This is a genomic window from Bradyrhizobium sp. 23AC (genome assembly GCF_054863025.1).
The window spans coordinates 618,566-729,653 of sequence record NZ_JAVAYN010000001.1 but is presented as its reverse complement, the minus strand read 5'-3'; the positions used below and the strand labels follow the sequence as shown (position 1 = coordinate 729,653).

The following is a 111,088-nucleotide window of genomic DNA, read 5'->3' as shown; positions in this document are numbered from 1 at the left end:
AGAAGGCGGCCGACGAGTCGAAGGCACTCTATCAGAAGGCGCTCGCCGCCAGGGGTCTCGGTGCCATCACCACCGAGATCGCGCCATCAGGCGAATTCTATTTCGCCGAGGACTACCATCAGCAATATCTGGCGAAGAATCCCGCCGGCTATTGCGGCTTAGGGGGCACCGGCGTGTTCTGCCCGATCGGCGTCGGCGTGAGCGCGTAAGCGAGACGACGCATCTTGCTTACCCTCCCCTGGAGGGGTCCGGGACGAGCGTAGCTCGCCCGTAGGTCGGCTCACATTGAGCGCAGCGAAATGTGAGCCGGGGTGGGGTGACGGTCTCTCCACATCCAACAGCGCCCGAGTGGAGAGATCACCCCACCCCGCTCGAGCTTCGCGCGATCGACCCTCCCCCTCCGGGGGAGGGTGCGACGGTCACAGCCGCCCCGCTCAACCCTTTATTAACCATAACCGGTGCATCACTTAAGCCGTCTCGTTTCGAGGGATTGGTCCGGTGCCGGTTGCACGCGCGTTTCGATGGTCGATCTTGGCAGCGTCCCTGGCAGCGTCCGCCGCGCTGACCCTTGGCGGCTGCATGCAGACCGCCGGCCCCGTCGCGGTGATGCAGCCGCGCGCCGATCTCGATTCCATGGCCTATGGCCAGCCCTACAGTGCGCCGCAACCGGTTGTCGTCGCTGACGGCGGCGGCGCCATCGGCGCGCTGCGTAATTCCTTTGCCTCTTCGCCCGCACCCATGCCGGTCGGCTACGCCGCGCCGATGGCGGCGCCGGTGCGCTATGACGCTTCCTACCATCTCGACGCCGGCGACAAGCTCCGCGTCGTGGTCTACGGCCAGGAAGGTCTCACCAACAGCTACGCCATCGACGCCGGCGGATCCATCACCATGCCGCTGATCGGTGCAGTGCCGGCCCGCGGCCGCACCACGGCGGGCCTTGCCGGCGAGATCGCCGCGCGCCTGCGCAACGGTTACATCCGCGAGCCCTCGGTCGCGGTCGAGATCGAGGCCTATCGCCCGTTCTTCATCCTCGGCGAAGTCACGGCGCCCGGCCAATATCCCTACGTGCCGAACATGACGGTCGAGAGTGCGGTCGCGATCGCCGGCGGCTTCTCGCCCCGCGCCAAACGCGACGTGGTCACCATCACGCACACCGAGAACGGCGGCTCCATGCGCGCCGTGGTGCCGCTCGGCACCCCCTTGAACCCCGGCGACACCGTGTTCGTCGGCGAGCGCTGGTTCTAGCTCACCGTCTGAAATCCAGCCGCCCGTCCGGAAAACATCCGTCGATCCTGTTAGCGTCGACCACGCGTCCGACCCATGGCCGTGTGATCGCCGGCGTGGTCAGGTTGACGTATTTTCCGACCAGCCGATCCGCGCCCTCGTGCGCGGCCTCGATCAGCCCGTGCCGGCGGCCATTGTCCCAGTCGAAGCGCAGATAGATCCGGCTGCCCGTGATGCGCACTTCCGCGCGCCCTTGTTTCCACGTCTCCGCCGTGTCGCCGGCGATGGTCGGATCGGCGCCGCCATTCCAGCGGCTCGCCCAGATGCCTTCGAGCGGATCGGATGGCGCCGCGATCGCTGCCCACGCCGGCGCATTGCCGTCCGCGGCATCACCAGGCAGCGTGGCCGTCGCGGCATAATCCATCACCTCGGAATCATCGGGTGAGGGGACATCCATGGTTCCGAACGGATTGCGGATGACGAGGTGCGTGATGGCTTGCGGCATGGCGATCTCCCGGCGTGAGTTGGCTCGATTGGCCAGCTCTATCGCCGGGCGGCAGGATGCAGCCACCCGATTCCTGCGAGGGGACGCAGCGTAGTTGTCTCTCCTTGTGGAGAGAGTTCATCCCTATTTCAAATGCTTCGCGAAAAAGTCCATGCTGCGCGGCCAGGCGATGTCGGCGCTGGCCTTGTCGTAGCTCGCGCGCTCGTCGCAATGGAAGCCGTGCTGCGCGGCCGGATAGACGAACACCTCCACGTCCGGCCGCTTCGACTTGATGGTCTCGACGTCGGTCAGCGGGATGCCTGCATCCTTCTCGCCGAAATGCAGTTGCGTCGGCACCTTCGGCGTCTCGTCGGCGAAGCGCACGACCGCGCCGCCGTAATAGCCGATCGCAGCCTTAAGTCCCGACAGCCGCGTCGCCGCGACAAAGGCGATGCTGCCGCCCAAGCAAAAGCCGATGATGCCCACCGGGCCCACGCTCTTCACCGCGTCGATCGCGGCCTGGGTGTCGCGCAGCATCGCGGCCCAATCGGGGTTGGCGACGAACTTGCGGGCTTCGGCGATCTCATCGGGCGAATAGCCCGACTGGAAGCCCGGCGCGGTGCGGTCGAAGATCGATGGTGCGATCGCTACATAGCCTTCCCCGGCGAGGCGGTCGCAGACCGAGCGGATGTGGTGATTGACGCCAAAGATCTCCTGGATCACCACGACCGCGCCCTTCGGCGTACCACCGGGATCGGCGCGATAGGCGCCAAACTGGAAATTGTCGGAGGCCGTCAGCTTGATGTCTTGTCCCACGCGGGTTGTCCTTCTTGGTTGTCACGGAATTCACTCTCTTCCCTCATCCTGAGGAGCGCGCTCTTCGCGCGCGTCTCGAAGGATGCAGGGCCGGGATGCAGCGGCAGGGGGCCTTTCATCCTTCGAGACGCTTGCTGCGCAAGCCCCTCAGGATGAGGGGCAGCACCTATTCCCACATCCAGTTCTCGCCGTAATCCTCCTTCCATCCTGCCAGCCGTCCATGACGGAATTGCAGGAACAGGCGGTGGCGATAGGGGATCAAGCCGCTGCCGCCGATGTTGCGAAGCGCGAGATAGATCTCGTTGCCGGGACGCCCGCGCACATATTGCAGCGGCTGCCCGAGAGCGCGGGCGGTCTGCTCGGCATCCATGCCGAAGGCGAGCGGCGTATTGTTCGACAAGGTCGTGACGAAGGGCTGGCGCGGCGGCACTGTGCCGAACGGGTCGGCCTGCGCTGCCGACAACAGCGCCGCCATTGCGCCCGCCGCGAAGATCGCTCGCATCATGGTCGACGTCCCCATTGTCCGGCCTATGCCGGCAAGTTCTTCAGGAAAGGCACGACCGCGTCAACAAAAGCCTTGGGCTGATCGATGTTGACGGCGTGGCCGGCCGCGGGGATCACGGCCTTTTGTGCGCCGGGGATTTTTGCCGCCATGTAATCGGACGCGGCCAGGAACGGCGTGTCGTCGGCGCCCACCACGATCAGCGAGGGCACCTTGATGTCGGGCAGCAGCTCGATCACGCGCGCATCCCGCTGGGTCAGCATGCCGCGCGCGGCGAGCGCCAATCCCCTGGCGTTGCGATGGCTCGCGCTGGCGCGCTCGCGCGTCGCCGACTTCAGCATGTCGAGACCTTCGCGATCGAGCTTGTCGGCGGTGCCGAGCGCCCGCGCATTCCAGGCCTCGCGCGCGTCGTCCTTCTTGAAGCCGGGCCCGGTGTCGATGATCAGCAGCGCACGGGCGGCTTCCGGATAGGTGCGATAGAACGCGAGCGACATGTAGCCGCCGAGCGAGAGACCACCGATGATCGCGCGCTCAGCGCCGACAGCGTTGAGGATCGCCGCCATGTCGCCGACCGTCAGTGCTTCGCTAGGCGCTGGGATCATCGGGATAATCGGACTGGCCGTGGCCGCGCATGTCCCACAGGATCAGCGTGTGATCCTTCGCGAGCGCATCGACCTGCCCTTGCCACATCGCCGACGTCGAGGAATAACCGTGGGTGAGCAGCAGCGGCGGACCGTTGCCATGGACCTCGTAGTAGATATTGACGCCGTCCCGATCGATCCTTGGCATTGCTTCCGCCCCTTTCTTTTTGTTCTAGCCGCAATCTCAGTGTTTCACCCTCCCCCTCCAGGGGAGGGTAAGGTTCGCGGTTGGCTGCATTCTACTTCGCCAAGTTACCTGGAAGAAACTGCCTGAACGCGATGGCACGCATGTCTGGCGCACGCGCTGTTGTGTCCAGTGGCTGCGTCGGCGCCGTTGGCGCGGCGCACAACGCGCAAGTGCGAGGGGTTTTTTCGACTCGTTCCAAATTGCATTTGCCACGGCACGCGAACCCGATCATTCTCGCCGCCAAGGCTGACGCCAGCCCGGTGGGCGTCCGCTATTCAAGTTGCCGCCGTAAGCGGCTTCATGCACCGGCAGGGGAAGACGCCTATGCCAACACTCACCATCAACGGGCGGAGTATGTCCGTGGATGCGGCGAACGACACGCCGCTCCTCTGGGCGATCCGCGAGCAATTGCAGATGACCGGCACCAAGTTCGGCTGCGGTGCCGGGCTGTGCGGGGCCTGCACCGTGCACGTCAACGGCGAAGCCGTGCGCTCGTGCCAGACGATGGTCGGCGATGTCGCCGGCAAGAAGATCACCACCATCGAAGGCCTCTCCGCCAAGGGCGATCATCCCCTGCAGAAGGCGTGGGTCGCCGAGCAGGTGCCGCAATGCGGCTACTGCCAGTCCGGGCAGATCATGCAGGCAGCCTCGCTGCTGTCGAAGAATCCCAATCCGACCAAGGAAGAGGTCGTGGCGCATATGGACGGAAACCTCTGCCGTTGCATGACCTATTCGCGGATCCAGAAGGCGATCATGCGCGCCGCATCCGAGATGCGCACCGCGTCCGCCTCCGGCAACGAACGGAGGCCCACATGAACGAGCACGTCAAGAACATCAGCCCCGCGACGACCGATCTCAGCCGCCGCTCCTTCCTCGTCGGCACCGCCGCAAGCGGCCTCGTGCTCGGCTATGCCGGCGTGCCCGGCATCGATTCCGCCTCGGCCGCGGCTCCCGCCAATTTCGAGCCGAGCGTCTGGTATGCGATCTCGCCGGATGGTCTCGTCACCGTGACCTGCGGCAAGGCCGACATGGGCCAGCACATTGCCTCCACCATGGCGCAGATCGTCTGCGAAGAATTGGGTGCGAAATGGAGCGACATGCGCGTCGCGCTCGCCTCCAACGATCCGAAGTTCAACGATCCCGTGCTAGGCGCACAGATCACCGGCGGCAGCTGGTCGACCATGATGAACTTCGAGGCGATGAGCCGGGCGGGCGCCGCGGGTCGCATTGCGTTGACGGAGGCCGCCGCCGCGGCCATGGGCCTGCCGCCCTACTTCAAGGACCAGCTCGTCGTGCGCGACTCCATCGTCTCGCATCCGAAGTCGAAGAAGCAGATGTCGTTTGCCGACATCGTCAAGAGCGGCAAGGCGACCAAGACCTTCACGCCGGACGAGCTGAAGGCGATCAAGCTGAAGACGCCGGACCAATACACCATGATCGGCGTGTCGGTGCCGCAGCTCGACATTCCCTCCAAGACCAATGGCACGGCGAAATACGGCATCGACGTGATGCTGCCGGGCATGGCCTATGGCGCGGTGGTTACCCCGCCGGTGCGGTTCGGGGCCACGGTGAAATCGGTCGACGACAGTGCGGCGAAGAAGGTGCCGGGCTTCATCAAGGCCGTCACCCTCGACGACAAGACCGGCACGACCTCCGGCTGGGTCGTTGCGGTTGCCAGCACCTATGCCAACGCCAAGAAGGCGGCGCAGGCGCTGAAGATCGCCTATGACGGCGGTCCGAACGCGAAACTGTCGAGCCAGTCGCTGCTGGATGAAGCCAAGCGGCTTCAGGGCCTGGAGGATTCCGGCCAGTTCTTCGTCAAGGACGGCGATCCCAACGCGGCCTTCGGCTCGGCGGCCAAGGTGGTGGAGGCCGAGTACACCACCAGCATCAACATCCACGCGCCGCTGGAGCCGATGAACGCCACTGCGGAGTTTAAGGGCGACATCCTGCACATCTATTCCGGCAACCAGTTCGCGACGCGCTCCGGCGCGATCGCTGCGGGTGCGGCCGGGATCGATCCGAAGTTCGTCGTCATGCATCAGCATTGGCTGGGCGGCGGCTTCGGCCGGCGTCTCGATGCCGACATGATGATTCCCGCCGTGCAGGCGGCGAAGGCGGTCGGCAAGCCGGTCAAGGTGATCTACTCGCGCGAGAACGACATGACGATGGATTTCTCGCGTCCGCTCACCTATCAAAAAGTCAAGGCCGGCGTGGACGGCGACGGCAAGCTCACAGCGCTCAGCCACGACGTGGTCTCGGCCTGGCCGACCGCGCGCTGGGGAATCCCCGATTTCCTGACGCCCTCGGTCGACAAGAAGGGTCCGCTCGACAGCTTCACGGTGAACGGGGCCGACTTCTTCTACACCGTGCCCAACCATTATGTGCGCGCGATCAAGAACGAGCTCGCGCACAACGCCACGCCGTCCGGCCAGCTCCGCTCGGTGGCACCGGGCTGGACCTTCTGGGCGGTCGAAAGCATGATCGACGAGATCGCGGCGGCCACGGGCAAGGATCCCGCGCAGTTCCGCATCTCGCTGCTCGACGGCGCCGGCAAGAACGACGGCGGCGCGCAGCGGCTGCGCAACACGCTGCTCGCCGCGATGGGACTGTCGGGCTACGGCACCAGGCCATTGCCGAAAGGCGAGGGCATGGGGGTCGCCTGCGTCTCGTCGCAGGAGCGCGCAACCGCGAGCTGGACGGCGTGCGTCGCCCATGTCGCGGTGGCGCCGTCGGGTGCGGTCACCGTGAAGAAGCTCACGGTCGCAACCGACGTCGGCACGCAGGTGCATCCCGACAACATCCGTGCCCAGGTCGAGGGCGCGGCGCTGTGGGGCCTGTCGCTGGCGATGTACGAGAAGGCGACGCTGAAGGACGGTGGCATCGAGCAGACCAATTTCGATAGCTACACGCCCTTGCGCATGAGCCAGGTGCCGGAGGTTGCCATCGCCGTGATCGCCAATGGCGAGAAGGCCACCGGCGTCGGCGAGCCCGCGGTGACTGTGGTCGCCCCTGCCATCGGCAACGCCATCTTCAACGCCTCAGGCGCCCGCGTGCGGGCACTGCCGATCACGGCGGAGGCCGTGAAGGCGAGCATGAAGGCGTAACGCCGGGCGTGATTGCTGAATGAGACGATCCGCCGGAGGCCAACCTCCGGCGGATTTGTTTTGGTGGTTGCCTCCACAATCTCGGTGTCATGCCCGCGAAGGCGGCATCCAGTACGCCGCGGCTTCTCGGTTCCGGCCGCACCGGCTCGGCGTACTGGGTCGCCCGGTCCCGGCTCCGCCAAGGCTACGCCGAGGCTCACACGAGTGCTCGGCGCGCCGAAGCTTCAGCGAAGGCGGCAAGCCGGGCGACGACAGCGGAGGGAGGGGCGAGAGCGTTCAAAATTCTCCTTATCCATCAATGGCCCGTCTACTGTGCATGGGGTTGTTTTCGCGGTTTTGAGGTTCCTCTCCTGGAACCCGAAATCCCTAAAATTGCACCCAATTCCAGAAGGTTCCATTGAGCACGCCTCTTAAGGGCCGGAGAACCTGATCCGGCTTAGGCTGACGCCAAATCCAATCCCGTGCTTTGGGGAAGTCATGAACGCCTCAGCCAAAACCGCCGCCAAACGCCGGCTTCTGCTCGCCTCCGACCGGAGCGACGAGAGCACCGAGCTCGCCAGCATCCTGAAGGCGGTCGGCGATGTCTCGACGGTGACGACGCAGGGGATTCCCGAGCAACCCTCGCGCGATCTCTCCGGCCTCGTGGTCGACATCAACCTGCGCTCGCCCGAAAGCGTGCAGCGGGTGCGCAACAAGCTGCGCGGCGATGCCTATCGTTCGATGCCGCGGCTGTTCGTGCTCGCCGATGCCCTGCATCACGGCACTATGCAGGCCTGGGCGCTGGGCGCCACCGACACCATCTCGCGGCCGCTCCAGGCGGATGCCATCCTTCAGCGCATCCGCGCTGCCTTCCCGGACACCGCCGCCTATGACGCGACCGACCGCGGCAAGACGCTCAACCGCGGCGTCGAGGCGGCGCACGCGGTGCTGGCGAAGATGTTCGAGAAGCTGCCGCTCGGCGTGCCCCTGACCTTCGACGACGTGATCGCTGCCGAGAGCAAGATCCTGAAGGCGATCAGGCACTCCTCGCTGCGCGAATGGCTCACCACGGTTGGCTGCCACCATGTCGGCAGCTACCGGCACTGCCTGTTCGTCACCGGCTTCGCCGTCTCCTTCGCGCAGCACCTCGGCATGCGCGAGGACGACCAGCGCCGCCTGACCCGCGCCGCGCTGCTGCACGATGTCGGCAAGGCCTTCGTTCCCTCTGCGCTGCTCGACAAGCCCGGCAAGCTCTCCGACGAGGAGATGGCCGAGGTCCGCCAGCATCCGCGCCGCGGCTATGACGCGCTCGCAGCGCAAGGCGGCTTCCCGCCGGAGATGCTCGACGTCGTGCTGCATCACCACGAATTCCTCGACGGCTCAGGCTATCCGAACGGCCTGTCGTCGAACCAGATCAGCGACATCGTGCGTCTCACGACGATCGTCGACATCTACGCCGCGCTGGTCGAGAAACGCGCCTACCGGATGCCCTTCACGCATTCCCGTGCGTTCGGGATGATGGAAGGTATGGGCGGCAAGCTCGATCAACAGCTGCTGCAGGCGTTCAGGCCTGTGGCGTTGGGGTCGTTCTGACGCGACGTTCTCCGCTGCCGTAGGGTGGGCAAAGCGAAGCATGCCCACCACTTCTGAGAACGTGGGCACGGCGCTGACGCGCCTTTGCCCACCCTACGGCAGTGTGCCGTTTGGCGGCATCTCACCCCACCATCTTCCTCAGCTCCGCCTTCGCCACCTTCTCCAGCGTCGAGCGCGGCATGTCGTCGACGAACCTGACCTCGCGCGGCACCTTGAAGTCGGCAAGGCCCTTGCGGCAGGCTTCCATCACGCGCTCGTGCAGATCAGGCGCAGCACCGGCGACGCCGCCTTGCGGGATGATGAAGACCACCGGCACTTCGTCCAGCATCGGATGCGACTTCGCCACCACGGCAGCCTCGCGCACGCCCGGTACCAGCGCGATCACCTGCTCGATCTCGGAGGCCGCGACGTTCTCGCCGCCGACCTTCAGCATATCCTTGGCCCGGTCGCCGAACTTGATGTAGCCGTTTTCCAAACGCTCTACGCGGTCGCCGGTGAGGAAGAAGCCGTGCGTATCAAAGCTCTCGCGCGTCGCTTTCTCGTTGTGCAGATATTCGGCGAACAGCGACAGGCCGGGGATGCCCTTGATCGCGAGATTGCCGGTGCCGCCGACCTCGGTCGGCCGTCCCTCGTCGTCGGTGATGCGGATTTCATATTCAGGCGCCGCGCGGCCGATCGACATCGGTATGTTGGGCTGGTCGACCTCGCCGACGATGCCGTGGGTGATGGTCTCGGTCATGCCCCACCAACCAATCATCTTGATCCCGAACGCAGCAAAGGCCGGCGGCTCGTTGATCGCAGTGCCCCACAGGCGGAATTTGTGCTCCCTCGGGATCTCCTGCTCGAGCAGCGCCTTTATGCAGAACGGAATCGTCGAGGTCCAGGTCGCGCCGTGCTCGCGCGCGATGCCCCAGAACCGGCTGGCCGAGAAGCGCGGCTGGATCACGCAGGTGGCGCCGACCCACAGCGTCGCCAGCATGGAGTAGGCGAGGGCATTGGTGTGAAACAGCGGCAGATAGGTCTGGTGCACGTCGCTGGCGTGCAGGTCCTCGTGCGCGGCGTTGATCTTGGCGCCCCACAGCGCGTTGGCGTGGGTCCACAGCACGGCCTTGGGGCGCGAGGTCGTGCCCGAAGTGTACTGCACGCTGCACGGCGCCAGCGGATCGGCCGGGCGCCTGGGGCGGTCGCCACTGTCGGCCAACAGGGATTCAAAACTGTCGCCGCGCGAGACGCCGTGCGGGGGCGCTGCGCCCGCATCATGCGAGGTCACCGCCATCCAGCTTATGTTGCGGCAGTTCTGCGCGACAATCTCCGCATAGGCCGGCTGTGTGATCGCGGCGACCGCGCCGCAATGATCGGCAAAATACGCGATCTCGACCGGCGCCGAGCGGGTGTTGGTGGTGACCGCGATGGCGCCTAGCTCGACACAGGCAAACCATGCCAGCAGCGCCTCGATGCAATTGTCGAGATGAATGAGTACATACTCGCCCGGCTTCACGCCGCGCCGTGCCAGCCCTGCCGCGAGCGCGCCGACCCGCTCGTGAAATTCGCCATAGGTCCAGCGCCGCGCCGGCGCATCGAACGGCGCCCAGATCAGGAACGGATGATCACGCCGCACCTCGGCGCGCATCCTCAAGAGCCAGGGTACGTCGAGCCCGTCGAATGGGCCGACGATCCCGGCTGCGGTGTGGTGAAGTGACATGGCTCCTCCCCGTGCAGCCTGCATCTTGATGGAGGCTGCCTTTTGTTTATTGCGTCTTCCTGCCATCGCACGGCGCGGCGAGCAAATCAGGGGAGGGGCATGAGTGCATCATGTCTTGTGAGGCGCGCGCACTCTCTCCTCCGTCATGGCCGGGCTTGACCCGGCCATCCACGTCTTGCCGCTCGAAGAACGTGGATGCCCGGGACAAGCCCGGGCATGACGATGGAGTGTGTAGCGCCCGCCTACCTCAATCCTCGTACGACGAAATCTCGATCAGGCTGCCGTCCGGATCCCGGCAATAGACAGAGCGCAGCGTGCCGCGCGCGCCCTGCTTGGGAACCGGACCTTCCTCGATCGCGACGCCGTGTGCCTGCAAATGCGCCACCACCTCATTGGGCGTGGCGGAGGTGAGGAAGCAGAGATCCTCGCTGCCGGCGGTCTGGTGGTCCGCGGTGAACCACTCCACCTTGTCGGCATCGCGCGGCCGGACGTTGATCTTGTGGTTACCAAAGTGAAGCGAAGTCCGCGGCGCTTTGCCGCCGCCTGGGTCGAACACCTTGACTTCCATGCCGAGAATCCTGCCGTACCACTCCGCGGTAGCCGCGACGTCGGCGCGTTGATGACGAGATGATCGAGGGCTTCGACCTTGACCGCCATGCCTTATCCTTTCGTCGCGATGCGCCCCGCGCACTTTGCGCCTGCGGCAAGCTTTGTTACAACCCCACCGACGCCGGCATCAAGCTATCTGGCTTCAAGAACAACACGTTGGGAGAACCCTTGAGATGATCACTCGCCGTACCGCGCTGGGCCTGCTCGCCGCCAGTCCGCTTGCAGCCACCCCGCTGTCGAAGGCCTTTGCCGCCGATTATCCGGCCCGCCCGGTGAAATGGGTGGTCGGCTATCCGCCGGGCGGGGCCACCGACATCCTGGCGCGGCTGATCGGCCAGCGCCTGTCGGAAAAGCTCGGCCAGCAATTCGTGATCGAGAACAAGCCGGGTGCCGGCAACAATATCGCCACCGAATCGGTCGTCAATGCCGAGCCCGACGGCTACACGCTGCAGCTGGTCAATCCGGCCAACTACATCAACGCCTCGCTCTACACCAATCTGAAGTTCAACTTCGTGCGCGACATCGCGCCGGTCGCCTCGTTCCAGCGCGTGCCGAACGTGATGACCGTCAACAAGGACGTGCCGGCCAAGAACGTCGCCGAGTTCATCGAATACGTGAAGGCCAATCCCGGCAAGGTCAACATGGCCTCGTCCGGCAACGGCACCTCGGTGCATCTGTCCGGCGAGATGTTCATGGCCATGACCGGCTGCAAGATGCAGCACGTGCCCTATCGCGGCGCTGCGCCCGCGATCACCGACATGCTCGCCGGCCAGGTGCAGGTGATCTTCGACAACATGCCTTCGATCATCCAGCACATCCGCTCCGGCTCGCTTCGCGCCATCGGCGTCACCACCACGGAACGCTCGGCGCAGCTACCTGACGTGCAGCCGATCGCCGACACCGTCAAGGGCTATGAGGCCAGCGCACTGTTCGGCATGGGCGCGCCGAAGAACACGCCGAAGGAAATCATCGCCAAGCTCAACGCCGAGGTCAACGCGGTGATCAAGGAGCCCGACATGGCCAAGCGTCTGGTCGAGCTCGGCGGCGAGCCGCGGGCGCAGACGCCCGAGGCGTTCGGCGAGGAGATCAAGGCCGAGACCGAGAAGTGGAAGAAGGTCGTCGAGTTCGCCGGCCTGAAGGTCGAGTAGCGGTCTTGTGATCGTGAGGATAGGAGCCCTGCCGTCTGGCAGGGCTTTTTTCTTGCGTGTCTTGTTTCGTTGATCTGGAATAAAATGGCGCTGCGAAACCTGATGATAGATGGCGCCGTATCTCGGGCCAGCTAGAGAGGAGTTGGATCATGCGCAAGATGCATTTGGTGCTGATGACGTTCAGTGCGGCGGTCCTGGCCGGCTTCGCCACCATCACGCCCGCGGCCGCGCGCGACTATCCATGGTGCGCCCAGGGCGGCGACTATGATTATCCCGGCGAATGCAGCTACAACACCTATGAACAATGCCAGGCCAGCGTGTCCGGCCGGCTACTGTACTGCGATCGCAATCCGCGCTTCGCCTACGGCCAGGGGCTGCCGGCGCAACCGCGGCCGCCGCGGCGTGTGCGGCCCGTCGCTCCATATTGAGAGCAGACCGGTTTACCGCTTCGCGTCCGCCTGTTCCGTGCCGGTACACGAGATCAGCATCGTGTAGGCGCGGGCGTTGGCGGCGATGTCGGCAGTCTTCAGTTCGCCCTTGGGCTCTGCGGTCTGGTATGGCACCACGGAGTTGTCGAGGAAGTCGCGCAGCGCGCCGGTCTTGATGGCGAAGTTGATATTCTCCGTCAGCTGCCCGGTCTCCTTGATCATCCTGAGCGCGTTGAGCTTGGCAACGACGATGCCTGCGACCTGGCCGGACAGGTCGAACAAGGGGCCCCCACTGTTGCCCGCTTGAACAGCCGCGCTGATCTGCAAACGTCCGGTGTGATTGCGGAAGCCGCTGAGGGAGCTGACGATTCCCGTCGTCACGGTCAGGTCGGAGGAGAGATAGCCGTGTAGCGGGAAGCCGATGGCCACCACTGAATCGCCGGAGTGCATCGAGCGGTCCCGAATCTTCGCAAAATCCTTGAACACTGCTGTCGCCGGCGCCTGCAGCAGCGCGAGATCGTTTGTCGCGTCGCTGGAGACAACGCGCAGAACCATCGCGGCCTCACCGGCGAGATTGCCCTTGATATCTCCGGTGCAGCTATCGATCACGTGGCTGTTGGTGACGACATGTCCGTTGGGACTGACCACAAAGCCGGTGCCGGTAAAGGTTCCGGTTCGTCCCGGCTTGGCGGGAGGCGCACCTTGCTTGTCGCCGGCCACTGCGGGCTTCGCCGCACCCTTGGTGAAGTCGCCGGCCTTGTCGAGCCCGTCGGCTTTCACCTTGCTCACGCAATTGGCCAATGCCGCGATCACCGGCCCGGTCGATGTCAGATCGAAATTCAGCACGGTGCGGCCGCTGGTTGCGACCATCAGGCTTGCCTTCTGAAACGTACGCACCACGTTGGCGGGCATGACCGCCGTGAGCATGTTCGGCTGATTGGCCGTGGCGAACAGCCTCGCCTGCTCCTGTCCGTCGAAGATGACGTCGATCGCGGCGTTCTCACCTTGCTTGAAGCGGTAGCTCGGACTCGCAAAGGCGAGCGACCAGGTGCCGACAGCGTTGTAGCCGACCACCAGGATAACGCCGTTGAGGTAAGGCGTCGTCGCGGCGCAATGGGAGAAGGCGCCGGTCTGGTCGTTGCTGAAGGCGCCGCCGATCCAGTTGCCGACATTGACGCTGCCGAACGGGCCCGCCGCATTCGCGGCTCCGGCGACACCTATTTGCAATAAAGATGCGAGAATTAATGACTTAAGCCACATACCAGCCCCCGGGACGCTTTTGGACCGCATCTTATCTACGGGAGTAGGGGGTCCGCAACCAGCAGTTGTCTGGGCCGGCGGTATCCTCTCGCGGCGACTTTCGGGCTTGCATTTGCTTTGCGATGCCATATACTTTGCATTACAAAGTAACGGGACGAGCAATCCCGGAAGCACGGGCGGAGCGAGGTTCTGGCGTTGCGCGATCTCGACAAGGCACTGGCCGACATCGTGGCGATTCGCAGCCAGATTGCGGCTGGTACGGCGTTCCGCGGCTATGGCCCCGCGACGATGGCCGCGACCGGCGCTGTCGCGCTGCTCACCGCGATCCTGCAATTCTGGCTGTTGGGCGATCCCACCGGCGAGCCGCTCGGCTTTTTCCTCGGCTGGTTCATGGCCGCCGCGCTGTCTGGCCTGATCATCGGGATCGAAATGCGTGCGCGTTCGCACCGCCATCATTCGGGTCTGGCCGACGCCATGATCCACCAGGCGGTCGCGCAGTTCCTGCCCGCAGGCGTTGCCGGAGTGCTGCTCGCGGTGGTGATGTGGAAGTTCGCGGGCGAGACGCTTTGGCTGCTCCCGGGCCTATGGCAGATCCTGGTGTCGCTCGGCATTTTCGCTTCCGTCCGCTCGCTGCCGCGCACCGTCGCGCTCGCCGGTGCCTGGTATTTCGTGTCCGGCTTCGCCGTGGTCGTGCTCGCGAGCCAGACGCACACGCTGTCGCCGTGGACCATGGGCCTGCCCTTCGTGATCGGGCAGTCGGTGATGGCGGGCATTCTCTATGTCGCATCCGGAGACCATGATGTCGAAGACTGACAGCGCGCCCTTCTCCTATGAAGGGCTCGACCGCGTGATCCACGAGAAGGCGAGGCTCGGGCTTCTGACCTCGTTGATGGCGCATCCCAAGGGGCTGGCATTCGCCGACCTCAAGCAGCTCTGCGGCCTCACCGACGGCAATCTCAGCCGGCACCTCGGCGTGCTGCAGGAAGCAGGCCTCGTCGAGGTGACCAAGGGCTACGAGGGCAACCGCCCGCACACCACCTGCCGCCTCACCAGGACCGGGCGCCGCCGTTTCCTCGACTATCTCGCCGTGCTCGAGCGCCTGGTGCGCGACGCTGCGAAAGCCGCCGGCCGCGAGGCACCGCCGCTCGGCCGCCTCGGTATCGTCTCGACCTGATCCTCCCCCCTTTTTGATCGGAGACTTTGCAATGCAAAGTGACCTTGCGTCCCGCAACGAGAAGCTTCATGTCGGCATCATCATGGACGGCAACGGACGATGGGCGACGCGGCGCGGCCTGTCGCGCGTCCGCGGCCACGAGGCCGGCGTCGAAACCATCCGCCGCATCGTCGAGGCCGCGCCAAAACAGGGCATCGGCACCCTGACGCTCTACGCATTCTCCACCGACAATTGGCGGAGGCCGAAGGCCGAGGTCGCGGCGCTGATGACCTTGCTGCGCTTCTATCTCGCCAACGAGGTGCAGAGCCTGGTCAAGAACGGCGCGCGCCTCACCGTGATCGGCCGCCGCGACCGGTTGCCTGACGGCATCGCCAACGCGATCACGCGCGCCGAAGAGACGACCGCTGAAGGCTCGACGCTGCACCTGCGTATCGCCGTCGACTATTCCGCGCGTGACGCCATCCTCAATGCCGCGGCGAAGGCGGCCGCGCTGACGAGCCTTACCCGCGAAGCCTTCTCGCAGCTCGTCACCGGCGAAGCCGGCCTGCGCGACGTCGATCTCATCATCCGCACCTCGGGCGAGAAACGGCTGTCGGACTTCCTGCTCTGGGAAGGCGCCTATGCCGAGCTGCACTTCACCGAGCGGATGTGGCCCGAATTCGACGCGAGCGATCTCGCCGCCGCCTTGGCCTCCTTCCACGGCCGCGAGCGCCGCTTCGGCGGCCTTCAGGCGATCGTGCCCGAGGAGGTGCCTTCGCTCTCCCGTGTGTGACGCGCGGCACATGAATACGAGCTGTTCGTTTTCATCCGCATGATTGGCAGCTCCGTCCAAGCGGACGATGCGCGGCCTCGGCTAGGTCTGCACGTCCCAGCAACCTGCCGAAAGCATCACGCATGTCACAGCTGTTTCCGGGAGCCGTCGTCGAGCCGGTCGAACTGGCCGAAACGAAGGGCATGGTCTGCATCAGGACCGCCAGCGAATCCGACGTCGAGAGCCTCTCGGTCTATTTCACCGGCCTTTCCACGACATCGCGTAGCAAGCGCTTCATGGGTGCGCGAACCGATCTCTCCGTGGTTGCGGCCGAGTGCGTCGCCAAGTCCGACCGCCTCGACCACTTCACCTTGCTCGCCGAACTCAGGCAGGAGGGCCACGGCCGGATCATCGGCGAAGCGCGATACGCCTATGACGCGGCCGTTCGGCACGGCGAATTTGCCATCTCGGTCGCCGATGCCTTCCAGCGCATGGGCCTTGGCCTTCAGATGATGACGGCGATGGAGACGCGCGCGGTCGATCTCGGCCACGAGATGATCGCCGCCGAGACGGCCCGGACGAATGCCGAGATGCGCGGCCTGGCGAAGAAAGCAGGTTTCAGGGATACCGGACTGGGAGATTGGCAGTCGGTCCACCTCGCGAAGCGCTTGTCGCGTTAGCGAGCGCGAAAATCCACCATCTCATGAGGACGCGCCGGCGCGCGTCAGCGGACGACTCAGTCGCCGGCGGATTGTCCCAGGATTCTCCGGTCAGCCAGGGTCTTGGCAAGTTGCTCGGTGTAGATCATCCGCGCCCATCGATGCAAATGCGCCGGATAACGCGCATACAGGATGTCCAGCATGACGTCCGGGGTATCCAGGAATTGCGATTGATCGAGGCCAAGTCGAGCCGCAATCCTCTTGCCTGCCTCGGTGTGGAAGCTCTGCGGGCCGCCCTGAGCATTGACGGAATTGACCGGCGAGATCACGAGATAGACCTTTGACCGGTCAAGCTTCGAAAGCGTTACGGACAGGGAGGCGAGCGCCTTCTCGAATTCCGCGTTCATCACGAACGGTTTTGAGGCGGGGAGCGGCTTGAGAAGAACGTGGCCGGGCAGCGTGGCCCTGAAAGCCTCCAGCGAAGGAATATCAAGCATTCGGTTGGGGTCGATGGCGCTACCGTGCTCGCTCCATATGGTCGAAATGAACTGGTCCTTGCCGCCGTAGTAAATCGCGTAGGCGCCCGGAAGCGGGGTGTACACGGCTCGCTCCATCAGCAGTCGGATGTATTCGAGACCGCCGGCCGGAAACGTCAGGCCGGAAGGAACTTCAAAACGGTCGGTCCTGATGAAGGTCGGCCATTCATTCCATCTTGGATCGCGCTCGAACTGGATCGGATTGAACACCAGAACGAGTTTCTTGGGCTGCCGTCCGCGGGCGATCATCTTGTCGAGCATGGCGGCGTAGCCATCCGGGCCAACATAGCCGATGGTGCAGAACGCCTCGACGTCGGATCCCGGAAACGCGCGCAACAAGGTCGGGACGTGAATCCCAAACAGGCAAGAGCTGTCGCCGAGAAAGGCGAGATCGGATGCAGGCAGCCGCTCGGAACGCCTGATCTGCTCGAGGACGATGTAGGTCTCGATTCCGCGAGACCATTGATGGTTGCTCTGCCGATAGATGAAATTCGCGATTCCGAGGATGAGAGCCGTCAATACGGCGACCGGAACGAACTTGCGCGCGACAAGCTGAAGCGCATGGGTCAGCGGCGACTTCATGATCGCCTGGATCGTGCGTTTCAGCATGGCCTAGAACTGAAAATAGATGAAGGTTGCGTTGACGTGCCCGGACGCCGCGATCGTCACAGCCGCCAGGGCCGCAAACAGCGGATACTTCATCCATGCAGGTCGGCGAATCAGGAAATAGTCCCCGTGCGACTGCAGCTGCCATTCCAGCAGCATCAGCGGGGCCGACAGCGATAGAATCGCGAGCGCGACGGCACTGTGCACCGGGGCCCATTCCCAGTTCTTGAGCGCACTGAGCATGCCCACCAGCAAATTCCAATTTGCTGCTCGAAAGAGGAACCAGCCGACGAATACGACCAGCATGGTGACGGCCCAGCCGGCGCCGCGGGCGACCTTCGAAGGGGGCTCGTCTCCGCCGGGCAATTTGCGCCATAGCGCAAGCACGGTGCCATGAAGCAGGCCCCAAAGCACGAATGTCCACGACGCGCCGTGCCAGAGGCCTCCCAAAGCCATGGTCAGCATCAAATTCCGGTTCGTGATGGTCTCGCCGCGACGGTTTCCACCGAGCGAGATGTACAAATAGTCCCGTAGCCATGTGCTGAGGCTGATGTGCCAGCGTCGCCAGAATTCGCTGATCGATACCGACCAGTAGGGGTAACGGAAATTCCACGTCAGCTCGAAGCCGAACAGAAGCGCGACGCCTTTTGCGATCAGGCTGTATCCGTTGAAATCGGCGTAGATCTGGATGCCGAAGGCGATCGTGGCGAGCACGACCGACCAGCCAAAGGGCTGATCCGGAATGAAAAGCGTGTCGACGATCACCGCCAGGCTGTCCGCCACCACGACCTTCATGGCGTAGCCGTAGATCAGGAGCCAGAGTGCGCGGTCGGCATGATCAGCCGTGAATTGTCGCGGCTTCGAAAATTGGTCCAGGAGATTGCTGGCTCTCTCGATCGGTCCCGCCACGAGTTGCGGGAAGAACGCCTTGAAGGCGAGAAACTTGACGAGGTCTCTCTCCGCAACATGCTTGCCGCGATAAACGTCCACCACATAGGCGATGCCCTGGAAGGTGATGAAGGATATGCCCAGCGGCAGGATGATGCGCAACGTCGGCAGGTTCGGATTGAGACCCGCGCGTTGTGCAATCGTCACGAACGAATCGACGAAGAAGCTGAAATACTTGAATATCGCGAGAACGATGATCGCCACTGCGACCGCGGAAAAGACCAGAAGCTTTCGGGTGTGCTCGTGAGGGGTCGCGGCGATCAGAATCGCCGCGGCATAATTGACGACGGAAATTCCGACCAGCAGAGGCAGAAAACGCCAGTCCCACCAGCCATAAAAGACGTAGCTTGCCGCCAGGATGATGACATTCTGGACCGCGAGCCTGGAGGTGGCGTGGTAGAGCAGGAAGGTCGCGGGCACCAGACCGAGGAACGCCACGGAGACAAAGGACATTGCAAGAATAGGTCACATTATTGGGTTGCGACGCGGCTCGTCGTTCTGCTCAGTCTGGATGACGATGCGAGCGGGGTTGCAACCGGGATTGCGAAAGATAAACCGCAGTCCCAGCGAGGCGGTGACTGAGGCCGCTTCACTGGCAGCGGCATCCAATAACAACTTTGAGATGAAATCAACCGCTATCCACCCGCTCCCGCTTGCGGGCGGCGGCGTCCTTGGCCGAGGACCCGACCACGTGCGCTTGGCGCGCCGGCATCACGGACTTCACCTCCGCGGTGCTGGACCTCTTGAGCCAATTCTGGTGTCTTGACGATCCATCAACGCGGATGTCCGCATGACCTCCTTCAAGACCATTCGTGCCCGCGCTGAGAAGCGCAAGGGCGGGCCCAAGGCGCTGGAGAAATTGATGCCGGCAAAGCCGGACCTCAAGCGGCTGGCCAAGCTCGGCGACGACCGCGTCCTCGCCGAAATGGCCAGGCGGGTGTTTTGCGCCGGCTTTGCCTGGAGCGTGATCGAGACGAAATGGGACGGCTTTGAAGACGCCTTCCTGCATTTCCAGCCGGCCAAGCTCACCTTCCAGCCCGAGGATTATTGGGAAGGTCTGCTGCGCGATGCGCGCATCGTGCGCAATGGTGCCAAGATCATGTCGGTGCGCGACAATGCCGCCTTCGTGCAGGAGATCGCGAAGGAGCACGGCAGCTTCGGCAAGTTTCTGGCGAAGTGGCCCTCGTCCGACGAGATCGGCCTGCTCGATCTCATGACCAAGCGCGGCAGCCGGCTCGGCGGCAATACCGGGCAGATGCTGCTGCGCTTCGTCGGGTGGGACGGCTTTGTGACCTCAGGAGACGTGGTGGCGTGCCTGCGTGATGCCGGTCTCGATATTGCCGAAGCGGTCAAGTCGAAGGGCGATCTCGCCAAGGTGCAGGCGCAGTTCAATGCCTGGGCCGAGGAGACCGGCCTGCCTTACACATATCTGTCACGCATCTGCGCGCTCTCGGTCGGTGAAAGCCGCAGCGCGTAGCAGGTCCCCGAAACCAGGAAAGAAAAATGGCCAAAGCCTACTGGGTTGCCACCTATCGCGCGATCAAGAATCCCGATGCCATGGCGGCTTACGCCAAACTGTCGCGTCCGGCGATCGAAGCGGCGGGTGGCCGCGTGCTCGCACGCGGGGTGCCGGCTGCGGCCTTCGAGCTCGGCCAAATGGAGCGCGTGGTTCTCATCGAGTTCGACAGCGTCGAGCGCGCCAAGGCGGCCTATGCAAGCCCGGCCTACCAGGCAGCTCACGATCTGCTCGGAGACGGTGCGGACCGCGACATCCGGATCGTCGAAGCCGCCGATTAGAGCTGCCCGCGGATAAAATCGTGTACATCCTGTGGCGATCTCGTGCCGCGAGCGCGGCAGATGCAACGCGCGATCACGAAATACATTTTTTGGGAACATTTGTGCGCAGCACCTGTTCGGAGTCGAGCCAGGCGGACAAAGGCGCAGGGAACGCGTGCTCCCGCCCGGGCCAACGAAACCGGACACAGAAACGGAGCAGCTCATGAAGCTCACATCCGAACAGGTGAAGCAGACCGTCAACCAACTCGGCGCTCAGGTGCTGCCCGACGAACATCCGGCCATGCCGCAGCTCAACAGCATGTTCGGCGAGCATACCTTCTTCGTCGACGAGATGGGCCTCAAGGTCCTCGAGCCCACACCATCGCTCGGTCCCGATCGCCAGAGCGGCGAAGTCGTCAGCCTCGCCGATTGGGGTGATTCCGACCTGACGCGCCTGATGGCGCACGAGCCCGAGCCGACCGGCGTGATCGTGGTGTTCGAGCACGTGAGGCATTGATTGCCCCGAGCGGGTCGAGTTTCACCGGTGGCGGGGCTGAAAATCCCGTCACCGTCGGCCGCGCGCCGCTTTCCGAGGCGGCTCCAGCGGTCGCAGGTTCATGCTTCGATCGGGATCTCGATAGCGATCTGAGTCCCTGGACCCGTCCTGCTCTCGAGGCGCAGGCGCCCGTTCAGCGACGAGGCCACCAAATTGAACGCGATGTGCAGCCCGAGGCCGGCATGTCCGCTCTCGCGGCCGGTCGTGACGAACGGATCGAAGATCTGCGCCTGCAATTCCTCGGGTATCCCAACGCCGTCGTCGGCGCAGACCAGGCGGACCCGTTTCGCGTCCGGCTGGCTGACTGTGACCGCGAATCTGCCGCCTCTCTCGTCCGGGTACGCATGCCCCGCGGTATTGAGGGCGAGATTGCTGATCACCTGCGCAAGTGCTCCCGGGTAGCTGTTGAGCTTGATGCCCGCGGGGCATTGGACGTCGACCGCCAGAGCATGGTGCGATAGCAGCGGCCCAAGCTTGGACATCAGCTCAGCCAGCCAATCCTTAAGCTCGAACGAGCGCCGGTCCTCATCGGCCTGGTGGACTGCGACCTGCCTGAAGCTGTGCACCATCTCGGATGCGCGGTGCAGGTTATCGAAGGTCAGGTCGAGCCCCTGCTTGAGCCTGTCAATTCCCTTGGTCAGATCGGATCGCCGGACCGACGCTCCGCCCAATGCGTCGGCCATTGTCTGCAGATCGGTCTGCATGGCCGTCGAGGTCGTCAGGGCGAGGCCAAGCGGGGTGCTGACCTCGTGAGCGACACCGGCGACCAATCGACCGAGCGAGGCGAGCTTTTCCGCCTGCACCAGATGCTCCTGGGTCGCGCGCAGATCGCGCAGCGATTTCTCCGAGCGTTCCTTTTCCCGCTGCAGGGCCTCCGACGTTCGGAATTGCTTTCGCGCCCGGTATTCGCGCGCGGCCACGGCATAGAGCGATAATGCGTAGGCGTTGCCGACGAGAGAATGATTGATGAATCTCAGGCCCATCGGCATCGTCGGTGCGAACGTCTCGGCGACCAGCAGCGCCAGCCAGGACAGCAGGCAGAAAATCGCCAGTGAGCCGATTCGTAATGGCAGCATGGTGGAGACGAACAGGATGATCATCATCATGCCGGGGGCGGCAAAGGTGAAGCCCGACGGCAGGACGAGATAGATGCTCGGCAGGATGCAGCCGGGAATGACGCAGTAGACGAGGAAAATCGTCTCCGCCCATGGCTTCATCAAGCGCCGTGACAGTAACGCGGTCAGCGGGAGCAGCACGAACAGAGCGGTGCCGCCACGGATGGCAAGCGTGGTTGGAACGACTTCGGGATAGAGCACCCAATCCCAGAGGGTGTAGCCGGCATAGGTGGCGGCGCCGAGCAGCATCGCGATCTGCGTCCAGCCGAGACTGCCTCGGACGTACTGGTCGACAAACCGGCGCTCCTCGATGCGGTCTTCGAAGCGCAATCCGAGGCGTATCAATAAGGCAAGCATTCCAGCATCAATCGCGAAAAATCGTGTTTTGGTGTCTCTACGACAGGTTTTGCGCCGCGTCGCGGATAAAGATGTCGCGTTTGCCGAAGACCTGCCGGCCTCGTTCAAATGCCCAAGGTCAGCTGCGGCTCCGCCTCGTCCCCGATCTGGAGCGCGGACAGCGAGACACCCAGCAGCCTGACGCGCTTGGGAAGTGGCATCTCGACTTCGAGCAGGCCGCAGGCCAGCCGCTCCAGGTCGTCCCGCCCCGCGACGGGCGCTGCGACGGACCTGCTGCGCGTGATGATCTCGAAGTCGGCAAACTTGATCTTCAGCGTGACGGTGCGGCCGCGATTGCCGGTCGCCTCGCAATGCCGCCAGACCTTGTCGACGAGAGGCTTGAGCTCGGCCGCCAGCGCGCCATATTCGGCAAGGTCGACCGAGAACGTGGTCTCCGCGCCGATGGACTTGCGGATCCGGTTGGCCCGGACCGGTCGTTCGTCGACGCCACGCGAGATCCAGTAGTAATAGGCGCCCGACTTGCCGAAATTCGCATTCATGAACTCCAGCGTCTGGTTGCGGATGTCGAGACCGGTGAACAGGCCAAGCGCATTCATCTTTGCAGCTGTCGCCGGGCCTATGCCGTGGAACCTGCCGACAGGCAGCGTCTCGACAAAAGCCGGTCCCATCTCCGGCGAGATCACGAACTGACCGTTGGGCTTGCGATGGTCGGAGGCGAGCTTGGCCAGAAACTTGTTGTAGGAGATGCCCGCCGACGCGTTGAGATCAGTCTCGGCCTTGATCTTCCCGCGGATCTTCAGCGCGATGTCGCGCGCCAGCGGGATGCCTTGCAGGTTCTCCGTCACGTCGAGATAGGCCTCGTCGAGCGACAAGGGTTCGATGATGGGCGTGTGCTCGGCAAAGATGTCGCGGATTTGCCTGGAGATCGCCTTGTAGACCTCGAAGCGCGGCCTGACGAAGATCAGATCGGGACACTGCCGCTTCGCAGTGACCGATGGCATCGCGGAGCGAACGCCGAACTGGCGCGCTTCATAGCTGGCGGCCGCGACGACGCCGCGTTCCGCGGAGCCTCCGACCGCGACCGGCTTGCCGCGAAGGTCCGGATTATCGCGCTGCTCCACCGACGCATAGAATGCATCCATGTCGATATGGATGATCTTGCGGACGGGCGAGGCTTCGCCGGTCACCGTGTCGGATTCGCTCATGCAAAGATGATACAATTGCGCGATGAGATGTGCGAGGTGATGGATGCTGCGTTTGCCGGCGTGCTCAATGCGGCCATCTGGCGTTTGAATTGAGACATTCAGTCTCAACCAGTTCAAAGCGCAATCTCAGGCTTGTGAGTGGCAAGCATGGTCACGCGACCTAATATGAGCGCACGGAGGACAGCCAATGCAATACAGCTCCGAGCTCATTCACACGATGCGTCAAGCGCTGGAGACCGTGATGGCGAGCGTACCGGCCCATCAATCGGTGTTCGGCCTGAAAGCGGCCGTGGCCGAATGCATCCTGAACGCCGCCGCACACGGCCAGACGTCATATGACGGACTGGTCTCGTCCGCCTCCGACCAGCTCCAGACGATTGTCGCGATGCTGACGTGAGCGCCGGCCTGAAAGGCCGCAAGGCTGGCGCACCCGACACGATTCGAACGTGTGACCTTTGCCTTCGGAGGGCAAGGGTGGGGAAATTACCCCTGCTTACCTGAAATCCCTTGGAATTGATGGTCCTCGGCTATAGGCTGAAATCAGCCTGATTTGGGGGCTACGGTCGTTTCCTCAGATTTCCCCCGTTTTCCGGCGCCTGCTTACCCGGTGCTTACCCGAGGGAAATTTGCCGAAGCTGACCAAGCGCGTCGTGGATGCCGCACATACCACCGGAAAAGACCTCGTTATTTGGGACAACGAGCTCCGGGGCTTTGGCTTGCGCGTGAAAAAGAGCGGGGCCAAGTCCTTCCTGGTGCAGTACCGGAACGCCAACAACCGTAGCCGGCGCCTCACCTTGGGGCGCTACGGCGTTCTGACCCCGGAGGAGGCTCGCCGAGACGCCAAGCTGGCCCTCGCGGATGTTGTGAGGGGTGCAGATCCCGTCGAGAGCAAGAAGCTGGCACGCGGCGCGATGACCGTCGAGGAACTATGCCGCGAGTACCTGGACAAGGCGCAGCGGGGCCTCATCCTCACGCGAAGGGGCGAGGTCAAAAGCAAGACCACCCTGTACAGCGATAAGGGCCGCATCGAGCGCCACATCATCAAGCTGGTCGGCAAGAAGACCGTGAAGGGCTTCACTTCCACGGACGCAAAGGGCTTCCAACGGGACATCATAGCGGGCAAATCAGCGGCCGACGTGAAGACCAAGACCCGAGGCCGGGCCATTGTGACCGGCGGGAGGGGAACAGCAGCCAGGACGATGGGGCTGCTGGGTGGCATCTTCAGTTACGCCGTCGACGAGGGCTATCGGCCCGACAATCCGGTGAGCGGCATTCGGCGTCCCAAAGATCAAACCAGAGAGTGGCGCCTAGATGACGCCGGCTATCGCCGGTTGGGTAAGTGCCTCGCCACCGCCGAGGCAAACGGCGAGCATTGGCAGCGCGTCCTCGCGAGCCGGACATCCGCCATGACTGGTTGCCGGTTGGACGAGGTGGAGGGATTGCTGAAGATCGAGGTGGACACCGCCGGGATGGCCCTTCGCCTCGGCGACAGCAAGACTGGCAAGAGCATCCGTCCTGTTGGACCCGTAGTTATTGCGGTCCTGAAAGACGCGATGGCCAAGTCTAAGTCGAAATATGTCTTTCCTGCCATAACGACCGACACGAAACATCATACCGGCTTGACGCGATGGCTGCAGAAGGTGTCGGCGAAGGACGTCCCGGGGATCACCAGCCATGGCTTGCGGCACTCGTTCAGCTCAACGGCCGAGGACTTGGGCTACACGATACCGACGATCAAGGCGCTCATCGGGCATTCCAAAAAAGGAAACGTGACGCTGGGCTATCTTCACAAAATCGACGCGGCGCTCCTGGCGGCTGCCGACCGCGTCGCCAAGCACATCGATGACGCCATGAACGGAAAGAAACAGAGCAAGGTCGTCCGGTTTCGGAAGGCCTGATCAATCGGCGCGGCTAGGGTAGCTCCCGAAAAGCTGGTCCGCACCAGCCTGCCGCGTCGTCCATATGCGGAGCACAAGCGGAAGTGCAATGGCGGACTTTGTCCCAAAGGGATTCTACGCCCTCGAAAGGGCTGTGTTGCTTATAGCGCGGGAGTTGGACGAGCGCCTCTGGGACCATGCCAAGATGACCCTCTCGGAGATTAATGCTTACGAGAGGCTGGGTGAAAGCTCGCATTTCAAGGATCTCCGGCGGACGCTGGAGGGCATCGAGCTAAGTCTTCGGGATCGTAAGACTGGCGAACTACCCGATAACACGATCGAAGAGCGCTTTAAGGCCTACCAGGAAAGCCAAAAGCTACTTCGAACAGCACTGAATGCAGGCGAACTTCAATCTGTGCTGCAGTTCGTCCGGACCGGGGAGCGATTCGACCAGCCTGCAGAGGCTTGGGCCCAAGAAAATGCTATGAGCTGGTTTGACGACGGTCTGACGTATGTCGAGACTGGCGGAACGCATCTGGTGCCCATTCCGCCGTTTGTTCCGGGAGCCCCGCTCGACGTGAACTTTCAAGAAGTCGAGAATGGTGTCTGGGCTTCGATCTTGATCAAGGAAGACTCCTTTTCGGACTGGTATTATTCGGCGTCTGGTCCGATGGCTGATGTTGAGGTCAGGGAGCGGGACAAGGGTGGCCGGCCGCTCGAGTACGATTGGGACGCAGTCAGGGAATACGCGCTCGGCTTGGTGAAGCAACATGGCCGACCAGGTCGCGGAAATAAGCGCCTGCCGAGCAAGAGTCAGCTTGCCGAGGCAGTCATGAACGAATGGGCCAAGAAGGGTGTTGATTTGGCCGAGCCAACCGTTCGCCGCTACATCACGGCGTGGTTGAGGGACCTTTGATCATAACCCCTGATCGGAGGTTATGATCAGTTTTGGACGGGTTCTGAGCGGCTTTCGGTCTCGCGACTATGCGAGAGGTTTCACGTCGACGAAGAGGATTCCCCTCGGTTGATGAGAGACCCGATGAAAGAAAACGCTGAAATCAACCCCGAACGCCTGCTGCGGCGCGCTCAAGCAGCGAAATATGTTGTCGAGACCTACAACGTCCCGTGCTCACCCAAGACGCTGGCAAAGCTTGCTTGCGTGAGTTCGGAAGGCCCGCCTTTTCGGCTCGCCGGTCGCTTCCCCTTATACCCAATCTCGGGACTCGACGCCTGGGCACAAGGAAAGATCGGCCCGTTAGTCCGATCGACCTCCGAAGTCCGGCGCGTTGCCTAACCCCTATCCCCCAAAACGAAAACCCGGCTGCACGATCCACATCTTGGCGGATCAGATCGTGCGCACCGGGCTCTTTAGGAGTCTTGAACTTGAAAACCTGTAGCAAACGACATCTCAAAACACAATCGGTTTCAGACCTGCCATTGTTTAGCTGGCGCATCGTCGTGGTGCGCCCGACCACGCTGGCTGGGAGCTTCGTCGCGCGTCGGTACCGCGTTCACCCGGCGGTCGCCGATTTGATCGCAAACCTCGCCGGCATCGGATCGGGGGTGGAGCAATGAGCAGGCTGACCATCTCCAAAACCGACGGGTCGCGCCAGACCTTCACCGGGCGCCAAGCATGGATGCTGCGTAGGCTGATCGACGCCGGGACGGCAGGTATCACCCTGCTCGACAATCCCGCTCCGCGCGGCTCGCACTACATCTACATGCTCAGGAAAGCGGGCTTGAATATCTCGACGACCAATGAGCCGCATGCGGGAGCATTTCCCGGAATGCATGGTCGCTATCGGCTCGAGACCTCCATCACCGTTGTTGCGGAGGTCGCATAGTGAACTTCCATCAACGTGCCCCCCTGACCGCGGACGAGCTGAGGCGGCGCGCCGAAGCTCTGTCGGCGAACGCCCGGGGCTCAGACCAATCTCAGAGCCGCCCGGGAGACAGTGCAACTGACACGGCCCATGGCGATGAGCGACAGTATGGCCCCACGGCCGCGAAAATATTGCGCGAGGTAAAGCGCAGCGTGGCGCTGGCGTCTCAGGAGGCCAAGTTCGCCGTGTTCACGGAAGCCGCCGCAACGCTGGCGGAAGCCGTGGCGAGCCAATGGGTACCCAAGAACGTGATGGTTGATCGTCTCTCAGAAATCGCCATCGCTCACGGATACTTTGGGCAAGATCGGCGCGAGGTGGAAGAGCTGATCGGCCGATACGCCGAACGGACCTCGGCCCAGAAGCAGAAGCCCGATCAAACGGCGTCTGGTGCCAAGCCGGCAAAGCGCAGGTTGATTGCGCATCGTGCCAGCGACCTCGAACCGGAGAAGCTTGTCTGGGTCTGGCCTGGTCGCATCCCGGAAGGCAAGCTCGTCCTGTTGGGTGGTCCGCCCGGTTTGGGCAAGAGCCAACTGACCGCGTTCATGTCGGCTACCGTCTCGAACGGTGGCCACTGGCCGTGTGGTGAGGGCTCGACGCTCCCGGGCGATGTCATCTTCATGTCTGCGGAAGACGGCGTACAGGACACCATCATCCCGCGCCTCATGGCGGCGGGAGCCGATCGCGAGCGCGTTCACATCGTGTCGTCCGCGACAAAGCCGGACGGGACCGGTCGGAAGACGTTCAGCCTGAAGACGGACGTCGATCTCCTGGAAGAGATGGCGAGGAAAATCGGCACTGTCAGGCTGATCATCGTCGATCCCATCTCGGCTTACATGGGCGGCAGCGACGGCAACGGGAACGTGGAGACCCGGGAAGTCCTGGAGCCGTTAGCCGACATGGCTAACCGTCTGCGCATCGCCGTGGTGGCCGTGACGCACCTCAACAAGGGTGGCGGTGGCGGTAACCAGAGCGCTTTGAACCGGTTTGCCGGGTCGATCGCGTTCGTGGCTGCGGCCCGAGCTGCGTTCGCCGTGATTGAGGATCCGGAGGACGACGAGCGGCGGTTCTTGCTCCAGGCCAAGAATAACCTCGGCAAGAAGTGCAAGGGGTTGGCCTTCCGGCTCGAGCAGCGCCTGGTTGGCGACGACGTCATGTCATCGAACGTCATGTTTGAGGGCGACCACGTCAGCGAGTCGATCGACGAAGCGCTGTCTGCTTCGGAGAACCGCGGAGCCAAGAAGGGGCAGTCGGGCGGCGGCAAGGACGACGTCATGCAGTTCCTGAGGGACATCCTCTCGGCCGGTCCGGTGGACGTTCTGGAGGTCGAGCGTCAGGCGCGGGCGGCGGCATTGCTTGAGGATGACAAGCGGCTGAGCAAGAGCAAGGCCTTCCGCGATGCCCGGACCGAGCTGGGAATCAAGTCCACCAGAGATGGATTTGGCCCCGGTTCTCGGTACGTGTTGGAGTTGCCGGACGCACCATGGGCGCCCAAAAACCCCATGGGCGCCCCCTCCCAAACACGGGCGCCTATGGATGATTTGGGCGCCCATGGAGAGGCTGGAGGTCCGCAATGACAGGCCCCAGATCTCGCCTGGAGGATCGGAGAGCCCATTGGCTCTTCCGGTTCGAATGCGATGGGCAGTCCTACACCGGCGGCATCGGCCGGTTCGAGGACGGCCGTATCGCGGAAGTCTTCATCAACGGGACGAAGGTCGGCACGGCCGCCGAGACCAACGCTCAGGACGCGGCAATCGTCGCGTCCTTGGCCCTCCAGCATGGCTGCCCGGTCGAGACCATCCAGCACGCCTTGGCACGGGCGGGCGGTTCGGCGGGCCCGCTGGCAACGCTGCTTAGGACGGTGGAAAAATGAAACCGCCAGAGCATTCTCATCTGAAGATCCTGATGCCGTACGACCCTCGGGAAGGCATAAGCCTCGCAGCGGCGGCCAGGAGAGCGGGAAAATCTGAGACGACCATCCGAAATTGGTGCCCCCAGCACGGTCTTGGCCGTCGTGTTGGTGGCGGCGTATGGGTCGTCAGCCAAGTTGCTCTGGCGATGTTCCTGGATGGCGATATGGCGGCTCTCGCAGCGTATCATTCTGGGGACCACTCAAGCTCGGAAGTTACTCAGTATTTTGAACGGTTCGGCCTGCCTGCGCCAAAATCTTCCGCAAGCCGGGGCGGAGCGGACCTACGCAGGCAGATCCGCGAGGACCGCTTGTGACCCTCAGCAAACCTGGCCCCGATCGTTTGGCTCTCTCCGCGTTCAAAGTTCGGTGCTAAGACCGTCCTGTTTCCCAGCGCGATGCCGTAGCGGGTCATGTAGGTTCCTAAAGCGCCCGACCAGAAGATGGGTGGCGATTCGCATACCACTCTCTCGTAAGCGGCCATCGCCTCTTATATTGTTTGGGGGAGCTAGGAGGAAATATGTCAGAACGGCGAGAGCTCTATCGGAGCCCGAATGGCGACGCATGGTTCATCGCTCGCGAACCGGCAAGCGGACATGCTTTCATCATCCACCAGCCCAATGCGCCCTCTGGTGGCCGCCTATCTCACATCGAGTTGGGTGAGTTCTTGCGCCACGGAAGTGGGCCCGAACAGCAAGCATTGTTGCGATTGATCGGAACGCTGGTCGAGGTACCGCCTTTTGCGTAACACGGCTCGCGCTCTCAGGAAATTTTCGCGATCGATCAACCGCTGGACGTCACAGGAGGTACGAAAGCTGATCTTCCGTAACGACGCGCTCGATCTTCTCGGACTTGCACTTGATGCGGTACCTTACCCGTCCATCGGACTCGATGGGCATTTGCTGTACGATGGTGTAAATCGCGGGCTGTTCAGTTCCGGCCCGTCCTTGTGGGACTTGGGGTTGATGGCGAACGTCTTCATTGAGCTTATACGCATAGGACATGTGTATACCTCACGGTTGGGGCGGCTCCAGCGGGGCTGGAATGCATCCTGTTGCTTCCGGATCCTGACGCGCTCGCGTACGGACCATTTTGCCTTGGCGGTTCGTTAATCCTCGAGTATGGATTTTGTAGCGTCGAATATCTGTTCCGCTGTGCCCTTGATTGTACCCTTCGCCCACGCCTGAAACACGGCGACGTAGGCGCTCCTGTAAGCCTCTTCATCCGCAGAAAAGTAGACTTCGTCTGTAGCGGTATCCAAGACGAGCGCTCCTATATCGATGCAGATTTCCTCGACTAAGACCAGCCGCTCTTCCTGCTCGGCCAGATGCCGCTTTACAATGCTCATTTGATCTCCTGCTTTGCTCTTAACCTACCACGTTTGTCCAATTGCACGGCCGCCCAATGCACCCACGAATGGTTTCTTGAAGAGTTTGAACAGGTCGCATCGGTCGAGCCAGCGAACATAAACGGGAAAGGCATCCCTGGCAGCGGGGGGTAACTCCCGCAGTCCGCATGCACCGCTCGTGGTTTAGCTCTTCGAACAGCCTTTGCTGTCTCTCGCCAGGGATCGAACTACGTGTCAGCGGTCCAGCGATCTGAGGCTGCCGCTAGTACCAACGTCACGCTTGAGTTGGCTTGGCGAACGCAGTCCAGACAAAATTGGCGGCTCTTCTCTCGGTAACTACGTGTGATAATTTTGACGCGAAGCCACTGACGAGCTTACTTGGGTATCGCTTTGACTGGATTCCGTCAAAAACCCCGCTCCCAATGATTTGGGAACGGGGCATGACCACAAGCTCTGCCAGTACATCCGTGGCGAGAGCGACAGGTCTGTCGTGCTCTTACTTAAGCAGCAGCACGAAGATTTTCAGCGGCGGACTTGCCCGTACGACGGTCTGCGACGACGTCATAAGACAGCGTCTGACCTTCGCTGAGAGTATCCATACCGGCGCGTTCGACCGCGCTGATATGAACAAAAACGTCGCTGCTGCCGTTTGACGGCTGGATAAAGCCGAAGCCCTTTTGGCTGTTAAACCACTTCACTGTGCCTGTGTTCATCAGGTCGTCCCTTTCGTATACGCGCAGGATCCGGCACGCGGAGTTGCGGCCAGCGTTCCGGTTAGTCGATGTTGGAGAATGTCTGAAACGTGCGCGCCGTCAGGAGCTGAGGCGAAAGCGGAACAGTTGTTCGGCCAGTATCGATATTCGAAACAATACACCAGCAGTTGAGAGACTTCAATAAGAAAGCCACCGGTGCTTCTCATCACGGGTGGTGGTTTGTTCCGAACCTGGTGATTGATTGGGAACGACCGTCTGCAAAAAGGACCAGGCGTCGGCCGGGCTGGCGGCTCGAAATGATCCCGCGCCCTTCACTTTTTGCGCACTTTCCTGCATAGTTCGGCATGGCAAAAGTAAAAGTGAGTTTCAAACCAGTCCGTAACTCTGAAGGAGACTGGGCTATCATCGCCGAATACCCAGGCGCAGAACCCCGGCAAATCACGGGCTTCGCAAGCAAGACCGAAATTGACGATTGGATGAATGGAGAGCGTCGGATCGCGTGGCTCCGATCCCAGGGTTACGCGAAGTGACTTGATGACTCCTTCTTCCAACTATCTTTGCAGGGCGATACGGCCCTGATCAATGAGTGCAAGGATCTAGTAATGACCGAACGGAAACGCTCCGCCCAGCAGCAGGTAGCCGACGAGGCGGACCGCAAAGCGCAAAACCCAAACGGAGCGCGGCAAACGATTGCGGACAGTCAGGCCGATCCAGAGTTCCAAGAAAACCACAGACGTCTCAGAGCGGAGCGGTTAGCGCGAGAGGTCGAGGACAAGGCCGGCAGGTGATGCGTCTTGAAGGTCCATTCAGGGATGTTCTTCCCCTTGGTGCTCGATCAGCGTTTATCCGCCGTTTGTCTGTCGGCTTTCTTCTCGAGCTCATCGATTCTGTCGAGTGCGCTGCTTAAGAGCTCGCCCAACACCAGCAGTGTTGAGTAGAGCTGTTGCGACATACCGGGTGTTGCCGCATGTATCACTCGCTTTATTTCCTCTCGCATTGCCATGGTTGTTCTCGCAGTGCCTTCGTGATCGGAGCTAAGACAGACTCGCGGCCCTGGAACTCAGGTGCAAGTCGATGTTATTTGCGGCGATCCTGCTCAATCCGGTTGGCAGCCGCGAGCTTTCCCTCAATGTACTGCTTTAGATCACCGACCTCTTTCTCGATGGCCTCTCGCGTGATGTTTTGATTCTTGGCCCCGTCAACGAGGCGCTCAACCAATACATCCACGCTTTGTGAAGCGCCGGGTGTCCCGTATTGCTCCGCAGCGTGAACGCTATTCTGGACCCAAAAATCAATGTACTCGCGCGTCTTCGTTAGCATGTGAAGTCTCTGCTAGTACCCAATTGAGCTTCACTGTGGAAAGTAACCACATGCAGAGTTGGGAGCAAGGCGGACACCCTACACAGCTGTTCCAGGCTATTCCCAGCCTCAGCGGCCTAGTTCGATTTTCGCAGTGGCCTGCTTCGCCTTTTGGGCGCATAAATGGGCATGCTCGATTCTCATAACCGATCCTGTCGGTGTGGCGCGGTCTATAGCCGAACCGAGGCGATGGCCCCGAGTCGGCAGATCGCCAGCTTCGAGTGCTCGGTCTGCGGCGCGACCATAGAATCTTGGAACACCGCTTGGGTGCCCACCTATAGGTTGATTGCCGGCCCCGTCCGACTGCCCCCAACTAACAACTAGCAACTAGGGACACGCTGCGGCATTAGCCGGTGATGGCAGAGTCGTTCGGCAATTCGTTCACTCTCGTTGAGGTGACCTCAGACGACGCGGCGCGGCCGACGAGGCAGATGTGGTTAGCCTTGGCCAAGCCCAATCAGGCGTTGACGCTGGTCCTAGCGGCTCTCCCTGAAGGCTGGACGGCGGAAGTTGTACCAGCGGTTCTCACTGAGAAGCAGCAAAGGATGTTCGAGGAACTCAAGCTCGAACCCGGCGACGTTTACAGGATCGATGCGGAGTAAGACCGCCCAGAAGGACGGCGTCTTTCTCGCGGGCGACGTCTGACATTGGGCCCTTCGGCGACATCATGGCAGCCGCGAGATACGTTAAGTTAATGACCGGACCACTACAACCGCAAAGTTCGCAGCCTCCACTAAGCGCGCGATACCCGCAGCCTTGAAATGGCGTCGCTGATACATCCCTCGTACTGAAAGTCTCATGCAGCCTGCATGAGGAAGAGAGATGGACGTTTCCTTTAAGTTCGAGCATTTGGTGCAATTTCGTGCGCCGGCTGGTCTGTCGGAAGCGATCGACGCCGCGGCCCGGCGAAAGTGCCAATCGAAATCCGAATACCTTCGCCAATCCGTGCTCGTACGGCTGGAAGCGGACGGCGTAGATCCGCAGCAATTCGCTGGAGCGGCCTGAATGGCGCGCTTCTTCTTCAAAGCAACCTCGGCGGCGTTATCGTGTTTCGCTATTCTGATGGGGTCGGCTTTTGCCGCCGGCACGATCCCACTCTCGATGACGCAGCAGTTCGATGCGCTGGGGAAACCCCTGAGCGGCGGGCGGCTCTTCTTGATCCAGGCCGGCACGGTCGGGGCCCCGCAAAATTGCTTCCAAGATTCCGGGCTCACAATCCCTTGGCCTAACCCGATTACATTGGATTCCGCCGGCCGGGTCCCACAGCTGTTCTGCGCTGATGGGTCAATCAAAGTCAGACTGACGGACAAAAATGGCGTTCAGCAGCTCGTCGCCGACAACGTGTTGGTCATCGGGCCTTCCTCGGGCGGAGGTGGTGGAGGCAGCGTCGATCAAACCAGCCTACTGCAAACAGGCCAGATCATCGACATGTACGCGACTGGCATCGTGTCTGGATTCGTTCGCTGCAATGGCAGAACCATTGGCGCTTCAACATCGGGTGCGACCGAACGCGCTAATACCGATACGCAAGCCCTGTTCAACTTCCTTTGGCAGCAGGATCCAAATCTTGCGGTCTCGGGTGGGCGTGGAGCGAGTTCGGCCGCAGACTTCGCTGCGAACAAAACGCTGACGTTGCCCGATTGCCGAGCGCGTGTGCGCGCTGGACTTGGCGATATGGGCAATCTCGATAGTGGCCGGCTGACGGCAACTTACTTCGGTGCCAACCCGGGCACACTAGGCGCAGCTGGCGGCGCTGAAAACCAGACGCTGACCATCGCCCAAATGCCTTCGCACTTTCATTCGGCCAGCATTTACGATCCAGGCCATACGCATGGTCACAACATTACTGGCGTCAGTTCGAGCACAACGGGCGGCGGCAGCTTCACCATCTCTGGCTACGGTACTGCAACAATCAGCGCTGCGGTGACAGGAGTACGTGTGAACAGCTCCAACGGCCTGGACACTACCTACAGCACTGGTGGCGGCGGCGCTCATCCTATCGTCCAGCCTACTCTCTTGGTCACCGCTTACATTCGGCTATAAGAGGAGCCTCGAATGATCGTAATCACCGCTAACGAAAAAGACGGCCAGAAATTCGTCGTTTGCTTCCAGGGTAAAACAATGGAGGGCGACAAGCTCGTTTGGGTCGATAAGGAAGTGAACCTCGAAAGTAGCCAATCTCAGGCTTATGGCATCGATGAGAATTTCAGATTGATCGTCGAAGCTCCTGCATCAGAGCCGCCCATTAATGCCGGGAACTGAAAAAACAGCTGAGAAACAGCGGGGGCGGCCTTTTCAAAAGGGGCAGTCCGGAAACCCCAGCGGTCGTCCAAAGGGCGCTCGCAATGTCACCACGTTGGCAATGGAAGCCCTCTTGGATGGGCAGGCCGAGGCCTTAACACAGAAGGCAATCGACCTAGCCCTTACAGGCGACATGGGCGCCCTCCGATTGTGCCTTGATCGCATCATGCCGGCGCGGAAGGATCGTCCCGTCAGTTTTGAACTTCCATCGATCAACAGCGCCCAGGATGCGGCCAACGTCTCGTCTGCTGTCCTTGCCGCGGTCGCATCTGGCGACCTCACACCCTCCGATGCCGGCGAGATCAGTAAACTGATTGATACATGGGTGAAGGCTTTCGAGACCGCCGAACTCGCTGAGCGGCTGGAGAGGTTAGAAAGAATGACGCATCAATGAGCCTCAAAACCCGCCTTGCGAAGCTCGAGCACCACCAAAAGCCGAAGGGCGGCTATGTCGTACGCATCGGCCGGCCGCCGACACCGGATGAAGTAGCGTCGATCATGCGGGCGAGGGCAGAAGGACGACGGCACGCGATCCTGCCGCACCACTGCGACACCGTTGACGAATGGCTTGCCCGATACGGTCGGGAGACGTTGCAATGACAGGGCGTGGTCTGGAATCCCGCATCGTCAAGCTGGAAAGCCTCCGAACCCGGCCGAACGAAATGCTAGTGGTGTGGCGTCGACCAGATGGCGACGTGTTCGAAACAATGAAGGGCGTTACGTTCGCCCATGGCGATAAGGTGATCTGCGCGGAATGGTTCGAGGACAGCCCCTTGCCAGAACCCCGCTGGCACAGCGACCGGTTCAGCCAGGCTATGACGGCCGTCGAATACGAACAGATCAACCGGACTATAGACCGCCTTGCCGAGGGTCCGGAGGCGGATCGCACCGGGAGGGGCTTTTCACCCTTCCAGTCTTTTACAGAGGCGCGCATGAAGGAAATGAGCGACGCCGAATTGATCCACGCTCTGCTCGGAGTGCCGACATGAAGACTAGCCTTGCCCGCCGGCTGGAACTGTTGGAGGCCCGCCAAGGCCGCGGCGTGAGGCGCATGCATTTTATCACCGCGACCGACCAGGCCGACGCAGATAGGCAAATGGCTGAGCTTGTCGCAGCCGGCAAGGTGCAAGCCCGTGACGGCTTCCTATGTCTCACTGGTAAAGTGATGCACCGATGAACGGCATCGAAGCGCGCATTGTCAGCCTGGAGGAACGCGCAACCAGCAAAAGCCGGCCGCAACTGTCTAGTGCGCGGCGGAAGGAATTGACCGATCGAGCTGTGCTCCACGGGGACCAAGGGGCGCTGCGAGAGCTTGACCGCTGCCGGAGCATTGAGCGGCGGCCCACGGGGAGTGCAGAGCAGCGGGCAGCGGCCATTGACGCCGCCATGAGGGCCGATCGATGACCCTGAAATCTCGTGTGGTTCGTCTTGAGAGCGTGCTGCAGGCGGCGGCTTTTCCCAGTGTCGTGTTCTCATCGGTTTATTTGGAAACGGAGCCGACGCTAGACGAATTGAAAGCCTTGATCGCAGAGGGCAAAGCCGAGATCGGCGCCGGGAGCCATTGCATCTATCATCACGGCGATGAACGCGAGCTGACTTGCGAGGAGTGGATGGCACAATTTGCGCCTATGCAGCGAGTCGCGGCCTTTTCGCTACGCCGTTACTGCCTTGATGATTTTCCCAACGAACTCGCCTGAGGACACGCCTCCTTTAGATAGGCCGCCACAACCTCTGCCATTCCCAAGGCGTGCAGGGCGGGCCTACCGGCGGCGTAGTTCATGACGTTTATCGTCAGTTGTCCCGCTTTCATGCGAAGTGTTCTTCCGAGACATATGTTGATACTCGGCGTTTGAGCCAAAGCATCGACCACACCGGCAATATACATGCTCTGGTCGGCTGGAGGCGAAGACGCGATATCAGAGTACTTGAAATATTGTGCATTCGCTGACGACGACAATAGCACCAAGATCAATGGGAGGCCTTTCACCAACGGGGTCTCCTTGCGCTCCTGGGCGCAGCCAAAGCCACCGCCCTTCAAAAGTAGGTATTGGACGAATGGTAAACTTCGTGGTTGTATATCGTAGAACGAGAGAGCACGGGAGGGGGAAATGACTAAGTGGATCTTGGCGGCCAGTATACTGACGCTCACCAACAGCGCCTCGTATGCCCAATATCTCGGGACAGGTTCGAACCCGAGCAGCCACAGCGTCTCAGGCCACACGCGCAGCAATGGGACGTATGTGCAGCCCTATACCGCCACAAACCCGAATAGCACCCAACGCGACAATTACGGCACCAGTGGCAACTACAATCCGAACAACGGGACCTTCGGCACCCGCACGCCACGGTACTGAGGGACGCTCCGATGGCAAAATCAACGCGCAACACAGGCAAGCCCTGGACCGCTCAGGATGTGAAGCAGCTTAAGCAGCTTGCGAAGGAAAATACTCCGACGCGGGTGATCGGCCTTAAGCTTGGGCGCACTGAAGCTGCCGTGTACGGCAAGGCCTCCTCTGAGGGAGTGTCCCTGAGTCCTACAAACCAGAGCCCGTACAACCGGCGAAAGGACTGAGATGCCTGCCTATCGCCTGGCGCTTGCCGCCGCGGCAATATATTCAATTGGTGCAGGCAGTCAGATATTGGCGCAGGATGCGGCAACCGTCGCCCGGCTTACAGACGTCAGCCAACGCTACAACGAATGCGCCTATTCGTCGGCTATCAGTCAATTGAAGTCCCTAAACGGCGACATCAACCGAGCGGCGGAACAAGGCTTTGCGTCTTGCAGCTTAGAGCGTGACCTGCTGGTCTCGTCCATGAAGGAGGTAGGCGTTCCACCTCCGTTGATCGATCGCACGATTCTCGAAAAGCAAACTGGCATCAAGCGCGAGTTGCGAAAAATGGTCGAAGAAGTCCTTTTGAAGAACTAGAGGGCCGCCCATGAACAAGTTCATCCGGATCGCCTCGACCTTAGTCTGTGAGACCCATAGTCTTCTCCTACTTGGATACGCACGAGCATGCCCGATCAACCGCAAGAGCCGCCCTTTGAGCAGGTCAAATGGGCTCATGAGCAGCAGATCGAGGAGCGTAAATGGTCGCATGAGCTGAAGCGGGATGACGCTAAACGAGCTCACGACGCCAATCAGGATTTCAGGACTGAGATAAATAAAGAGACCGTTTCGGCATCGAACCTCACGCTCCGCACGCTCGTGCTCATAAACGGCGGTGCTGCAATTGGGGTGCTCACCTTCCTTGGCGGGGTAGCGTCAAAAACTTCCGTTGACTTCGCCCGGGTCGGCGATGTCGCTTCAACGATCAAGTGGTTTGCGTTCGGCGTCGCCTTGGCAGTTGCTGGGATGGCGCTTGCCTATCTGACGCACTATGCCAATGGGGAGAACGCTAGTTCGATGATGCGTACCTGGGAGCATCCCTACGTTATAGACACCCCGAAATCGAGAATTTGGCGCCGCGTAAATCTCATTCTTCACGCCGCTGCAATCTTGGCTGCAATCACTTCTTTGGTCCTGTTCCTCGTTGGAATGTTCAGCACGAGTGATGCAGTAACTCATATGTTTCTGAAGTAAGCCTCGACAGCACCACGACAAGGTAACGCGCCAAATCCTTTCCCGAGGCATTCTTAGCCGCATCGAGATTATCCAGCGCGACTTGTGCATCGTCGTGAAACTGGAGGGCGCGAAAGTATCGGCGGTTGGCCACCGCGTTGTAACGGGCGGAATTGCGCTGATCTAGGGCCTTTTGGGCTTCCGAGCGAATGTAGGCCGCCTCGTCGGGAGGAACCATTTCCACAAAATCCCGCAGGGCCACGACATTTTTGCGGATCGCCTCGACGCGCTGCGAGGTATGAGTCTGATCTCGGCATTTAGGATCCCCGATCATCTGCGCAAAACCGGCTTCACAGCTCAGGCAGAGTACGCCCGTGACGGCAAGCAGCCGGTAAATGATCAGGGTGACTCCAGAGCTGCGTAACATCGCCATTTTCCTTAGTCTTTCACTTCACCGGCAACGTCACAAAGCCGCCGGGCGCTTCTTCGTTAACTGCTCGTTAGACCGACATCCACTTCCTTATAGTATGAGCATTGCCTGGCATCCGTCTGGATGTCTTCAAAGCCTGTTTGAGGTCTCACCCTGAGAGACGACACCTGTCGGGAACAAACCCCGCAGGTGAAGCCTTGCGCTCCGCTTTCCCTTGCTCCGTCGTGAGCCTGGTGGACGCCGCTCCTAAAATGAAGGTACGATTCGTATGCGAGCGCTAGTCAACCTCGAATGGAAATAGGGGGCGCGACTCTTGCGCAACCCCAAAAAAGCGTTCGATCAACGGTTGGTTTTCTGACGCGGATCTAGTGTACGCGAAACGCCTCGCTTGGCTAACGACCTTCTTGTTTACCTCCCCGACAACCCTCGTTTGATCGGCCAACATTAGTCTCTGAAACACATGATCGGTGTTGGCAGCAACGAAGAGCTTTCTTGGGCTGATAGGAAGAGAAATAAAGCCGTCAGGGTCCTTTATTCTCCAATAGTGAGCCGGTCGATCGGATGTAAGAAACTCGTGCCTTGATTTTGGCAGGTCGAAAACCTTCCACTTCATGCCGTTGATATGCGTGCCGACCTCGACGACCTCAATGGCCCGCATGATCATGTTGATTGTGATCTTGTGCACAATGTTCGGATCGCGGCGCTTCAAGAACGCGTCAAAACTCTCTGGATCGCCGGGCTTTCGCAGCCTCTCGTATTCAACCTGAGACGGAGGATAGCTCCGTCCCCATAGCCGCGGGATTGCGCGCCGAAGCTCTTCCATGGCGTCTGGGTGTCGAACCTTTAAGCTGAGGAGGAAGCGAGACCATCCGCTTCGGGCTTCGGCGGTCCAAGGGGAAGGATCTCGCATCAGAAATCGATGAAGCGCCTTTGCTCCCTCGTCGTCGACGATCTGAAAGAATTTGCTCTCTAGGTGCTGATCGAAGCCTTCGGGCCCCAACTCAGGAAATGCATAAAGATCACGTTGAAAGCCAGTCGCTATGGCACTGACCAGCTTCCGAACTATTCGATCACCGTAAACCTTCTTATGCTCATAGAGCTGCCCCACACCGTCGTGCCACTGTCGAAGGTAGAAGACCGGAATGAAATGATGGTTTCTTGGCAGTCCCACCTCTGTTGCCGACCTTTCCATAACGACGAGGTCGGTCTTCGCCTCCCTGCGCTTCCGGACATTCAAGCCGGCTCTTTGGCCTGTCCATTTGGGGAGATGAACGAACGGATGCTTGCATTTATGGACGCTGACGGGCGTCGCGATGCACCCACATTGGATAAGGCGACACGCGATGAAATCTATTACCGGCTTCCTGTTGCGAAGGCCGTGGTCGTGAGCCTACTGCAATGCGTGATTAGTGTGCTCTGACCTACTTTTCTTGGCATCACAGAATCTGCGTGTGAAAGCGCGAGCACACTGGCATCAAGCGCGAGTACCATCAGATCTACGTCACTCAAGGGGACATTGACACTGGGTTGCGGACGTTCGAGCAATTCGGGTTAGTGCTGCGCGTCCGCGTCGTCGGAGCACGCGGACGGCCTGCCGCCGTTTTTCACACAGACTCGGTACTTCCACGGTTCGACGAAACTGCCGGCCCACATGCCACGGTTGGCCTTCTTTGCTCCGCGCTGGGCGTCCTCATACTTGCCTTTTGAGTACAGCGGCCAGTCGAGCGCATGGCCATTAGTGACCAACCGATGCCCAATGTCAGGTCCCGGCATCCCGAGCTGGCACGTTGCCACGGTCCGGCCGAATTGATCTCTATCAACGGGGGTGCATTGGACGGGCCTCTTGATGGCCCATAAAAGTCCGGCCAGTGCCGTCGCGGCGGCGCGTCCGCACTGATAGAGGTTACTGTCGTCGTTCCTGCAAAGCTGGGTGCTCTCGGGAGCGTCGATCCCCCAAAGCCTGACGCGGGTACCGTGGATCTCGATCGTATCGCCATCAATCACGCTGGCTTGCCCGACCAAGTCGTCTGCACGGACCGGAAGAGCCGGTAGAACGGAAATAGCCAGCGCGAGCCCGAAAATTCGATTTATTTTGATTTTTGAGATGATTTTCTGGCCTATGAAAACAGGGGCATCGGACTTTTCGGCACGAAAAAATTCGCCCTTTTATGGGATGTGCAAGTTCGAACGATTTTCCCATCCGCACGGGCTGCAAAAGGCTCTTTTGGCGCTCGCAAGTAGGCGGGCTGGGGCCCCAAGAGGGGTGGGGTACTTTCGAATAAAGAATCACCGCTTCCGCTTCTTCATCCTCACGCCGGCACCACCACCATTCTCGGGAATGAACTCGACGCCCGCTCTTTCGAGAGCTTTGGCTATCGCATCTATGGTCTCGTCTGCGACCCTGATCGGACCGCCGGCTTCTGCGCGTTTCAATGTCGGCACCGATACGCCCGCAGCTTCAGCGACCTCGGGCTGAGATAGGCCGGTCAGGGCACGCGCCGCTCTAAGTTGAGAAAAATCCACCAAGCCTATTGATCCTTTTAGATCATCGTGTATGATCCTTTTGTATCAAGACTGATTTCTGAAAGCAACCCAGATGAGCAAGAACACTCTCCCGGTGAACGGCGGAGCTATGCCCGCACCCTTCCTCGCCGATCAGCAGACCGCGCAGTTCAACCTCAACTCGGCCATGGCCCGCCGTGAAGCTTTGGTTAGCAGCAAGCCGCGCTCTTCGGCCAACGCGCGCCGCTCCAAGCTCATGACCGAGGCCCATGCCCGAGCGAAGTCGGACTATGCCGACGAACTCGCATGCCGCGGGCGCGCCCACCACGTCAATCGTCCCTACAGCTATTACCTCGGCCTCCAGATGCGCAGCGGCTTCGCTGAGGCCCGCGTTGCGCGCTCTGGCATGGCACCGGCCTTCGAACTCCTGGCGCAGCGTTGGGCATAGGGGGAGGCGCACATGCTGGCACCATCCAACAAAGCCGCTCTCGTCAAGGTCCCAGCCCGTCACCTTTTGCGGGGTGATGTCACCGGCTCTGGAGAAGTTGTGCTTAGCGTCAGCGTTGGCGCCAAGACGCCGCGCGGCATGGTCGACGTTCTCTTGCAGAAGGGCGAGCGAAAGCGCGCTGCCATTTGGAACGCGCGGACGATCATCGGCGTGCGCCGTGGCGGTCAGGCTCCAGTCGAAGTCGCGGCGCCCGAGGCGGAAATTCCGCTCTCGGATCGGTTGCCCACGTTCCATGAACTCGCCTCGTTTGACGCCGCCAAGGCATGGGGCAGCTTGTCACCTGAACAGCAACGCGAAATTGGCGTGCTCGCTCTTCGCTTCGGTACGATTGGCCAGTGCGAGGGCTATTTCCATGAGACCATTGAAGGCGCCCGTAACGGTTTCTCCTCAAGCCATCGGGCGCCCCGAGTTCAGGCAACGGCGGTTTGGCCGCGCCTGCACATCGATCTGATCGAAAGCGCAGCACAGGCGGCATTCGAAGCTCTCTGTGAGCACTTCGATCCTCTGTGGCCCCAGCTGTTCGGCTGGCAAGCGAGGAAGGAGGTGAAGCAGCCGTAGGCTTGCCTGTCGCAGACCGAGCACGGGCGGTGCCCGGTCAATCTATCAATCCCAAGATTACGAGAACAACATGAGCAACGCGGTAGCTAATGGCGCCATAGGCGCCGGACTATTTTCAACGTCTTCCCGGAAACAGGAAAGCGGGCCAAGCGCATGTCAGGTCGGACAAGCGAGGCCAGAACTAACTGCCTGCTCAGACATTCCTGAGCCCAGGGCACAGCTCAGCAGGAGGTCAGTCATGAACATGTTAGTCGGCGCCGCTCTCGCAGGGAAGGCAATCCCGCAGGAAACCATCGCAGCCGAGCCGATGGTAGATCCCATATTCGCAGCCATTGAGGCGCACAAAGCCGCGCGAGCAACGTGGATCGGTTGGGTCGACCGCCACATGGCTCTTGAGGCGGAGTTGCCCAAGGACAAGCGCAAGTCTAGCGTCAACGTCTGGGACAATGAAATTGTATCGAGCGATGACCCACGATGGATTGAAGCCGAGCGCGAACTGAGCCGCGCCTCAGATGCCGAAGAAGAGGCCGCGTGCGACCTTGTGAATGTCCGGCCAACCACAATGGCTGGCCTGCTGGCCCTCCTCAATCATGCGCTGGTTTACGATACCGATGGCCAGGGCTGGCCGCAGGACTTGTTCAGCGATGACGGCAAACGGACGCGCTCGTGGCAGACGTTTCTCCTCGAGAACATCACCGTTGCCCTGACGATGGGGCTCGATGAGCCTTCTTTCTCGTAAGCGGGTCGCGCGTCCAAGCTGGCGGCCCCAGCGGACCTCAAGCCGAACTTTCAATTGCCAGGAATCAAATGAACGGGAGTGCGACCATGAACATGATGCTGAAGAGCGTAGATTTGGCCAGCTCAACGCCGATAGCCGAGGATCGACGCCGGCCGATCAGCCCGCTCGATCTCGAGAACGACCTCTCAGAAATCGCGCAAATGGCGCGCATTGCGTCCCTGACGGTGTTCGAAGTCGTCGGAGATACGGAATTTAGCCGCAGCGGTGAGGACGGCCAAGTATTCGAGGTCATCCAACACGACCTAACTCCGGATGGTGTTGCGCGGGCCCTGTTCGCCGTTGAGCACGTAGTTGATATGATCAGGGCTCTCCAAAAGAAGCTCAATCTCGACTGACACGGTCCTTTCGGGGGCAAGGGCCCGCCGGTTCACCCCGGCGGGCCCCGGTCGGTTTCAGCGCGCGGCTTGTCCGCAGGCGAAGAAGCGAGCGAACGTAGCACTTGTTCAGCTTGCTCCTTGGTCAAAGTGGCTGCCCAGGCGGTCCCTATCAGTGCTGGGCCCTTGCGTTCTCGATCGTAGACCATCCAACCCTTGCCTCCCCTTCGAACGAAGAATCGGCTGGGCGACGGTATTTCGTCAGGCAATTGAAGTTGCTCCCGATGTGCTCTGCACCTAAGGAGCGTATCAACTTCATTCGCGCGTGTCGGGAAAATATTGCAACGCAACCAAGATCCCCGGTCACGATTGAGTGCGAAGTAGTGGCTCGAGGCCCACAAAAACGGCCCCAGCTCCGCGGGGCAGGGTGTCGGAGCTGGGGCCTGCCGGGGTGCCCTAAGGGAAGGGCGTCGGGAAAACTAGGCAGTCTGCCAGGCGTTCCCGGCCCTGCCTCAGGTCACCGGTCCTTGTCGGGTTTGCCGTTGGGGCTGCCGTCCCCGCCGCCATTGCCCCAGCCATTGTTGCCACGAGGGCCATGCTTCAAGCCGCCGCCGGAATGGGCGATGGCTGTGCTGGTCAGAGAAGTCGAAAGCAAGGCTGTGATCACAGGTGGGGTCACCACCGCGAACTTTCCGCAGTTCTTTAGGAATTCGCGCCGATCATCATCTTCTTGTTCTGGCATCGCCACCCTCCACCATGGATTAAATTATTTAATCCGATATTTAATAATTAAACAAGATAATAGTTCCACGAAGTGTGACTGAGCGGCGCCCGGTCGTTGGGGTCCTCGTTTTCCTGCAATATTTTCATGGGGGTAGGGACTGACCGCCGGGATCCTAAGTGTCCGAAGTTAGCTGGGCGAGTGTCCTAAATTCGATAGTGACGCAAATTTGGATCGGCTCTAAAATCGTTCTCGCTTCGGAACGAGGCGGTGTTTTGGAGCCAGACCATGCGCGAGTATCGGGCCTATTTGATCGGTGCCAATGGGCACATAGAACAACGGGTTGACCTTGAAGTGCCAGATGAGACGGCAGCAAGGGAGAGAGCCAAACAGCTTGTGGACGGACACGCAGTAGAGCTTTGGGAGGGCGGTACCAAGATCGAGAGGTATGAGCCCATCAGCAGGCACTGAAGGTGCGACGGCGCACGCTATATTTTAGCGTGTCGTTAATATGGCTCGCCGTGCTCGCTATCTTCTTCCTGTACCTCCTGATGAAGTAAGGGCCGCCTCAGTGGGCAGGCCTGGCTTCTTAGGAACTACCGGCAAGTCTCAGGCTTGGTGCTGGCTCCGGCTCCATGCCCCCCGTGGGCCGGAGTAGTCCAACGGCCCCAGTCGCCGCCAAACGGCTGGGGCCGTTTTTTTGCGGCTATCGCGTTCGATGGCCTGTGATTGCGGGCGGTGGGGTGCCTCGATCAAAGTCGGGCCTGACGTCAGCGTCCCGACTACCGCAGTTCAGGCAGACGAAGCGGGACTCAACATCGGACAGACGCAGCTCGTCCGACCATTGGTCGGCTTCTAGCGCTGTATGATGGCCGCAATGGCAGTAGACCAAAACGCCGCGCAAGCCCATCTCGCGCATCTCACCGAAGGTGATCTTGAGTGGCCGGCCGTCGGCATGCGTGGGAGTGTGGCGGCGAATAGGACGAGGCATGGCCACCATCGAAGCGCGTCGCGGGCGAGAGTCAAATTATCAATCCCTAGTGGGCTGGATGATGAGCTAGGCACTGCACATCGTGGATCTCGAAAGCCAACTGCGCGTGAATCGGGAATTGATGGGGGCTTCGCCGACGGGCACTATTTGAAACATCACGATCGGACACGTAGCGCCTTCCTCAAATCTAGAATCTTAGATTCTTAAGGTTTGAGTCTATGTGACCGTGGATTGGACTCACACAATTCCGTCCGCGCGTTCACGCGCGCTTGTTCACATCCATCAACATATCTTGCCTAACTGGCCTCCTCACTGTTCCACTCCAGATCGCATACCACGCGAGCCTCGACTGATGCCTCGGCACTAAAGTGCTTTGCATTCTCCGACAGGAGCTTCCTAGCGGCCTCCTCAGCCTCCTTCTTGGAGTTGCATTTCTCATACGCGACGCTGCTGGATTCACCTGACCGTCTGAATGCATCCCAGCGGATGATCTCGACCGAGGCATACCAAGTGCCTTTTCCCGTGCGATATCTCGCCCGGATCTCGCCGCGGCGATCAGCGGCCTCGGCTACTCCCAACCAAAGCTGATTTAAATCATCCCTGGCGAGCCTGCGAGCTTCGAACGCCAAGCCTTTCAGCGATTGTTCACTTAATGATTCCAGCTTTCCCTCGACGGCGAAAAGCTTTGTCCGAATTTCATCGATTGCCGCTTTCGCCTCATAGGTCAAAGGAGGGGGCTTTCTAGCGACTCCCTTCACGGCCTTCAAAGGAGGGTTCGAAGGCTTCAGTCGATCAAACACATCTTCCGAGATAAGATCGATGTCATGCTTGCTTGGCGTCCAACGATTCTCTCTCTGCCACCTTTCGCGATTTAGCTTTGGCGCTAAGTCGACAACCTTTGATCCTTTTGTGCGTATCGACCGCTCCAGCGCATCGTGCGTATCCATCGCTTCTACAGCGCCCCGCCATAGAGAGTCTTGAATTTTGCCAGCACTGTCGAAACCCAGATAGGTTCCTTCAATATTGACAATCCGGGCGGGCTTGCCGTTTTCGACCTCGATGATCGCGTTAGCGACCTTCTGTTTCGTGCCGGCAAACTGGGGCAAAGCGTCACGGCCCTGACAAAGGCCATCCATGACACGTCGCGAAATACGTTGAAGCCCGTCAGGCGCGAACAGGTAAAATCGAACTGATACAGGCACTGCCTATCTCTTCTTGGGATTATGAATGCGGCGAGTCTTCTCTCGAGCTTCATCCAATTTTCTAATACTTTCATAGAAGTCGCTCTCGGCGACGCTGTGCTGCGTTAGCTGATCAACGAGCTCGGCTGCCACCATCCGCAGGCCTGATCTGACGATGCCGGCAATGGCTTCTTCGCGATCGAAGGTGCCATCTGCCTCCCAACGCTGCCGCTCGGACTCGCTAACTTCCTTGATCCAAGGTCTGTATTCAAGCTTTGCCTCGTGACCATTAAGGATCTGATGGATCACCTTCGGTGCCGGAAGAGCGCCATCGTGGGCATCAGTGTAGTCCCTGATGGATGCAGACAACTTTTCCAGCTGAGGTAAAAGCTCTAACGGCTTGCCTGAGCCGCTGGTCATTCGGAGGAAGTTCGCTGCAAATCTGCGGAGGTCACGTCTCAACTGGTCATGAACCCGTTGTTTCCTGATTTCCGCTTCGGACTGCTCGCTTACGACACGCAACACCATTGCCCGGCCCCCACAGCCCGCGCATGATTCCCCATCGCCGGCGCCGGAGCAACAGCAAAGGGCGGCTTCTGAAGCATTTGGCTGTGCCGCTTCATGACCTGCCGGGCCCAATGCTGGAAGCTTGAGCGTGGAGCCTGGTTCGGTCTCCGGTCATTTCTTCAACGTAGTCGTCAATGGCCTTCATCAGCTTCTCGCGGTCGGCGCGGAAGTCTTTCCTGCCGAAGATGAGATAGTAGCGCAGCCGGCCAAGTTCGGCGAGGTCGGAAGCAATGTCTTGGGCGCGCGCTTCTTCGTCACGTTGGCGCATCCGCTCTTGATGATACGCCTTCGCGGCCGCTCTGTTCTCTGCCTTGGTCATGGGACACGATAAGGGCGAGTCGGGCCCGAGAGCCAGCCGCTGGAGCTTTGGGGGCCGCGCCAACTAGATCGCAACTGATAGGTCAATATCGATGAAGGGCCGTGCCGTATTTTACTTCTTCGCCCCTGTCTTAGGAATCTCGATCGTCCGGTATGCCGCCGCTACCCTTGCCGACACGACTAAAGGGTGTTCGCCTCCAGATTTTGCTATGGACTGCTGCATCGTAGATGCGTCCGCCGCCGAAATTGCGAGAGCCTTACGAGAACTCAGCAGTTCGCGATCGGCGAAGGTAACCTGCGCAAATTTATTGAGCCCTGCTGCCCGCATTCTCGCCGCCGATGATGCAGTAATCACCATGAGTGCAAGGTTGCGATTTTCGCCGGAAATATTCAAATCCGAAACACAAACGAGCGAGCATTGCTGACCGTCAGCCGTAATTGCGCAGATCGCCTTGGTAAATCCAACGAGGGTCGCAAAATCGCTCGACACTTGCGACGCCACCGGCTTGCCGACCACCTGGTCGCAGTCGCCTAAAGCCGGCACTATTGAAAGAAAGATAGCCGCCGCGGCAAGGCTGATTCGGGTCATCTGCTCTTGCTCTCCTTAGCCTTGATCCGAAATTTGGATCGCGAAATGATCTGGTCAACCCATGCGCATGTATCGGTGCCGCAGTACTTTCGTAGAACCCCGGGTTCTGGATAGGCTACTTCCCACCTAAACGTGAAGGCCGCCGGATCCTTGCCGCGCTTGTTCAGAAAACTCCGCACAATCGTGAGGGGTTCATTGTTTTCAAACTTCATCACAAGTGCTGGGAGGAGATAGCTTAGGGCCTCATCAGAAATGCGATGCTGAGGGATATGCTGGTGGTAAGCGCGGGTGAATTTGCCGTGGTGATACCGTCGGACAACGAGGCAAAGCTCCTTGGCCTTAAGGTCGGGGCACAGCTCGAAGGCTTCGTCCATCATTCGACCCCAGCGATGCGGCGGATCGTTTGAGTGTCGCCACAAACTAACAAAGGAATTTGAGGCAGCCACAGCGCGTTACCGCGCCGCCAGTGGATCCAAAACTCGACGTACTTCTTCCCCAGTGCCTCGACCGCTACCCCGTCCTTATATTTGGCCTGGACTCTGAGCTCCTTTTCTTCACTAGGCTTGAGCATGAAAGGCTTGAACGCCTCTTTGCCCAATTGGCCTCGCACAATGCTTTCAACTTCGGGGCCGTCGGCCAGAAAGTAGACACCCTTCCGCTCATTGGCATAGGTGATCATCACGTCATAGTTCGTGATGTTCTTGATCCGGACGTGAACGAGTGTATTGCCGAACGCATTTTGCGTTGTAAGAGAGCCGACCGGTCGCCCCTTGTAGAAGCGATCCCCGAATGATGCGATTCCGCCGAGCATGCCGACTACGCCACCGACCATGCCAATGATGGCTGGCCATCCCAAAGCTTCTGTCATGTGTTATCCGAGGCTTCTCGAAAGGTCTGATCCAAAGAAACGGCTGAAACTAAATTTGTGGCTTGATTGCAGCACAAGTGACGCGCAACTTACAAGAGCCTAGATAATGCAGGCACAGGATTCGCCGATGCGCGACGAACAGAGGAGGCGCGTTGTTGACGACGATCAGGCTTAAGCACGATTGGGTACTCGGCGACCGGCTCGGGGCCGGCGGCTTTGGTCAGGTATTCGCCGCTGAAAATCAGGACGGTCTCAAAGCCGCTGTGAAGTTGGTACCGAAAGCTCCCGGCGCGAGCCGAGAACTGTTGTTTGTGGACTTAAAGGGTGCTCGTGGAATTATCCCGATCATAGATAGCGGCGAGCATGGCGAGAACTGGGTCCTTGTTATGCCCCGCGCAAGAAAATCCCTGCGAGACCATTTGACGGACACTGTGGCGCCCCTCAGTACGTCGGAAGCGACGTCGATTTTGATCGACATTGCTTCCTCTCTCTCGGAGCTGGATGGCAGGGTTGTCCATAGAGACCTGAAACCCCAAAACGTTCTCTACCTAGACGGCAAGTGGTGTCTGTCGGATTTTGGCATTTCGAGATACGCCGAGGCAACTACGGCAGCCGACACTCAAAAGTATGCTCTCAGCCCCCCCTACGCGGCTCCAGAACGATGGCGAGCTGAGAGGGCAACTGGTGCTGCTGACGTCTATGCTTTCGGGGTTATGGCATTTGAACTGCTCGTTGGCCGCAAACCGTTTCTTGGCCCTCACGTTGAAGACTATCGAGAGCAACACCTTCACAATGAACCTCCGACCATTGACGTAGGGTCGTCAGTTCTGAAGGCCATTGTCACGGAGACGCTATTCAAGGCCCCTGGTGCTCGTCCCTCAGCTTCGAACTTGCTTGCTCGACTGACGCGATCACAACAACAACGCTCTGGCGGTCTAGGAAAGCTTAGCGAGGCACATCTTGGCGAAGTCGCCAAACAGAGCGAAGCGGAGCGGAAGGCGTCCGCAGCTCGCACCGCTACAGAACAGCGTGCCGATCTTTTCCAGAGCGCGTCCGCACTGCTCGACGGCTTACATGGGGAACTGTCTGAAGCGATTTTAGAGGCCGCACCTAGTGCGAAGAAGGGAAGGGCAGGGAAGAGGAATGGTGTCACTATCTCGCTTGGCACGGCTCAGCTCGAATTGGTGCCCCTTGCGAAGACGCCGCCCTCTCCTTGGGAGTGGGAAGCTCCGTCATTCGATGTGATAGCCCACGCCGGTATTATTCTTCGTGTTCCCCGCGACCGATATGACTTCGAAGGAAGAAGTCATTCGCTATGGTATTGCGACGCGCTCCAGGCGGGGCGATTTGAGTGGATCGAAACGGCCTTCATGGTCTCGCCCTTGATGGGTAGAAACACGACGATGCGGCCTTTTATGGCGGATCCGGGGATTGAGGCGGCGAAGGCGCTCTGGGCCGGTATGGCTGAATTTCAGCTGGCCTGGCCAATGGAGCCAGTTGAATCAGAGGCGTTCATTGAACGTTGGGCCGGCTGGCTCGCAGATGCCGCGCAGGGCCGCTTGCATGCGCCTTCAACCATGCCAGAGAGGCCCGTTCCCCAAAACTGGCGTCGGAAATAGACAGCGTGGTTGGGGCGTGGTTACTTGCATAGTGCTTGCGGTCACGGCCGGACTGCGGCGGGGTGATGATTCTGGCAGCAGGCATGCCGGAGGATTCCTCCGGGGGGCTATCCGCAAGCCGCTAGGGCTGGGTCAGTAGGGCAGTGGTACCGCTAGTGGTTCGTCAAGATGGAATTTCGCAGGCCAAGGGAGGAGTTTTCGCCTGCGAAAGGGAGACGAACAAAATGGGCACCCAGCTGCAAAGCGCAGCCGAATTGGTTAAGACCGGTTAAGCTTCGTGGCTGAACCTCGAAATTGAGACGTCCCCACAGGCTGTGCCCAAATATATTTTTCACCTCTAGGATGTCCAAAAACGACTGCTCATAAGCGTTTGTCCCAGGGCACCCTAGTCGAGTCAACGATGTTTTGACGCACAGGCGAGTCCCGGAACCGGCTTGTAGCGTCAAATAAACTGCGTCGACATAAGCGAGCCTCGGCGAAGCAATCTGGCAGAACGTGCGAGCGCGGCTATTTGACAGGTGGTTCCGCTTGGCACATTTTGATTCGTAGATCGTTGTTCCGGTTGAATTTTCCGCACATCAACCCTGGGAACGCCTCGCATGCTGGCTCTCAATTATCTCGGATTGGCGGTGGGCCTTTCGTTGGCCGCTGTCATGTTCTCCATTGCCTATAAACTGTTCCGCCTGAATCGCTTCGAGGCGAAGAAGAGTGCATTGCGTGTCAAGGGTGTTTCCGACGCCGTGATGGGCCGTGCCCGCACGCGCGACGATTGGCTGCCCGATGGCCGCATCAAGGGTGGCATGATTTTCAATAGAAGAGATAATCGCATTGAAGTCTGCGGACGACTGTCAGACGAAGCTTTCGACCGCATCTTCCGTTGAAAGCCTTCCCCTAGATCCAACTAAGCGACCGTACGTCGGCTGGATTCCCACCGTCAACGGGCGCTTGTCATTTCGGCATATAGGGGACGCCCGTCGCCCTACTGAATCGATCTTCGCGAATCTGGATACCGGTGCAGAGCGAGTTATAGTCGCGTATCAACATCGCCCGCTTAGCGACGTCCTTTTTCCTCGACTAATCCATTGGTGGTACAACATCAGTGGGGATTTTTGGTTCACGCTAACAGCAAAGTCGGACAATAGTCCGCTGGCCGCAGACTGGATTCGCGGGAAAATTCATATCTTCAAGAGCCGGCAAGATTGGAGGACGTTTGCCGATCAGGCCGTCCGTTCTTACGTCCGAGAGATCAATAGCCTTCGATTCTTGCATGTTACCGATGTTCCTAGCCAAGCCAATCTCGCGTTTGACCGAGCGGGGAAGCTCGTGGATGAGCGCGCAGACATCGAAATAGAATTTGATCTCGATCGGAATGGAGAGGTTTATTTCGGCCAACCCTTTTTCAGGGAGACCGCGCTACAGCGAGCGTCAGAAGAGTTCGCCGAAAATGGTGGCCACAATATCCGCAAATGGGTTGCGGATCAGTGCTATTTCTTCCTTCGCGACATCAGCCACACTCATCAGCACCACGAAGCAAGTTCGGACACCATCCTCATTCTGCAAGATCGAGGTGATGATATTGAGTGGCGCAAGAAGATCATCTTCTCGCTGCAGTACGCAATTATCAGGTTCAAACGAGATCCAGATGCTCGATCAACCGCGCGAGCCATGGGAATTTTGGCCTACTGCAACAGCTTCAGTGCTTGTTGCAAAGCAAAATTGCAGCCACAACAGTTTGCCGCCTTCCCTGACTTCAACGTCGATGCGTTGCTTCTTTCACTGCAAGCTAAGGCAGATGAAATCAGTACCGCTGAGCAGATAATTTCAAACAGGCAGAACGGCGAATTGGCAAAGGTGGTGGCGTCAAGAACGATTGCGCTGGCTTTCGTTGCCATTTTGGTCGCCGCGGTCGCGATTTTGATCCAGCCACGGATCTCATCGCAAGAGAGGGATGATTTTCCGCTTCTCTTTCAAGTGAGCACGTTTGCGGCCGAGAATTTTTTCAGCTTTCTGGGTCTGTCAGGCGTAATTCTCATAGTGACGTGGGTTCTCACTGCCTTCAACCTGCGAGTAGCAAACCGGCGCCTTGCGCGCTCCCTATTGGAAGCGACCTACGTCCGGAGTCGAAGCGCTGTTGCAGTGTTCGCCTTTGGCGCGTCGGTGGTCGTCGCGTTTACTTTATGGCGGTTCTGGCCAGCGATGAGCAACGTGCTCACAACGCTGTTTGATCTGATCCAGCTGTTTAGAGCGTCAGGTAACTAGCGCGGGTGCTTACCCAGTGCTTACCCGAGAGATTCGATCGGGAGCGCAAAACCTAAGAAGTACCTGAAATCATTGGCGCACCCGACACGATTCGAACGTGTGACCTTTGCCTTCGGAGGGCAACGCTCTATCCAGCTGAGCTACGGGTGCAGTGCTCGCTCATTTAGCCGATTGGCGCGGGGCGGGCAACCGGTTCTCGCCACATTGCGCTTTAAGCGGTTTTGCGCCGGAAAGGGCCCGGAACCGCTGCGGCTTCCCGGCCGAGGCTTGCGAATTCGGCAAGCACCCTTTCGGCGCAGATGACGCGGTTGCGGCCGAGGCGTTTGGCCACATAGAGCGCCTCGTCGGCCGCGCCCAGCAGCCGGTCAGGCCCGCCATCGGCGCCGCCGGGAATGTGGCTGGCGACCCCGACGCTGAGGGTGACGTGGTCGCCGGCACCGATGGCGCCGTGGGCGATCCGCAAGGCGATGACGGCGCAGCGGATCTCGTCGGCGATGACGCAGGCGGTATCGCAATCCATGTCCGGCAGGATCAGCGCGAACTCCTCGCCGCCATAGCGGCTGGCGAGATCGAGCGGGCGCACGGCATGCCGGCTGACCACCGAAGCGACCGCGCGCAGGCATTCGTCGCCGGTCTGGTGGCCGTGGTGGTCGTTGAACAGCTTGAAATGATCGACGTCGACGAACAGCAGCGCCAGCGGCTTCTGCGTGCGGTGGGCGCGGGCCCATTCGCTCATCAGCATCTGGTCGAACGAGCGGCGGTTCGACAGGCCGGTCAACCCGTCCTTGGTCGCGAGCTCCTTCAGCGCCATCTCGGCGCGCTTCTGGTCGGTGAGGTCGCGCAGCGTCTCCACCACGGCGATCAGATGGCCGGCCTCGTCATGGATCGGACCGGCGTCGATGGCGAGATAGAGCTGGCTGCCGAGCTTCGGCATCGTGCACCAGTTTTCCGCGGAAAAGCCGAGCCCGTTATGGCCGCGCGCGGCATACTCCGAATAGAACTCCGGAAGCCGCTCGGGCCGATCGAGTGCGACGAGATCTGCGAGGCAGGGGCGCCTCGTCTCGTAGAACGCCTGCCAGTGCTTGCTGGTGCCGATCACCTCGGATGCGGCGAGGCCGGTCAACCGCTCGCAAGCCCTGTTCCAGATCACGACGCGGCGCTTGGGATCGATCACGAAGGTCGGCACCACCAGATGCTGCATCAATCGCACGGCATAGGAATCCGCGACGTCGACGGCTTTCGCCGACGCCTTGTTCGAGACCTTCCCTGACGGCTTCCCTGGCTTCGGCATCAGGCCACCGCCGCCACTGGCAAGGCTCCGGGCAGGCCATCGCCCGAGCCGAACAGTTTCCGCACCTCGCTGGCCGGCTTCGGCGGGCTGAACAGGTAACCCTGCATCTGCGTACAGCCGAGCGCGCGCAGCAGCTCGCGCTGCGCCTCGGTCTCGACGCCCTCGGCAACCGTGGTCATGCTGCTGGCGGCCGCGATGTTCACCACCGCCTGCACGATCACGGGTGCGCCGCTCGTCTCCGCGATGTCGGCGACGAAGCAGCGGTCGATCTTGATCTTGTCGAACGGGAAGCGCTTGAGATAGCTGAGCGAGGAGTAGCCGGTGCCGAAATCGTCGAGCGCGATGCGCACGCCGATCGAGCGGAGCTGGTGCAGGATCGAGAGCGCGGCTTCGTCGTCGCGGATCAGCACGGCCTCGGTGATCTCGAGCTCGAGCCGGCGCGGGTCCAGCCCGGAGGCGGCGAGCGCGCCCGCGATCCGGAGCGCCAGCGTGTCGCATTTGAGCTGCACGGGGGACACGTTGACGGCGACGCGGACATGCGACGGCCAGGTCGCGGCCTCGTTGCAGGCCATGCGCAGCACCCAGTCGCCAAGCTCGTTGATCAGGCCGGTGTCCTCGGCGACGGGAATGAACTCCGCGGGCGACACCATGCCGCGTTCTGGATGGCGCCAGCGCAGCAGCGCCTCGCAACCCGCCACGTCGTTGGTGCGCAGGTCGACCAGCGGCTGATAGTGAATCTCGAAGCCGCCGTTCACCAGGGCCTGCCGCAGATCCTGCTCCATGCTGAGGCGCGCCTTGGCGCAGGCATCCATCTCCGGCTCGAAGAAGCGATGGGTGCGGCGCCCCTCGGCCTTGGCGCCGTACATCGCGAGATCCGCGTTCTTGATGAGCTGGTCGAGATCGGTGCCGTCCTGCGGCGCAAGCGCGATTCCGATGCTCGCGTCGGTGGAGAGCTGATGGCCGAGACAGTGATAGGGCTGCCGGATCGCCTCGTAGATCCGTGTCACGAAGGCCAGCACGTCGGCAGGGGATTGGATGCCGGTCTGGATCACGGCGAACTCGTCGCCGCCGAGCCGCGCGATCAAATCGTCCTGCTTGAGGCAGCCGCGGAGGCGGCCCGCGATCGCCTTCAACAGCTCGTCGCCGACGTGGTGGCCGAGTGAATCATTGATGCCCTTGAATTCGTCGACGTCGATATAGAGCAGCGCAAACTGCCCGCCATCGGCGACCTTCGCCAGCTCGCGTTCGATCTGCTCGCGGAACAGCGTGCGGTTCGGCAGATCGGTCAGCGCATCGTAATGCGCCATATGCGCGATCTTCTCGTGGGCGCGCCGACGCTCGGTGACGTCCTCGACGACATTGATGATGTAGCGCGGCTCGCCGGACTTGTCGCGGATGCCGATCCGGGTCGAGGTGATATAGCGCCGTCCGGTGGCCGGGGTATTCCAGATGTGCTCATCCAGGAACAGGCCGTTCGGCGATTGCAGCAGCTTGTCGTCGTCCCGGGTGATGATCTCGGCGTCTTGCGTCGGGTAAAGGTCGAACGCGCTCTTGCCGACGATCGACTCCGGGGTTTCGCCGAGCTGTTGCTCGGCCACCTGGTTGGCCAGGAGGTAGCGCCGCGTTCGGGCATCCTTCACGGTGATCCGCGAAGGAATATGGTCGATGATCTCGCGCAGGAAGGTGTGGTTGCGATCGCGCTCCTGTTCCAGGTGGCGGCGATCGGTGATGTCTTCGATCGTGGCGACCCAGCCGCCCTGGGCGAGCGGGGTGTTGATGACCTGGAAGGCGCGGCCATTGGCCAGTTGATGAATTCGCGTGGAGACCGTGCCGTCGGCGACGACGCTCATCACGTCCGCACAAAATTCCTCGACGTCGCCGTCAAACGCGCCGCGCTCCTGGCGATGATACATCGCCTCGCGGATGTGACAGCCGGGCTTGATGACGTCATGGGAGAGGCCGAACATGTCGGCGTAGCGTCGGTTGCAGGTGACGATGGTGCCGCTCGCGTCGTAGAGGATCAGCCCCTGCGTCATGTTGTTCAAGGCGGTGTCGAGCCGCAGTCGCTCCGCTTCCAGCCGTTCCTGCGCTTCGCGGTTCTGCCGGTTGATCAGGCGGATGATCAGATAAAGGATCAGTGCGATCACGGCAGCCGAAAGCGCGGCGGTCGTGACCATGAAGCCGGTCTGCTGCCGCCAGTCCGCCAGGGCCGCGACTGTCGTGTTGGTGGCGACGATGACCAGCGGAAAATGCGTCAGCGACGCCGCTGAGCCGAGCCGCTCCTCGCCGTCGAGCGGGCTCCTGACGCGAAGCGTTTGCTGACCGCCCTTGGTCAGCACCTTCCGCATCAGAGGCGCATCCTTGAAGCTCCGTCCGATCAGCTCCTCATGATGCGGATAACGCGCCAGCATCTTGCCTTCGCGATCGAACAGCGAGATGGCCGTGCCCTCGGCAAGCGCGACCGATGCGAAATAATGCTGGTAGCTGTCCGGATCGATCCGGCGGACCATCGCGCCGAGGAAGGTGCCGTCCGCGCCGTTCAAGCGGCGCGCTACGATCGTGGTCCATTTGTTGATGATGAAGCTGCGGACTGATTCCAGCAGCACCGGTTCGGACTGCGGATTGGTCTTGAATGTCTGAAAGTAGGCCCGCGACGAAACGTTGATCTTGGGCAGGGGCTGGGCCCGCGACCAGTTGATCAGCTCGCCGTCGGCATCGTAGATCGCGATATCGCCGAGGTAAGACACGGAGCTGATCTTGCTGCGCAGCATCTGGTTCGCCGCAGCTCCGGACATGCGCTCGCGGAACATCGTCGGCGAGGTGATCTCCATCAGGCTCATCTGACCGATTAGATCGGCGGCGACGACGTCGGAGTCCTCGAATTGCTGATCAAAATGCCGGGCGATCAGCTGGACCGTGTTTTCCAGCTCGCGCTCGCGGTTGGCCAGGGTGCGATCGCGAAATTCACCGACGGCCACGGCCGTCACACCGAAGATGCCCGCGACCAGCAACACGCCGCACAGGGTCAGCCACAGGACAGGACCACGTCGCGCCAAGGCCTCCCAGCCGTTCCTTGCGGCTCGAGACATTCCGGCTGCCACCGTGGAAAAAACCTGGCGCATTCCCCCTCCCTGGAGGGACACGAATACACCGCACAAATGGCCTAAACCTTAGGAAAGCCAGTTACCTAAGCATTAATCCAGTTGCGCAATCGCGTCCGTATGCAGCGGAGCGGGAATCGCGTTACGGTTGTGCGGCAGGTGCGGCAATCGCCGCACTGCATCATTAATCGCGCCTTAATGCGAGCTGCCGGCGCTCTTGTCGCCGGCGGGATTGCGCAGCCGTCCGACCACGCCGGTTGGGAAGAAGTAGACGCTGGCGATGAACAGCAGGCCGAGCCACAGCAGCCAGCGGTCGGGATGCAGCAGCCCCGGCAGCAGCGGCAGGCCGGCCTCCGACGCCGCCGTGGAGGCGACGCCCATCAGCGACTGCAAATAGTTCTGGGCGAGGATGAAGATGGTAGCGCCGATGATCGCGCCGTAGATCGTGCCCATGCCGCCGATCACGACCATCAGCAGGATGTCCAGCATGATCGAGAAGCTGAGCGAGGTATCGGGACCGGCATAGCGCAGCCACAGCGCATTCAGGATGCCGGCACTGGCGGCGACCAGCGCGGCGATGCAGTTGGCATAGGTCAGGTGGAACACCGTGCGGAAACCGAGCGCCTCGGCGCGAAAGCGGTTCTCGCGGATCGCCTGCAGCACGCGCCCGAACGGCGAGTTCACGACGCGCAGCAGCGCGAGGATCATCAGCGCCGAGATGGCGAATACCAGATAGAAAGTCAGGATCCGGCCGTTGATCTCGAAGCCGATCAGGCTCTTTGGGATCAGCACCGTGCCGGGGCGGAGCAACTCGGGCAGTTGGAAGCTGCGCCCGTCCTCGCCGCCGGTGAGCCAGGACAGCTGCGAAGCCAGCACCTGGAAGGCGGAGGCGACTGCCAGCGTGATCATGGCAAAGAAGATCGCGGCGACCCGCAGCGAAAACAGCCCAATGGCGAGCGCGAGCAGGGCCGCGAGCGGCAGTCCGACCACGATGCCGGTGGCGACCGCGGCCCAGTTCGGGCCCATCCCGTACAGCGCGATGGCGATGGCGTAGCTGCCGATGCCGTAGAACATGGTGTGGGCGAACGACACCGAACCGGTATAGCCAAGCAGGAGGTCGTAGGAGGCGACCAGCGCGGCGAAGACGCAGATCTTGGCGGCGACGTTCAGTGCCTTGGCACCCGGAAACAGGAACGGCGTCGCCGCCAGCGCCAGGATGATGACGACGAGAACGAGCGTGAGGATCCGGCTACGCGGCGGATCGCCTGACAGGATCATCATCGGCTGGTCACCGCATAGAGGCCGCGCGGCCGCCACATCAGAATGGCGACCATCAGCAGGATGTTGGAGACGAGGGCGAGTTTCGGCACCAGGAAGCCGCCGTAATTAGCGACCATGGCCACCAGGATCGCGCCGATGAAGCAGCCGCCGATCGAGCCGAGGCCGCCGATGATGACGACGATGAAAATCAAGACGGTGAGGTCGTCGCTCATGGAGGCATGGACTTGCTCGCGATAGAGCGCCCACATCACGCCGCCGAGGCCAGCCAGCGCCGATCCCGTCATGAAAACGCCGAGGAACAGCCGGCGGATGCGATAGCCGAGCGCTTCCACCATCTCGCGGTTCTCGACGCCGGCGCGGATCAGGAGCCCGAGCTTGGTGCGGTTGAGCACGAGCTGGATCGCGATGAAGACGGCAAGGCCGATCAGCATCGCCAGCACGCGATATTTGGCGATCGCGACGTCGCCAAGGATGAAGGAGCCGCGCAGCGACGCCGGCAGCGGCATCGGGATGATCTGTGGCCCCCACAGGGCATAGAGCGTCTGCTCGGCGACGATCAGGCCGCCTGTGGTCATCAGGATCTGCTTCAGGTGCTGGCCGTAGACCGGCAGGATCAGCACGCGCTCGACGACGAGGCCGAGCGCGCCCGACACCGCCATCGAGAGCAGCGCGGCCGGCGCCAGCACAGCGAGGTTCATCCAGAGCGAATCCGCCTGAATGGATGCTGCGAATGGCGCCAGCACCAGGGTCGCGACATAGGCGCCGACGGCGATGAAGGCGCCGTGGCCGAAATTGAGCACGTCCATCAGGCCGAACACCAGCGTCAGGCCCGAGGCCATGATGAAGATCATCATGCCCATGGCAAGGCTCGCGGCGGTCAGCGTCAGCCAGGTGCTGGGCGAGCCGATCAGGGGGATGGTCACGAGGGCGAGCGCGACCGGCAGCAGGATCGGTGCGATATCGCGCTTCGGCTTCGGCAGCGGATCGGTTGCGGCAAGGTCAGTCACTGATGCGCCTCCAGGCTCAAGCCGAGCAGCCGCTCCTGCAGCGGCACGTCGGCGGCGAGCGCCGCCATCTCGCCGCGATGGACGATGGTGCCGTTGTCCATCACGAGCACGTTGTCGCCGAGCTCGCGGGCGGCAAAGAAATTCTGCTCGACCAGGAGGATCGTGGCACCCTTGCGCTTGATCTCCTTCAGGCACTCGATCAGCGCCATCACGATCGCCGGCGCGAGCCCCTTGGTCGGCTCGTCGATCAGCAAGAGCTTGCGCGGCTCGATGATGGCACGCGCGATCGAGAGCATCTGTTTCTGGCCGCCCGAGAGGCTTCCCGCCCGCGACAGCCAGAACCGGCGCAGCGCCGGGAAGAAACCAAAAATCCAGTCGAGCTGGGTGTCGTCGAGCGGCCCGTCGCGCGCCGCCAACACCAGGTTTTCCTTCACGGTGAGATCGGAGAACACGGCCATGCTCTCCGGCACGTAGCCGACACCGAGCCTTGCGATGTCGGGCGTGGCGCGGCTCTCGATACGGTCGCCGGAGAGGCTGATCTCGCCGCTGGACGCCTGCCACAGCCCCATGATGGTGCGCAGGGTCGTGGTCTTGCCGGCGCCGTTGCGGCCGAGCAGCATCGTGGTCTGCCCCTGCGGGACCGCGAGGTCGATGCCCTGGAGGATGTGATAGCGACCGATATGGGTGTGGACGCCGGAGAGTTTGAGCAGGTCGGTCATGCGGTACGCTCTGCAGTCTTGGGCGCGACACCGAGATAGGCTTCCTGCACGATCGGCGAGGCGATCACTTCGGCAGGCGGGCCGTCGGCGACGAGCTGGCCGTTATGCAGCACGATGATGCGGTCGGCGAGCGAGCGCACCACGTCCATCTTGTGCTCGACCAGCAGGATGATCTTGCTCCTGTCCTGCTTGAGCTGTGCGATCAGGTTGAGGACGACCGGGACCTCGTCGATGCTCATGCCGGCGGTCGGCTCGTCGAACATGAAGACCTTCGGTTCCAGCGCGATCATCAGGGCGACCTCGAGCTTGCGCTGGTCGCCATGCGACAGCGCGGTCGCGGCAACGCCGCGGCGGCTGCCCAGCGCGACCTGGTCGAGGATGGCGTCGGCGCGGGCGATCAGGTCGCGGCGCACCATCCAGGGCCGCAGCATGTCGTAATGGGTGCCGTTCGCCGCCTGCACTGCGAGGCGCACGTTCTCTTCCACGGTGAGGTTCGGAAAGAGGTTTGTCAGTTGGAATGCGCGTCCGAGGCCCGCGCGGGTTCGCATCGGCGCGGAGTGCTGGGTGATGTCGGTGCCGTCGAACAGGATGCTGCCGTTCGAGGCGCGTAGCTGGCCCGAGATCAGATTAAAATAGGTGGTCTTGCCGGCGCCGTTCGGCCCGACGATGGCGGTGAGCTCGCCCGGACGGAACGTGCAGGTCACGCTGTTGACCGCGACATGGCCGCCGAAGCGGATGGTGAGGTCACGGGTTTCGAGGGTGAGCGTCATGGGGGCCGGCGAATGATGAATGGAGATAGATCCGCGATCAAGCTGCGCTCCCTCCCCCGCTTGCGGGGAAGGGTAGGGGAGAGGGTGTCTCCGCAGGCGAGAATCCCCAAGAGGAGAAAGCCCTCACCCGGCGCGCGGGACGATGCTTCGCATCGCCCGGACGCGCCGACCTCTCCCGCAAGCGGGAGAGGTGAAGCAAGAAAGTTCAGCGCTTGTTGCGAACGGGAACGTCCATGTCCTCGATCTTCAGCTCGCGCACCGGCTCGAGCACGGCCCAGGCGACGTTCGGATCGACCTTGACCTTGAAGGCGTACATGCTCTGCAGCGCCTGATGGTCTTCTTTCCGGAACACCATCTTGCCCTTCGGCGTGTCGAACTCCAGGCCTTCCATCGCCGTGATCAGCTTCTCGCTGTCGGTCGACTTCGCCTTGGTGACGGCGGCGACGACGGACATCGCGGCGGCAAAGCCGCCCGCGGTGAAGAAGTCCGGCGGCGCGTTGAAGCGCTTCTGGTGCTCGGCGACCAGCCAGTCGTTCACCGGGTTCTTCGGGATCTCGTAGAAATAATAGGTCGCGCCTTCCATGCCGGGCAGGCCCTTATAGGCGGCGAGCGCCGGCAGGATGTTGCCGCCGGTAGAGAGCTCGATGCCGTAGCGCTTCGGGTCCATGTCCTGCAGCTTGGCCAGCGGATTGCCGGCGCCGGCCCAGATCACCCAGATGACCTTGCGGCCCGGCTTGTCCTTCAGCGCATCGAACAGGCGCTGGCCTACCGCGGTGAAATCGGTGGTCGAGGTCGGGGCATATTCTTCGGCAGCGAGGGTCGCGCCGGTCTTGGCGAGCGCCTCCTTGAAGGCGGCGACGCCATCGCGGCCGAACGCATAGTCCTGTGCCAGCGTTGCGACGGTGACGCCCTGCTTGCCGATCGCGACCGCATTCGAGATCGCGTCCTGCGAGGAGTTGCGCGCGGTGCGGAAGATGTAGCGATTCCACTTCTCGCCGGTAATCTGGTCCGCGACTGCGGGCTCGACGATCAGGATCTTCTTGTTCTCCTCGGCGACCGGGAGAATGGCGAGCGCCGCGGCCGACGAGGTCGTGCCGATCGCGATATCGGCCTTGTCGTCCTGATAGGCTTCGGCGAGCGCGGCCTTGGCGAGGTCCGGCTTGCCCTGGTCGTCCTTGGTGATGATGACGATCTTGCGACCATCGAGGGTCATCGTGCCCTTGGTGGCGTATTCGAAGCCCATCTTCAGGCCGGTCTCGGTCTGCTTGGCGTAGGCCTCGAGCGGACCGGTCTTGCCATAGATCAGCGCGACCTTGAGATCGTCGGCCCGTGCGGAGGTGCCCGCGGCGAGTGCGAGAATGGTTGTTGTTATGATGAGTGATCGACGCACGATGGTCCCTCCTGATTTAACGTTTCTCGGCAACAGCGATTTGCATAACACTACGAACATTGCAATTGAACCTTCCGGCCGAGCGCGTCGGCCTTTCGAGCATGCATCATTTTTGGGCTGGCCGCGCATCGCCGGCTCCCTCGGCCTGACGCCGATCCGACTGCGCTTCGTCCGCACTTTCGAAAATGTGCGGCGCGACGCCGCGCCTCTCCAGGGCTTCGCCGAGCTTGATGCGCAGGAAGCCCGACGTGGTGTAGCGCGACACGCCGGAATAGAAGCGATCGACGAGGCTGCGCACCATCGCCGAATAATCGTCCATCAACTCCGGCAAGATGGAAAAATTGTCATAATTGACGATGGCGTAGACCCGGCGGCCAAGCGGAGCGAGCCTGGCCTCGACGATACCAGCGATGGTGTCGATCTCGGCCTTGCTGCGTAGCGGATAGCGCTCGAGATTGACGAAGAACAGGTTCTGTTGCTCGTCCAGGGTGAAGCGCTGGTCGAGCGGGATGGTGAGCAGGCGCTCGCGCAAATCCATGAGACCCTCACGGAAGATGCGATCGTCCATCAGCGCCGGCTCCCGCGGCATCAGCGGCTTGAAGTCCATCAGGCGCAAAATGTCGCGCTCGATGTCGATGCCGGGCGCGACTTCGGTGAGCTCGAGCCCGTCGGCCCTGAGCTCGAACACGCAGCGTTCGGTGACATACAGCGTGCGCTGCTTGCGCGCGGCGGCGAACGGGCCGCTGAAGGTGACGTGCTCGACGCTGTCGACGAACTTGCGCGACTTGGCTTCGTCGAGAATGACGAGCTTCCCGTCCTTCACCGCGATGCGCTGCTTGCCCGCCCCGAAGGTGCCTACGAAAATGACCTCCTTGGCGTTCTGGCTGATGTTGATGAAGCCGCCGGCGCCGGCAAGCTTCGGCCCGAACTTGCTGACGTTGAGGTTGCCGGCACGGTCGACCTGGGCGAGCCCGAGGAAGGCGGCGTCCAAGCCGCCGCCGTCGTAGAAGTCGAACTGATAAGGCTGGTCAATCACCGCCTGCGTGTTGATCGCTGCGCCGAAATCGATCCCGCTCGCGGGGATGCCGCCGATCACGCCGGGCTCCGCCGTCAGCGTGATGAGGTCGATGATCCGTTCCTCGTTGGCGACGGAGGCGATCCCCTCGGGCATGCCGATGCCGAGATTGACGACGCTGTTGGCCTTCAGTTCCAGGGCGGCGCGACGGGCGATGATCTTGCGCTCGCTGACCGGCATCACCGGCAGCGAGGCGGCGCGGACACGGATCTCGCTCGAAAAGGCCGGATTGTATTGCGTGCCGAAGGTCTGCCAATGGTTCTCCGGCTTCGCCACCACGACGCAGTCGACGAGGATGCCGGGAATCTTGACCTGGCGCGGATTGAGGCTGCCGGCCTCGGCGACGCGTTCGACCTGGGCGATGACGATGCCGCCGGAATTATGCGCCGCCATGGCGATGGCGAGCGCTTCCAGCGTCAGCGCCTCCTTCTCCATGGTGAGGTTGCCGTCGGGATCGCCGGTGGTGGCGCGGATGATCCCGACGTTGATCGGGAAGGTCTTGTAAAGCAGGCACTCTTCGCCGCGTAGCGTGATCAGCTCCACCATGTCCTCGGTGGTGCGCGCGTTCAGTTTGCCGCCACCGTGCCGGGGATCGACGAAGGTGCCCATGCCGACGCGGGTGACGTGGCCGGGCCGGTGCGCGGCGATGTCGCGGAACAGGTGCGTGATGACGCCCTGCGGCAAATTATAGGCCTCGATCTGACCCGCGATCGCAAGCTGCTGCAATTTCGGCGCAAGGCCCCAATGTCCGCCGATCACGCGTCGGACCAGGCCCTCGTGCGCGAAATGGTTGAGGCCGCGATTCTTGCCGTCGCCCTGGCCCGCCGCGTAGACCAGCGTCAGATTGCGCGGCTTGCCCTGCGTATAGGGGGCATCGCCCTCGTGGGAGAGATAGAGCTCCTCCAGAGCGATCGCGATCTCCTCGGCAAAGCCGATGCCGACGAAGCCGCCGGTCGCGACCGTGTCGCCGTCACGGATCAGCATGACCGCTTCGGCCGCGGTGACGACCTTGCCCTTCTCGGAATTGCGCAAGTAAGGCAGAGCTGGGTGATGGCTCACGGCGTTCCTCCCGATCTCCTAGACCGTATGCCGTTATTGTGCGTTGATCCTATCGCGAGGAGCGACCCTGGAACAGGCCGCTCCTCGCGATGGACGAGGTGATCAGGACATTCAGCCCTGAACTATCTTGCGTGTTTCGGTGGCGAAATAGACCGAGACGATGGTGATCAGCGCCAGCGCGATCATGTAGAGCGAGATCGGCCAGGTCGCCGGCGCGTAGGCCGTCATCAGTCCCGTCGCGATCAGCGGCGACAGCGCGCCGGCGAAGATCGAGGCCAGGTTGTAGCCGAGCGAGACGCCGCTGTAGCGCACCTTGGTGCCGAACAGCTCCGACAGGAAGCTCGCCTGCGGGCCGTACATCGCGGCGTGACCGATGGCGAGGCCGAGCACGATCGCGATCCAGGCATATTGCGGGTTCCTGGTCGCCAGCAGGGTGAACAGCGGGAACGACATCAGCGCCGAGAACACCGCGCCGAAAATGTAGATCGGCCGCCGCCCGAGCCGGTCGGAGAGCGCGCCGAAGGCCGGGATGGTGAAGGTCTCGATCGCGGCGCCGATCAAGACGCCATTGAGCATGTCCTGCTTGTTCATGCCGAGCGACTGCGTGGCATAGGCGAGCACGAAGGTCGCGTAGATGTAGAAGAAGCCGTTCTCGGCAAAGCGCGCGCCCATCGCGAGCAGGATGTTCTTGGGATACATCCTGATCGCCTCGAGGATCGGCATCTTCACTTCCTGCTTGGTGTCCTTGACCTTCTGGAACTCCGGGGATTCCGCGATGGTGAAGCGGATCCACAGGCCGACCAGCACCAGCGCGATCGAGAACAGGAACGGGATGCGCCAGCCCCACGCCAGCAGCTGCGCATCGGTCAGCATCGCCGATACCACTGAGAAGACCAGCGTGCCGAGCACGAGGCCGAGCGGTGCGCCGAGCTGCGGCCAGCTGCCGTAGAAGCCCTTCTTGTCCGCGGGCGCATGCTCGACCGCCATCAGCACCGCGCCGCCCCATTCGCCGCCAAGGCCAAAGCCCTGGATCAGGCGGCAGGTGACGAGCAGGACCGCTGCCCAGATGCCGGCGGTCTCGTAGGTCGGCAGGAATCCGATCGCCGCGGTCGCCACGCCCATGATCAGCAGCGTCAGATAGAGCATGGTCTTGCGGCCGATCTTGTCGCCGTAGTGTCCGAACACGACGCCGCCGAGCGGGCGCGCGATGAAGCCGAGCGCATAGGTCGCGAACGCCAGCAGCGTTCCCATCATGGGGTCGAAGGTCGGAAAGAACAGCTTGTTGAAGATCAGCGCCGCGGCGGTGCCGTAGAGGAAGAAGTCGTACCACTCGATGGCCGTGCCGATCAGGCTCGCGGTGGCGACCGTGACGTGCGAGGGCTGTTTCGCCTGAAGCTGATGGACCGAGATCGCTTCACTCATCCTTGCGTCCTCCCTGATTTGCGAAATACGCATGTGCAGCATGCGTCATTGTGCAAAGCGAAGAGCAAGGTCCGCGCCAGATGCTGTTGGCTCGCGCAAACTGGCCTAAATCCCGGCAATTTCCGCATTGGCGCTTGGACAGAGCCGTTCGGCGCCATGTCCGGAATCCGAGACTCCGGACAGTCCATTGTCTCGAAACTCAGACAGGGGGCGGCCCTGCGGCGAGGCCGAACTTGGCGAGCTTCTTGTAGAAGGTCGCGCGCGAGATCTTCAGCATCCTGGCGGCCTCGGAGATCTGGCCGTTGCTGGCGGCGAGCGCCTGTTCGAGCGTGTGCTTCTCGAACTCGGCCTCGGCTTCGGCATAGGGCACCACGGGTCCGGCCGGGCGCTCGGATGCTGCGGGCCTGACCTCGGAGCCGACGGGAAGAATGCGGGCGACATCTTCGCCGGTCAGCCGGCCGGAATCGCTCAGGATCAGCGCCCGCTCCAGGATGTTGCGGAGCTCGCGGACGTTGCCCGGCCAGTCATAGCGCGCCAGCGCGGAAAGCGCGCTCGGCGTGATCTTCGCCTTGACGTAATCGCCGGAGGCGCTGATGTCCTCGAGCAGCCGGGCGCAGATGTCGGGGAGATCATCCAGGCATTGCCGCAGCGGCGGCAAATCGATCGAGAGCACGTTCAGGCGGTAATAGAGGTCGGGCCGGAACGCGCCGTCGCTGACGCGCTTTCGCAAATCGACATTGGTCGCGGCGACCACGCGCACGTCGACCTTGGAGATCTTGTCCGAGCCGAGCGGCTCGATCTCGCGCTCCTGCAGCACGCGCAGCAGCTTGGCCTGCAATTGCAGCGGCATCTCGCCGATCTCGTCGAGGAACAGCGTACCGCCATCGGCGATGCGGAACTTGCCCTCGCGTCCCCTGCGGTCGGCGCCGGTATAGGCGCCGGGCGCGGTGCCGAAGAACTCCGACTCGATCAGCGTGTCGGGAATCACGGCGACATTGACGCTGACGAACGGCTTCTCCGCGCGCGAGGAGGCATTGTGGATCGCCTGCGCCAGCATCTCCTTGCCTGTGCCAGTCTCGCCGGTGAGCAGCACCGTGACGCTCTGCCGCGCCGCGCGGCTTGCAAGCTGCTTGGCCTGCGCGATTCCAGGCGTGGTGCCGACGTAGTCGGCGAAGGTGAAGCGCGCCGCGCGGGCGTTGGACAATTGCCGCCGCGCCAGCCGCAAATCGCTCTCGAGCTGGGCGACGCGGGCGAGCAGGGGTTTCAGGCTTTCGAGATGGTCGTAGAGCACGAAGCCGATCGCGCCGATTACCGTGCCGTTCTCGTCCTCGATTGGCATGCGCGTGACGACCAGCTGCTCGCCGCCGAGCTCCATGATGTCGAGCAGGATCGGCTCGCCGGTCTCGGCCACCCTGCGCATCAGGCTGTTGGGGATGACCTCCTCGATCGGCCGGCCGATTGCCTCGGAGGTCCGCTTGAGACCGAGCGCCGCGAGATATTTTTCATTGACGTAGACGACGCGTCCGCCGCGGTCGATGGCGATCGCGCCCTCGCAGAGCTTCTCCAGCCGCTCGAACAGCGTTTCCATCGCGCGCGCACGGAGATAGGCGGGATCGCTGATCGAGGCGGAAGAGGCGGACATGACATATCCCGGGGGAAGTCTGCCTGTGTATTAGCAAAAGGGCGTCGATTTCAAAGGGGGAATTGGCCGGCGGGATGCGCCCGCGCCCACGACTGTCATGCCCCGGCTTGACCGGGGCATCCAGTACGCCGCGGCCTATCGATGCAACAACGACTGCCTCTGGAATACTGGGTCGCCCGGTCAAGCCGGGCGACGACACCGAGATTGGAGCGGTGGACGCACCCTACCTTCGATACCCGCTCGCCCGCGAATAGCCCTGCCGGTTCTGCTGGTGCGGGCGGCTTGCGACGCTGGCGCGTGACTCGCTGGACGCGGGCGTCGCGAGCTTCAGCTCCTCCAGGAAGATCGGCCGCGAGAAGTAATAGCCCTGGGCGTAGCGGATCTTGGTTGCGGCCTGGAGATAGGCGAGCTCCTCGTAGGATTCGAGGCCTTCGGCGATCACGGTCATGCCGAGCGCTTCGCTCAAGGATTCGATCGCGCGCAGGATGCCCTGGCTGCGCGGGCGCTTGTGGATGTCGGTGATGAAGGAGCGGTCGATCTTGATCTCGTCAGCGGTGATGTCGGCCAGCGCCGAGAGCGAGGAATAGCCGGTGCCGAAATCGTCGATCGAGATGCCGACGCCGAGCTTGCGGAACATCGGCAGGATCTCGTCCTGGAAATGATTCTTGGCGACGAAGGCGTCTTCGGTCACCTCGATCATGAAGCGCTGCGGAAAGCCGGTGTCGTCGAGCGCCCGCGCGAAGCTGCGCATGAATTCGGGGTTGCCGGCCTGCTTGGCCGCGACGTTGATGCTGATGGTCGCTTCAGCGCCGAACGTCTCGTTGATCAGGTCGATCGATTTGACGATCTCGGCGAGCACGAGATGGGTCAGCTCGTCGATCAGCCCGAGCTCGCTGGCAAGATTGATGAACGATCCTGGCGCCTGGATCACGCCTTCGTCGTCGCGCAAGCGCACCAGGGCCTCGATGCCCTTCACCGCCTGCGTGCGGATGTCGACCTTGGACTGGAAGGCGCAGCAGAAACGCTTTTCCAGGATGGCGAGCCGCAGCGACTGCTCGATCTTCATCCGCGCCAGCGCCTCGCGCTCCATGCTGGAATCGAAGAAGGCTGCCAATCCCTTGCCGTCGTTCTTGATGCGGTACATCGCGATGTCGGCATTCTGGCGCAGCGTCTCGAAGCTGCGGCCGTGATCGGGATAGAGGCTGATGCCGACCGAGGTGGAGGCGAAGAGTTCCGAATGGTCGATGAAGAACGGCGCCGTCAGCCGCTCCAGCGTCGACTGCATGAATTCGGCGACTTCCTCCTGGCTCTGGATCGGAGAGAGCAGCAGCAGGAATTCGTCGCCGGAGATGCGCGACAGCATGTCGGAATCGCGCAAGTCGCGCCCGAGCCGCTTCGACAGCTCGACCAGCAGCGCATCGCCGACGGCGTGGCCGTAATAGTCGTTGATGTGCTTGAAATTGTCGACGTCGAGGAAGGCCAGCGCGAAGCGCTCGCCGCCGCCATTCTCCGCCAGCAGATTGTTGGCGTGATGTTCGATCACGCGCCGCGAGGGCAATCCCGTCAGCTCGTCGAAATAGGCCGAGCGGAACAGCTGGTCCTCGAAATTCTTCTGCTCGGTGATGTCGGAGGACGCCGAGATCAGCAGCTCGCGTCCGGCGAGGCGAACGGGACGATGGGTCGTGAGCAGCACCTGGCGCGCGGCGCCGCCGTGAAGCGCCTCCTCGGTGACGACAGCCTGGCCGGCGCTCAGCGCCTGGCGGCAGGCTTCGCGGCGCGGCGCAAGATCGGGTGAGGGACGGCTGCCGTCCATGCCAAGCTGCGCGGCCGCGGCATCGTTAACCAACAGAAGCTCGCCATGCGCATCCTGCACGGTCAGGCCGGCCGGCAGCATTCTAACGATTTCCTTGAGAAAACCGAGTTCGGCTTCAGTCGCGCCGGAATATTGGTTGTCGTTCATAGAAGTCATGAATCTTGTTGTTTCAGCGCGCCTTTGCAATGGGCGCGATCTTGCGCGGTTCCCTCTTAGGTTTGGTTAAGGGGTACGGAGAAATACGGGGGTGTTTTGGAGAAAACTTGCGGCGATGCGACGCGCGCAGAAAATCGTCATTAACAGAGGGTCAACAGCCCATGCGAAACTGCGGGCGGGGTGCGCGGGCCGGCTTTGGCTTGACGCGCGATCCTATTCGCTTCGGGGGATGCGGCACTGCATGATGCAATGCAGCCCGGTCTTCAAGTAAGAGATCTCGGTCCTGCCATCGAAGGACGACAGTGCCGATTTCAGCAGCTTGGTGCCGAAGCCGGGCTCGGAGACCTTGTCCACGCTCGGACCCTCGGTCTCGTCCCAGGTGATGATCAGGCGGTCGTCGCTGACGGTCCATGACACCTGCAGCAGACCGCGCGGCGCGGAGAACGCGCCGTACTTGCCCGCATTGGTGGCCAGCTCGTGAAACATCAATGAGAGCGTGACCGCGAGCTTCGGCGGCAGGAACAGGCGGTCGCCATTGAGGGTGAAGCGGACATGGCCATAGGGGCCGAGCTCCGAGATCAGGAGGTCGCGGATGTCACAGCCGGCCTTGTCGATCCGCGAGATCAGATCGTCGGTCGCGGCCAGCGAGCGCAACCGCGGATCGACCCGGTCCCAGACCTGGGGGTGGTCGTGCAGCACCTGGTGCAGCACGGCGTGCACCGTCGACAGCTTGTTCTTCAGCCGGTGCTGGAGCTCGTCGACCAGCAGCTTGCGATACTCTTCTTCCTCGATCAGGCGCTTGGAGATCCGGCGCTGCTCCGCCAGCATGGTGCGATAGTGCTCGACACCCCAGATGGTGAGCGCACAGACCGCCCAATAGAGTGCCAGCAGGGCAAACCGCGCCCGATCGGCAAAGGCATCGCCGAAATTCACCACGACGCCGAGCATGCCGCCGACCAGCGCGGTCACGATTCCGATCCGGAAGCCCCCGAACGCGGCGGCGAAGAACACGGCCGGGAAGTAGGGCGTGAAGTAGACGTCGGGCCGCACATGGGCCAGCCCCCAGCGCGTCAGCGTCGCGATCAGCAGGCAGGCCACCGCAAAGGCAATGCTCAGACCAAGCGATGGCGGCGCCGCACCCTGCCAACCCCTGCGGAATTCCTCGATCAGCTTCCCCATGCGCAGCCCAATTGCGATATGCGTTCGAAAATCGAGCGACCTGTGAAGATGTTACGCATCCCGTCCGCACAAGCATAGCTTGCCTTGTCGGAGGCCGGCAGGGATAGTGGCGCCCGCGGCGATGGCAGCGGCCGATATTCGCCATTTGGCGTCAAATCGTTCGAAAACAGGAACATTCCATGGGCAGGCTGGACGGCAAGGTTGCGGTGATTACGGGGGCGACGAGCGGGATCGGATTGCGCACTGCGGAAGTCTTCGTTGCCGAAGGTGCCAAAATTGTGATCGCGGGGCGGCGTCTACCGGAGGGCGAAGCCCTGGCCAAGCAACTCGGCGCCAACTGCATCTTCCGCCAGACCGACGTGACGGTCGAAGCACAGATGCAGGCGCTGATCGCGCTCGCCGTGGACAAGTTCGGCCGTATCGACTGCCTGTTCAACAATGCCGGCGGCCCGGCGCAGACCGGCGGCATCGAGGGCCTCGAGGTCGAGCGCTTCGACGCGGCGATGGCGACGCTGGTGCGCAGCGTCATGCTCGGCATGAAGCACGCCGCGCCCCACATGAAGAGGCAGGGCTCAGGCAGCATCATCAACAATGGCAGCATCGCCGGCCGCCTCGCCGGCTTCTCGTCCTCGATGGTCTATAGCGCGGCCAAGGCGGCGGTGATCCATCTCACCAAATGCGTGGCGATGGAGCTTGGCGAGTCCAATGTGCGCGTCAACGCCATCTCGCCGGGCGCGATCGCGACCGGCATTTTCGGCAAGGCGCTCGGGCTCTCGACCGATGCCGCGGAGAAGACGCCGGCGGTGATGCGCGAGGTCTACAAGACCGCGCAGCCGATCCCGCGTGCCGGCCTTCCCGATGACATCGCCCAGGCCGCGGTGTTCCTGGCCAGCGACGAATCCAGCTTCATCAACGGCCACGATCTCGTCGTCGACGGCGCCATGACCGGCGGCCGCAACTGGAGCCAGCAGCAGCAGGGCTATGTGGCGCTGCGCAAGGCGTTCGACCAAGGGGCGTAGAAGCTCCAGAGACGGTGCCGTAGGGTGGGCAAAGGCGCGCTCTTCGCGCGCTGTGCCCACCATCGATGTCCGAGCTTGGAGAGGCGCGGTGGGCACGCTTCGCTTTGCCCACCCTACGAGATATCGTGCCCCGGACGCAGTGCAACGCTCCTTCAGCGGTGCGCTGCAGAGCCGGGGCCCATCTCTCCACCGACTTGATCGCAGCATTCTGGGTCCCGGCTCGCGCTTTGCGCGTCCGGGACACGAGAAATCACACCGCCTTTACCCGCACCCGCAACCCGTCCCGCGGCTTCGGGATCGGCCACATCTGCCAGTCCGGCTTGTAACCCGGCTCCAGCGACACCTCGATGTTCTGCAGGAAGTGCCGCGCGAAGCATTTTGCCTGCATGTAGGCGAAGTGCAGGCCGAGGCACATATGCGCGCCGCCGCCGAACGGGACCCAGGCGAAGCGGTGGCGACCCCGTTGCGCCTCCTCGGTGAAGCGCAAGGGATCGAAGCGATCCGGCTCCGGCCAGATGTCCTTCATGTGATGGGTATACAGCGGATTGACGCCGACCGCGGTGCCGGCGGGAATCGTAAAACCCTTGAAGGTGAAATCGCGCATGGCGCGGCGCGGCATCGAAGGCACCGGCGGCTTGATCCGCAGCGCTTCCTTGAACGCCATCTCGGACAGCGGCATCTTTTCGAGATCGTCGAAGCTGCTCGGCGCGCCTGGCGCGAGCCCGAGCGCGAGAACTTCCGCGCGCAGCCTGTCCTGCCAGTCAGGATTGGCGGCGAGCTCGCCGATGAAGGAAGTCAGCGACGAAGTCAGCGTGTCGTGCGCCGCCATCATCAGGAAGCTCATATGGTCGATGATGTCCTGCTCGGACAGCAGCGCGCCGTCCTCATGGGTGGCGCGGCAGAGCTGCGAGAACAGATCATCGCCGCCATGATTGCCGCGGCGAAGCGGGATCTGTTCGCGGAAATAGGCGACGATGCGTTTGCGCCCCCTGACGCCGGCGGCCATCTGGGTGCCGGGCAGGGGACGGCGGATCGGGGCGACCGCGGCGGCGACCATGTCGACGAAGGCGCGGTTGATCTCGTCGACCTCCGGCCCGATATCGGCGCCGAGGAAGGACGCCGCGGCGAGATCCAGCGTGAGCTGCTTCATCGCGGGGTAGAGCTGCATCTCGCCGGGCTTGGCCTTCCACTGCGCGACCCGCGCGGAGATGCCGCGGTCGAGATCGGCGAGATAGGATTTCATCGGCCCGGACTTGAACGCGACCGACAGCGCCTTGCGGTGCAGCCGGTGCTCGTCGAAATCGAGCAGCATCAATCCGCGCGGAAACAACAGGCCGAGCACCTTGTTCCAGCCGTGGGTCGAGGAGAACAGCTTTTGCTGGTCGAACATCACCAGCTCGTTGGCCTCGGGCCCGAGCAGCACGACATTGGTCTCGCCGAACACATGGGTGCGGTAGACCGGGCCATATTTGGCGCCGTTCGCCTCGATGTGGCCCTTGGGATCGGCCAGCACCTGGAAGGTCTTGCCGATGATCGGCCATCCCTCGTCGCCGGGAATGTGCGTCAGCGCGTTGCGTTTGGGCGCGGTGAAGTCGGGCGCCGGTGCGGCAACATTCTGCATCGACATGACGATTGCTCCGGTTGGCAGGCTCCGCGAACATAGCACGATCTGGCCGCGATGAGCTGCGGTCGTCTTGCGCACAAAATCGTCACACCCACCGCCGTCGTCCCGGGTTCGCGCTACACGCGTCCCGGGACGACGGGCTGAGCGCGTCCTACCGCTTCGCCGCTTCCTTCTGCAGATCCGGAGCGTTGACGGCGGGGATCGCGACGCGGCCGGGGCCGGTCACCTTCAGCGCCTCGGCGGCCTTCTCGTTCTCCATGATCTTGGCCATCACGGCCTGGCCTGCGCGCTCGAAGATGGCGCGGTTCTCGATCACGAATTTTTGCGACCTGCGCAGGCCGTCGATATAGCCGTTGATCTCGGGCACGACGTATCGCGCCACCATGTCCCAGCTGCGGCGCGTGGCTTCCGGATTGGCCCAGTCGTGCACGAAGCCGATGATGGCGCCGACGCCGCCGGAGACCTGCATCACGTTCTTGATTGTTTTGACGAGATCGTCGGGCGTGCCGATGGTGGACGCCGCGCCCTCGACGAAGGCGGTCTTGTCCACGGCCTCGTCGGGCGAGGAGAACGCGGTCAGGCCCGGCCGCTGCAGCGTGCCGACATTATATTCGTTGTGCCAGCGCATCAGCCCGGCGCCGGCTTCCTTGCGCGCCTGCTCGCGGGTCTCGGCGATGTGGAAGGTCAGCAGCACGCGCCAGTCGGCGCGGTCGACCTTCGTGCCGTGCTTCTTCGCGGCGTCCTCGGCGAACTGCCATTGCTGCTGCAGTGACATCAGTCCCTGCGTCGTCATCGAGCCCAGCGAGATGATGCCGCAGCCGTATTTGCCGGCGAGCGTCATGCCGGAGGGCGAGATCTGCGAGGCCACGACGAACGGCATCTCTTCCTGCAGCGGCAGGATCTGCAGCGCGGCATCGTTCATGGTGAACCAGTCGCTCCTGGCGGTGACGCGCTCACCGTTGAAGAGCCGGCGGATGACGCCGATGGCCTCGTCCTGCCGGTCGCGCTGCGTCATCGGGTCGATGCCGAGCGTGTGCGCGTCGGAGGCGAGCGCGCCGGGGCCGGAGCCGAAGATGGCGCGGCCGCCGGTCATGTGGTCGAGCTGCACCATGCGCTGGGCGACGTTGTAGGGATGGTGATAAGGCAGCGACACCACGCCGGTGCCGAGCTTGATCCGCTTGGTACGCTCGCCGGCCGCAGCCAGGAACATCTCGGGCGAGGCGATCATCTCCCAGCCCGAGGAATGATGCTCGCCGCACCAGAACTCGTCGTAGCCGAGCGCGTCGAGCTGCTCGACCAGGTCGAGATCGCGCCGGAACTGGAGCATCGGATGCTCCCCGATCGGGTGATGCGGGGCAAGGAAGGCTCCGAACTTCAGGCGCGCCATGGCGTTCTCTCCGGCTTTGATTTTCTGCTTGTTGAGACGGCGAAGCTACGTGCCGAAGGCCACGAACGCAATCGCGCGGTGTCCCGCGCGGCGGAATGCAGGCATGCGCTGAGTTGCTTCTCCCACCTCTCCCCGTTCTTACGGGGAGAGGTGGGGCTGCTTCAGCAAATTCGGTGGCAGTGCGACTCGCGGCAGCTCCCCCTCACCTGGAATCAAACTGCGTTTGAATTCCGGCCTCTCCCCGCATGCGGGGAGAGGCGAAACAGCCGTGCCTCGAACGAAGCACACGAATCCTACCTCTGAGGTAATCGTGACACCGTGCGAGATCTGAAATCATCGGCACGATAATCCAGGGCCGCGCGCCGATGCATCAGATCGTCACACAACAGATCGATTCGACCCGCCGCTGGTGGGTGCTGGCCATCGTGGTGGCCGCCCAGTTCATGTTCGGCGTCGATGCCTTCATCGTCAACGTCGCCATTCCCACCATTGCGGTCGAGCTGAAGGCATCCCCCGCGCAGATCGAAGCGGTCATCGCGATCTACCTGATCGGCTACGCCACGCTTGTCGTCACCGGCGGTCGGCTCGGCGATATCCACGGCACCAAGACTATCTTCCTGGCCGGCGTACTTGGCTTCACGGCGACCTCGCTGTGGTGCGGGCTCGCGCAGTCCGGGGTGGAGCTGATCATCGCCCGGCTGGCGCAGGGCGCGACCGCGGCGCTGATGGTGCCCCAGGTGCTGGCGACGCTGCATCTCCTCTTCACCGACGAGACGCGCAGCCGCGCATTCGCCATCTACGGGATCGTGCTGGGGCTGGCCGGCGCCGCGGGCTTCCTGCTCGGCGGTCTGCTGGTCACGATTGATCTTGCCGGCACCGGCTGGCGTTCGGTCTTCTTCGTCAACGTTCCCTGCGGCCTCGTCATTGCAGCTGCCGCCTGGCGCATCATGCCGTCGGTGCCGCGGCGATCAGGGACAAGGCTCGATATCACGGGCAGCATGGTCCTGTTCGCGGGATTGCTCTGCCTGATCGGCCCGCTGCTGTTTGGTCACGATGTTGGCTGGGCACCCTGGCTGTGGGCCGTGATGGCGGTCGGTGGCGTCGTCCTCGTAGCGTTCCTGAAGCTCGAGCACGCAGTCGCTCGTGCCGGCGGCATGCCTTTGATCGACCTCACGCTGCTGGCGGATGCCGCTTTCCTGCGCGGGCTTGGCGCCGCCTTCTTTTTCTTCCTTGCCAATCTCTCCCTCTACCTCGTCATGACGCTGTTCATGCAGCGCGGCCTGAAGATCCCGCCGCTTTCAGCAGGCATGGCCTTCATCCCGCTTGCGCTCGCTTTCGTCGTGGCCTCGCGCCACAGCGGCGCGCGGGCGCGTCATCGCGGCACCAAGGTGTTGATCGAAGGCTGCACGCTGCAGATCGCAGGCCTCGCCGCGCTCGCGCTTGTTGCAGCCTGTATCGATGCGCCATCGCCGCTTCTGCTCGCGTTCGTCATGATCATCTTCGGCTACGGTCAGGGATTGGTGATGGCGCCGCTCTCCGGCGCGGTGCTCTCGACCGTCAAGCCTGTCGCCGCAGGCTCGGCGTCCGGCATCTACGGCACGACGGCGCAGATCGGAAATGCGGCCGGAGTGGCCGCAATCGGCGCGGTGTTCTTCACGGTCGATGCCTTGCAATCAGCGCGCGCAGGATTTCTGGTCTCGCTTGCGCTGTTTGTGACATTAATCATGATCTGTGCCGCATTTCTGTCGTGGATGCGTCGCGCATCTGCGTGAAGTCGAGGCATTGCGGTTAATTCGTGCGGATTTCGGCGGAATTCCCCGTGATTTTCGTGGATTGACAGCGCACGGTCTTTTTATTTTGCAATGCAGCAACTATCTGGTTTGGCTGAACGTTGAAAGCCGCCCACCAGGAAGTTGCCGTGTCGTTAGCCAAAAATGTTGATCTGTTGAGACGTCTGCCGAGGCTGGACGGTCTGCGCTTTGCCGAGCTCGGCCGGAGCGCGGATGCGTCCAGTCCATTGCAAGAGGTCACCGGCTTCGGCGACAACCCGGGGGCCTTGCGCATGTTCGCGTTCGTGCCGGCGCAGTTGCAGAAGCCGCGCGCGCTGGTCGTCGTGTTGCATGGTTGCGGGCAGACGTCAGCGGGCTACGATCTCGGCGCGGGCTGGTCGACGCTCGCCAAGCACTATGGCTTCGCGCTGCTGATGCCCGAGCAGCAGCGGATCAACAACGGCAACACCTGCTTCAACTGGTTCAATCCGGAAGATACGGCGCGGGACAGCGGCGAGGCGCATTCGATCCGCGAGATGATCGCGCATATGGCGGAGGCGCATCGCATCGATCCCAAGCGCATCTTCATCACCGGCTTGTCCGCCGGCGGCGGCATGACGTCGGTGATGCTCGCGACCTATCCGGAAGTCTTCGCGGCCGGTGCGGTCATTGCCGGACTGCCCTATGGCATCGCCTCGAATTTGCGCGAGGCACTGGACGGCATGTTTCATTCCCCGGTGCGTCCCGCAAGCGAGCTCGGCGATCTCGTGCGCAATGCCTCGGATTATCGCGGCCCCTGGCCGAAGGTCTCGGTGTGGCACGGCAGCGCCGACCGCACCGTCAATCCCGGCAATGCCAACGAGATCGTCAAGCAGTGGCTCGATCTGCACGATCTGCCGGAAGCGCCGATGGCGGAGACCAATGTCGACGGCTATCCGCGCCAGGCCTGGTGGGGCAAGGACGGCGAGACGCTGGTCGAGTCCTACGCCATCACCGACATGGCGCACGGCACGCCGCTTGGGCTGGCCGACAACGACCAGCGCTATGGCGTCGAAGGCGCATTCCTGATCGAGGCCGGCATTTCCTCGTCCTATCACATCGCAAAGTTCTTCGGCCTCACCGGCTGGATTGCAGATGCTGCAAAGGCGGAGGCCAAGCCTACAAGCAAGTCTACAAGCAGGCCTGCAGCGCAGCCGGCATTGACGCCCGCGCCGCATCTCGCCCGCTCGATCCGCACGGCGGTCGCCGAACAGCCGGCCGAGCCGACGCGCGAGGAGGCTCGCAGCTTCGATCTCGGCCAGATCATCACGCGCGCACTGACCGCCGCGGGGCTGATGAAGTAGTTCAGGCGGTCTGACCGATCCACTCGATCGGCGTCACCGTCACCTCGCCGCCGGCAACCTTCCGTGTCATCTCCTGATAGGCTTTGAAGAAGTCGCGCGATTGCAGCGCTTTTTGCGCGGCATCGTCAGCGACGCTGGCGAGATGGAAATAGCTGCCGTCGTCGCGGTTCTTCAGGACACGATAGCCGATCCGCCCTTTCAACTCCGGATCGCCGTCGATCGCCTTGATGAAGCGGCCGACCTCCTGGTGCCAGGCTTCCGTCGTGCCGTTCCTGAATTCATATCTGATCATGAAGTGCTTCATGTGACGCTCCCTGTTCGTCGTGTGCGTCATCATCTGCGGCTCGCAAACGATCCTGCAAGTATGGACAAAATTGATAGTATGGACTTTTTCGACGTTGCTCCTATCCTGAGGCGTGGCTAACGCGTGGAGGAGACGACATGGCGAAGGCGAACCCGGCGCGCACCTGTCCGGTCGCGGCGTTTCAGAAGATGATCAGCGGCAAGTACAAGCTGCGCATCGTCTGGGACCTCAAGGACGGCCCGCGCCGCTATGGCGAGATCCGCAGCGGCCTGTTGCGCGGCACGGAAGGCAGCGCCGAGATCACCCCGCGCGTGCTCAGCCGTGAATTGAAAGCCCTGACCGCGAGCGGCCTGATCGACCGCAAGGATTTCGGCGAGGTGCCGCCGAAGGTCGAGTATCGCCTGACCCGCAAGGGCAAGAGCTTCGTGCCCGTCGTCGCGGCGATCCGCGACTGGGGCGATCGTCACCTCAGTGAGACCGCCACGCTTGTGGACGCGGCGGAATAAACCTCACATCTCGCCGGTGATGAACGGATTGGTCATCCGCTCCTGGCCGATGCTGGAGCCGGCGCCGTGTCCGCAGATGAAGCCGACGTCGTCGCCGAGCGGCAGCAGTTTTGTCAGGATCGAGTTGATCAGCGTCGCATGACTGCCGCCGGGCAAATCGGTGCGCCCGACCGAGCCGGCGAACAGGACGTCGCCGACATGGGCGAAGCGCAGCTCCTTGTTGAAGAACACCACGCTGCCGGGCGAGTGGCCGGGACAGTGAAAAATATCGAACCGTAAATCGCCGATCGACACGCTGTCGCCCTCGTCGAGCCAACGGTCGGGCTCGAAATTGCGCACGCCGGTCATGCCGAAACGTGCGCCGCTGTCGACGACGTTGTCGAGCAGGAACTTGTCCGCTTCATGCGGCCCCTCGATCGGCACCTTCAGCGCATCGCGCAGATCGGCGGCGCCGCCGACATGGTCGATATGGCCGTGGGTCAGCCAGATCTTCTCCACGGTGACGCCGGTCTGCTTGATCGCGTCCAGGATCTTCGGCACGTCGCCGCCGGGATCGATCACCACCGCCTTCTTGCTGGGCTCATCCCAGATGATGGTGCAGTTCTGCTCGAACAGCGTCACGGGAACGATGATCGCGCCGGCCTTGGCTTGCGAAGAGTCTTGGGTGTCATTTTGCTCGGTCATGGCGCCACAATGCCGATTTTTGCCATGCCGCCAAGCAAAAGATTCGTGCGCGTTCCCCTGGGGAACGGTCGTTCGGACCGTCCCCGGGGCGCCACTGCTATCGTTTGATCTGTGCCTTCAACGTCTCCTGAACGACCCCGTCGAAAGACGAGGTCTTCGGCGACTTCATCGCCTGCTCGGCGATGTATTTGTCTCGCTTGCCGACCAGTGCGGTAAGTTTCTCGTTCAAGGTCTTGCGCTGCTCGACCTGCTTGGCAACCTCGGCCTCGCGCTGCTCGGGTTTCATGGCGCGCAGGTTCTCGGGCAAGTCTGCGTCCTTGACGGAGGCGACGTTGGTCGTGCCCTTGGCGGCATCGGCGACGAGATCGCCGCCGCCAGTGACGGCTTCCGCGGTCGCTGCGGATCGCTTGTTGATGTAGCTTGCCATGTCGGTGGCGCTCGCCGGCGCGGCCGCCGCGATGCTGGCCGTCTGCCGCAGCTTCATCTCGGTGTGCCGTTGCCGCTCGCGCGGGCCGTAGGGAATCACCGTGCCGTTGAGCTGCTGCTGCAGGATGATGATGTCCTGGTCGTACGGCGTCTCGATCACCACGACCTGCCCGCCATCCTGCGGAATCGGGATGAAGCGGCCGCTGCCGATCTGGGCGATGTCGCGCCAAACCCGCTCGGTATCGCGCGCATCGCCGGCGAGCACGGCATTGACGATGATGTCCTTTTGCTTGGCGACCGCGAGCGTCCTCGGATATTTGGTGTCCTGGGCGTAGTCCATGTGCGGCGGCGCATCGCCAACCAGGAAGACGATGTGCCTGGCCTCGCTGCCCGGCGTCCATTGCAGCTTGTTGACGGCGACGTCGAGCGCCTCGTTGACGCTTTCCGGCCAGTCGCCGCCGCCGCGCGCCTTCAGCTCGAGTAGATTGGCGTAGAGATCCTGGATGTCGCGGGTCAGCTCGATCTTCGAGGTCACGTAATCGTCGCCGATGTCGCGATAGGCGACGAGGCCCATGCGGATATCGGCGTCCGGATTGGAGTCGACGATCGTGGTGGCGATCGACCAGATCTTGCGCTTGGCTCCCTCGATCAATCGCGCCATCGAGCCCGTGGTATCGAGCACGAAGGCGACCTCGACGGTCGGCTTGGCAAAGGCGGGGGATAGTCCTGCCGCGAGTGGCAATGCGGCGAGTGCGAAGGCGAGCGAGCACAGTGTGATGCGTGACCTCATGGGGTCCCTCCAGTGGTTCCGTCCCTCGGAACCGAGGTTCCACTGGCATCGCGGTGGGCTGAAGCCGGAACAAAGGCCGGACTGGCGCGGAATTGCGGCGATTCCGGGCGGAACCACGCGCCATGTGGACCCAGGCGGCGCGTTCACTGCCGCCGACGTCACATAGCCGTCCCAAAGCCCTGTTGGTCTGAACCCTTGGCGCGATCTCGCGTTGCTTTCCGCGCGAAGCGCATTCGGGGGACGATCTTGGCTCAGGGCGATGAGAACTGGTGGCGCGACGGCATCTTCTATCAGATCTACCCGCGCTCCTTTCAGGATTCGAACAATGACGGCGTCGGCGATCTCGCCGGCATTTTGCGGCGGCTGCCTTATGTGAGATCGCTCGGCGTCGATGCGATCTGGCTGTCGCCGATCTTTCCCTCGCCGATGGAGGATTTCGGCTATGACATCGCCGACTATACCGGCATCGAGCCGCTGTTCGGCACGATGGAAGATTTCGATGCGCTGATCGCGGCCGCCCACGACAACGGCCTGAAGCTGATCCTCGACCTCGTGCCGAACCACACCTCCGATCAGCATCCCTGGTTCGTCGAGAGCCGCGCCTCGCGCGACAATCCCAAGCGCGACTGGTACATCTGGCGCGATCCGGCACCCGACGGCGGGGTGCCGAACAACTGGCTGTCCGAGTTCGGCGGCAGCGCGTGGCAGTTCGACGAGACCACGGGGCAATATTATTACCACGCCTTCCTCGCCCAGCAGCCGGACCTGAACTGGCGCAATCCGGACGTCCGCGCCGCGATCTACGACGTGATGCGGTTCTGGCTCGACAAGGGTGTCGACGGCTTTCGCGTCGACGTGATCTGGCACCTGATCAAGGATGCCGAATTCCGCGACAACCCGCCCAATCCGCATTACGTCGAGGGCCGGCCGCCGAACGAAAGGATCATGACGCAATACTCCACCGACCAGCCGGAGGTGCATGGCGTGATCGCCGAGATGCGGCGCGTCACCGATGAATTCGAAGCCCGCGTGCTGATCGGCGAGATCTATCTGCCGCTGCACCGTCTCATGGCCTATTACGGCAACGACCTCACCGGCGCGCAGATGCCGTTCAATTTCGCGCTGCTCTTGACGTTCTGGAGCGCGCGCTCGATCGAGACAATCATCGAGGATTACGAGAAGGCGCTGCCGCGCGGCGCCTGGCCAAACTGGGTGCTCGGCAATCACGACCGCCCGCGGGTCGCAAGCCGCGTCGGGCCGGAGCAGGCCCGCGTCGCCGCCATGCTGCTGCTGACGCTGCGCGGCACGCCGACGCTCTATTACGGCGACGAGATCGGCATGCACCAGGTGGCGATCGCGCCCGAGGATGTCCGCGACCCCTTCGAGAAGAACGTGCCCGGCATCGGCGTCGGCCGCGATGGCTGCCGCACGCCGATGCAGTGGGATGCGACCGAATTCGCCGGCTTCTCGGCGGCGCGGCCGTGGCTGCCGCTGCCGGAGCATTATGTGCGCGACAATGTCGTCAAGCTCGAAGCCGATGCGCGCTCGATCCTCAACCTCTACAAACGCCTGATCACCCTGCGGAAGAGCAATCGGCCGCTGGTCGCGGGCGATTATCATCCGATCGCGGCGCAAGGCGATCTCCTGATCTATCGCCGCGAAGCCGAGGGGCAGGCGGTGATCGTGGCGCTCAATCTCGGCCCCGATCCGGTCGCGGTGACGACGAGTGCGATACGTTTCGGCAGCAGCATACTGCTGTCAACGTTCCTGGATCGCGAGGACGAGCGCATTGAAGGCGTGCTGGATTTGCGTGGCAATGAGGGGGTAATCGTCGCTCCGCCCTAGCTGTCGTCCCGGACAAGCGCAGCGCAGATCCGGGACCCATAACCACAGGGAGTTGTTTTGCGAAGACTCGGAGTGACCAGCGCGCCCCACACTTCTCCCTGTGATTATGGGTCCCCGCTTTCGCGGGGACGACAGCGGAGGGTACGGCTGCCGTGGAGTATAGCGATGCGTAGATGCTCTTACCCCGGATGCTTCTTTCCCCGCGCCGTAGTCCCGTCGATATCGCTCCGCTTCAGCAGATAATCCAGCCCGCCGACGCGGTACCAGCGATAGCCATACGGCTCCAGCACGATTCGGTGCTGGCCGCGCTTGTCGACGTGGCTGTGGTCCTCCGCGAGCAGATTGATCAGGTGCGCGCCGGCCTCGTCCGGCAGCCCGGCCGAGAACGCGATCTCGCGCGGCTTCTCGTCGAGATTATGCACGAACAGCACCGAATTGTTGCGCCAGTCGTAGCGCATGATGAACACGGCGGGATCGCGCACCGGAATGATCGCGAAGTCCCCCCAGCCGACCTCCGGCACCTCTTTTCGCATACGGACGATGCGCTCGGTCCAGTTCAGCATCGAGTTGGGATCGCGCCGCTGCTTGGCGACATTGACGTGCGGGTAGCCGTAAGGCCCCTTGTCGATCACAGGGCAGGCCGGCTTGTTGTTCTTGGTGAAGCCGCCATGCGGCTCGGTCGACCAATGCATCGGCGTGCGCGCGCAATTGCGTTCCGGCAATGAGAGATCGTCGCCCATCGCGATCTCGTCGCCATAGCGGATCACGGGCGTTCCCGGCAGCGTGCACATCAGGCTGTAGGCAAGCTCGAGCCGCCGGCGGTCGCCGCCGAGCATTGGCGCGAGGCGCCGCCTGATGCCGCGGTCGTAGAGCTGCATATCCTTGTCGGGGCCGAAATTCCTGAACACGGTGTCGCGCTGCGCCTTGGTCAGCCGCCCCAGGTCGAGCTCGTCGTGATTGCGCAGGAACAGGCCCCATTGCGCCGTCGCCGGCCGCGGCTTGGTCGCCTTCAACGCTTTCGCCAGCGGCCGCGAATCTGCAGAGGCCAGCGCATAGAACAGGTGCTGGTTGACGTGGAAGTTGAACATCATGTGCATGCGGTCGGCATCGCGGCCGAAATATTCCATGTCCGTCTTCGGCAGCACATTGGCTTCGGCGAGGATGATGGCGTCGCCCTGCCGCCATTGCAGGAATTCGCGGAACGCGCGCAGCATGTCGTACTGCTCGACGGGCTTCTTCACCTTCGCGCCCTTGGTTGCGATCACGAAGGGCACGGCGTCCATGCGGAAGCCGGAGACGCCGAGCTGGATCCAGAACCCCATGATCTTCAGGATCTCGGCCTGCACATGCGGGTTCGACGTGTTGAGGTCGGGCTGGAAATCGTAGAAGCGGTGGAAGTAATACGCGCCCGCTTCCTTGTCGCGCGTCCAGGTCGATTTCTGCACGCCGGGAAACACCATGCCCTTGTTGGCACCGGCCGGCTTCTTGCTGGACCACACATACCAGTCGCGGTATGGCGAGTTCTTGTCGCGCCGCGCCTCCTTGAACCAGTGATGCTGGTCCGAGGTGTGATTGACGACGAGATCGATGATAATCCGGATGCCGCGCTGCTTGCAGCCATGGGCGAACTCGACGAAATCGCCGAGCGTGCCGTAACGCGCATCGACACTGTAATAATCGGCGATGTCGTAGCCGTCGTCGCGGCCCGGTGAGGTCTGGAACGGCATCAGCCAGATCGTGGTGATGCCGAGGCCATGCAGATAGTCGAGCCGGCGAAGCAGGCCCTTGAAGTCGCCGACGCCATCGCCGTTGGCATCCATATAGGAGCCGACGGAAAGGCAGTAGATCACGCCGTTCTTGTACCAGAGATCGTCGATCATCCGCGCAGCCTCGGTGGTTCCGCCGAGGTGCGGCGGCTGCGTGATAAGTGCGTGGGGGAGGGGAGGTTCCGTTCGTTCGCCGTCGTCCCGGGGCGCGCGAAGCGCGCGCCCCGGAATGACGAATGGAGAGAGTGTCCGCCCCAAACGGAATCGGCTATCCTCCCTCCATGGACAGCCCCGCCCGTAACATCGCCCTGGTGCCGCCACCCGATCGTCGTCAGTCGGAAACGGCGCTTGCGGTCGCGCGTGGCACCGCGCGGCTGCTGCGTTCGCTCGGCTTTACCTGTATCAGCGAATTGCCGCTGCCCTCAGGCCGGCGCGCCGACCTCGTGGCGCTGAACGAGCGAGGCGAGATCTGGATCGTCGAGATCAAATCGTCGGTGGAGGATCTGCGCGCCGATCAGAAATGGCACGAATACCGCGCCCATTGCGACCGGCTGTTCTTCGCCTTCACGCAGGACCTGCCGTGCGAGATCTTTCCGCAAGACACCGGTTTGATCGTCGCCGACGCCTATGGCGCGCACATGCATTGCGAAGCGCCCGAGCACAAGCTCGCTGCAGCCACGCGCAAGCAGATGACGGTGCGGTTTGGAATGGCGGCGGCCTTGCGCATCAACCGCCTGGTCGACCCGCAGGGACACGCGGATTTCTGGGAGTAGCGGCGCCGCAAACAAAGGTGCCGTAGGGTGGGCAAAGCGCAGCGTGCCCACGATCTCTATCCAACTCTGACAGAGCGTGGGCACGGCGCTTTGCGCCTTTGCCCACCCTACGAGACCGTTACCTCGGCGCGCGCTTGGCCAAAATGCGCTGCAAGGTCCTGCGGTGCATGTTGAGCCGCCGTGCCGTTTCCGAGACGTTGCGGTTGCACATCTCGTAGATGCGCTGGATGTGCTCCCAGCGCACGCGGTCGGCCGACATCGGGTTGGTCGGCAGCTCGGATTTCTCCGCGCTGGTCGACAGCAGCGCCGCGACGACGTCGTCGGCATCCGCCGGCTTGGAGAGATAATCGATCGCGCCCATCTTCACCGCGGTGACGGCGGTGGCGATGTTGCCATAGCCGGTCAGCACGATCGCACGCGCATCCGGGCGCTTCTTCTTCAGCGCCGAAACCACGTCGAGGCCGTTGCCGTCGCCGAGCCGCAAATCCACCACGGCGAATGCCGGCGCCGCCTTGCCGATCTGCGCAAGACCATCCGAGACGGTGTCGCATGACGTCACCGCAAAGCCGCGCGTTTCCATGGCGCGCGACAACCGCTCCAGGAACGGCTTGTCGTCCTCCACGATGAGCAGCGAGCGGTCAGTCTGTTCGTTCAGTTCGGCGATGGCGTTCAAGGTTTTGTCCTCTCTCCAACGCGACTACATATGGCCTCGCAATCGGGCGGTGCCAAGGCCGCCGATAGTCGATCGGCCCTGTTGTGCGACGCAAGGTCGCGGCCACAAGCGCGATGAAGGTCATCGCGCTCGCGATTCTTATCCTCGCATGATCCTATCGGAAAACCGCTGAACACTTTTCCGGGATCATGCCCTATCCTATTGTTTCTTCGAGGCTCTCGATAGCCTCAAAACGCTGTCGCGGCCATGTGATCTGCACCACCGCGCCGTGTTCCGGAAAGATCCGGTTGGTAAACAAGACCTTGGCGCCGGTGCGTTCCAGCAATGTGCGCGCGATGAACACGCCCAATCCGAGACCGCGTTGCTCACCGCCGCCGTCATCCGTATTTCGCCGCCGCGACAGATAGGGCTCGCCGATCCGGTTCAGGATATCGGGCGGAATGCCGGGGCCGTCGTCGGAGATCAGAAGCTCGATCGTGTCCTTGTTCCACCACGCGTTCACCTCAACGGTGGTATGGGCGAAATCGACCGCGTTCTCGACGATGTTGCCGACGCCGTAGAGGATCGCCGGATTGCGCGAGCCGACCGGCTCGGACACGGCGGCGACCGCGATCCGCACCTTGATCTCGACGCCGAAATCGCGGTGCGGGGCCACCACCTCCTCGATCAGCTCCGACAGCTTCATGCGATCGAACGGCGCGCCGGTGGAGGAGAGCTGGGTGATCTTGCTCAATATGTCGCGGCAGCGCTGGGTCTGCTCGCGCAGCGTCTTCAGGTCCGCGGCAAAGCTGGCGTCCTTCACCGTCTTCTCCAGCTCGCGCGAGATCAGGAAGATCGTCGCGAGCGGCGTGCCGAGCTCGTGCGCGGCCGCGGCGGCGAGGCCGTCGAGCTGGGTCAGATGCTGCTCGCGCGTCAGCACCAGCTCGGTCGCGGCCAGCGCATCCGCAAGCTTGCGCGCCTCCTCGGTCACCTGGAACGAATAGAGGCTGGTGACGCCGATCGCGAGCACGATCGAGAGCCAGACGCCGACGAGATAGATCGGCGGCAGCACCAGGGGATCGTCGGAATCCCAGGGCAGCGGCAAATGGAAGAAGAACAACACCGAGGCGCAGGCCACCGCAAGCACGCCGAGGCCGAACGTGAAGCGCGCCGGCAGCGCCGTGGCCGAGATCAGCACCGGCGCCAAGAACAGGAACGAGAACGGGTTCTGCAGTCCGCCGGTGAAGTACAACAGACCGGCCAGTTCCACGATGTTCAGCGCGAGCAGTCCGGCCGCCTGCATCGGCTCCAGCCGCTGCATTGGATTGGCCGCGGTCTGGAGCGCCAGATTCAGGGCTGCCGACAAGGCGATGATGCTGACGCAGGGGACGATCTCGACGTTGAATTCCAACCCCTGCGCCACGATGAAGATCGCCGCGAGCTGGCCCAGCACCGCCAGCCAGCGCAGCCGCAGGATCGTGTCCAGGCGGATATGCCGCTGCGCGTGGCGAAAGTCGGAAGCAGCAATTTCAGTCATATCGGCCAATGGGGGTGCCTTCCAGATCACAAACGCTGGGCTCGCGGAACCACCGATTACAAGCCTTGCGCTATCCGCTGCAATAGCAGAAGAACGACCAGCATGACCGAGAAAGGCAAGGCTTCAAGTCGGCCGACTGTCGCGGAGCGCAGCTCGTCCGCGGCGATCGCGGTCGAGCACCTCGTCAAGATCTACAAGCAGACCCGCGCGGTCGACGACATCTCCTTTTCGCTGCCGCGAGGCACCATCACCGGACTTCTGGGCGGCAACGGCGCCGGCAAGACCACGACCATCGCGATGATCATGGGCCTGGTGCTGCCGACCTCCGGCCGCGTGCAGGTGCTCGGTCACAGGATGCCCGAGGAGAGCGCTTCCGTGCTGGGGCGGATGAACTTCGAGAGCCCCTATGTCGACATGCCGATGCGGCTGACGGTGCGGCAGAATCTCACCGTGTTCGGCAAACTCTATGCGGTGAAGAACCTGTCGGAGCGCATCGCCGAGCTCGCGGACGATCTCGATCTCACCGAATTCATCGACCGCGCCAACGGCAAGCTGTCCGCCGGGCAGAAGACCCGGGTCGCGCTCGCCAAAGCGCTGATCAACCGGCCCGAGCTGCTGCTGCTGGACGAGCCGACCGCCTCGCTCGATCCGGATACCGCCGACTGGGTGCGGGCGCATCTGGAGCGTTATCGCAAGGACAACAACGCCACCATCCTCCTGGCCTCGCACAACATGCTCGAGGTCGAGCGGCTCTGCGATCGCGTCATCATCATGAAGCGCGGTCGCATCGAGGACGACGACACGCCGGAGGCGATCATGGCGCGCTACAACCGCACCACGCTGGAGGAGGTGTTTCTGGACGTCGCGCGCGGCCGGGTGAACGGTGCGAAGGAGGCGGCAAGGTGAGGGGGCTTTCGTGTCTCAGCCGTCATTCCGGGGCGCGCGGAGCGCGAGCCCGGAATCCATTTCGCGGCGTTTGCTGCCGGTCGATGGATTCCGGGCTCGATGCTACGCATCGCCCCGGAATGACGGCTCTTTTCGAGATGAAGGTGCGGCCATGACCGACATCACCATCCACCGCGGCATCTCCCCGCATCGCATTGGTGCGATGATCCTGCGCTACTGGTACCTCCTGCTGTCGTCCTGGCCGCGGCTGCTCGAACTGCTGTACTGGCCGGCGCTGCAGGTCATCACCTGGGGCTTCATCCAGTATTACATCGCCGAGAATTCCAATTTCTTCGCGCGCGCCGGCGGCACGCTGATCGGCGCCGTCATCCTCTGGGACATCCTGTTCCGCGGGCAGCTCGGCTTCTCCATCTCGTTCCTGGAGGAGATGTGGGCGCGCAACATCGGCAACCTCATGATGAGCCCCTTGAGGCCGATCGAGTTTCTGCTGTCGCTGATGGTCATGAGCCTGATCCGGCTTGCGATCGGGATCATTCCGATGACCTTGCTCGCGCTGTTCATGTTTCATTTCAATGTCTACGCCCTGGGCCTGCCGCTGATCGCATTCTTCTGCAATCTGATCTTCACGAGCTGGTCGGTCGGCATCTTCGTGTCGGGTCTCGTGCTGCGAAACGGGCTCGGCGCCGAGAGCATCGTCTGGACCCTGATGTTCGCGATCCTGCCGCTTGCCTGCGTCTACTATCCCGTCAGCGTGTTGCCGGTCTGGCTGCAATACGTCGCTTGGGCGTTGCCGCCGACCTATGCCTTCGAGGGGATGCGCGCGCTGCTGATCGAAAACACCTTCCGCGCCGACCTGATGCTGGAGGCGCTGGCCATCAACGCCGTCCTTCTGGTTGCATCTTTTGCATCATTCCTTGCCCTTTTACGCAGCGCCAAACGGCACGGCTCGCTGCTGTCGGGCGGTGAATAACGTCACTTTCCCGTGGATTCAGGCTGGTTTAGCCGCTTCGGCTCCGTAGATGTACGGAACCATGCATTGACGCAATATTGCGCATTCGGCAGTATGCTGCGATGCGAAGAGGGATATAGCGATGCCTATTGGTGAGTTCGGCGGCGCACCGCCCCTGGCTGCAGAAGGCAGTCCGGTCCTGACGACGCCGATGTACTGGATGTACGAGATGGCGCACGCCTCTCTCAATCCGGCACGTGCGGTCACTGACGCGACCAAGCTGCTGTTCCAGAATCCTCTCAACCCCTGGACGCGCACCGAGGTCGGCAAGTCGGTTGCCGCGGCCTGCGAATTGTTCGAGCGCACCACGCGCCGCTACGGCAAGCCGGAATGGGGCCTCGACGACACCGAGGTCAACGGCATCCGCGTCCCCGTCGAGGTCCGCTCGGTCTGGGAAAAGCCGTTCTGCCGGCTGCTCTACTTCGATCGCAAGTTCGCTCGTCCCCTGCGCAGCCCGCAGCCGCGCGTGCTGATCGTGGCGCCGATGTCCGGGCATTATGCGACGCTGCTCCGCGGCACGGTCGAGGCCTTCCTGCCCGCACATGAGGTCTACATCACCGATTGGGCCGATGCCCGCATGGTGCCGCTCAGCGATGGCCGCTTCGATCTCGACGATTACATCGACTACGTTATCGAGATGCTGCACGTCCTCGGCGGCAACACCCATGTCATGGCGGTGTGCCAGCCCTCCGTGCCCGTCGTCGCCGCCGTCTCGATCATGGAAGCGCGGCGCGATCCCTTCGTGCCGACCTCGATGACGCTGATGGGCGGCCCGATCGACACCCGTCGCAACCCGACGGCGGTGAACAATCTCGCCCAGGAGCGCGGCATCGACTGGTTCCGCAACCATGTCATCACCAAGGTGCCGTTCCCGCATCCCGGCATGATGCGCGACGTCTATCCGGGATTCCTGCAGCTCAACGGCTTCATCAGCATGAATCTCGACCGCCACATGGACGCCCATAAGCAGCTCTTTGCCCATCTGGTGAAGGGCGACGGCGACCTCGTCGACAAGCATCGCGAGTTCTATGACGAATATCTCGCGGTGATGGACCTCTCCGCCGAGTATTACCTGCAGACGGTCGACACCGTGTTCGTGAAGCACTCGCTGCCGAAGGGCGAGATGACCCATCGCGGAACACGCGTGGACCCCTCCAAGGTCACGCGCGTGGCGTTGATGACGGTCGAAGGCGAGAACGACGACATCTCGGGTCTCGGTCAGACCGAAGCGACGCACACATTGTGCAGCTCGATCCCCGATCATCGCCGCGTTCATTACGTCCAGAAGGGCGTCGGACATTACGGCGTGTTCAACGGCTCGCGCTTCAAGTCGGAAATCGTTCCGCGAATCCATGACTTCATGGTCTCAGCTGCGAATCCGAGCTCATTGCAGGCTCTCGCGGCCGAATAACCTTCGTTTTCGGCTTTCCCGTCGAAAATTCAGGCCCCGCCGGAGGCTCCGGCTGGGCCTGGCTCCCTCCAGATTCGCGGTATTTAGGTAGCTTTATAGGAGTGAGTCTTCCCTCACCCCTTGGGGGTGCCGCATGCGTCCAGCGGGGGCGAAAAAAGCCGGTTCCAACCCCAGTCTGTAGGGTCTCCCGGACGTCAGACCGCTGTATATTGGGCAAATGATTTGTTTTTGCGCCGAGCGCTTTCCCTGGCGGCGGTTATGGCAGAATCCGGGCGCCCTCCTGCCCCCCGGACTGACAGACATGGCCACTCGCGCTCTCCTCTATCGGCGGCCCCACGAACCCAAGACCGTCCTGATCACCCATGGATCGCAGTTTTTTGCCATCCGCTTGCGCCGGCACCGCCGCGCGCGCCGTTACACGCTGAGAATTCACCCCAGCGATCGCGAAGCCATCCTCACCATGCCGCCGCGCGGCACGCTGGCCGAAGCAAAAGACTTCGCGCAGCGCCACGGTGCGTGGATCGCGGCGCGCCTCGGTCGCTTGCCGAAGGCCGCGCCGTTCCAGCCGGGCACGGTGATACCGCTGCGCGGCACGTCGCATCGCATCGTTCATCGCGCCGGCACGCGCGGCACTGTGTGGACCGAGACGCGCGATAGCGGCGAACGCATTCTCTGCGTCGCCGGCGGGCTCGAGCATGTCGATCGCCGCGTCAGCGATTTCCTCAAGCGCGAGGCGCGCCGCGACCTGCAGCGTTCGGCGGAGGCTTACGCCGCCGAGCTCGGCGTCAGGGTCAAGCGCCTCTCGATCCGCGATCAGTCCAGCCGTTGGGGTTCCTGCACCTCGGCCGGCTCGCTGTCGTTTTCCTGGCGCCTGATCCTCGCACCGCCCTTCGTGCTCGACTACCTCGCCGCGCATGAAGTCGCCCATCTCGTCGAGATGAACCACTCGGCGCGGTTCTGGCGCGTATGCGGAAAAGTCTGCCCGTCGATGGAGCGCGCCAAGAAGTGGCTCGACACCTACGGCAATGATCTGCACCGGTATGGGGTCGAGGATTAGGGTGCGCCATTAGGAGGCTGTCATCGCCCGCGAAGGCGGGCGATCCAGTACGCCGCGGCAGCTTTTATGAATCTCGATGTCTCTGGAATACTGGATTCCCCGCCTTCGCGGGGAATGACAGTTGAGAATGCGGCGACGTCTGCGCTTCGAGGCGCATCCTCAATTCATCCCGCGGGTCACGCACTGATATCCGCGCTTCTCCCCGGCTGCGCGTGTGACGCCAGATAGGACGATTGCCGCTGCGCGCTGGCCTTCTGGCCCTCGGCCAGCATCGCCTGGAACGCAGCGTCGAGTTGCTCGCGGCTGTAGCTCGTGGAACTGCTTTCACGCGGTGTCCATTGCGATTGCGTGATCGCGGTGGGAGCCTTTTCGACGGTGCCGCCAAGCAGCCTGGCGTAATTGTCAGCGCGCCATTGCGCCAGGTCTGGTCCGCTCAAGCCGGGAGGATCCTCGAGCTTGCCTATCTTTGCGGCCGCTGCGTTGGTCATCGTCGAGGAGCCGCCATTGTAGAGCGTGGCCACCACCTTGCCGCCGACTTTCACCTGCGCGTATGTGTTTTCAGGCGCATCGTCCGAGACGGCCGGTTGAGTTGCGCTCGCACCGTGGGTCATCAGCCAGTTTGTCGCCATCAGGTCGCGCAGGACCGGATCATCCGCCACCGATATCGGCTTCGCTCCTTGCAGCGGTTTCACCTGGGAGACGTCAACGCGGAAGCCGTTGGTCGCCGCGTCTGCCGCCTCTGACACGACCGGCTGGAGACCGGATGCCGCATTTGAAGCAGACGTCGACGCGGGCCGCAGATGCGGCAGCGCCACGCTGGATAGATTTGAAATCATGGAACGCTCCCAGACACTCGCTCAACCTATAAGAGCAAATCCCGGGCCGCTGACGGGAGCTTGAAGGGATTGGAGTTTTTGCTTTCGGCGAGCTCCGGGGCGCGGCGAATCTTGCCGCGATAGGCAGGACTTGCCGAAGCAGTGGCGCGATACGCAAGGTTGCCAACCCAGCAAACACTGTCATCGCCCGCGAAGGCGGGCGATCCATTATTCCAGAGGCAGTTATTTGTTTAGCCGAGAAGCCGCTGCGTACTGGATTCCCCGCCTTCGCGGGGAATGACAGCGGGCTGGCTGCGCGAGGTTCATTCCTCGCAGTGCCGCCTCCGCAAGCCGTTGATTTCGTTATCTTCGGCTACTGTGCATGGGGTTGTTTTCGCAGTTTTTGTTTTGAGGTCATGGAGACCTCAGCCCGAGCCTATCGGTTTCCACCGAACAGCCGGTCCATCAGCCAGCCGTCGAGCCCCGCCGCCGCTTCCGGCCGCGCATTGGCGCGCGTCGGCGGTGGACGATAGCCGCCATTGCTTGCGGGGGCCGGCCCGGGCGCTGCCATCGTCGGCGGCGACACCTGCGAAGCCGCCTGCGCGAGGTTCGACAGGCCCCAGCCGCCTTGTGTGCTCGGCAATGCTGCCACCGGCACACCCTCATGCGCCGTCTTCATGAATCGCGACCAGACTTCCACCGGCAGGCCGCCGCCGGTCGCCTTCTTGGTCGGCGAGTTGTCGTCATTGCCGAGCCAGACGCCGGTGACGAGGCTCGCGGTGTAGCCGATGAACCAGGCGTCGCGGTAGTCCTGGCTGGTGCCGGTCTTGCCGGCCGCGGGCCAGCCCGGGATCTCGGCCTTCTTGGCGGTGCCTGATATCAGCGTCTCCCGCATCATCGCGTTCATCATGCCGACATAGCGGGGGTCGATGACCTGATTGCGCTCCTCAGGCTGGCGCATGTAGAGCAGCTTGCCGCCCAGCGTCTTGATCCGCGTGACGACGTGCGGTGCCACCGCGAGACCGCCATTGGCGAAGGGCGCATAGGCGCCGACCAGCTCGACCACGGAGACTTCGGAGGTGCCGAGCGCGATCGAGGCGTTGGGCTCGAGCTTGGAGGAGATGCCGAGCCGGTGCGCGGTGCGCACCACGTTCTTCGGCCCGACCTCGAGGCCGAGACGGATCGCGACCGTGTTGAGCGACATCGCCAGCGCCTGCGTCAGCGTCACCGCGCCGAAATATTCATGGGTGTAGTTCTCGGGTCGCCAGCCCTTGACCTCGATCGGCGCGTCCTGGCGCATCGTATCAGGCGTCAGCCCCTGCTCGAGCGCGGTCAGATAGACGAACGGCTTGAAGGAGGAGCCCGGCTGGCGTTTTGCGGTTACAGCGCGGTTGTACTGGCTCTCGGAATAGTTCCGTCCGCCCACCATGGCGCGCACCGCGCCATCAGGCGTCATTGCCACCAGCGCACCCTGGCTGACATTGAACTTCACGCTCTTGGCCGCGAGCTCGTCGATGATGGCGGCTTCCGCCACGCTCTGCAGTTTCGGATCAATCGTGGTCTCGACCTTGATGCTCTCGTCGATCTGGCCGACCAGATCGTCCAGCACCTCGCCGATCCAGTCGGCAACGTAATTGACGGTGCCGGCGCCGACCGGCTTCACATTGTAGGAGGGATGGCCGATCGAGGCCTGCGCCTGCGCATCGGTGATGAACTTCGCGTCCGCCATCGCCGCAAGCACGATTTGCGCGCGCGCCTCGGCGCCTTCGGGGTTGCGGTTCGGCGCAAGGCGCGAGGGCGATTTGACGAGACCGGCCAGCATCGCGGCCTCGGCGACCGTGACGTTCTTCGCCGACTTGCCGAAAAATTTCTGCGCCGCCGCCTCGACGCCATAGGCGCCCGAGCCGAAATAGACGCGGTTGAGATAGAGCTCCAGGATCTCGTTCTTGGAGTGCTTGCGCTCAAGCCAGATCGCGAGCTCCACCTCCTGCAGCTTGCGCTGCATGGTGCGTTCCTGGGTCAGGAACAGGTTTTTCGCGAGCTGCTGCGTCAGCGTCGAGCCGCCCTGCGAGACGCCGCGATGCATGACGTTGGTGACGAGGGCGCGCAGGATGCCGATCGGGTCGATGCCGAAATGCGAATAGAAGCGCCGGTCCTCGATGGCGATGAACGCCTTCGGCAGATACGGCGGCAAATCCTTCAGCGAGACATTGGCGCCGGCCATCTCGCCGCGCTGCGCCAGCATGCTGCCGTCGATGCCGACGATCTGGATCGTCGGCGGCCGCTTGGGAATCTCCAGCGACTGGATCGGCGGCAGATGGGCGCCGACATAGATCACGACGCCGATCACGGCGATCGCGCCCCACAGGCCGAGCACCGCGCCCCAATAGACCAGGCGGCCGATGCTGGCGCCAATACGTGACTTCGACCGGCGCTTGGCACCGCTGCGGCTGGCTTGCGCTTTCCGCTCGCGCGGCGGCTCGTCACCGGAATCCTCGCTCTTGCGCTTGGCGGATGATTTCGCTGATTTCTTCGGCTTGTCGTCGCCGCCGGGGATGCGGTCCGCCGCGGTCAGGCGCAGATCGGCGAGCGCCGCGGGCAAGCCGAACAGCGGCTCCTTCCGCCCACCTTTTTTCTTTCCCCACGCCATACGCAAAAACGCCCGGTCAGCCCGCCCCGCCGCACGCTAGCGGTCGCTGTTTAAGGCCCGGTTACCCAGACCTTAACGCGCGATTAGGAGGTGCGGCATTCGCCCGCCGCAGTTCCGCTGATTGGACGACGGAGCTAGGATCGCCGGCACAAAACACGGGAAATACGCAGAGGAAACACACATGGGCCATATCGATCCGACCAAGGAGATTTTTGCGCAATTCCGGGAGAACGACCGTCCCGGGCCGATCCACATGCTCAATCTGGTGCGCCTGCGCAAGGAGGCGGCCTACCCGGACGGCCGCAAGGCAAGCGGCGCCGAAGCCTACGCGGCCTATGGCCGCGAGAGCGGCCCGGTGTTCGAACGCCTCGGCGGCCGGATCGTCTGGCAGGGCAAGTTCGAGCTGATGCTGATCGGTCCGCAAGAGGAGCGCTGGGACCATTGCTTCATCGCCGAATATCCTGATGTCGGAGCCTTCGTCGAGATGATCCGCGATCCCGTCTACCGCGAGGCGGTCAAGCACCGCCAGGCAGCGGTCGAGGACTCGCGGCTGATCCGGCACGCCGTGCTGCCGATCGGGAAGAATTTTGGAGAGATACCGGAGTAGCTCGTAGGGTGGGTTAGCGCGGCGGCTGCGCAAAGCGCAGTCCGCCGGGCGTAACCCACCGCTTTGGTCTCCGCGGCGGCAGAAGTGGTGGGTTACGCCTGCGGCTAACCCACCCTACGAGACTTCACTAACCCGCCGGACCCGCATCCTCCAGGATCGGGCCGAACAGCTCCCAGCGCTCGCCGTTGAACTTCATCATCTGAAGCTGCTTGTTGACGCGGTAGTCGGTCGCCGAGGTGTTGGCCTTGATGCCGGGCAGCGCGATGTCGCCGATGAAGTCCTTCAGCGACGCGGCCTGCTTCATGACGTTCTCGCGCGTCAGGTTGTCGCCGCACTGCTTCAGCACGTGCACCAGCAGCTGGGCGGTGCCGTAGCCATAGGTGTTGAAGCTCGAATCCTTGTCGCCGTCAGGATAGTACTTCGCCATGAAGTCGAAATATTTCTTCATGCCGGCATCATCCTTCCAGGCCGGATCGAGCGGATCCTTGCCGTAGTTGACGCTGATCACGCCCTTGGACGCCTCGAGGCCCGCCGGCTTCATCACCGCGCCGACCGAGGTGGCGTTGATGTCGACGATCTGCACCGGATGCCAGCCCATCTCCGCGATCTTCTTGATCGCTTACGCGGCCTGCTTCGGCGTGGTCGCGCTGAAGAACAGGTCGGCGCCGGCATCCTTGATCTTGAGAATCTGCGAGTCGATGGTCGGATCGGATACCTCGTAGGACGCTTCCGTCACGATCATCTTGCCTGCCTTGTCGCCAAGGCCGGCCTTGATGCCGTTCAGATAGTCCTTGCCGAGATCGTCGTTCTGATAAAGCACGCCGATCTTGGCGTTCGGATGCTCCTTCAGGACGTACTGGCCATAGATGCGGCCCTCGACGAAATAGTTCGGGTTGTAGCCCATGGTCCAAGGGAAGTTCTTCGGATCGGTGAACTTCGAGGCGCCGGTGGCGGCGAACAGCTGCGGCACCTTCTTGGAGTTGAGATATTTCTGCACGGCTGCGTTCGACGGCGTGCCGACGATCTGGAAGGTCAGCAGCACCTCGTCGCTCTCGACGAGCTTGCGCACCTGCTCCACCGCCTTCGGCGGCGAATAGGCGTCGTCATACTGGATCAGGTTGATCTTGCGGCCGTTGATGCCGCCCTGGTCGTTGATCATCTTGAAATAGGCGGCCTGTGTCTTGCCGATCGTGGCATAGGCCGATGCCGGTCCCGAGAACGGCACGGTCTGTCCGACCTTGATCTCGGTGTCGCTGGCGCCCGGATCATATTTCTTCTGGGATGGCCGCTGAAATCGACAGCGCCAGAGCAAGCGCCGTGGCCAGATGCAGCTTTCCATTCCTCATTCGCAATTCCCTCAGTCTGTTTTTGCCGATGATCTGCCGGCCGCACGGTGCGTCCGATGCCATCGCTGAGGGCGAGTGTGGAGGAACGAATGTTGCGACGCAAGGTGGGCGTTCGTAGGGTGGGTTAGCCTTGCGGGCTGCGCGAAGTGCAGTCCGCTGGGCGTAACCCACCCTACGAGATCGGGACTAGCCCGACGGTCCCGTGTCCTCGATGATCGGTCCGAACAGTTCCCATCGTTCGCCGTTGAACTTCATCATCTGCATCTGCTTGTTGACGCGGAAGTCGTTCGGCCCGGTGTTGATCTTGATGCCGGGCAGCGCGAAGCTCGGCGTGAAGTTCTTGATGTTGGCAACCTGCTTCATGATGTTCTCACGCGTCAGGTCGTCGCCGCATTGCTTCAAGACCTGCACCAGCAGCTCGGCCACCGAATAGGCGTAGGTGTTGACGGTGTTGAGTTTGTCGCCTTCCGGGAAATACTTGTCCATGAAGGCGAAGAAGGCCTTCACGCCGGGATCGTCCTTCCACTGGGGATCGCTGGGCTCCTTGCCATATTGGGTCGAGATGATGCCCTTGGAGATGTCGAGGCCGGCCGGCTTCAGCGTCGCCGAGATCGGGCTCGCATTGATGTCGAGGATGTGCACCGGCGTCCAGCCGAGGTCGGCGAGCTTCTTGATCGCCTGGGCCGCGAATTTCGGCGTCGAGGCATCGAAGAACACGTCGACGCCCATCGACTTCAGCTTGACCACCTGGGAATCGACCGTCGGGTCGGTGACCTCGTAGGAGACCTCGCCGACGATCATGCCGGCAGCTTTGTCGCCGAGGCCGCTCTTGAGGCCCGCGAGATAGTCGCGGCCCATGTCGTCGTTCTGGTAGAGCACGCCGATCTTGGCGTTCGGATGCTCCTTGAGAATGTATTTGGCGTAGATGCGTCCCTCGGACACGTAGTTGGGATTGTAGGCGATGGTCCAGGGATAGTTCTGGGGATCGTTGAAGCGGGCCGCGCCAGTCGAGGCCAGCAACTGCGGCACCTTCTTGCCGTTGAGATATTTTTGCACGGCGGCGTTGGCCGCGGTGCCGATGAGCTGGAAGGTGAACAGCACCTCGTCGCCCTCGACGAGCTTGCGCACCTGCTCCACCGTCTTCGGCGGCGAATAGGCGTCGTCATACTGGATCAGATTGATCTTGCGGCCGTTGATGCCGCCCTGATCGTTGATCATCTTGAAGTAGGCGGCCTGGGTCTTGCCGATATTGGCGTAGACGGAGTAGGCGCCGGAGAACGGCACGGTCTGGCCGATCTTGATCTCGGTGTCGGTCGCCCCGGTGTCGTATTTCTTCTGGGCGAAGGCTTCGCTTATGAAGGCTTGGTTCGCGGAGAACGCGAAGGCGAGCGCTGTCGTGGCAGCTAAGAAGGCTCTGCGATTGGTCATGTTGGTTGTTCCTCCTGACGGAATTTTCGGCCGATGGTCTTTTCCCGTTGATTGCAACGGTCGCCATCGCTGCCGAAGATTGTGGAGGAAGCTTCGTCGCCGCGCAAGGATCGCGGCGCTGCGCCGTAGCGTCTCAGGCCAGGGAGTCCTAGGTCAGGCGTCTCAGGCCAGGAACAACGCGACCAGCGCGACCGCCGCCGGCAGCGCCTGCACCATCAGGATGCGGCTGCTGACGGTCGCGGCGCCATAGGCGCCGGCCACGATCACGCAAAGCAGGAAGAACGCCTTGATCTGGAATGCGAAGGCCGGGTTGCCGTGGACGAGACCCCAGATCAGGCCTGCGGCGAGGAAGCCGTTATAGAGGCCCTGGTTGGCGGCCAGCACCTTCGTGATCTCGGCCTTCTCCGGCGTGTTGCGAAACACCTTCAGGCCCTGCGGCTTGTCCCAGAGGAACATCTCCAGGATCAGGAAGAAGACGTGCAGTGCGGCGACCAGCGCCACCAGGATATTGGCGATCAGGATCAAGTTGAGCTCCCCCCAGCGTCAGCTTTCGGGTGGACGATAGCACGGCCGGCATGGCAAGTGCGATGGGTGTGTTTCGATTGCCTGGTGCCGCGATGCCCGCTCGACCAACCAAGACGCCTGAACGCTTCGGCCTCGATCGCCTGGTGACGCCGATCGGCGTCGCGCTGCTCGTTACCGATGCGGAGGGCGCCTTGCGGGCGCTCGACTGGGAGGATTACGAGCATCGCATGCGCGAGCTCTTGCGCTTGCACTACGGTGCGGTCGATCTCAGCGACCGGCCTGCGCCTGCATCCATGCGGACGGCGCTATCGGGTTACTTCGAAGGCAATCTCGGTCAGCTCTCGGCCATCGCATGGCGTATCGCCGGCACGCCGTTCCAGCAGAAGGTCTGGAACGCGCTGGTTCACATCCCCGCCGGCACCACGATGAGCTACGGCGGGCTGGCCGCAAAGATCGATTTGCCAAAAGCCATTCGTGCCGTCGGTCATGCCAACGGCTCCAATCCGATCAGTGTAGTGCTTCCGTGTCATCGCCTGATCGGCGCCGATGGTTCGCTGGTGAAATATGGCGGCGGGCTCGAGCGCAAGCGCTGGCTGCTGCGGCATGAGGGGGTGCAGGTCTGAGAGTCCGCCTGAGAATGTGTCGAGCGAACCGCGCCCATGGCCGCACCTGCCTCATGGACGCTGCCCTGCCGTAACCGAATCCGTCAGACTTTCGACGTCATCACTTTCTGAACTATTGTCCAGGTCCCGTTCACCTTCAAGCACGACAGCAGGTCCGTGAAGGAGCGCGGCGGAATGCGCAATTTGACTTTCAAAAGCGCGAGCTCGCTTTCAACGTCTATTGATAGGATCTGATCTTCTCGCTCGAAGCCCTGTTGCTTCGGAGCTTTCGTGTTGCGGACCACTGCCAGCCAGGACGCAATCGGCGTCACGCCCAATTTGCCGTCCTCGGCGACCTTCGTCACGGAACTCGATGGGTGAAATATGGATGCAAACTTGTCAGCATCCATTTCATAGGCAGCGTCGAAATAGGTCTGCGCAAGGGAGCGCAAGGCGGGAAGGTCCGTATCCATTGTCATCCTCAAAGCTTTGCACCGGACCCATTCATGCGGTCCGGCCAGCTATGCCGAGCGTCGACCTGCCCATCGCGCAGAAAAGTGCTGCAGGTCGTCTCCCGTGCTCGCGCAAAAACCTACGGCAAGGTGACTTATGAGACTAGACGTATTGAACGGCATGGGCTCATGAGCGATATTCATGATGATGACAGACGAAATGAACGACCTCGCCGCGTTTGCAATCGTGGCCCGTGAACGAAGCTTTACACGCGCTGCGATAAAGCTGGGTGTGTCTCAGTCTGCCTTGAGCCACACAATCCGGAGGCTTGAGCAACGGCTCGAGCTGAAGCTGCTCGCTCGAACGACCAAGAGTGTTGCACCGACCGCTGCGGGAGCAGCTCTCTTGGAAGATCTGTCTCCGGCACTTGAGCAAATTCGTCATGCCCTCGACAAAGCCCGAAGCATTCGGCGCCGGCCCGAAGGTCGCCTTCGAATCGTCATGTCGCGATCGGCTGCGGTGATGGTACTGTTACCGCGGCTCAGGGCTTTCGCTGAGGCCTACCCCGACATCGTTCTGGACGTCGTCACCGTCACTGGCCCCGTGGACCTCGTTGCAGGCGAGTTCGATGCCGGTATTCAGCTTGGCGAGTACATTCAAAAGGACATGATCGCGGTTCGCGTCACGCCCGAACTGCGATTGGCGGTCATAGGGTCGCCGCGCTATTTCGCTTCACGGCGCATCCCCGAAAAGCCGAGGGATCTGAGCGATCATCGGTGCATTACCCTGCGCCTCGCAGGTGGTCCATATCGGTGGGAGTTTGAGCAAGGACGAAAGTCGGTCACGATCAACGTGAATGGCCCGCTCATCATTGACGACACTCACCTGGTGATTCAGACGGCGCTCGCCGGAGTTGGTATCGGCCTAGCCTATGAAGAGCAGGTCGCTGAACATATTGCGAAGCGCCGTCTTATTCGGGTGCTGGAGGATTGGACGCCCCCAATTCCCGGCTTCTTCATGTATTATCCCAGTCGTCAGCATCAACCAGCCGCGCTGTCTGCGCTCGTGAACGCGCTACGGCACTCTGAACAAAAGTCGGCGCGACGATAGTTAGGGGTCAGGGCCCATTAGCCGCGAGCGCGGAGTGACGAGCGAAAGTCACGCCGCCGGCTGGACCGCCTTGTCGCCGGCCATCACATGGGTCAGCGCGCTCTTGATCGCGGCCTGGCGGGTCGGCGCGCTGATCTGCGCACCCAGGAGGTCGGTGACGTAGAACACGTCCCGCGCGCGCTCGCCGAAGGTCGCGACATGGGCTGACGCAATGTTGAGGTTGAGCTTCGAGATCGCGGTGGTCAGCTCGTAGAGCAGGCCGGGCCGGTCGAGGCCGGAAACCTCGATCACGGTGTAGCGGTCGGACCATTGGTTGTTGATGGTCACCTCAGGCTCGATCACGAAGGGCCGTGCCTTGCTGCGTACGGTGCGCCGCGCCACCACTTCGGGCAGGCGCAGCTTGCCTTCCAGCACGTCCTCGATCATCTCGCCGATGCGGGTGGCGCGCCGTCCCTCGTCCTCGTCGCGGTCGTATTCGCGCGAGATCGAGATGGTGTCGAGCGCGCGGCCGTCGGTCGTGGTGTAGATCTGGGCGTCGACGATGTTGGCGCCGGCCGAGGCGCAGGCGCCGGCGATGATCGACAGCAGCCAGGGATGGTCGGCCGCGAAGATCGTCAGCTCGGTGACGCCGCGCACCTCGTCGAAGCCGACATTGATCGCGAGCTTGTGGCCGGCCTGTTCGCTGGAGCGGACGAAGCGGGCGTGGCGGATCTTGCGCGGCAGCTCGACCTTGAGCCAGTAGGCCGGATAGTGCCGGCCGATATAGGCATCGAGCTCCTCCGCCGGCCATTCGGCGAAGGCATTTCGGAATTCGGCGTAAGCGGCGGTGAGGCGCTTGCCGCGGTCGACCTCCGAGAAGCCGCCGGTCAGCACCGGCTCGGTCTCGTAGTACAGCGAGCGCAAGAGCTGCGCCTTCCAGCCGTTCCACACGCCGGGACCGACGCCGCGGATATCGGCGGTGGTCAGGATCGTCAGCAGCTTCATCTGCTCGACCGACTGCACCACGGCGGCGAAATTCTCGATGGTCTTGCGATCCGAGAGATCGCGTGACTGCGCGACCGTGGACATCGTCAGATGCTCCTCGATCAGCCAGGCGATGAGCTCGGTGTCGGCCGGGCTGAACCCTAGCCGCGGGCACAGCCGCCGCGCCACCTTGGCGCCGGCGATCGAGTGATCCTCCGGCCGGCCCTTGGCGACGTCGTGCAGCAGTGTTGCGATGTAGATCACCGACCGGTGCTCGGGCCGGGATTTGCGCATCAGGTCGCTGGCGAGGGTGAACTCCTCGATGCCGCCGCGCTCGATGTCCTGGAGGAAGCCGATGCAGCGGATCAGGTGCTCGTCGACGGTGTAGTGATGATACATGTTGAACTGCATCATCGAGACGATCTTGCCGAAGGCACGGATGAACTGGCCGAGCACGCCGGTCTCGTTCATCCGCCGCAGCACGATCTCGGCGTTGTCGGAGGTCAGGATCTCCATGAACAGGCGGTTGGCCTCGGGATTCTCGCGCATCTGCGCGTTGATCAGGCCGAGCGACCGCGTCACGTCGCGCATCGCATCCGGATGGAAGGCGAGGTTGTTCTTCTGCGCGAGACGGAAGATCCGGATCAGATTGACCGGATCGTGCTTGAACACGTCGGGCGCGGCGACGTTGATGCGGTTGTTGTCGACGATGAAGTCGTCGCTGTCGGGGACGCGCCGCTTCGCCGCGGTCGGCCGCAGCCGCGCCATCATCCGGCTCAAGACCGGCGCGGGCTTGGCCTGCTGGTCCTCGAGCTTGGCGCAGAGGATGGCGGTGAGGTTGCCGACTTCCTTGGCGACCAGGAAGTAGTGCTTCATGAAGCGCTCGACATCCTGCATGCCGGGATGCGAGGTGTAGCCGAGCCGCACCGCGATCTCGCGCTGGAGGTCGAACGAGAGACGCTCTTCGGCGCGGCCGGAGTAGAAGTGCAGATTGCAACGCACCGACCAGAGGAAATCGGCGCAGCGGCGGAAGCTGCGGTATTCCTGCGCATCGAACACGCCGCGCTCGACCAGCTCGCCGGTGTCGCGGACGCGGTAGACGTATTTGGCGATCCAGAACAGCGTGTGCAGGTCGCGCAAGGCGCCCTTGCCGTCCTTGACGTTGGGCTCGACCAGATAGCGCGACTGGCCGCCGCGGCGGTGCCGCTCTTCGCGCTCGGCGAGCTTGGCTGTGACGAATTCCGACGCGGTGCCCTGCACGACCTCCTTGTCGAAGCGTGCGACCAGCTCCTCATAGAGCGGCTTGTCGCCGGTGAGGAAGCGCGTCTCCAGGATCGCGGTGCGGATGGTCATGTCGCCGCGCGCCTGCCGGATCGACTCGTCCACCGATCGCGTGGCGTGGCCGACCTTCAGCCCCATGTCCCAGAGGCAATAGAGGATCGCTTCGGCGACCTGCTCGCCCCAGGCGGTCTGCTTGTAGGGCAGGATGAACAACAGGTCGATGTCGGATTCGGGCGCCATCAGGCCGCGGCCGTAGCCGCCGGTCGCGACCACCGCCATGCGCTCGGCGCCGCTCGGGATCGGCGAGCGGTAGAGATGACGGGTCGCCGCCGAATACAGGATGCGTATGATCTCGTCCTGCACGTGACAGAGCCGCTCGGCGCAGCGACGGCCGTGGCGGTCCTTAAGAAGGATTTCCTGCGCCGCGGCGCGTGCCGCGATCAGCTCGGCCTTGAGCAATTGCGCCATGCCCGTGCGGAACGCGTCCTCGCGTCCCTGGTGCTTTTCGGCAAGCGCATCGACCGCGGCGGTGATCCGCGCCGTGTCGAAACGATCGTCCACCTCGGCCTTGTGCTCAGTCGCGACGCTGTCCATGTCTCACCGGATATAAGAGGTGACAGGCGCTGTCACCCGCCATTCTCTGGCAATAGTCGTTCCATGCTGGAAAGGCGCGGCTTTGGGTAAATCTGTTCTCGGCCGGCGCGCTTTCGAGGGGCGGATTTTCTCGTTGACCTCTAGATATAACTCATTGAAAAACAATGAAGTTTTGGAGGAGGCAGGGCATGCCCGGAATTACACGACGCATTCTGTTGGCGGGCGCGGTTGCGCTCGCCGTGACCCCCGCGGCCAAGGCGGCCGATCCGCTCAAGGAAATCCGCATCGACTGGGCGACTTACAATCCGGTGTCGATGGTTCTGAAGCAGAAGGGGCTCCTGGAGAAGGAGTTCGCCAAGGACGGCATCACCGTCACCTGGGTGCAGTCGGCCGGCTCCAACAAGGCGCTCGAATTCCTCAACGCCGGCTCGATCGATTTCGGCTCGACCGCGGGTTCGGCGGCGCTGGTCGCCCGCATCAACGGCAACCCGATCAAGTCGATCTACGTCTATTCGCGCCCTGAGTGGACCGCGCTGGTGACATCGAAGGATTCCAAGATTGCCGGCGTCGCAGACCTCAAGGGCAGGCGCGTCGCGGTGACGCGCGGCACCGATCCGCACATCTTCCTGGTGCGCGCGCTGTTAGGGGCGGGTCTCACCGAAAAGGACATCACCCCGGTGCTGCTCCAGCACGCCGACGGCAAGACCGCGCTGATCCGCGGCGACGTCGATGCCTGGGCCGGCCTCGATCCGATGATGGCGCAGGCCGAGGTCGAGGAGGGCGCAAAGCTGTTCTACCGCAAGGCCGACGCCAACACCTGGGGCATCCTCAATGTGCGCGAGCAGTTTTTGAAGGACCATCCCGACGCCGCTCGCCGCGTCCTCGCCGTGTACGAAGAGGCGCGCAAATATTCGCTGGCCAATTACGACGAGCTGAAGAAGACCTTCATCGCGGTCACAAAACTCCCCGAGGCCGTCGTCGACAAGCAGCTCAAGGAGCGCACCGAGCTCACCCACAGCCGCATCGGCGCGCCGCAGCGCGAGTCGATCCTCGCCGCCGGCCTCGCACTCCAGCAAGCCGGTGTCGTCGATGCCAAAGTCGACGTGAAGGCGACGCTCGACGCGTTAATCGATGACCAGGTCCCGCTGCCGACGAATTGATCTCTCTCTTACCCTCCCCTGGAGGGGGAGGGTCGATCGCGCGCAGCGCGAGCGGGGCGGGGTGACAGTCTCTCCGCTCGGGCACCGTCTGTCGCGGAGAGACTGTCACCCCGCCCCGTCTCATATTTCGCTGCGCTCAATATGAGCCGACCCTCCCCCTCCAGGGGAGGGTAAGAGGCTCCTTGCATTCCCCAATCAGACGCGCTTGCTAATGGCCATGATCTCCGACGCGCCAGCCTTGCAACAATCCTCGGAACCCGCCGAAAGCGCCGCCGTGCCCTCGCGCATGGCGCGCTATGCGCGGCCGATGCTGGGGCTCCTGCTGCCGCTCGCGCTTGCGCTCGGCTGGGAGCTCGTGGTGTGGCTCGGCTGGTCCAACGGCCGGCTGGTGCCGCCGCCGTCGCGCGTCTTTGCTACCATCGCCGAGCTTGCCCGCTCCGGAGAGCTGGTCCGCCACGTCATAGCGACGCTGTGGCGCGTCGGGCTCGGCTTCGCGTTCGGCGTGGTCGCGGGCACGTTGTTGGGGGCCGTCTCCGGCTACTGGTCGCTGGCGCGCCGGCTGCTCGATCCGACCGTGCAGGCGCTGCGCGCGATTCCCTCGCTCGCCTGGGTGCCTCTGTTCATCCTCTGGCTCGGCATCTTCGAGACCTCGAAGGTCGCGCTGATCGCAGTCGGGGTGTTCTTTCCGGTCTATCTCGGCGTGATGGGCGCGATCCTCTCGGTGGATCGCAAGATCGTCGAGGTCGGCCGCACCTTTCGCCTCTCCGGCTTCGCCATGATCCGCCGCATTCTGCTGCCGGCGGTGCTGCCGGCCTATGTGGTTTCCCTGCGCGTCGGTCTCGGCCTCGGCTGGATGTTCGTGGTCGCAGCCGAGCTGATCGGCGCCTCCGAAGGCCTCGGCTATCTCCTGCTCGACGGCCAGCAGCTCGGTAAGCCCGCGCAGATCCTCGCCGCCATCGTGATCTTCGCCATCCTCGGCAAGCTCACCGATTGGCTGATCGAGGTCGCCGCCGCACCTTTCCTGCGCTGGCAGGACGCCTTCGGGCGCGCGAAGGGAGCTTGAGGCGATGCTGGCGCTCGACCGGGTCAGCAAGACCTATCCCAACGGCGTGCAGGCGCTTTCGCGCTTCTCCGCCGAAATCAGGCTGGGCGAGATCATCGCCATCATCGGCGGCTCCGGCTGTGGCAAGTCCACGCTGCTGCGCGCCATCGCCGGGCTCGATCGCGCCAGCGCTGGCACGGTGACGCTCGACCATGAGGCGATCGTCTCGCCGCACGCCAAGATCGGCATCATCTTCCAGGAGCCGCGGCTGCTGCCCTGGCTCAGCGTCGCCGACAATATCGGTTTTGGACTCGCCGATCTGCCCGCGGCCGAGCGCCGCGAGAAGGTCGCGCGTGCGCTCGAACGCGTCGGGCTGGCGGAAAAGGCGCAGGCCTGGCCGCGCGAACTCTCCGGCGGACAGGCGCAGCGGGTTGCGATCGCACGCGCGCTGGTGCCGCAGCCGGAGGTGCTGCTGCTGGACGAGCCGTTCTCCGCGCTCGATGCCTTCACCCGCAGGGATCTCCAGGATCATCTGCTCGACCTCTGGGCGGACACGCGGCCGACCCTCATCCTCGTCACACACGACGTCGACGAGGCCGTGGTGCTGGCCGACCGCGTGCTGGTGATGCGGCCGCGGCCGGGCCGGTTGTTCGACCAGATCGAGATCAATCTCGGACGGCCGCGCGACCGCAATTCGCCGTTGTTCGAGAATTTCAAGCGAAGTGTGCTGACGTCACTCGACCGTTCGCTTGACCGCAACGTGCCCGACCGTGACGCAACCCAGGGTCCCGGTCAGGCCATGTGGTGGTGACAATTTCGCTCTGAACCGGTACATCGAGGGGCAATTTTCCGGGAGAGAACGAAAATGGACGCTGCAGAGCTGCGCCAGATGCAGGCTCCGATCAAGGAGCGCTACAAGACCGATCCCAAGACCGCACTGATCACGCTGAAGGCCAAGGGCTCCACCGACAGCGAAGGCATCGCCTGCAAGGTCGAGACCGGCCGCGCCATCGCGCTTGCCGGCCTGCATCCGGCGACCGGCGGTTCCGGCCTCGAGCTTTGCTCCGGGGACATGTTGCTTGAGGCGCTCGTCGCCTGTGCCGGGGTCACGTTGAAGTCGGTCGCGACTGCGATCGAGGTGCCGCTCAAGACCGGCAACGTCTATGCCGAGGGCGATCTCGATTTCCGCGGCACGCTCGGCGTCGACAAGGAGACCCCGGTCGGCTTCGCCGAGATCCGTCTGCGCTTCGAGGTCGATACATCGGCGCCGCAGGACAAGCTCGATCTCCTGCTCAAGCTGACCGAGCGCTATTGCGTGGTCTATCAGACCATCAAGAACGGCCCGAAGGTGTCGGTGTCGATGCAGCGGATGTGAGTCTCTTACCCTCCCCTGGAGGGGGAGGGTCGATCGCGCATAGCGCGAGCGGGGTGGGGTGATCTCTCCACTCGGGCACCGTCGCCGTTGAGAGACTGTCACCCCACCCCGTCGCATATTTCGCTGCGCTCAATATGAGCCGACCCTCCCCCTCCAGGGGAGGGTAAGAAGCCAAAAATGTCCCCCGATCTCCACTTCCTCCTCTTCCTTGTCCTGCGCATGGCGATCGCGGCGGCGTTCGTCGTGTCGGCCTCGATCATCACCGAACGCTCGGGGCCGGTGATCGGCGCGCTAGTCGCGACCTTGCCGATCTCGGCCGGTCCCTCCTACGTCTTCCTCGCGCTCGACCACGATGCCGCTTTCATCGCGCAGGGCTCGCTGGCGAGCCTGCCGATCAATGCGGCGACGATCTTCATGTGCCTCATTTATGTCGTGCTGGCGCAGCGGCACAGTTTCGCGGTGAGTTGTGGAAGCGCGGTTGCTGTCTGGATCGTGCTGGCCTCGATCATCCGCCAGTTCGACTGGTCGCTCACCGCCGGGCTCGCCGCCAATCTGATCGCCTTCGGCATCTGCATTCCGCTCCTGGCGGGCTATCGCCATGTGAAGATGCCGCTTGTCACGCGCCGCTGGTACGACGTGCCGATGCGGGCTGCACTGGTCGCGACCCTGGTCGCCATCGTGGTCTCGACTTCGGGCTGGGTCGGACCCCGCATCAGCGGCATCATCGCGCTGTATCCCGTGGTGTTCTCCAGCATCATGGTGATCCTGCATCCGCGCATCGGTGGCCCGCCGACCGCAGCGGTGCTTGCCAACTCCGCCTGGGGCCTGCTCGGGTTCGGCACGGCGATTGCCGTCTTGCACGTTGCGGTGGTGTCGTTCGGCTCGGCCGTCGGTCTGTGTCTTGCGCTCGGCACCTGCATCGCCTGGAACCTGACGCTGTGGGGAATCGGCCGACGTGCGATGCACAAGGCGCGGTTGGAGCCGTGAGACTACGGACACGCGCGACATCGCGTCGCGAAAGACATGGCGGAGACCGCATCTCATGCCGACAGGCAACGCAGCATCTTCCCAAGCCATTGAATGAGAAATGTCATTTCAAGTCGCAGGGGCGCGGGTGGCTGCTCTCGACGCCCGCCGGATCGTTCCCCGTCCTGCTGGTTTCCGACATTTCTATTAGAACTTTGTTCGAGCTTTTCCCGTACGAGTAATTTCGCGTACCCGCGTCCGCCGTCGTCGGCGTGAACTCGTCCGAGCTGCATCCGAGTGCAGGGACTCGCGGGAATTGTCGATTTGAATACGGCTGTGTTGCCGCAGCGGTCACTTCCCCTACGGGCTGTCCACGTTATTTCGAGATGGAGATTGTTTGATGTTCGGTCGCAAGTCCCAAAGCGATGCACAAGGGCGGCTCGACGCCATAGGCCGTTCGCAGGCTATGATCGAATTCAATCTCGATGGCTCGATCATCACGGCCAACCAGAATTTTCTCGACGCCCTCGGCTATCGGCTTGACGAGATTCAGGGCAAGCATCACTCCATGTTCGTGCCGGCCGACCAGCGCGATACCGCCGAGTACAAGGCGTTCTGGGCTGCATTGAACCGTGGCGAGTATCAGGCGCGCGAGTTCAAGCGGATCGCGAAGGGTGGCCGCGAGGTCTGGATCGAAGCATCCTACAATCCGGTGCTCGACGGCAACGGCAAGACGGTGATGGTCGCCAAGATCGCGACCGACATCACGGCGAAGAAGATCCGGAGCATGACGGATGCGTCGAAGATCGCCGCGATCAGCCGTGCCCAGGCCGTCATCGAATTCAAACTCGACGGCACCATCGTCACCGCCAACGAGAATTTCTGCAAGACGCTCGGCTATTCGCTGGCCGAGATCGAGGGCAAGCATCACAGCCTGTTCATGCCGCAGGCCGACCGCGACGGCGCGGCCTATCGCGAGTTCTGGGCTGCGCTCAACCGCGGTGAATACCAGGCCGGCGAGTTCAAGCGCATCGGCAAGGGCGGCCGCGAAGTGTGGATCCTCGCCTCCTACAACCCGCTGCTCGACGAGAACGGCAAACCTTACGGCGTCGTCAAGTTCGCAACCGACGTCACCGCGGAGAAGCTGAAGAACGCCGATCTCGCCGGTCAGATATCGGCGATCGACAAGGCCCAGGCCGTGATCGAATTCAACATGGACGGCACGATCATCGCCGCCAACGCCAACTTCCTCGGCGCGCTCGGCTACTCGATGGCCGAGATCAAGGGCAAGCACCACAGCATGTTCGTCGAGCCCGCGGAGCGCGACGGCGCGGCTTATCGCGAGTTCTGGGCCGCGCTCAACCGCGGTCAGTACCAGGCAGCCGAATACAAGCGCATCGGCAAGGGCGGCAAGGAGGTCTACATCCAGGCCTCCTACAACCCGATCCTCGATCTCAACGGCAAGCCGTTCAAGGTCGTGAAATATGCCACCGACACCACGCGGCAGGTGCTGGTCCGCATGGGCAACGAGCGCGTGCGCGGCATGATGGAATCGGTCGCCGCCGGTTCGGAGGAGCTGAACGCTTCGGTGCGGGAGATCTCCGAGGCGATGACCAAGTCCCGCGAGACCGCGATGAGCGCGGTGGAGCAGGTCGCCTCAGCCGACGCTCAGGCTCAGCGCCTCACCGAAGCGGCGCAGTCGATGAGCGGCATCGTCGAGATGATCAACAGCATCACCGGCCAGATCAACCTCCTGGCGCTGAACGCCACGATCGAATCCGCCCGCGCCGGCGAAGCCGGCCGCGGCTTTGCGGTGGTCGCCTCCGAAGTGAAGAGCCTCGCCAATCAGGCCAAGCAGGCCACCGACAAGATCGGCCAGGAGATCGGCAGCCTCAACGGCATCTCCGGCGACGTCGTCAGCGCGCTCGGCTCGATCAAGCAGGCGATCAACAATGTCAGCGAATACGTGACATCGACCGCCGCTGCCGTCGAGGAGCAGAGCACGGTGACGAACGAGATGTCGACCAGCATGCAGCGCGCGGCCGCGGAAGCGGCAGCGATCGCGGCAAGGGCGTAGCGCTCAGGAATCGTAGGGTGGGCAAAGGCGCGCACTTCGCGCGCCGTGCCCACCATCTCTCCCCGATCTCGTCCATGACATGGTGGGCACGCTTCGCTTTGCCCACCCTACGGCACTATCATTGCTTCGGCAGCTTGGCCTTCAACGCATACAACGCATCCAGCGCCTCGCGTGGCGACATCTCGTCGGGGTGCAGCGCCTTCACGGCTTCCATCAATAGGTCCGCCTCGCTCGGCGGCGCGGCTTCGGCCGCCGCGCGTGAGGGCACCGCGAACAGAGGCAGATCGTCCACCAGCGCCCGCGCGGTCTGGCCGCGGTCCTGCGCCTCCAGCTTGGAGAGCACCGACTTCGCGCGCGTGATCACGGCCGGCGGCAGGCCGGCGAGCTTGGCGACCTGGATGCCGTAGGAACGATCGGCCGAGCCCGGCAGCACCTCGTGCAGGAACACGACGTTGCCCTGCCACTCCTTCACCCGCACCGTGGCGTTGAACATCCGCGGCAGCTTCGCCGAGAGCGCGGTCAGCTCGTGATAATGCGTGGCGAATAGCGTGCGGCAGCGATTGCTTTCGTGCAGATGCTCGATCGCGGCCCAGGCGATCGAGAGACCGTCGAAGGTCGCGGTGCCGCGGCCGATCTCGTCGAGGATCACGAGCGAGCGCTCGCCGGCCTGGTTCAGGATCGCAGCCGTCTCGACCATTTCGACCATGAAGGTGGAGCGACCGCGGGCGAGATCGTCGGCGGCGCCGACGCGCGAGAACAGGCGGTCGATGATGCCGATCCGAGCGCGCGTGGCCGGCACGAAGCTGCCGATCTGGGCAAGAAGGGCAATCAGCGCATTCTGACGCAG

General features: G+C 62.4%; 111 protein-coding genes, 1 tRNA gene and 3 pseudogenes (2 of these 115 cut by a window edge). 60 read left to right on the top strand and 55 right to left on the bottom strand.

What is annotated here, in order from left to right; translation table 11 throughout:
- Both msrA and RAD10_RS03425 read left to right on the top strand, forming a co-directional pair.
- A protein-coding gene (gene msrA / locus RAD10_RS03430; RefSeq protein WP_461616334.1) for a peptide-methionine (S)-S-oxide reductase MsrA crosses the window boundary here: on the top strand, nt 1-209 show its 3' end. It extends 448 nt beyond the left edge of the window; 209 of the gene's 657 nt are visible here — the last part of the coding sequence; the start codon falls outside the window, past its left edge; the stop codon is at nt 207-209.
- Between the two features lie 289 nt (nt 210-498).
- Complete coding sequence (locus RAD10_RS03425) at nt 499-1,245, top strand: polysaccharide biosynthesis/export family protein (RefSeq protein WP_461616333.1); 747 nt, start codon at nt 499-501, stop codon at nt 1,243-1,245.
- Between the two features lies 1 nt (nt 1,246).
- Here RAD10_RS03425 and RAD10_RS03420 read toward each other — a convergent pair whose 3' ends face one another.
- From RAD10_RS03420 to RAD10_RS03405, 4 genes and pseudogenes are all read right to left on the bottom strand, one after another.
- A complete protein-coding gene (locus RAD10_RS03420; RefSeq protein WP_461616332.1) occupies nt 1,247-1,729 on the bottom strand; it encodes a hypothetical protein in 483 nt (160 codons plus the stop codon).
- Between the two features lie 123 nt (nt 1,730-1,852).
- A complete protein-coding gene (locus RAD10_RS03415) occupies nt 1,853-2,524 on the bottom strand; it encodes a dienelactone hydrolase family protein (protein WP_461616331.1) in 672 nt (223 codons plus the stop codon).
- A 166-nt stretch (nt 2,525-2,690) separates the two neighbouring features.
- Complete coding sequence (locus RAD10_RS03410) at nt 2,691-3,029, bottom strand: hypothetical protein (protein WP_461616330.1); 339 nt, start codon at nt 3,027-3,029, stop codon at nt 2,691-2,693.
- Nucleotides 3,030-3,052: 23 nt separating this feature from the next.
- Nucleotides 3,053-3,815, bottom strand: a pseudogene (locus tag RAD10_RS03405) (alpha/beta fold hydrolase).
- 363 nt (nt 3,816-4,178) lie between these two features.
- Between RAD10_RS03405 and RAD10_RS03400 the strand changes: the two are divergent.
- The 3 genes from RAD10_RS03400 to RAD10_RS03390 all read left to right on the top strand — a co-directional run bounded on the left by RAD10_RS03400 (nt 4,179) and on the right by RAD10_RS03390 (nt 8,533).
- On the top strand, nt 4,179-4,670 hold the full coding sequence (locus RAD10_RS03400; protein WP_028139556.1) for a (2Fe-2S)-binding protein: 492 nt from the start codon (nt 4,179-4,181) through the stop codon (nt 4,668-4,670).
- Entirely contained in the window at nt 4,667-6,961 is a 2,295-nt protein-coding gene (locus RAD10_RS03395; protein ID WP_461616329.1) for a xanthine dehydrogenase family protein molybdopterin-binding subunit, read from the top strand. Before RAD10_RS03400 ends, RAD10_RS03395 begins: the two co-directional genes overlap by 4 nt.
- A 477-nt stretch (nt 6,962-7,438) precedes the next feature.
- Complete coding sequence (locus RAD10_RS03390; RefSeq protein ID WP_461616328.1) at nt 7,439-8,533, top strand: HD-GYP domain-containing protein; 1,095 nt, start codon at nt 7,439-7,441, stop codon at nt 8,531-8,533.
- A 121-nt stretch (nt 8,534-8,654) separates the two neighbouring features.
- Here RAD10_RS03390 and RAD10_RS03385 read toward each other — a convergent pair whose 3' ends face one another.
- Nucleotides 8,655-10,235, bottom strand: coding sequence for an AMP-binding protein (locus RAD10_RS03385; RefSeq protein ID WP_461616327.1), 1,581 nt, complete (start codon nt 10,233-10,235; stop codon nt 8,655-8,657).
- 247 nt (nt 10,236-10,482) lie between these two features.
- A pseudogene (locus RAD10_RS03380) lies at nt 10,483-10,892 on the bottom strand (VOC family protein).
- Here RAD10_RS03380 and RAD10_RS03375 point away from each other — a divergent pair.
- From RAD10_RS03375 to RAD10_RS03365, 3 genes are all read left to right on the top strand, one after another.
- A complete protein-coding gene (locus RAD10_RS03375; RefSeq protein WP_461616588.1) occupies nt 10,863-11,021 on the top strand; it encodes a hypothetical protein in 159 nt (52 codons plus the stop codon). The pseudogene RAD10_RS03380 and the gene RAD10_RS03375 sit on opposite strands and share 30 nt — an antisense overlap.
- Complete coding sequence (locus RAD10_RS03370; protein ID WP_091962081.1) at nt 11,018-11,992, top strand: Bug family tripartite tricarboxylate transporter substrate binding protein; 975 nt, start codon at nt 11,018-11,020, stop codon at nt 11,990-11,992. Before RAD10_RS03375 ends, RAD10_RS03370 begins: the two co-directional genes overlap by 4 nt.
- Before the next feature lie 149 nt (nt 11,993-12,141).
- On the top strand, nt 12,142-12,420 hold the full coding sequence (locus RAD10_RS03365) for a DUF3551 domain-containing protein (protein ID WP_461616326.1): 279 nt from the start codon (nt 12,142-12,144) through the stop codon (nt 12,418-12,420).
- Nucleotides 12,421-12,432: 12 nt separating this feature from the next.
- On the opposite strand, the gene RAD10_RS03360 is transcribed toward RAD10_RS03365, so the two are convergent.
- Entirely contained in the window at nt 12,433-13,680 is a 1,248-nt protein-coding gene (locus RAD10_RS03360) for a S1C family serine protease (protein WP_461616325.1), read from the bottom strand.
- Nucleotides 13,681-13,875: 195 nt separating this feature from the next.
- Here RAD10_RS03360 and RAD10_RS03355 point away from each other — a divergent pair, with 195 nt between their 5' ends.
- The 4 genes from RAD10_RS03355 (at nt 13,876) to RAD10_RS03340 (ending at nt 16,285) form a co-directional block, all read left to right on the top strand.
- A complete protein-coding gene (locus RAD10_RS03355; RefSeq protein ID WP_461616324.1) occupies nt 13,876-14,493 on the top strand; it encodes a hypothetical protein in 618 nt (205 codons plus the stop codon).
- Nucleotides 14,480-14,854, top strand: a complete 375-nt coding sequence (locus tag RAD10_RS03350; protein ID WP_461616579.1) for a transcriptional regulator — start codon at nt 14,480-14,482, stop codon at nt 14,852-14,854. Before RAD10_RS03355 ends, RAD10_RS03350 begins: the two co-directional genes overlap by 14 nt.
- 31 nt (nt 14,855-14,885) lie before the next feature.
- A complete protein-coding gene (locus tag RAD10_RS03345; protein WP_461616323.1) occupies nt 14,886-15,626 on the top strand; it encodes a di-trans,poly-cis-decaprenylcistransferase in 741 nt (246 codons plus the stop codon).
- 122 nt (nt 15,627-15,748) lie between these two features.
- Nucleotides 15,749-16,285, top strand: coding sequence for a GNAT family N-acetyltransferase (locus RAD10_RS03340; RefSeq protein ID WP_091962057.1), 537 nt, complete (start codon nt 15,749-15,751; stop codon nt 16,283-16,285).
- Between the two features lie 56 nt (nt 16,286-16,341).
- Here RAD10_RS03340 and RAD10_RS03335 read toward each other — a convergent pair whose 3' ends face one another.
- Nucleotides 16,342-17,409, bottom strand: coding sequence for a hypothetical protein (locus RAD10_RS03335; RefSeq protein WP_461616322.1), 1,068 nt, complete (start codon nt 17,407-17,409; stop codon nt 16,342-16,344).
- 3 nt (nt 17,410-17,412) lie between these two features.
- The gene (locus tag RAD10_RS03330; RefSeq protein ID WP_461616321.1) at nt 17,413-18,807 is read right to left on the bottom strand and encodes an MBOAT family O-acyltransferase; all 1,395 of its coding nucleotides are present in this window, start codon (nt 18,805-18,807) and stop codon (nt 17,413-17,415) included.
- 337 nt (nt 18,808-19,144) lie between these two features.
- On the opposite strand from RAD10_RS03330, the gene RAD10_RS03325 reads away from it, so the two are divergent.
- The 3 genes from RAD10_RS03325 (at nt 19,145) to RAD10_RS03315 (ending at nt 20,647) form a co-directional block, all read left to right on the top strand.
- A complete protein-coding gene (locus RAD10_RS03325; protein WP_461616320.1) occupies nt 19,145-19,831 on the top strand; it encodes a DNA-3-methyladenine glycosylase I in 687 nt (228 codons plus the stop codon).
- 26 nt (nt 19,832-19,857) lie between these two features.
- The gene (locus RAD10_RS03320) at nt 19,858-20,151 is read left to right on the top strand and encodes a DUF1330 domain-containing protein (RefSeq protein ID WP_135175090.1); all 294 of its coding nucleotides are present in this window, start codon (nt 19,858-19,860) and stop codon (nt 20,149-20,151) included.
- 202 nt (nt 20,152-20,353) lie between these two features.
- Nucleotides 20,354-20,647, top strand: coding sequence for a hypothetical protein (locus RAD10_RS03315; protein ID WP_028139572.1), 294 nt, complete (start codon nt 20,354-20,356; stop codon nt 20,645-20,647).
- Between the two features lie 98 nt (nt 20,648-20,745).
- Here the strand turns inward: RAD10_RS03315 and RAD10_RS03310 are convergent, their stop codons facing one another.
- Together RAD10_RS03310 and dinB are read right to left on the bottom strand one after the other, a co-directional pair.
- Entirely contained in the window at nt 20,746-22,158 is a 1,413-nt protein-coding gene (locus tag RAD10_RS03310; protein WP_461616578.1) for a sensor histidine kinase, read from the bottom strand.
- A 104-nt stretch (nt 22,159-22,262) separates the two neighbouring features.
- Nucleotides 22,263-23,363, bottom strand: coding sequence for a DNA polymerase IV (dinB, locus tag RAD10_RS03305; RefSeq protein ID WP_461616319.1), 1,101 nt, complete (start codon nt 23,361-23,363; stop codon nt 22,263-22,265).
- Nucleotides 23,364-23,550: 187 nt separating this feature from the next.
- Here dinB and RAD10_RS03300 point away from each other — a divergent pair, with 187 nt between their 5' ends.
- The 8 genes from RAD10_RS03300 to RAD10_RS03265 all read left to right on the top strand — a co-directional run bounded on the left by RAD10_RS03300 (nt 23,551) and on the right by RAD10_RS03265 (nt 28,993).
- Nucleotides 23,551-23,760 (top strand): hypothetical protein, encoded by a 210-nt coding sequence (locus RAD10_RS03300; RefSeq protein ID WP_018319492.1) that lies wholly within the window; start codon nt 23,551-23,553, stop codon nt 23,758-23,760.
- Between the two features lie 229 nt (nt 23,761-23,989).
- Entirely contained in the window at nt 23,990-25,261 is a 1,272-nt protein-coding gene (locus RAD10_RS03295) for a tyrosine-type recombinase/integrase (protein WP_461616318.1), read from the top strand.
- A gap of 88 nt (nt 25,262-25,349) precedes the next feature.
- Nucleotides 25,350-26,156, top strand: a complete 807-nt coding sequence (locus RAD10_RS03290; protein ID WP_461616317.1) for a hypothetical protein — start codon at nt 25,350-25,352, stop codon at nt 26,154-26,156.
- A gap of 123 nt (nt 26,157-26,279) precedes the next feature.
- Nucleotides 26,280-26,534 (top strand): hypothetical protein, encoded by a 255-nt coding sequence (locus RAD10_RS03285; protein ID WP_461616316.1) that lies wholly within the window; start codon nt 26,280-26,282, stop codon nt 26,532-26,534.
- Between the two features lie 89 nt (nt 26,535-26,623).
- Entirely contained in the window at nt 26,624-26,815 is a 192-nt protein-coding gene (locus RAD10_RS03280) for a hypothetical protein (protein ID WP_461616315.1), read from the top strand.
- Nucleotides 26,812-27,084 carry a winged helix domain-containing protein gene (locus tag RAD10_RS03275; RefSeq protein WP_461616314.1) on the top strand — a complete coding sequence of 91 codons (273 nt, stop codon included), beginning with the start codon at nt 26,812-26,814 and terminating at the stop codon, nt 27,082-27,084. Before RAD10_RS03280 ends, RAD10_RS03275 begins: the two co-directional genes overlap by 4 nt.
- A complete protein-coding gene (locus tag RAD10_RS03270; RefSeq protein ID WP_461616313.1) occupies nt 27,084-28,697 on the top strand; it encodes an AAA family ATPase in 1,614 nt (537 codons plus the stop codon). Before RAD10_RS03275 ends, RAD10_RS03270 begins: the two co-directional genes overlap by 1 nt.
- On the top strand, nt 28,694-28,993 hold the full coding sequence (locus RAD10_RS03265) for a TSCPD domain-containing protein (RefSeq protein WP_461616312.1): 300 nt from the start codon (nt 28,694-28,696) through the stop codon (nt 28,991-28,993). Before RAD10_RS03270 ends, RAD10_RS03265 begins: the two co-directional genes overlap by 4 nt.
- Nucleotides 28,994-30,137: 1,144 nt before the next feature.
- Here RAD10_RS03265 and RAD10_RS03260 read toward each other — a convergent pair.
- The 4 genes from RAD10_RS03260 to RAD10_RS03245 all read right to left on the bottom strand — a co-directional run bounded on the left by RAD10_RS03260 (nt 30,138) and on the right by RAD10_RS03245 (nt 32,410).
- Nucleotides 30,138-30,377: a hypothetical protein gene (locus RAD10_RS03260; protein WP_461616311.1), complete on the bottom strand. Its 240-nt coding sequence runs from the start codon at nt 30,375-30,377 to the stop codon at nt 30,138-30,140.
- A 500-nt stretch (nt 30,378-30,877) separates the two neighbouring features.
- Nucleotides 30,878-31,090 carry a cold-shock protein gene (locus RAD10_RS03255; protein ID WP_461616310.1) on the bottom strand — a complete coding sequence of 71 codons (213 nt, stop codon included), beginning with the start codon at nt 31,088-31,090 and terminating at the stop codon, nt 30,878-30,880.
- A gap of 835 nt (nt 31,091-31,925) precedes the next feature.
- Nucleotides 31,926-32,093, bottom strand: coding sequence for a hypothetical protein (locus RAD10_RS03250; RefSeq protein WP_254137897.1), 168 nt, complete (start codon nt 32,091-32,093; stop codon nt 31,926-31,928).
- A gap of 74 nt (nt 32,094-32,167) precedes the next feature.
- Nucleotides 32,168-32,410 (bottom strand): hypothetical protein, encoded by a 243-nt coding sequence (locus RAD10_RS03245; protein WP_461616309.1) that lies wholly within the window; start codon nt 32,408-32,410, stop codon nt 32,168-32,170.
- Nucleotides 32,411-32,805: 395 nt separating this feature from the next.
- On the opposite strand from RAD10_RS03245, the gene RAD10_RS03240 reads away from it, so the two are divergent.
- The 11 genes from RAD10_RS03240 to RAD10_RS03190 all read left to right on the top strand — a co-directional run bounded on the left by RAD10_RS03240 (nt 32,806) and on the right by RAD10_RS03190 (nt 38,331).
- A complete protein-coding gene (locus RAD10_RS03240; protein WP_461616308.1) occupies nt 32,806-33,051 on the top strand; it encodes a hypothetical protein in 246 nt (81 codons plus the stop codon).
- 220 nt (nt 33,052-33,271) lie between these two features.
- Complete coding sequence (locus tag RAD10_RS03235; RefSeq protein ID WP_461616307.1) at nt 33,272-33,454, top strand: hypothetical protein; 183 nt, start codon at nt 33,272-33,274, stop codon at nt 33,452-33,454.
- Nucleotides 33,455-34,492, top strand: coding sequence for a hypothetical protein (locus RAD10_RS03230; RefSeq protein ID WP_461616306.1), 1,038 nt, complete (start codon nt 33,455-33,457; stop codon nt 34,490-34,492). It abuts the gene before it with no gap.
- A 12-nt stretch (nt 34,493-34,504) separates the two neighbouring features.
- Nucleotides 34,505-34,711: a hypothetical protein gene (locus tag RAD10_RS03225; RefSeq protein WP_461616305.1), complete on the top strand. Its 207-nt coding sequence runs from the start codon at nt 34,505-34,507 to the stop codon at nt 34,709-34,711.
- Nucleotides 34,698-35,144 (top strand): DUF5681 domain-containing protein, encoded by a 447-nt coding sequence (locus RAD10_RS03220; protein WP_461616304.1) that lies wholly within the window; start codon nt 34,698-34,700, stop codon nt 35,142-35,144. The genes RAD10_RS03225 and RAD10_RS03220 overlap by 14 nt, the downstream gene beginning before the upstream one ends.
- Nucleotides 35,141-35,350 carry a hypothetical protein gene (locus tag RAD10_RS03215; protein ID WP_461616303.1) on the top strand — a complete coding sequence of 70 codons (210 nt, stop codon included), beginning with the start codon at nt 35,141-35,143 and terminating at the stop codon, nt 35,348-35,350. The genes RAD10_RS03220 and RAD10_RS03215 overlap by 4 nt, the downstream gene beginning before the upstream one ends.
- Nucleotides 35,347-35,739 (top strand): hypothetical protein, encoded by a 393-nt coding sequence (locus RAD10_RS03210; RefSeq protein WP_461616302.1) that lies wholly within the window; start codon nt 35,347-35,349, stop codon nt 35,737-35,739. Before RAD10_RS03215 ends, RAD10_RS03210 begins: the two co-directional genes overlap by 4 nt.
- A 411-nt stretch (nt 35,740-36,150) precedes the next feature.
- Nucleotides 36,151-36,447, top strand: a complete 297-nt coding sequence (locus RAD10_RS03205) for a hypothetical protein (protein WP_461616301.1) — start codon at nt 36,151-36,153, stop codon at nt 36,445-36,447.
- Between the two features lie 411 nt (nt 36,448-36,858).
- A complete protein-coding gene (locus RAD10_RS03200; RefSeq protein WP_461616300.1) occupies nt 36,859-37,104 on the top strand; it encodes a hypothetical protein in 246 nt (81 codons plus the stop codon).
- Between the two features lie 219 nt (nt 37,105-37,323).
- A complete protein-coding gene (locus RAD10_RS03195) occupies nt 37,324-37,677 on the top strand; it encodes a hypothetical protein (RefSeq protein WP_461616299.1) in 354 nt (117 codons plus the stop codon).
- 87 nt (nt 37,678-37,764) lie between these two features.
- Entirely contained in the window at nt 37,765-38,331 is a 567-nt protein-coding gene (locus tag RAD10_RS03190) for a hypothetical protein (RefSeq protein ID WP_370142424.1), read from the top strand.
- On the opposite strand, the gene RAD10_RS03185 is transcribed toward RAD10_RS03190, so the two are convergent.
- The 4 genes from RAD10_RS03185 to RAD10_RS03170 form a co-directional block, all read right to left on the bottom strand.
- Nucleotides 38,291-38,737: a hypothetical protein gene (locus RAD10_RS03185; RefSeq protein WP_461616298.1), complete on the bottom strand. Its 447-nt coding sequence runs from the start codon at nt 38,735-38,737 to the stop codon at nt 38,291-38,293. The two genes, RAD10_RS03190 and RAD10_RS03185, sit on opposite strands and share 41 nt — an antisense overlap.
- A 280-nt stretch (nt 38,738-39,017) precedes the next feature.
- Nucleotides 39,018-39,977 carry a DUF4238 domain-containing protein gene (locus RAD10_RS03180; RefSeq protein WP_461616297.1) on the bottom strand — a complete coding sequence of 320 codons (960 nt, stop codon included), beginning with the start codon at nt 39,975-39,977 and terminating at the stop codon, nt 39,018-39,020.
- Nucleotides 39,978-40,291: 314 nt separating this feature from the next.
- Complete coding sequence (locus RAD10_RS03175) at nt 40,292-40,762, bottom strand: thermonuclease family protein (protein WP_461616296.1); 471 nt, start codon at nt 40,760-40,762, stop codon at nt 40,292-40,294.
- Nucleotides 40,763-41,026: 264 nt separating this feature from the next.
- On the bottom strand, nt 41,027-41,263 hold the full coding sequence (locus tag RAD10_RS03170; protein WP_461616577.1) for a helix-turn-helix domain-containing protein: 237 nt from the start codon (nt 41,261-41,263) through the stop codon (nt 41,027-41,029).
- A gap of 73 nt (nt 41,264-41,336) precedes the next feature.
- Between RAD10_RS03170 and RAD10_RS03165 the strand changes: the two genes are divergently transcribed.
- The 4 genes from RAD10_RS03165 to RAD10_RS03150 all read left to right on the top strand — a co-directional run bounded on the left by RAD10_RS03165 (nt 41,337) and on the right by RAD10_RS03150 (nt 43,442).
- On the top strand, nt 41,337-41,690 hold the full coding sequence (locus tag RAD10_RS03165; protein ID WP_461616295.1) for a hypothetical protein: 354 nt from the start codon (nt 41,337-41,339) through the stop codon (nt 41,688-41,690).
- A 12-nt stretch (nt 41,691-41,702) separates the two neighbouring features.
- The gene (locus RAD10_RS03160) at nt 41,703-42,308 is read left to right on the top strand and encodes a hypothetical protein (protein WP_461616294.1); all 606 of its coding nucleotides are present in this window, start codon (nt 41,703-41,705) and stop codon (nt 42,306-42,308) included.
- A gap of 238 nt (nt 42,309-42,546) precedes the next feature.
- Nucleotides 42,547-43,047: a hypothetical protein gene (locus RAD10_RS03155; protein ID WP_461616293.1), complete on the top strand. Its 501-nt coding sequence runs from the start codon at nt 42,547-42,549 to the stop codon at nt 43,045-43,047.
- An 86-nt stretch (nt 43,048-43,133) separates the two neighbouring features.
- A complete protein-coding gene (locus RAD10_RS03150; RefSeq protein WP_461616292.1) occupies nt 43,134-43,442 on the top strand; it encodes a hypothetical protein in 309 nt (102 codons plus the stop codon).
- A gap of 496 nt (nt 43,443-43,938) precedes the next feature.
- Here the strand turns inward: RAD10_RS03150 and RAD10_RS03145 are convergent, their stop codons facing one another.
- The 7 genes from RAD10_RS03145 to RAD10_RS03115 all read right to left on the bottom strand — a co-directional run bounded on the left by RAD10_RS03145 (nt 43,939) and on the right by RAD10_RS03115 (nt 48,656).
- Nucleotides 43,939-44,163, bottom strand: a complete 225-nt coding sequence (locus tag RAD10_RS03145; protein ID WP_461616291.1) for a hypothetical protein — start codon at nt 44,161-44,163, stop codon at nt 43,939-43,941.
- A gap of 1,266 nt (nt 44,164-45,429) precedes the next feature.
- On the bottom strand, nt 45,430-46,335 hold the full coding sequence (locus tag RAD10_RS03140) for a hypothetical protein (RefSeq protein ID WP_461616290.1): 906 nt from the start codon (nt 46,333-46,335) through the stop codon (nt 45,430-45,432).
- 3 nt (nt 46,336-46,338) lie between these two features.
- A complete protein-coding gene (locus RAD10_RS03135) occupies nt 46,339-46,842 on the bottom strand; it encodes a hypothetical protein (protein ID WP_461616289.1) in 504 nt (167 codons plus the stop codon).
- A gap of 91 nt (nt 46,843-46,933) precedes the next feature.
- A complete protein-coding gene (locus RAD10_RS03130) occupies nt 46,934-47,200 on the bottom strand; it encodes a hypothetical protein (RefSeq protein WP_461616288.1) in 267 nt (88 codons plus the stop codon).
- A gap of 111 nt (nt 47,201-47,311) precedes the next feature.
- On the bottom strand, nt 47,312-47,788 hold the full coding sequence (locus RAD10_RS03125) for a hypothetical protein (protein WP_461616287.1): 477 nt from the start codon (nt 47,786-47,788) through the stop codon (nt 47,312-47,314).
- Entirely contained in the window at nt 47,785-48,165 is a 381-nt protein-coding gene (locus tag RAD10_RS03120) for a hypothetical protein (protein ID WP_461616286.1), read from the bottom strand. The genes RAD10_RS03125 and RAD10_RS03120 overlap by 4 nt, the downstream gene beginning before the upstream one ends.
- Nucleotides 48,162-48,656, bottom strand: coding sequence for a hypothetical protein (locus tag RAD10_RS03115; RefSeq protein WP_461616285.1), 495 nt, complete (start codon nt 48,654-48,656; stop codon nt 48,162-48,164). Before RAD10_RS03115 ends, RAD10_RS03120 begins: the two co-directional genes overlap by 4 nt.
- Before the next feature lie 155 nt (nt 48,657-48,811).
- On the opposite strand from RAD10_RS03115, the gene RAD10_RS03110 reads away from it, so the two are divergent.
- The 3 genes from RAD10_RS03110 (at nt 48,812) to RAD10_RS03100 (ending at nt 52,534) form a co-directional block, all read left to right on the top strand.
- Complete coding sequence (locus RAD10_RS03110) at nt 48,812-50,275, top strand: serine/threonine-protein kinase (RefSeq protein WP_461616284.1); 1,464 nt, start codon at nt 48,812-48,814, stop codon at nt 50,273-50,275.
- Between the two features lie 599 nt (nt 50,276-50,874).
- The gene (locus tag RAD10_RS03105) at nt 50,875-51,156 is read left to right on the top strand and encodes a hypothetical protein (RefSeq protein WP_461616283.1); all 282 of its coding nucleotides are present in this window, start codon (nt 50,875-50,877) and stop codon (nt 51,154-51,156) included.
- Nucleotides 51,104-52,534, top strand: coding sequence for a hypothetical protein (locus tag RAD10_RS03100; RefSeq protein WP_461616282.1), 1,431 nt, complete (start codon nt 51,104-51,106; stop codon nt 52,532-52,534). Before RAD10_RS03105 ends, RAD10_RS03100 begins: the two co-directional genes overlap by 53 nt.
- A gap of 73 nt (nt 52,535-52,607) precedes the next feature.
- On the opposite strand, the gene RAD10_RS03095 is transcribed toward RAD10_RS03100, so the two are convergent.
- The 13 genes from RAD10_RS03095 to RAD10_RS03035 all read right to left on the bottom strand — a co-directional run bounded on the left by RAD10_RS03095 (nt 52,608) and on the right by RAD10_RS03035 (nt 70,439).
- Nucleotides 52,608-52,684: transfer RNA gene (locus RAD10_RS03095), tRNA-Arg, on the bottom strand.
- A 61-nt stretch (nt 52,685-52,745) separates the two neighbouring features.
- Nucleotides 52,746-53,825 carry a sensor domain-containing diguanylate cyclase gene (locus tag RAD10_RS03090; RefSeq protein WP_461616281.1) on the bottom strand — a complete coding sequence of 360 codons (1,080 nt, stop codon included), beginning with the start codon at nt 53,823-53,825 and terminating at the stop codon, nt 52,746-52,748.
- Nucleotides 53,825-56,947: an EAL domain-containing protein gene (locus RAD10_RS03085; protein ID WP_461616280.1), complete on the bottom strand. Its 3,123-nt coding sequence runs from the start codon at nt 56,945-56,947 to the stop codon at nt 53,825-53,827. Before RAD10_RS03085 ends, RAD10_RS03090 begins: the two co-directional genes overlap by 1 nt.
- 174 nt (nt 56,948-57,121) lie before the next feature.
- Nucleotides 57,122-58,207: a branched-chain amino acid ABC transporter permease gene (locus RAD10_RS03080; RefSeq protein ID WP_461616279.1), complete on the bottom strand. Its 1,086-nt coding sequence runs from the start codon at nt 58,205-58,207 to the stop codon at nt 57,122-57,124.
- A complete protein-coding gene (locus RAD10_RS03075) occupies nt 58,204-59,214 on the bottom strand; it encodes a branched-chain amino acid ABC transporter permease (RefSeq protein ID WP_018319497.1) in 1,011 nt (336 codons plus the stop codon). The genes RAD10_RS03080 and RAD10_RS03075 overlap by 4 nt, the downstream gene beginning before the upstream one ends.
- On the bottom strand, nt 59,211-59,933 hold the full coding sequence (locus RAD10_RS03070; RefSeq protein WP_461616278.1) for a branched-chain amino acid ABC transporter ATP-binding protein: 723 nt from the start codon (nt 59,931-59,933) through the stop codon (nt 59,211-59,213). Before RAD10_RS03070 ends, RAD10_RS03075 begins: the two co-directional genes overlap by 4 nt.
- The gene (locus RAD10_RS03065) at nt 59,930-60,703 is read right to left on the bottom strand and encodes an ABC transporter ATP-binding protein (RefSeq protein WP_461616277.1); all 774 of its coding nucleotides are present in this window, start codon (nt 60,701-60,703) and stop codon (nt 59,930-59,932) included. Before RAD10_RS03065 ends, RAD10_RS03070 begins: the two co-directional genes overlap by 4 nt.
- A 205-nt stretch (nt 60,704-60,908) precedes the next feature.
- Nucleotides 60,909-62,093: a substrate-binding domain-containing protein gene (locus tag RAD10_RS03060; RefSeq protein ID WP_165637579.1), complete on the bottom strand. Its 1,185-nt coding sequence runs from the start codon at nt 62,091-62,093 to the stop codon at nt 60,909-60,911.
- Between the two features lie 106 nt (nt 62,094-62,199).
- Nucleotides 62,200-64,227, bottom strand: coding sequence for an acyl CoA:acetate/3-ketoacid CoA transferase (locus tag RAD10_RS03055; RefSeq protein WP_461616276.1), 2,028 nt, complete (start codon nt 64,225-64,227; stop codon nt 62,200-62,202).
- Between the two features lie 111 nt (nt 64,228-64,338).
- Nucleotides 64,339-65,649: an MFS transporter gene (locus tag RAD10_RS03050; protein ID WP_461616275.1), complete on the bottom strand. Its 1,311-nt coding sequence runs from the start codon at nt 65,647-65,649 to the stop codon at nt 64,339-64,341.
- A 199-nt stretch (nt 65,650-65,848) separates the two neighbouring features.
- Nucleotides 65,849-67,291, bottom strand: a complete 1,443-nt coding sequence (locus tag RAD10_RS03045; protein ID WP_461616274.1) for a sigma-54 interaction domain-containing protein — start codon at nt 67,289-67,291, stop codon at nt 65,849-65,851.
- Nucleotides 67,292-67,514: 223 nt separating this feature from the next.
- Nucleotides 67,515-69,251 carry a putative bifunctional diguanylate cyclase/phosphodiesterase gene (locus RAD10_RS03040; RefSeq protein WP_461616273.1) on the bottom strand — a complete coding sequence of 579 codons (1,737 nt, stop codon included), beginning with the start codon at nt 69,249-69,251 and terminating at the stop codon, nt 67,515-67,517.
- Nucleotides 69,252-69,473: 222 nt separating this feature from the next.
- The gene (locus RAD10_RS03035; protein ID WP_091961957.1) at nt 69,474-70,439 is read right to left on the bottom strand and encodes a sensor histidine kinase; all 966 of its coding nucleotides are present in this window, start codon (nt 70,437-70,439) and stop codon (nt 69,474-69,476) included.
- Nucleotides 70,440-70,618: 179 nt separating this feature from the next.
- On the opposite strand from RAD10_RS03035, the gene RAD10_RS03030 reads away from it, so the two are divergent.
- Nucleotides 70,619-71,458 carry an SDR family NAD(P)-dependent oxidoreductase gene (locus RAD10_RS03030; protein WP_018319506.1) on the top strand — a complete coding sequence of 280 codons (840 nt, stop codon included), beginning with the start codon at nt 70,619-70,621 and terminating at the stop codon, nt 71,456-71,458.
- A 250-nt stretch (nt 71,459-71,708) separates the two neighbouring features.
- Here the strand turns inward: RAD10_RS03030 and RAD10_RS03025 are convergent, their stop codons facing one another.
- Together RAD10_RS03025 and RAD10_RS03020 are read right to left on the bottom strand one after the other, a co-directional pair.
- Nucleotides 71,709-73,085 carry a cytochrome P450 gene (locus RAD10_RS03025; RefSeq protein ID WP_091962514.1) on the bottom strand — a complete coding sequence of 459 codons (1,377 nt, stop codon included), beginning with the start codon at nt 73,083-73,085 and terminating at the stop codon, nt 71,709-71,711.
- Nucleotides 73,086-73,233: 148 nt separating this feature from the next.
- Nucleotides 73,234-74,469, bottom strand: a complete 1,236-nt coding sequence (locus tag RAD10_RS03020) for an LLM class flavin-dependent oxidoreductase (protein ID WP_461616272.1) — start codon at nt 74,467-74,469, stop codon at nt 73,234-73,236.
- Nucleotides 74,470-74,834: 365 nt separating this feature from the next.
- Between RAD10_RS03020 and RAD10_RS03015 the strand changes: the two genes are divergently transcribed.
- Both RAD10_RS03015 and RAD10_RS03010 read left to right on the top strand, forming a co-directional pair.
- Nucleotides 74,835-76,241, top strand: a complete 1,407-nt coding sequence (locus RAD10_RS03015) for an MFS transporter (RefSeq protein WP_461616271.1) — start codon at nt 74,835-74,837, stop codon at nt 76,239-76,241.
- Between the two features lie 146 nt (nt 76,242-76,387).
- A complete protein-coding gene (locus tag RAD10_RS03010) occupies nt 76,388-77,581 on the top strand; it encodes an extracellular catalytic domain type 1 short-chain-length polyhydroxyalkanoate depolymerase (protein WP_461616270.1) in 1,194 nt (397 codons plus the stop codon).
- Between the two features lies 1 nt (nt 77,582).
- Here RAD10_RS03010 and RAD10_RS03005 read toward each other — a convergent pair whose 3' ends face one another.
- A complete protein-coding gene (locus tag RAD10_RS03005; RefSeq protein ID WP_461616269.1) occupies nt 77,583-77,885 on the bottom strand; it encodes a hypothetical protein in 303 nt (100 codons plus the stop codon).
- 137 nt (nt 77,886-78,022) lie between these two features.
- Between RAD10_RS03005 and RAD10_RS03000 the strand changes: the two genes are divergently transcribed.
- Nucleotides 78,023-78,391, top strand: coding sequence for a winged helix-turn-helix transcriptional regulator (locus RAD10_RS03000; protein WP_461616268.1), 369 nt, complete (start codon nt 78,023-78,025; stop codon nt 78,389-78,391).
- Nucleotides 78,392-78,394: 3 nt separating this feature from the next.
- Here the strand turns inward: RAD10_RS03000 and RAD10_RS02995 are convergent, their stop codons facing one another.
- Both RAD10_RS02995 and RAD10_RS02990 read right to left on the bottom strand, forming a co-directional pair.
- Entirely contained in the window at nt 78,395-79,075 is a 681-nt protein-coding gene (locus tag RAD10_RS02995) for an MBL fold metallo-hydrolase (protein WP_461616267.1), read from the bottom strand.
- A 97-nt stretch (nt 79,076-79,172) separates the two neighbouring features.
- Entirely contained in the window at nt 79,173-80,291 is a 1,119-nt protein-coding gene (locus RAD10_RS02990; RefSeq protein WP_461616266.1) for a vWA domain-containing protein, read from the bottom strand.
- 246 nt (nt 80,292-80,537) lie between these two features.
- Here RAD10_RS02990 and RAD10_RS02985 point away from each other — a divergent pair, with 246 nt between their 5' ends.
- On the top strand, nt 80,538-82,136 hold the full coding sequence (locus tag RAD10_RS02985) for an alpha-amylase family glycosyl hydrolase (RefSeq protein ID WP_461616265.1): 1,599 nt from the start codon (nt 80,538-80,540) through the stop codon (nt 82,134-82,136).
- Nucleotides 82,137-82,315: 179 nt separating this feature from the next.
- On the opposite strand, the gene RAD10_RS02980 is transcribed toward RAD10_RS02985, so the two are convergent.
- A complete protein-coding gene (locus RAD10_RS02980; RefSeq protein WP_461616264.1) occupies nt 82,316-84,016 on the bottom strand; it encodes an alpha-amylase family protein in 1,701 nt (566 codons plus the stop codon).
- 167 nt (nt 84,017-84,183) lie between these two features.
- Here RAD10_RS02980 and RAD10_RS02975 point away from each other — a divergent pair, with 167 nt between their 5' ends.
- Complete coding sequence (locus tag RAD10_RS02975) at nt 84,184-84,675, top strand: MmcB family DNA repair protein (protein ID WP_461616263.1); 492 nt, start codon at nt 84,184-84,186, stop codon at nt 84,673-84,675.
- A 118-nt stretch (nt 84,676-84,793) separates the two neighbouring features.
- Here RAD10_RS02975 and RAD10_RS02970 read toward each other — a convergent pair whose 3' ends face one another.
- Together RAD10_RS02970 and RAD10_RS02965 are read right to left on the bottom strand one after the other, a co-directional pair.
- A complete protein-coding gene (locus RAD10_RS02970; protein WP_008141807.1) occupies nt 84,794-85,348 on the bottom strand; it encodes an ActR/PrrA/RegA family redox response regulator transcription factor in 555 nt (184 codons plus the stop codon).
- A 193-nt stretch (nt 85,349-85,541) separates the two neighbouring features.
- Nucleotides 85,542-86,864: an ActS/PrrB/RegB family redox-sensitive histidine kinase gene (locus tag RAD10_RS02965; protein ID WP_461616576.1), complete on the bottom strand. Its 1,323-nt coding sequence runs from the start codon at nt 86,862-86,864 to the stop codon at nt 85,542-85,544.
- A gap of 102 nt (nt 86,865-86,966) precedes the next feature.
- Here RAD10_RS02965 and RAD10_RS02960 point away from each other — a divergent pair, with 102 nt between their 5' ends.
- The 4 genes from RAD10_RS02960 to RAD10_RS02945 all read left to right on the top strand — a co-directional run bounded on the left by RAD10_RS02960 (nt 86,967) and on the right by RAD10_RS02945 (nt 91,247).
- Nucleotides 86,967-87,770, top strand: a complete 804-nt coding sequence (locus RAD10_RS02960) for an ABC transporter ATP-binding protein (protein ID WP_461616262.1) — start codon at nt 86,967-86,969, stop codon at nt 87,768-87,770.
- 151 nt (nt 87,771-87,921) lie between these two features.
- Nucleotides 87,922-88,740 (top strand): ABC transporter permease, encoded by an 819-nt coding sequence (locus tag RAD10_RS02955; RefSeq protein ID WP_461616261.1) that lies wholly within the window; start codon nt 87,922-87,924, stop codon nt 88,738-88,740.
- Between the two features lie 121 nt (nt 88,741-88,861).
- A complete protein-coding gene (locus tag RAD10_RS02950) occupies nt 88,862-90,190 on the top strand; it encodes a polyhydroxyalkanoate depolymerase (protein ID WP_461616260.1) in 1,329 nt (442 codons plus the stop codon).
- Between the two features lie 217 nt (nt 90,191-90,407).
- Nucleotides 90,408-91,247, top strand: coding sequence for a M48 family metallopeptidase (locus RAD10_RS02945; protein ID WP_461616259.1), 840 nt, complete (start codon nt 90,408-90,410; stop codon nt 91,245-91,247).
- A gap of 176 nt (nt 91,248-91,423) precedes the next feature.
- On the opposite strand, the gene RAD10_RS02940 is transcribed toward RAD10_RS02945, so the two are convergent.
- Both RAD10_RS02940 and RAD10_RS02935 read right to left on the bottom strand, forming a co-directional pair.
- Entirely contained in the window at nt 91,424-92,083 is a 660-nt protein-coding gene (locus tag RAD10_RS02940) for a hypothetical protein (RefSeq protein ID WP_461616258.1), read from the bottom strand.
- Between the two features lie 415 nt (nt 92,084-92,498).
- Nucleotides 92,499-94,712, bottom strand: coding sequence for a transglycosylase domain-containing protein (locus RAD10_RS02935; RefSeq protein WP_461616257.1), 2,214 nt, complete (start codon nt 94,710-94,712; stop codon nt 92,499-92,501).
- A gap of 181 nt (nt 94,713-94,893) precedes the next feature.
- On the opposite strand from RAD10_RS02935, the gene RAD10_RS02930 reads away from it, so the two are divergent.
- Complete coding sequence (locus RAD10_RS02930; protein ID WP_461616256.1) at nt 94,894-95,319, top strand: DUF1330 domain-containing protein; 426 nt, start codon at nt 94,894-94,896, stop codon at nt 95,317-95,319.
- Between the two features lie 127 nt (nt 95,320-95,446).
- On the opposite strand, the pseudogene RAD10_RS02925 reads toward RAD10_RS02930, so the two are convergent.
- The 3 genes and pseudogenes from RAD10_RS02925 to RAD10_RS02915 all read right to left on the bottom strand — a co-directional run bounded on the left by RAD10_RS02925 (nt 95,447) and on the right by RAD10_RS02915 (nt 98,612).
- Nucleotides 95,447-96,665: pseudogene (locus RAD10_RS02925) on the bottom strand (ABC transporter substrate-binding protein).
- 186 nt (nt 96,666-96,851) lie between these two features.
- Entirely contained in the window at nt 96,852-98,093 is a 1,242-nt protein-coding gene (locus RAD10_RS02920; protein ID WP_461616255.1) for an ABC transporter substrate-binding protein, read from the bottom strand.
- Between the two features lie 162 nt (nt 98,094-98,255).
- Complete coding sequence (locus tag RAD10_RS02915; RefSeq protein ID WP_026202198.1) at nt 98,256-98,612, bottom strand: DUF1304 family protein; 357 nt, start codon at nt 98,610-98,612, stop codon at nt 98,256-98,258.
- A gap of 98 nt (nt 98,613-98,710) precedes the next feature.
- On the opposite strand from RAD10_RS02915, the gene RAD10_RS02910 reads away from it, so the two are divergent.
- A complete protein-coding gene (locus RAD10_RS02910) occupies nt 98,711-99,241 on the top strand; it encodes a methylated-DNA--[protein]-cysteine S-methyltransferase (RefSeq protein ID WP_461616254.1) in 531 nt (176 codons plus the stop codon).
- 83 nt (nt 99,242-99,324) lie between these two features.
- Here RAD10_RS02910 and RAD10_RS02905 read toward each other — a convergent pair whose 3' ends face one another.
- Nucleotides 99,325-99,693 carry a nuclear transport factor 2 family protein gene (locus RAD10_RS02905; protein ID WP_461616253.1) on the bottom strand — a complete coding sequence of 123 codons (369 nt, stop codon included), beginning with the start codon at nt 99,691-99,693 and terminating at the stop codon, nt 99,325-99,327.
- A 184-nt stretch (nt 99,694-99,877) separates the two neighbouring features.
- Here RAD10_RS02905 and RAD10_RS02900 point away from each other — a divergent pair, with 184 nt between their 5' ends.
- Nucleotides 99,878-100,783 (top strand): LysR family transcriptional regulator, encoded by a 906-nt coding sequence (locus RAD10_RS02900; RefSeq protein WP_461616575.1) that lies wholly within the window; start codon nt 99,878-99,880, stop codon nt 100,781-100,783.
- A gap of 48 nt (nt 100,784-100,831) precedes the next feature.
- Here the strand turns inward: RAD10_RS02900 and RAD10_RS02895 are convergent, their stop codons facing one another.
- On the bottom strand, nt 100,832-103,621 hold the full coding sequence (locus tag RAD10_RS02895; protein WP_461616252.1) for a [protein-PII] uridylyltransferase: 2,790 nt from the start codon (nt 103,619-103,621) through the stop codon (nt 100,832-100,834).
- 188 nt (nt 103,622-103,809) lie between these two features.
- Here RAD10_RS02895 and RAD10_RS02890 point away from each other — a divergent pair, with 188 nt between their 5' ends.
- The 6 genes from RAD10_RS02890 to RAD10_RS02865 all read left to right on the top strand — a co-directional run bounded on the left by RAD10_RS02890 (nt 103,810) and on the right by RAD10_RS02865 (nt 110,241).
- Nucleotides 103,810-104,781: an aliphatic sulfonate ABC transporter substrate-binding protein gene (locus RAD10_RS02890; protein WP_461616251.1), complete on the top strand. Its 972-nt coding sequence runs from the start codon at nt 103,810-103,812 to the stop codon at nt 104,779-104,781.
- A 217-nt stretch (nt 104,782-104,998) separates the two neighbouring features.
- Nucleotides 104,999-105,844 (top strand): ABC transporter permease, encoded by an 846-nt coding sequence (locus tag RAD10_RS02885; protein ID WP_461616574.1) that lies wholly within the window; start codon nt 104,999-105,001, stop codon nt 105,842-105,844.
- A 4-nt stretch (nt 105,845-105,848) separates the two neighbouring features.
- A complete protein-coding gene (locus tag RAD10_RS02880) occupies nt 105,849-106,634 on the top strand; it encodes an ABC transporter ATP-binding protein (protein ID WP_461616250.1) in 786 nt (261 codons plus the stop codon).
- A 54-nt stretch (nt 106,635-106,688) separates the two neighbouring features.
- Nucleotides 106,689-107,198 (top strand): OsmC family protein, encoded by a 510-nt coding sequence (locus RAD10_RS02875; RefSeq protein ID WP_028139616.1) that lies wholly within the window; start codon nt 106,689-106,691, stop codon nt 107,196-107,198.
- 177 nt (nt 107,199-107,375) lie between these two features.
- Nucleotides 107,376-108,185 (top strand): hypothetical protein, encoded by an 810-nt coding sequence (locus RAD10_RS02870; RefSeq protein WP_461616249.1) that lies wholly within the window; start codon nt 107,376-107,378, stop codon nt 108,183-108,185.
- A gap of 379 nt (nt 108,186-108,564) precedes the next feature.
- A complete protein-coding gene (locus RAD10_RS02865; protein ID WP_461616248.1) occupies nt 108,565-110,241 on the top strand; it encodes a methyl-accepting chemotaxis protein in 1,677 nt (558 codons plus the stop codon).
- 118 nt (nt 110,242-110,359) lie between these two features.
- Here the strand turns inward: RAD10_RS02865 and mutS are convergent, their stop codons facing one another.
- Nucleotides 110,360-111,088, bottom strand: partial view of a DNA mismatch repair protein MutS gene (gene mutS, locus RAD10_RS02860; protein WP_461616247.1) — the 3' end only. 2,010 nt of this gene lie beyond the right edge of the window; the window shows 729 of its 2,739 coding nt (coding positions 2,011-2,739); its start codon lies beyond the right edge, outside the window; its stop codon occupies nt 110,360-110,362.

What these genes read in the sequence shown, in the direction of transcription:
- RAD10_RS03420 (WP_461616332.1), bottom strand. Translation starts at nt 1,729, where the DNA reads ATGCCGCAAGCCATCACGCACCTCGTCATCCGCAATCCGTTCGGAACC.
- RAD10_RS03410 (WP_461616330.1), bottom strand. Translation starts at nt 3,029, where the DNA reads ATGATGCGAGCGATCTTCGCGGCGGGCGCAATGGCGGCGCTGTTGTCG.
- RAD10_RS03400 (WP_028139556.1), top strand. Translation starts at nt 4,179, where the DNA reads ATGCCAACACTCACCATCAACGGGCGGAGTATGTCCGTGGATGCGGCG.
- RAD10_RS03395 (WP_461616329.1), top strand. Translation starts at nt 4,667, where the DNA reads ATGAACGAGCACGTCAAGAACATCAGCCCCGCGACGACCGATCTCAGC.
- RAD10_RS03390 (WP_461616328.1), top strand. Translation starts at nt 7,439, where the DNA reads ATGAACGCCTCAGCCAAAACCGCCGCCAAACGCCGGCTTCTGCTCGCC.
- RAD10_RS03385 (WP_461616327.1), bottom strand. Translation starts at nt 10,235, where the DNA reads ATGTCACTTCACCACACCGCAGCCGGGATCGTCGGCCCATTCGACGGG.
- RAD10_RS03375 (WP_461616588.1), top strand. Translation starts at nt 10,863, where the DNA reads ATGATCGAGGGCTTCGACCTTGACCGCCATGCCTTATCCTTTCGTCGC.
- RAD10_RS03370 (WP_091962081.1), top strand. Translation starts at nt 11,018, where the DNA reads ATGATCACTCGCCGTACCGCGCTGGGCCTGCTCGCCGCCAGTCCGCTT.
- RAD10_RS03365 (WP_461616326.1), top strand. Translation starts at nt 12,142, where the DNA reads ATGCGCAAGATGCATTTGGTGCTGATGACGTTCAGTGCGGCGGTCCTG.
- RAD10_RS03360 (WP_461616325.1), bottom strand. Translation starts at nt 13,680, where the DNA reads ATGTGGCTTAAGTCATTAATTCTCGCATCTTTATTGCAAATAGGTGTC.
- RAD10_RS03350 (WP_461616579.1), top strand. Translation starts at nt 14,480, where the DNA reads ATGTCGAAGACTGACAGCGCGCCCTTCTCCTATGAAGGGCTCGACCGC.
- RAD10_RS03345 (WP_461616323.1), top strand. Translation starts at nt 14,886, where the DNA reads ATGCAAAGTGACCTTGCGTCCCGCAACGAGAAGCTTCATGTCGGCATC.
- RAD10_RS03340 (WP_091962057.1), top strand. Translation starts at nt 15,749, where the DNA reads ATGTCACAGCTGTTTCCGGGAGCCGTCGTCGAGCCGGTCGAACTGGCC.
- RAD10_RS03335 (WP_461616322.1), bottom strand. Translation starts at nt 17,409, where the DNA reads ATGCTGAAACGCACGATCCAGGCGATCATGAAGTCGCCGCTGACCCAT.
- RAD10_RS03330 (WP_461616321.1), bottom strand. Translation starts at nt 18,807, where the DNA reads ATGTCCTTTGTCTCCGTGGCGTTCCTCGGTCTGGTGCCCGCGACCTTC.
- RAD10_RS03325 (WP_461616320.1), top strand. Translation starts at nt 19,145, where the DNA reads ATGACCTCCTTCAAGACCATTCGTGCCCGCGCTGAGAAGCGCAAGGGC.
- RAD10_RS03320 (WP_135175090.1), top strand. Translation starts at nt 19,858, where the DNA reads ATGGCCAAAGCCTACTGGGTTGCCACCTATCGCGCGATCAAGAATCCC.
- RAD10_RS03315 (WP_028139572.1), top strand. Translation starts at nt 20,354, where the DNA reads ATGAAGCTCACATCCGAACAGGTGAAGCAGACCGTCAACCAACTCGGC.
- RAD10_RS03310 (WP_461616578.1), bottom strand. Translation starts at nt 22,158, where the DNA reads ATGCTTGCCTTATTGATACGCCTCGGATTGCGCTTCGAAGACCGCATC.
- dinB (WP_461616319.1), bottom strand. Translation starts at nt 23,363, where the DNA reads ATGAGCGAATCCGACACGGTGACCGGCGAAGCCTCGCCCGTCCGCAAG.
- RAD10_RS03300 (WP_018319492.1), top strand. Translation starts at nt 23,551, where the DNA reads ATGCAATACAGCTCCGAGCTCATTCACACGATGCGTCAAGCGCTGGAG.
- RAD10_RS03290 (WP_461616317.1), top strand. Translation starts at nt 25,350, where the DNA reads ATGGCGGACTTTGTCCCAAAGGGATTCTACGCCCTCGAAAGGGCTGTG.
- RAD10_RS03285 (WP_461616316.1), top strand. Translation starts at nt 26,280, where the DNA reads ATGAAAGAAAACGCTGAAATCAACCCCGAACGCCTGCTGCGGCGCGCT.
- RAD10_RS03275 (WP_461616314.1), top strand. Translation starts at nt 26,812, where the DNA reads ATGAGCAGGCTGACCATCTCCAAAACCGACGGGTCGCGCCAGACCTTC.
- RAD10_RS03265 (WP_461616312.1), top strand. Translation starts at nt 28,694, where the DNA reads ATGACAGGCCCCAGATCTCGCCTGGAGGATCGGAGAGCCCATTGGCTC.
- RAD10_RS03260 (WP_461616311.1), bottom strand. Translation starts at nt 30,377, where the DNA reads ATGAGCATTGTAAAGCGGCATCTGGCCGAGCAGGAAGAGCGGCTGGTC.
- RAD10_RS03255 (WP_461616310.1), bottom strand. Translation starts at nt 31,090, where the DNA reads ATGAACACAGGCACAGTGAAGTGGTTTAACAGCCAAAAGGGCTTCGGC.
- RAD10_RS03250 (WP_254137897.1), bottom strand. Translation starts at nt 32,093, where the DNA reads ATGGCAATGCGAGAGGAAATAAAGCGAGTGATACATGCGGCAACACCC.
- RAD10_RS03245 (WP_461616309.1), bottom strand. Translation starts at nt 32,410, where the DNA reads ATGCTAACGAAGACGCGCGAGTACATTGATTTTTGGGTCCAGAATAGC.
- RAD10_RS03240 (WP_461616308.1), top strand. Translation starts at nt 32,806, where the DNA reads ATGGCAGAGTCGTTCGGCAATTCGTTCACTCTCGTTGAGGTGACCTCA.
- RAD10_RS03235 (WP_461616307.1), top strand. Translation starts at nt 33,272, where the DNA reads ATGGACGTTTCCTTTAAGTTCGAGCATTTGGTGCAATTTCGTGCGCCG.
- RAD10_RS03230 (WP_461616306.1), top strand. Translation starts at nt 33,455, where the DNA reads ATGGCGCGCTTCTTCTTCAAAGCAACCTCGGCGGCGTTATCGTGTTTC.
- RAD10_RS03225 (WP_461616305.1), top strand. Translation starts at nt 34,505, where the DNA reads ATGATCGTAATCACCGCTAACGAAAAAGACGGCCAGAAATTCGTCGTT.
- RAD10_RS03220 (WP_461616304.1), top strand. Translation starts at nt 34,698, where the DNA reads ATGCCGGGAACTGAAAAAACAGCTGAGAAACAGCGGGGGCGGCCTTTT.
- RAD10_RS03215 (WP_461616303.1), top strand. Translation starts at nt 35,141, where the DNA reads ATGAGCCTCAAAACCCGCCTTGCGAAGCTCGAGCACCACCAAAAGCCG.
- RAD10_RS03210 (WP_461616302.1), top strand. Translation starts at nt 35,347, where the DNA reads ATGACAGGGCGTGGTCTGGAATCCCGCATCGTCAAGCTGGAAAGCCTC.
- RAD10_RS03205 (WP_461616301.1), top strand. Translation starts at nt 36,151, where the DNA reads ATGACCCTGAAATCTCGTGTGGTTCGTCTTGAGAGCGTGCTGCAGGCG.
- RAD10_RS03200 (WP_461616300.1), top strand. Translation starts at nt 36,859, where the DNA reads ATGACTAAGTGGATCTTGGCGGCCAGTATACTGACGCTCACCAACAGC.
- RAD10_RS03195 (WP_461616299.1), top strand. Translation starts at nt 37,324, where the DNA reads ATGCCTGCCTATCGCCTGGCGCTTGCCGCCGCGGCAATATATTCAATT.
- RAD10_RS03190 (WP_370142424.1), top strand. Translation starts at nt 37,765, where the DNA reads ATGCCCGATCAACCGCAAGAGCCGCCCTTTGAGCAGGTCAAATGGGCT.
- RAD10_RS03185 (WP_461616298.1), bottom strand. Translation starts at nt 38,737, where the DNA reads ATGTTACGCAGCTCTGGAGTCACCCTGATCATTTACCGGCTGCTTGCC.
- RAD10_RS03165 (WP_461616295.1), top strand. Translation starts at nt 41,337, where the DNA reads ATGAGCAAGAACACTCTCCCGGTGAACGGCGGAGCTATGCCCGCACCC.
- RAD10_RS03160 (WP_461616294.1), top strand. Translation starts at nt 41,703, where the DNA reads ATGCTGGCACCATCCAACAAAGCCGCTCTCGTCAAGGTCCCAGCCCGT.
- RAD10_RS03155 (WP_461616293.1), top strand. Translation starts at nt 42,547, where the DNA reads ATGAACATGTTAGTCGGCGCCGCTCTCGCAGGGAAGGCAATCCCGCAG.
- RAD10_RS03150 (WP_461616292.1), top strand. Translation starts at nt 43,134, where the DNA reads ATGAACATGATGCTGAAGAGCGTAGATTTGGCCAGCTCAACGCCGATA.
- RAD10_RS03145 (WP_461616291.1), bottom strand. Translation starts at nt 44,163, where the DNA reads ATGCCAGAACAAGAAGATGATGATCGGCGCGAATTCCTAAAGAACTGC.
- RAD10_RS03135 (WP_461616289.1), bottom strand. Translation starts at nt 46,842, where the DNA reads ATGGTGTTGCGTGTCGTAAGCGAGCAGTCCGAAGCGGAAATCAGGAAA.
- RAD10_RS03130 (WP_461616288.1), bottom strand. Translation starts at nt 47,200, where the DNA reads ATGACCAAGGCAGAGAACAGAGCGGCCGCGAAGGCGTATCATCAAGAG.
- RAD10_RS03125 (WP_461616287.1), bottom strand. Translation starts at nt 47,788, where the DNA reads ATGACCCGAATCAGCCTTGCCGCGGCGGCTATCTTTCTTTCAATAGTG.
- RAD10_RS03120 (WP_461616286.1), bottom strand. Translation starts at nt 48,165, where the DNA reads ATGATGGACGAAGCCTTCGAGCTGTGCCCCGACCTTAAGGCCAAGGAG.
- RAD10_RS03115 (WP_461616285.1), bottom strand. Translation starts at nt 48,656, where the DNA reads ATGACAGAAGCTTTGGGATGGCCAGCCATCATTGGCATGGTCGGTGGC.
- RAD10_RS03105 (WP_461616283.1), top strand. Translation starts at nt 50,875, where the DNA reads ATGCTGGCTCTCAATTATCTCGGATTGGCGGTGGGCCTTTCGTTGGCC.
- RAD10_RS03090 (WP_461616281.1), bottom strand. Translation starts at nt 53,825, where the DNA reads ATGCCGAAGCCAGGGAAGCCGTCAGGGAAGGTCTCGAACAAGGCGTCG.
- RAD10_RS03085 (WP_461616280.1), bottom strand. Translation starts at nt 56,947, where the DNA reads ATGCGCCAGGTTTTTTCCACGGTGGCAGCCGGAATGTCTCGAGCCGCA.
- RAD10_RS03080 (WP_461616279.1), bottom strand. Translation starts at nt 58,207, where the DNA reads ATGATGATCCTGTCAGGCGATCCGCCGCGTAGCCGGATCCTCACGCTC.
- RAD10_RS03070 (WP_461616278.1), bottom strand. Translation starts at nt 59,933, where the DNA reads ATGACCGACCTGCTCAAACTCTCCGGCGTCCACACCCATATCGGTCGC.
- RAD10_RS03065 (WP_461616277.1), bottom strand. Translation starts at nt 60,703, where the DNA reads ATGACGCTCACCCTCGAAACCCGTGACCTCACCATCCGCTTCGGCGGC.
- RAD10_RS03050 (WP_461616275.1), bottom strand. Translation starts at nt 65,649, where the DNA reads ATGAGTGAAGCGATCTCGGTCCATCAGCTTCAGGCGAAACAGCCCTCG.
- RAD10_RS03045 (WP_461616274.1), bottom strand. Translation starts at nt 67,291, where the DNA reads ATGTCCGCCTCTTCCGCCTCGATCAGCGATCCCGCCTATCTCCGTGCG.
- RAD10_RS03040 (WP_461616273.1), bottom strand. Translation starts at nt 69,251, where the DNA reads ATGAACGACAACCAATATTCCGGCGCGACTGAAGCCGAACTCGGTTTT.
- RAD10_RS03035 (WP_091961957.1), bottom strand. Translation starts at nt 70,439, where the DNA reads ATGGGGAAGCTGATCGAGGAATTCCGCAGGGGTTGGCAGGGTGCGGCG.
- RAD10_RS03030 (WP_018319506.1), top strand. Translation starts at nt 70,619, where the DNA reads ATGGGCAGGCTGGACGGCAAGGTTGCGGTGATTACGGGGGCGACGAGC.
- RAD10_RS03025 (WP_091962514.1), bottom strand. Translation starts at nt 73,085, where the DNA reads ATGTCGATGCAGAATGTTGCCGCACCGGCGCCCGACTTCACCGCGCCC.
- RAD10_RS03020 (WP_461616272.1), bottom strand. Translation starts at nt 74,469, where the DNA reads ATGGCGCGCCTGAAGTTCGGAGCCTTCCTTGCCCCGCATCACCCGATC.
- RAD10_RS03015 (WP_461616271.1), top strand. Translation starts at nt 74,835, where the DNA reads ATGCATCAGATCGTCACACAACAGATCGATTCGACCCGCCGCTGGTGG.
- RAD10_RS03005 (WP_461616269.1), bottom strand. Translation starts at nt 77,885, where the DNA reads ATGAAGCACTTCATGATCAGATATGAATTCAGGAACGGCACGACGGAA.
- RAD10_RS03000 (WP_461616268.1), top strand. Translation starts at nt 78,023, where the DNA reads ATGGCGAAGGCGAACCCGGCGCGCACCTGTCCGGTCGCGGCGTTTCAG.
- RAD10_RS02995 (WP_461616267.1), bottom strand. Translation starts at nt 79,075, where the DNA reads ATGACCGAGCAAAATGACACCCAAGACTCTTCGCAAGCCAAGGCCGGC.
- RAD10_RS02990 (WP_461616266.1), bottom strand. Translation starts at nt 80,291, where the DNA reads ATGAGGTCACGCATCACACTGTGCTCGCTCGCCTTCGCACTCGCCGCA.
- RAD10_RS02980 (WP_461616264.1), bottom strand. Translation starts at nt 84,016, where the DNA reads ATGATCGACGATCTCTGGTACAAGAACGGCGTGATCTACTGCCTTTCC.
- RAD10_RS02975 (WP_461616263.1), top strand. Translation starts at nt 84,184, where the DNA reads ATGGACAGCCCCGCCCGTAACATCGCCCTGGTGCCGCCACCCGATCGT.
- RAD10_RS02965 (WP_461616576.1), bottom strand. Translation starts at nt 86,864, where the DNA reads ATGACTGAAATTGCTGCTTCCGACTTTCGCCACGCGCAGCGGCATATC.
- RAD10_RS02960 (WP_461616262.1), top strand. Translation starts at nt 86,967, where the DNA reads ATGACCGAGAAAGGCAAGGCTTCAAGTCGGCCGACTGTCGCGGAGCGC.
- RAD10_RS02955 (WP_461616261.1), top strand. Translation starts at nt 87,922, where the DNA reads ATGACCGACATCACCATCCACCGCGGCATCTCCCCGCATCGCATTGGT.
- RAD10_RS02950 (WP_461616260.1), top strand. Translation starts at nt 88,862, where the DNA reads ATGCCTATTGGTGAGTTCGGCGGCGCACCGCCCCTGGCTGCAGAAGGC.
- RAD10_RS02945 (WP_461616259.1), top strand. Translation starts at nt 90,408, where the DNA reads ATGATTTGTTTTTGCGCCGAGCGCTTTCCCTGGCGGCGGTTATGGCAG.
- RAD10_RS02940 (WP_461616258.1), bottom strand. Translation starts at nt 92,083, where the DNA reads ATGATTTCAAATCTATCCAGCGTGGCGCTGCCGCATCTGCGGCCCGCG.
- RAD10_RS02935 (WP_461616257.1), bottom strand. Translation starts at nt 94,712, where the DNA reads ATGGCGTGGGGAAAGAAAAAAGGTGGGCGGAAGGAGCCGCTGTTCGGC.
- RAD10_RS02930 (WP_461616256.1), top strand. Translation starts at nt 94,894, where the DNA reads ATGGGCCATATCGATCCGACCAAGGAGATTTTTGCGCAATTCCGGGAG.
- RAD10_RS02920 (WP_461616255.1), bottom strand. Translation starts at nt 98,093, where the DNA reads ATGACCAATCGCAGAGCCTTCTTAGCTGCCACGACAGCGCTCGCCTTC.
- RAD10_RS02910 (WP_461616254.1), top strand. Translation starts at nt 98,711, where the DNA reads ATGCCCGCTCGACCAACCAAGACGCCTGAACGCTTCGGCCTCGATCGC.
- RAD10_RS02905 (WP_461616253.1), bottom strand. Translation starts at nt 99,693, where the DNA reads ATGGATACGGACCTTCCCGCCTTGCGCTCCCTTGCGCAGACCTATTTC.
- RAD10_RS02900 (WP_461616575.1), top strand. Translation starts at nt 99,878, where the DNA reads ATGATGACAGACGAAATGAACGACCTCGCCGCGTTTGCAATCGTGGCC.
- RAD10_RS02895 (WP_461616252.1), bottom strand. Translation starts at nt 103,621, where the DNA reads ATGGACAGCGTCGCGACTGAGCACAAGGCCGAGGTGGACGATCGTTTC.
- RAD10_RS02890 (WP_461616251.1), top strand. Translation starts at nt 103,810, where the DNA reads ATGCCCGGAATTACACGACGCATTCTGTTGGCGGGCGCGGTTGCGCTC.
- RAD10_RS02885 (WP_461616574.1), top strand. Translation starts at nt 104,999, where the DNA reads ATGATCTCCGACGCGCCAGCCTTGCAACAATCCTCGGAACCCGCCGAA.
- RAD10_RS02880 (WP_461616250.1), top strand. Translation starts at nt 105,849, where the DNA reads ATGCTGGCGCTCGACCGGGTCAGCAAGACCTATCCCAACGGCGTGCAG.
- RAD10_RS02875 (WP_028139616.1), top strand. Translation starts at nt 106,689, where the DNA reads ATGGACGCTGCAGAGCTGCGCCAGATGCAGGCTCCGATCAAGGAGCGC.
- RAD10_RS02870 (WP_461616249.1), top strand. Translation starts at nt 107,376, where the DNA reads ATGTCCCCCGATCTCCACTTCCTCCTCTTCCTTGTCCTGCGCATGGCG.
- RAD10_RS02865 (WP_461616248.1), top strand. Translation starts at nt 108,565, where the DNA reads ATGTTCGGTCGCAAGTCCCAAAGCGATGCACAAGGGCGGCTCGACGCC.